Annotated in this window: 99 protein-coding genes, 2 tRNA genes, 1 other RNA gene, 3 pseudogenes and 1 riboswitch (1 of these 106 cut by a window edge); of the genes and pseudogenes, 62 read left to right on the top strand and 43 right to left on the bottom strand. The window is 71.3% G+C overall.

From position 1 onward, the window contains the following. Positions 1-91 precede the first annotated feature (91 nt). From galE to ACWC5O_RS06355, 3 genes are all read right to left on the bottom strand, one after another. Positions 92-1072, bottom strand: a complete 981-nt coding sequence (galE, locus tag ACWC5O_RS06345) for a UDP-glucose 4-epimerase GalE (protein ID WP_450580319.1) — start codon at positions 1070-1072, stop codon at positions 92-94. An 85-nt stretch (positions 1073-1157) separates the two neighbouring features. Then, entirely contained in the window at positions 1158-2777 is a 1620-nt protein-coding gene (locus ACWC5O_RS06350) for a glycosyltransferase (RefSeq protein WP_450580321.1), read from the bottom strand. Between the two features lie 44 nt (positions 2778-2821). After that, complete coding sequence (locus tag ACWC5O_RS06355; protein ID WP_450580323.1) at positions 2822-4093, bottom strand: glycosyltransferase 87 family protein; 1272 nt, start codon at positions 4091-4093, stop codon at positions 2822-2824. A 235-nt stretch (positions 4094-4328) separates the two neighbouring features. Between ACWC5O_RS06355 and ACWC5O_RS06360 the strand changes: the two genes are divergently transcribed. Beyond that, the gene (locus tag ACWC5O_RS06360) at positions 4329-5870 is read left to right on the top strand and encodes a glycosyltransferase family 39 protein (protein WP_450580324.1); all 1542 of its coding nucleotides are present in this window, start codon (positions 4329-4331) and stop codon (positions 5868-5870) included. On the opposite strand, the gene ACWC5O_RS06365 is transcribed toward ACWC5O_RS06360, so the two are convergent. After that, positions 5818-6303 carry a MarR family winged helix-turn-helix transcriptional regulator gene (locus ACWC5O_RS06365; protein WP_450580326.1) on the bottom strand — a complete coding sequence of 162 codons (486 nt, stop codon included), beginning with the start codon at positions 6301-6303 and terminating at the stop codon, positions 5818-5820. The two genes, ACWC5O_RS06360 and ACWC5O_RS06365, sit on opposite strands and share 53 nt — an antisense overlap. A 125-nt stretch (positions 6304-6428) precedes the next feature. Here ACWC5O_RS06365 and ACWC5O_RS06370 point away from each other — a divergent pair, with 125 nt between their 5' ends. Further along, on the top strand, positions 6429-6842 hold the full coding sequence (locus ACWC5O_RS06370) for an organic hydroperoxide resistance protein (RefSeq protein WP_450580327.1): 414 nt from the start codon (positions 6429-6431) through the stop codon (positions 6840-6842). 44 nt (positions 6843-6886) lie between these two features. On the opposite strand, the gene ACWC5O_RS06375 is transcribed toward ACWC5O_RS06370, so the two are convergent. From ACWC5O_RS06375 to ACWC5O_RS06405, 7 genes are all read right to left on the bottom strand, one after another. Continuing rightward, a complete protein-coding gene (locus ACWC5O_RS06375; protein WP_450580329.1) occupies positions 6887-9112 on the bottom strand; it encodes a bifunctional glycosyltransferase/CDP-glycerol:glycerophosphate glycerophosphotransferase in 2226 nt (741 codons plus the stop codon). Between the two features lie 6 nt (positions 9113-9118). Beyond that, positions 9119-11329 carry a bifunctional glycosyltransferase/CDP-glycerol:glycerophosphate glycerophosphotransferase gene (locus tag ACWC5O_RS06380; protein WP_450580331.1) on the bottom strand — a complete coding sequence of 737 codons (2211 nt, stop codon included), beginning with the start codon at positions 11327-11329 and terminating at the stop codon, positions 9119-9121. A 125-nt stretch (positions 11330-11454) separates the two neighbouring features. Next, positions 11455-13782 (bottom strand): bifunctional glycosyltransferase/CDP-glycerol:glycerophosphate glycerophosphotransferase, encoded by a 2328-nt coding sequence (locus tag ACWC5O_RS06385; RefSeq protein ID WP_450580333.1) that lies wholly within the window; start codon positions 13780-13782, stop codon positions 11455-11457. Positions 13783-13966: 184 nt separating this feature from the next. Continuing rightward, positions 13967-14878: a carbohydrate ABC transporter permease gene (locus ACWC5O_RS06390; RefSeq protein ID WP_450580335.1), complete on the bottom strand. Its 912-nt coding sequence runs from the start codon at positions 14876-14878 to the stop codon at positions 13967-13969. Beyond that, positions 14875-16155: a carbohydrate ABC transporter permease gene (locus ACWC5O_RS06395; protein ID WP_450580336.1), complete on the bottom strand. Its 1281-nt coding sequence runs from the start codon at positions 16153-16155 to the stop codon at positions 14875-14877. Before ACWC5O_RS06395 ends, ACWC5O_RS06390 begins: the two co-directional genes overlap by 4 nt. A gap of 70 nt (positions 16156-16225) precedes the next feature. Then, the gene (locus tag ACWC5O_RS06400) at positions 16226-17608 is read right to left on the bottom strand and encodes an ABC transporter substrate-binding protein (protein WP_450580338.1); all 1383 of its coding nucleotides are present in this window, start codon (positions 17606-17608) and stop codon (positions 16226-16228) included. Between the two features lie 155 nt (positions 17609-17763). After that, positions 17764-21462, bottom strand: coding sequence for an FHA domain-containing protein (locus tag ACWC5O_RS06405; protein WP_450580340.1), 3699 nt, complete (start codon positions 21460-21462; stop codon positions 17764-17766). Between the two features lie 342 nt (positions 21463-21804). Here ACWC5O_RS06405 and ACWC5O_RS06410 point away from each other — a divergent pair, with 342 nt between their 5' ends. From ACWC5O_RS06410 to ACWC5O_RS06425, 4 genes are all read left to right on the top strand, one after another. Continuing rightward, positions 21805-23490 (top strand): serine/threonine-protein kinase, encoded by a 1686-nt coding sequence (locus ACWC5O_RS06410; protein WP_450580342.1) that lies wholly within the window; start codon positions 21805-21807, stop codon positions 23488-23490. Between the two features lie 195 nt (positions 23491-23685). After that, complete coding sequence (locus ACWC5O_RS06415; RefSeq protein WP_450580344.1) at positions 23686-24912, top strand: serine/threonine-protein kinase; 1227 nt, start codon at positions 23686-23688, stop codon at positions 24910-24912. Positions 24913-24984: 72 nt separating this feature from the next. Further along, on the top strand, positions 24985-26091 hold the full coding sequence (prfB, locus tag ACWC5O_RS06420; protein WP_450580346.1) for a peptide chain release factor 2: 1107 nt from the start codon (positions 24985-24987) through the stop codon (positions 26089-26091). A gap of 290 nt (positions 26092-26381) precedes the next feature. After that, a complete protein-coding gene (locus tag ACWC5O_RS06425; protein WP_450780927.1) occupies positions 26382-27281 on the top strand; it encodes a hypothetical protein in 900 nt (299 codons plus the stop codon). Positions 27282-27374: 93 nt separating this feature from the next. Here ACWC5O_RS06425 and ACWC5O_RS06430 read toward each other — a convergent pair whose 3' ends face one another. Further along, positions 27375-27569, bottom strand: a complete 195-nt coding sequence (locus ACWC5O_RS06430) for a hypothetical protein (RefSeq protein ID WP_094217736.1) — start codon at positions 27567-27569, stop codon at positions 27375-27377. A 357-nt stretch (positions 27570-27926) separates the two neighbouring features. Between ACWC5O_RS06430 and ftsE the strand changes: the two genes are divergently transcribed. The 5 genes from ftsE (at position 27927) to ssrA (ending at position 31874) form a co-directional block, all read left to right on the top strand. Further along, positions 27927-28616: a cell division ATP-binding protein FtsE gene (gene ftsE, locus ACWC5O_RS06435; RefSeq protein ID WP_361236207.1), complete on the top strand. Its 690-nt coding sequence runs from the start codon at positions 27927-27929 to the stop codon at positions 28614-28616. A 36-nt stretch (positions 28617-28652) separates the two neighbouring features. Next, positions 28653-29570, top strand: a complete 918-nt coding sequence (gene ftsX / locus ACWC5O_RS06440; protein ID WP_450580347.1) for a permease-like cell division protein FtsX — start codon at positions 28653-28655, stop codon at positions 29568-29570. A 67-nt stretch (positions 29571-29637) separates the two neighbouring features. Continuing rightward, positions 29638-30816 (top strand): S41 family peptidase, encoded by a 1179-nt coding sequence (locus ACWC5O_RS06445; RefSeq protein ID WP_450580349.1) that lies wholly within the window; start codon positions 29638-29640, stop codon positions 30814-30816. A gap of 57 nt (positions 30817-30873) precedes the next feature. Then, complete coding sequence (gene smpB, locus ACWC5O_RS06450; protein WP_450580730.1) at positions 30874-31416, top strand: SsrA-binding protein SmpB; 543 nt, start codon at positions 30874-30876, stop codon at positions 31414-31416. 89 nt (positions 31417-31505) lie between these two features. Further along, positions 31506-31874: a transfer-messenger RNA gene (gene ssrA, locus ACWC5O_RS06455) on the top strand. Positions 31875-31941: 67 nt separating this feature from the next. On the opposite strand, the gene ACWC5O_RS06460 is transcribed toward ssrA, so the two are convergent. Next, the gene (locus tag ACWC5O_RS06460) at positions 31942-33174 is read right to left on the bottom strand and encodes an MFS transporter (protein ID WP_450580351.1); all 1233 of its coding nucleotides are present in this window, start codon (positions 33172-33174) and stop codon (positions 31942-31944) included. An 84-nt stretch (positions 33175-33258) separates the two neighbouring features. Between ACWC5O_RS06460 and ACWC5O_RS06465 the strand changes: the two genes are divergently transcribed. From ACWC5O_RS06465 to ACWC5O_RS06475, 3 genes are all read left to right on the top strand, one after another. Continuing rightward, positions 33259-34224: a LysR family transcriptional regulator gene (locus tag ACWC5O_RS06465; protein WP_450580353.1), complete on the top strand. Its 966-nt coding sequence runs from the start codon at positions 33259-33261 to the stop codon at positions 34222-34224. Positions 34225-34398: 174 nt separating this feature from the next. After that, positions 34399-35781 carry a nitrate/nitrite transporter gene (locus ACWC5O_RS06470; RefSeq protein ID WP_450580355.1) on the top strand — a complete coding sequence of 461 codons (1383 nt, stop codon included), beginning with the start codon at positions 34399-34401 and terminating at the stop codon, positions 35779-35781. Between the two features lie 160 nt (positions 35782-35941). Further along, entirely contained in the window at positions 35942-37093 is a 1152-nt protein-coding gene (locus tag ACWC5O_RS06475; protein WP_450580357.1) for a uroporphyrinogen-III synthase, read from the top strand. A gap of 180 nt (positions 37094-37273) precedes the next feature. On the opposite strand, the gene ACWC5O_RS06480 is transcribed toward ACWC5O_RS06475, so the two are convergent. Beyond that, on the bottom strand, positions 37274-37768 hold the full coding sequence (locus ACWC5O_RS06480; protein ID WP_450580359.1) for an anthrone oxygenase family protein: 495 nt from the start codon (positions 37766-37768) through the stop codon (positions 37274-37276). Positions 37769-38083: 315 nt separating this feature from the next. Between ACWC5O_RS06480 and ACWC5O_RS06485 the strand changes: the two genes are divergently transcribed. Continuing rightward, positions 38084-38617: a helix-turn-helix domain-containing protein gene (locus ACWC5O_RS06485; RefSeq protein WP_450580361.1), complete on the top strand. Its 534-nt coding sequence runs from the start codon at positions 38084-38086 to the stop codon at positions 38615-38617. On the opposite strand, the gene ACWC5O_RS06490 is transcribed toward ACWC5O_RS06485, so the two are convergent. Then, on the bottom strand, positions 38568-39107 hold the full coding sequence (locus tag ACWC5O_RS06490) for a peptidoglycan-binding domain-containing protein (protein ID WP_450580362.1): 540 nt from the start codon (positions 39105-39107) through the stop codon (positions 38568-38570). The genes ACWC5O_RS06485 and ACWC5O_RS06490 overlap by 50 nt on opposite strands. Positions 39108-39427: 320 nt before the next feature. Between ACWC5O_RS06490 and ACWC5O_RS06495 the strand changes: the two genes are divergently transcribed. The 6 genes from ACWC5O_RS06495 (at position 39428) to ACWC5O_RS06520 (ending at position 46490) form a co-directional block, all read left to right on the top strand. Further along, positions 39428-40024 carry a CGNR zinc finger domain-containing protein gene (locus ACWC5O_RS06495; RefSeq protein WP_450580363.1) on the top strand — a complete coding sequence of 199 codons (597 nt, stop codon included), beginning with the start codon at positions 39428-39430 and terminating at the stop codon, positions 40022-40024. 280 nt (positions 40025-40304) lie between these two features. Continuing rightward, positions 40305-40889 (top strand): sigma-70 family RNA polymerase sigma factor, encoded by a 585-nt coding sequence (locus tag ACWC5O_RS06500; protein WP_079071569.1) that lies wholly within the window; start codon positions 40305-40307, stop codon positions 40887-40889. 50 nt (positions 40890-40939) lie between these two features. Beyond that, positions 40940-41704, top strand: a complete 765-nt coding sequence (locus ACWC5O_RS06505) for a zf-HC2 domain-containing protein (RefSeq protein ID WP_450580364.1) — start codon at positions 40940-40942, stop codon at positions 41702-41704. A gap of 60 nt (positions 41705-41764) precedes the next feature. Further along, positions 41765-44143, top strand: coding sequence for a HelD family protein (locus ACWC5O_RS06510; RefSeq protein ID WP_450580365.1), 2379 nt, complete (start codon positions 41765-41767; stop codon positions 44141-44143). Between the two features lie 354 nt (positions 44144-44497). After that, entirely contained in the window at positions 44498-45913 is a 1416-nt protein-coding gene (locus tag ACWC5O_RS06515; RefSeq protein WP_450580366.1) for a malic enzyme-like NAD(P)-binding protein, read from the top strand. Between the two features lie 295 nt (positions 45914-46208). Next, positions 46209-46490 (top strand): HU family DNA-binding protein, encoded by a 282-nt coding sequence (locus ACWC5O_RS06520; protein WP_018549700.1) that lies wholly within the window; start codon positions 46209-46211, stop codon positions 46488-46490. 132 nt (positions 46491-46622) lie between these two features. Here ACWC5O_RS06520 and murA read toward each other — a convergent pair whose 3' ends face one another. Beyond that, complete coding sequence (murA, locus tag ACWC5O_RS06525; protein WP_393463844.1) at positions 46623-47963, bottom strand: UDP-N-acetylglucosamine 1-carboxyvinyltransferase; 1341 nt, start codon at positions 47961-47963, stop codon at positions 46623-46625. Positions 47964-48237: 274 nt separating this feature from the next. Between murA and ACWC5O_RS06530 the strand changes: the two genes are divergently transcribed. The 9 genes and pseudogenes from ACWC5O_RS06530 to ACWC5O_RS06570 all read left to right on the top strand — a co-directional run bounded on the left by ACWC5O_RS06530 (position 48238) and on the right by ACWC5O_RS06570 (position 58152). Continuing rightward, positions 48238-48810, top strand: a complete 573-nt coding sequence (locus tag ACWC5O_RS06530; RefSeq protein WP_450580367.1) for a YqgE/AlgH family protein — start codon at positions 48238-48240, stop codon at positions 48808-48810. Positions 48811-48839: 29 nt separating this feature from the next. Further along, complete coding sequence (locus ACWC5O_RS06535) at positions 48840-49121, top strand: DUF3039 domain-containing protein (protein WP_031159440.1); 282 nt, start codon at positions 48840-48842, stop codon at positions 49119-49121. A 294-nt stretch (positions 49122-49415) separates the two neighbouring features. After that, a pseudogene (locus ACWC5O_RS06540) lies at positions 49416-49875 on the top strand (carbohydrate ABC transporter permease); the annotation flags it as partial. A gap of 1 nt (position 49876) precedes the next feature. Then, positions 49877-51520, top strand: coding sequence for a beta-N-acetylhexosaminidase (locus ACWC5O_RS06545; RefSeq protein WP_450580368.1), 1644 nt, complete (start codon positions 49877-49879; stop codon positions 51518-51520). Between the two features lie 224 nt (positions 51521-51744). Continuing rightward, complete coding sequence (locus ACWC5O_RS06550; RefSeq protein ID WP_450580369.1) at positions 51745-52638, top strand: FAD binding domain-containing protein; 894 nt, start codon at positions 51745-51747, stop codon at positions 52636-52638. Continuing rightward, positions 52635-54272, top strand: coding sequence for a 2Fe-2S iron-sulfur cluster-binding protein (locus tag ACWC5O_RS06555; protein WP_450580370.1), 1638 nt, complete (start codon positions 52635-52637; stop codon positions 54270-54272). Before ACWC5O_RS06550 ends, ACWC5O_RS06555 begins: the two co-directional genes overlap by 4 nt. Then, positions 54269-56578 (top strand): xanthine dehydrogenase family protein molybdopterin-binding subunit, encoded by a 2310-nt coding sequence (locus ACWC5O_RS06560; protein WP_450580371.1) that lies wholly within the window; start codon positions 54269-54271, stop codon positions 56576-56578. The genes ACWC5O_RS06555 and ACWC5O_RS06560 overlap by 4 nt, the downstream gene beginning before the upstream one ends. After that, complete coding sequence (locus ACWC5O_RS06565; RefSeq protein WP_393463861.1) at positions 56575-56700, top strand: hypothetical protein; 126 nt, start codon at positions 56575-56577, stop codon at positions 56698-56700. Before ACWC5O_RS06560 ends, ACWC5O_RS06565 begins: the two co-directional genes overlap by 4 nt. 291 nt (positions 56701-56991) lie before the next feature. Beyond that, complete coding sequence (locus tag ACWC5O_RS06570) at positions 56992-58152, top strand: SUKH-4 family immunity protein (protein ID WP_450580372.1); 1161 nt, start codon at positions 56992-56994, stop codon at positions 58150-58152. Between the two features lie 56 nt (positions 58153-58208). Here ACWC5O_RS06570 and ACWC5O_RS06575 read toward each other — a convergent pair whose 3' ends face one another. After that, positions 58209-58595, bottom strand: a complete 387-nt coding sequence (locus tag ACWC5O_RS06575) for a hypothetical protein (RefSeq protein ID WP_450580373.1) — start codon at positions 58593-58595, stop codon at positions 58209-58211. A gap of 185 nt (positions 58596-58780) precedes the next feature. On the opposite strand from ACWC5O_RS06575, the pseudogene ACWC5O_RS06580 reads away from it, so the two are divergent. Both ACWC5O_RS06580 and ACWC5O_RS06585 read left to right on the top strand, forming a co-directional pair. Further along, positions 58781-58876, top strand: a pseudogene (locus ACWC5O_RS06580) (IS5/IS1182 family transposase); the annotation flags it as partial. A 75-nt stretch (positions 58877-58951) separates the two neighbouring features. Then, entirely contained in the window at positions 58952-60145 is a 1194-nt protein-coding gene (locus ACWC5O_RS06585) for a M20 metallopeptidase family protein (protein WP_450580374.1), read from the top strand. 210 nt (positions 60146-60355) lie between these two features. Here the strand turns inward: ACWC5O_RS06585 and ACWC5O_RS06590 are convergent, their stop codons facing one another. Together ACWC5O_RS06590 and ACWC5O_RS06595 are read right to left on the bottom strand one after the other, a co-directional pair. Further along, entirely contained in the window at positions 60356-60682 is a 327-nt protein-coding gene (locus ACWC5O_RS06590) for a transposase family protein (RefSeq protein WP_450580731.1), read from the bottom strand. Between the two features lie 9 nt (positions 60683-60691). Next, positions 60692-61648 carry a proline dehydrogenase family protein gene (locus tag ACWC5O_RS06595; RefSeq protein ID WP_450580375.1) on the bottom strand — a complete coding sequence of 319 codons (957 nt, stop codon included), beginning with the start codon at positions 61646-61648 and terminating at the stop codon, positions 60692-60694. 133 nt (positions 61649-61781) lie between these two features. Between ACWC5O_RS06595 and ACWC5O_RS06600 the strand changes: the two genes are divergently transcribed. Beyond that, positions 61782-62840 (top strand): GlxA family transcriptional regulator, encoded by a 1059-nt coding sequence (locus ACWC5O_RS06600; RefSeq protein WP_450580376.1) that lies wholly within the window; start codon positions 61782-61784, stop codon positions 62838-62840. A 159-nt stretch (positions 62841-62999) separates the two neighbouring features. Here ACWC5O_RS06600 and ACWC5O_RS06605 read toward each other — a convergent pair. Further along, positions 63000-63071 (bottom strand) — tRNA-Cys (locus tag ACWC5O_RS06605). Positions 63072-63272: 201 nt separating this feature from the next. Between ACWC5O_RS06605 and ACWC5O_RS06610 the strand changes: the two genes are divergently transcribed. From ACWC5O_RS06610 to ACWC5O_RS06630, 5 genes are all read left to right on the top strand, one after another. Beyond that, positions 63273-64697, top strand: coding sequence for an MFS transporter (locus ACWC5O_RS06610; RefSeq protein ID WP_450580377.1), 1425 nt, complete (start codon positions 63273-63275; stop codon positions 64695-64697). Between the two features lie 222 nt (positions 64698-64919). Next, a complete protein-coding gene (locus ACWC5O_RS06615) occupies positions 64920-65183 on the top strand; it encodes a hypothetical protein (RefSeq protein ID WP_450580732.1) in 264 nt (87 codons plus the stop codon). A gap of 56 nt (positions 65184-65239) precedes the next feature. Next, positions 65240-67039, top strand: coding sequence for a DEAD/DEAH box helicase (locus ACWC5O_RS06620; protein ID WP_450580378.1), 1800 nt, complete (start codon positions 65240-65242; stop codon positions 67037-67039). A gap of 300 nt (positions 67040-67339) precedes the next feature. After that, positions 67340-67981, top strand: a complete 642-nt coding sequence (locus tag ACWC5O_RS06625; protein ID WP_450580379.1) for an IclR family transcriptional regulator — start codon at positions 67340-67342, stop codon at positions 67979-67981. A gap of 522 nt (positions 67982-68503) precedes the next feature. Continuing rightward, positions 68504-69295 carry a S16 family serine protease gene (locus ACWC5O_RS06630; RefSeq protein WP_450580380.1) on the top strand — a complete coding sequence of 264 codons (792 nt, stop codon included), beginning with the start codon at positions 68504-68506 and terminating at the stop codon, positions 69293-69295. Between the two features lie 57 nt (positions 69296-69352). On the opposite strand, the gene ACWC5O_RS06635 is transcribed toward ACWC5O_RS06630, so the two are convergent. From ACWC5O_RS06635 to ACWC5O_RS06660, 6 genes are all read right to left on the bottom strand, one after another. Further along, positions 69353-69535 carry a hypothetical protein gene (locus ACWC5O_RS06635; RefSeq protein ID WP_450580381.1) on the bottom strand — a complete coding sequence of 61 codons (183 nt, stop codon included), beginning with the start codon at positions 69533-69535 and terminating at the stop codon, positions 69353-69355. A 21-nt stretch (positions 69536-69556) separates the two neighbouring features. Continuing rightward, positions 69557-70141 carry an ArsR/SmtB family transcription factor gene (locus ACWC5O_RS06640; RefSeq protein ID WP_450580382.1) on the bottom strand — a complete coding sequence of 195 codons (585 nt, stop codon included), beginning with the start codon at positions 70139-70141 and terminating at the stop codon, positions 69557-69559. 14 nt (positions 70142-70155) lie between these two features. Then, the gene (locus ACWC5O_RS06645) at positions 70156-71007 is read right to left on the bottom strand and encodes an ABC transporter permease (RefSeq protein WP_450580733.1); all 852 of its coding nucleotides are present in this window, start codon (positions 71005-71007) and stop codon (positions 70156-70158) included. Positions 71008-71564: 557 nt separating this feature from the next. Beyond that, positions 71565-72782 carry an ABC transporter ATP-binding protein gene (locus ACWC5O_RS06650; RefSeq protein WP_450580383.1) on the bottom strand — a complete coding sequence of 406 codons (1218 nt, stop codon included), beginning with the start codon at positions 72780-72782 and terminating at the stop codon, positions 71565-71567. Beyond that, entirely contained in the window at positions 72772-73422 is a 651-nt protein-coding gene (locus ACWC5O_RS06655) for an ABC transporter permease (RefSeq protein WP_450580384.1), read from the bottom strand. Before ACWC5O_RS06655 ends, ACWC5O_RS06650 begins: the two co-directional genes overlap by 11 nt. 16 nt (positions 73423-73438) lie before the next feature. Next, on the bottom strand, positions 73439-73921 hold the full coding sequence (locus ACWC5O_RS06660; RefSeq protein WP_450580385.1) for an Lrp/AsnC family transcriptional regulator: 483 nt from the start codon (positions 73919-73921) through the stop codon (positions 73439-73441). 122 nt (positions 73922-74043) lie between these two features. On the opposite strand from ACWC5O_RS06660, the gene hppD reads away from it, so the two are divergent. Continuing rightward, positions 74044-75189 (top strand): 4-hydroxyphenylpyruvate dioxygenase, encoded by a 1146-nt coding sequence (hppD, locus tag ACWC5O_RS06665; RefSeq protein WP_450580386.1) that lies wholly within the window; start codon positions 74044-74046, stop codon positions 75187-75189. Between the two features lie 26 nt (positions 75190-75215). On the opposite strand, the gene ACWC5O_RS06670 is transcribed toward hppD, so the two are convergent. Continuing rightward, a complete protein-coding gene (locus ACWC5O_RS06670) occupies positions 75216-76703 on the bottom strand; it encodes a tetratricopeptide repeat protein (protein WP_450580387.1) in 1488 nt (495 codons plus the stop codon). Positions 76704-76795: 92 nt separating this feature from the next. On the opposite strand from ACWC5O_RS06670, the gene ACWC5O_RS06675 reads away from it, so the two are divergent. Next, complete coding sequence (locus tag ACWC5O_RS06675) at positions 76796-78211, top strand: FAD-binding oxidoreductase (RefSeq protein ID WP_450580388.1); 1416 nt, start codon at positions 76796-76798, stop codon at positions 78209-78211. Positions 78212-78234: 23 nt separating this feature from the next. Here ACWC5O_RS06675 and ACWC5O_RS06680 read toward each other — a convergent pair whose 3' ends face one another. Beyond that, positions 78235-78648 carry an SsgA family sporulation/cell division regulator gene (locus ACWC5O_RS06680; protein ID WP_450580389.1) on the bottom strand — a complete coding sequence of 138 codons (414 nt, stop codon included), beginning with the start codon at positions 78646-78648 and terminating at the stop codon, positions 78235-78237. A gap of 232 nt (positions 78649-78880) precedes the next feature. Here ACWC5O_RS06680 and ACWC5O_RS06685 point away from each other — a divergent pair, with 232 nt between their 5' ends. Together ACWC5O_RS06685 and ACWC5O_RS06690 are read left to right on the top strand one after the other, a co-directional pair. After that, positions 78881-80410, top strand: coding sequence for an RDD family protein (locus tag ACWC5O_RS06685; protein WP_450580390.1), 1530 nt, complete (start codon positions 78881-78883; stop codon positions 80408-80410). Positions 80411-80486: 76 nt separating this feature from the next. Continuing rightward, positions 80487-81263: an RDD family protein gene (locus tag ACWC5O_RS06690; protein WP_450580391.1), complete on the top strand. Its 777-nt coding sequence runs from the start codon at positions 80487-80489 to the stop codon at positions 81261-81263. A gap of 102 nt (positions 81264-81365) precedes the next feature. Here ACWC5O_RS06690 and ACWC5O_RS06695 read toward each other — a convergent pair whose 3' ends face one another. Next, positions 81366-81602, bottom strand: a complete 237-nt coding sequence (locus tag ACWC5O_RS06695; protein WP_450580392.1) for a hypothetical protein — start codon at positions 81600-81602, stop codon at positions 81366-81368. A 363-nt stretch (positions 81603-81965) separates the two neighbouring features. Here ACWC5O_RS06695 and ACWC5O_RS06700 point away from each other — a divergent pair, with 363 nt between their 5' ends. After that, positions 81966-84320, top strand: coding sequence for an immune inhibitor A domain-containing protein (locus ACWC5O_RS06700; protein ID WP_450580393.1), 2355 nt, complete (start codon positions 81966-81968; stop codon positions 84318-84320). Positions 84321-84441: 121 nt separating this feature from the next. Continuing rightward, positions 84442-84780: a hypothetical protein gene (locus ACWC5O_RS06705; protein WP_145882535.1), complete on the top strand. Its 339-nt coding sequence runs from the start codon at positions 84442-84444 to the stop codon at positions 84778-84780. Between the two features lie 2 nt (positions 84781-84782). Here the strand turns inward: ACWC5O_RS06705 and ACWC5O_RS06710 are convergent, their stop codons facing one another. Both ACWC5O_RS06710 and ACWC5O_RS06715 read right to left on the bottom strand, forming a co-directional pair. Continuing rightward, complete coding sequence (locus ACWC5O_RS06710) at positions 84783-85376, bottom strand: nicotinamidase (RefSeq protein ID WP_450580394.1); 594 nt, start codon at positions 85374-85376, stop codon at positions 84783-84785. A gap of 98 nt (positions 85377-85474) precedes the next feature. Continuing rightward, a complete protein-coding gene (locus ACWC5O_RS06715; protein WP_450580395.1) occupies positions 85475-86821 on the bottom strand; it encodes a nicotinate phosphoribosyltransferase in 1347 nt (448 codons plus the stop codon). A 141-nt stretch (positions 86822-86962) separates the two neighbouring features. On the opposite strand from ACWC5O_RS06715, the gene clpS reads away from it, so the two are divergent. The 9 genes from clpS (at position 86963) to ACWC5O_RS06760 (ending at position 94713) form a co-directional block, all read left to right on the top strand. After that, the gene (gene clpS / locus ACWC5O_RS06720) at positions 86963-87280 is read left to right on the top strand and encodes an ATP-dependent Clp protease adapter ClpS (RefSeq protein ID WP_094217794.1); all 318 of its coding nucleotides are present in this window, start codon (positions 86963-86965) and stop codon (positions 87278-87280) included. Positions 87281-87292: 12 nt separating this feature from the next. Then, the gene (locus ACWC5O_RS06725) at positions 87293-87898 is read left to right on the top strand and encodes a DUF2017 domain-containing protein (protein ID WP_450580396.1); all 606 of its coding nucleotides are present in this window, start codon (positions 87293-87295) and stop codon (positions 87896-87898) included. A 353-nt stretch (positions 87899-88251) separates the two neighbouring features. Continuing rightward, on the top strand, positions 88252-89670 hold the full coding sequence (locus tag ACWC5O_RS06730) for an amino acid permease (protein WP_450580397.1): 1419 nt from the start codon (positions 88252-88254) through the stop codon (positions 89668-89670). A 143-nt stretch (positions 89671-89813) separates the two neighbouring features. Then, positions 89814-90236 carry a Mov34/MPN/PAD-1 family protein gene (locus ACWC5O_RS06735; protein ID WP_450580398.1) on the top strand — a complete coding sequence of 141 codons (423 nt, stop codon included), beginning with the start codon at positions 89814-89816 and terminating at the stop codon, positions 90234-90236. 87 nt (positions 90237-90323) lie between these two features. Beyond that, on the top strand, positions 90324-90419 hold the full coding sequence (locus ACWC5O_RS06740) for a putative leader peptide (protein WP_020940333.1): 96 nt from the start codon (positions 90324-90326) through the stop codon (positions 90417-90419). Between the two features lie 97 nt (positions 90420-90516). Beyond that, on the top strand, positions 90517-90795 hold the full coding sequence (locus ACWC5O_RS06745) for a MoaD/ThiS family protein (protein WP_450580399.1): 279 nt from the start codon (positions 90517-90519) through the stop codon (positions 90793-90795). Positions 90796-90811: 16 nt separating this feature from the next. Beyond that, on the top strand, positions 90812-91762 hold the full coding sequence (locus tag ACWC5O_RS06750; protein WP_450580400.1) for a PLP-dependent cysteine synthase family protein: 951 nt from the start codon (positions 90812-90814) through the stop codon (positions 91760-91762). Between the two features lie 259 nt (positions 91763-92021). Then, the gene (locus ACWC5O_RS06755; protein ID WP_450580401.1) at positions 92022-94091 is read left to right on the top strand and encodes a putative Ig domain-containing protein; all 2070 of its coding nucleotides are present in this window, start codon (positions 92022-92024) and stop codon (positions 94089-94091) included. 130 nt (positions 94092-94221) lie between these two features. Beyond that, a complete protein-coding gene (locus tag ACWC5O_RS06760) occupies positions 94222-94713 on the top strand; it encodes a hypothetical protein (protein WP_450580402.1) in 492 nt (163 codons plus the stop codon). Here the strand turns inward: ACWC5O_RS06760 and ACWC5O_RS06765 are convergent. Next, entirely contained in the window at positions 94694-95230 is a 537-nt protein-coding gene (locus ACWC5O_RS06765; protein ID WP_450580403.1) for a type II toxin-antitoxin system PemK/MazF family toxin, read from the bottom strand. The two genes, ACWC5O_RS06760 and ACWC5O_RS06765, sit on opposite strands and share 20 nt — an antisense overlap. A gap of 240 nt (positions 95231-95470) precedes the next feature. Between ACWC5O_RS06765 and ACWC5O_RS06770 the strand changes: the two genes are divergently transcribed. Continuing rightward, a complete protein-coding gene (locus ACWC5O_RS06770; protein ID WP_450580404.1) occupies positions 95471-96223 on the top strand; it encodes an MBL fold metallo-hydrolase in 753 nt (250 codons plus the stop codon). A 73-nt stretch (positions 96224-96296) separates the two neighbouring features. On the opposite strand, the gene ACWC5O_RS06775 is transcribed toward ACWC5O_RS06770, so the two are convergent. Together ACWC5O_RS06775 and ACWC5O_RS06780 are read right to left on the bottom strand one after the other, a co-directional pair. Further along, entirely contained in the window at positions 96297-97562 is a 1266-nt protein-coding gene (locus ACWC5O_RS06775; protein ID WP_450580405.1) for a PTS transporter subunit EIIC, read from the bottom strand. A 231-nt stretch (positions 97563-97793) separates the two neighbouring features. Then, a complete protein-coding gene (locus tag ACWC5O_RS06780) occupies positions 97794-99083 on the bottom strand; it encodes a PTS transporter subunit EIIC (RefSeq protein WP_450580406.1) in 1290 nt (429 codons plus the stop codon). A 186-nt stretch (positions 99084-99269) separates the two neighbouring features. Here ACWC5O_RS06780 and ACWC5O_RS06785 point away from each other — a divergent pair, with 186 nt between their 5' ends. The 3 genes from ACWC5O_RS06785 to ACWC5O_RS06795 all read left to right on the top strand — a co-directional run bounded on the left by ACWC5O_RS06785 (position 99270) and on the right by ACWC5O_RS06795 (position 100854). Continuing rightward, entirely contained in the window at positions 99270-99503 is a 234-nt protein-coding gene (locus ACWC5O_RS06785; RefSeq protein WP_366010034.1) for a PTS glucose/sucrose transporter subunit IIB, read from the top strand. An 86-nt stretch (positions 99504-99589) separates the two neighbouring features. Next, positions 99590-100327: a ribonuclease PH gene (gene rph, locus ACWC5O_RS06790; RefSeq protein WP_450580407.1), complete on the top strand. Its 738-nt coding sequence runs from the start codon at positions 99590-99592 to the stop codon at positions 100325-100327. 125 nt (positions 100328-100452) lie between these two features. Next, complete coding sequence (locus ACWC5O_RS06795) at positions 100453-100854, top strand: hypothetical protein (RefSeq protein WP_403963012.1); 402 nt, start codon at positions 100453-100455, stop codon at positions 100852-100854. 107 nt (positions 100855-100961) lie between these two features. Here the strand turns inward: ACWC5O_RS06795 and ACWC5O_RS06800 are convergent. The 4 genes and pseudogenes from ACWC5O_RS06800 to ACWC5O_RS06815 all read right to left on the bottom strand — a co-directional run. Next, positions 100962-101579 (bottom strand): annotated as a pseudogene (locus ACWC5O_RS06800) (DUF1707 SHOCT-like domain-containing protein); the annotation flags it as partial. 62 nt (positions 101580-101641) lie between these two features. After that, entirely contained in the window at positions 101642-102649 is a 1008-nt protein-coding gene (locus ACWC5O_RS06805) for an ABC transporter ATP-binding protein (RefSeq protein WP_450580408.1), read from the bottom strand. Continuing rightward, positions 102607-103374 (bottom strand): ABC transporter permease, encoded by a 768-nt coding sequence (locus ACWC5O_RS06810; RefSeq protein WP_450580734.1) that lies wholly within the window; start codon positions 103372-103374, stop codon positions 102607-102609. Before ACWC5O_RS06810 ends, ACWC5O_RS06805 begins: the two co-directional genes overlap by 43 nt. A gap of 49 nt (positions 103375-103423) precedes the next feature. Beyond that, complete coding sequence (locus ACWC5O_RS06815) at positions 103424-104224, bottom strand: ABC transporter permease (protein WP_450580409.1); 801 nt, start codon at positions 104222-104224, stop codon at positions 103424-103426. 1459 nt (positions 104225-105683) lie between these two features. Between ACWC5O_RS06815 and ACWC5O_RS06820 the strand changes: the two genes are divergently transcribed. After that, complete coding sequence (locus tag ACWC5O_RS06820; protein ID WP_450580735.1) at positions 105684-108215, top strand: transglycosylase domain-containing protein; 2532 nt, start codon at positions 105684-105686, stop codon at positions 108213-108215. A 6-nt stretch (positions 108216-108221) separates the two neighbouring features. Here ACWC5O_RS06820 and ACWC5O_RS06825 read toward each other — a convergent pair whose 3' ends face one another. The 3 genes from ACWC5O_RS06825 to ACWC5O_RS06835 form a co-directional block, all read right to left on the bottom strand. After that, entirely contained in the window at positions 108222-108542 is a 321-nt protein-coding gene (locus ACWC5O_RS06825; RefSeq protein ID WP_381656435.1) for a DMT family transporter, read from the bottom strand. Positions 108543-108579: 37 nt separating this feature from the next. Next, positions 108580-108651: riboswitch (guanidine-III (ykkC-III) riboswitch) on the bottom strand. Between the two features lie 46 nt (positions 108652-108697). Beyond that, positions 108698-109000 carry a GroES family chaperonin gene (locus ACWC5O_RS06830; RefSeq protein WP_385165896.1) on the bottom strand — a complete coding sequence of 101 codons (303 nt, stop codon included), beginning with the start codon at positions 108998-109000 and terminating at the stop codon, positions 108698-108700. A 116-nt stretch (positions 109001-109116) separates the two neighbouring features. Next, positions 109117-109446, bottom strand: coding sequence for a DUF3618 domain-containing protein (locus ACWC5O_RS06835; protein ID WP_450580410.1), 330 nt, complete (start codon positions 109444-109446; stop codon positions 109117-109119). 92 nt (positions 109447-109538) lie between these two features. On the opposite strand from ACWC5O_RS06835, the gene bcp reads away from it, so the two are divergent. From bcp to ACWC5O_RS06850, 3 genes are all read left to right on the top strand, one after another. Next, positions 109539-110006, top strand: a complete 468-nt coding sequence (gene bcp, locus ACWC5O_RS06840) for a thioredoxin-dependent thiol peroxidase (protein WP_450580411.1) — start codon at positions 109539-109541, stop codon at positions 110004-110006. 84 nt (positions 110007-110090) lie between these two features. Further along, positions 110091-110732 carry an HNH endonuclease gene (locus ACWC5O_RS06845; RefSeq protein ID WP_450580412.1) on the top strand — a complete coding sequence of 214 codons (642 nt, stop codon included), beginning with the start codon at positions 110091-110093 and terminating at the stop codon, positions 110730-110732. Between the two features lie 16 nt (positions 110733-110748). Next, a tRNA-Leu gene (locus tag ACWC5O_RS06850) sits at positions 110749-110821 on the top strand. A 55-nt stretch (positions 110822-110876) separates the two neighbouring features. On the opposite strand, the gene rdgB is transcribed toward ACWC5O_RS06850, so the two are convergent. Then, a complete protein-coding gene (rdgB, locus tag ACWC5O_RS06855) occupies positions 110877-111479 on the bottom strand; it encodes an RdgB/HAM1 family non-canonical purine NTP pyrophosphatase (protein WP_450580413.1) in 603 nt (200 codons plus the stop codon). Positions 111480-111528: 49 nt separating this feature from the next. Beyond that, a complete protein-coding gene (locus ACWC5O_RS06860; RefSeq protein WP_450580414.1) occupies positions 111529-112881 on the bottom strand; it encodes a DUF445 domain-containing protein in 1353 nt (450 codons plus the stop codon). A gap of 168 nt (positions 112882-113049) precedes the next feature. Between ACWC5O_RS06860 and ACWC5O_RS06865 the strand changes: the two genes are divergently transcribed. Then, positions 113050-114247: the 5' portion of an SGNH/GDSL hydrolase family protein gene (locus ACWC5O_RS06865; RefSeq protein WP_450580415.1), read on the top strand. 137 nt of this gene lie beyond the right edge of the window; 1198 of the gene's 1335 nt are visible here — the first part of the coding sequence; it begins with the start codon at positions 113050-113052; the stop codon falls past the right edge of the window.

Genomic DNA, 114247 nt, shown 5'->3' on the forward strand with positions numbered 1-114247 from the left:
AAGTACGTCCAGTACGAGGGCTTCCGGCCGGCACGCCGAGAGCACGCACCGGACGCCGCTCCTTGACGGGCAAACGTTGCCTGCCGGGGCACTAGGACCGCGCCGCCTCCGGGTGGAGTCGTACCCAGCCCTCCCAGGCCGAGGCGATCATGTCCTGCACGTCGTACTTGGCCTGCCAGCCCAGTTCGGTGGCGATGCGGTCGGCGGAGGCGACTACGCGGGCGGGGTCGCCGGGGCGGCGTGAGGTGATGATCGGGGGGCGCTCGTAGCCGGTGACCCCGTTGATGTGGTCGATCATCTCGCGGACCGAAACACCCTCGCCGCGGCCGATGTTGAGGGTCAGGTCGTGGCCGGGGGTGGAGCGCAGGGCGCGGGCGACCGTCACATGGGCCTCGGCCAGGTCGACCACGTGGATGTAGTCGCGGACGCAGGTGCCGTCCGGGGTCGGGTAGTCGTCGCCGAAGATGCGCGGGGCCGCGCCCTCGGTGAGCTTCTCGAAGACCATGGGGACGAGGTTGAAGACGCCCGTGTCGGCCAGGGCGGGGGTGGCCGCGCCGGCCACGTTGAAGTAGCGCAGGGACGCGGTCGCCAGGCCCGTCGCCCGGCCCGTCGCGCGGACCAGCCACTCGCCGGCCAGCTTGGTCTCGCCGTAGGGGGAGAGGGGGAGGCAGGGGGTCTCCTCCGTGACCAGGTCCACGTCCGGCATGCCGTAGACGGCGGCCGAGGAGGAGAAGACGAAGGACGGGACGTCCGCCTGCGTCACGGCCTCCAGCAGGACCCGCAGACCCTCCACGTTCTCCCGGTAGTAGTGCAGCGGGAGAACCACGGACTCGCCCACCTGCTTCTTCGCCGCCAGATGGACGACCCCGGTCACCTCGTACTCGGCGAGGGTGCGTGCCACCTTCTCGCCGTCCAGGATCGAGCCCCGCACCAGCGGGACCTCGTCCGGCACCCGCCCGGCGACACCGGTGGACAGGTCGTCGTAGACCACGGTCCGCTCGCCCGCCTCGGTCATCGCGCGTACGACGTGCGCCCCGATGTATCCGGCGCCGCCGGTGATCAGCCAGGTCATGTACGGCCTTCCCTCGTCAGCCGGCCTGTCGTGACGTGGCCGGTGGCTCTCGGTCGTGCGGGTCCCCCGTGCAGTCCCGTGGGTCTCAGTGAAGCAGGCGGCGGAGTCGTCCGTGGGCCACCGCGATGACTCCCCGTACCCCGGTCGCCACGCGCAGTGCCAGCGCGCCGGAGTGCGTGGCGTAAGGCTGGACCAGCAGCACGCCGTGCCGGGCGCTCGGGACGGCGTGCCGGCGCAGTCGGCCGGCGCCCGAGAGGGCGTGCGCCGTCACGTCCCGGGACGCGCCGTCCGCGAAGCGCACGGTCAGGCGCAGATCCCAGGTGCCCGCGCCGAGCCCGGCCAGATCGACGGGCACCTCGGCCGACCAGCCGTCCGCACCTGAGGGGCCGGTGGGCGTGAATGTGGTCCTCTCGCGCCGGTGCGTGCGTCCGTCCTCCCTGGACTGCCACTCCACCTCCACCTCCCGCGGCCCGGCCTCGGCCATCCGCCCGTACAGCTCGTGCAGCCGCAGGCGCAGCCGGGTGCCATGCGCGCGTGGGCGCAGTTCCGCGTCCACGGCGAGCGGCAGGAGGCGGGTGGGACGGGCCAGCAGGGGGGTGAGGGCGACCTGGGGAAGGTCGGCCGACCATACGGGCGTGCCGTCGGGCGTGCGGGCGTAGGGCGGGAGCAGCCGGGCGGGGCGCGAGGCCAGCTCCTTCAGGCGGGGCAGGTCGCACGGCTCGGCGGACTCCAGGACGACCCGCGCGAGCAGCCGGCCGGGCGCCGACGGGTTCACCTCCCAGTCGGCGGCGTCGTAGCGCGCGAGGTACTCCCGGGTGTGCGCCCACCATGCGCGTTGGTAGTGCGCCTCGCGCAACCCCAGCTCGCGCGCGTACATACGCACCTCGTGGTCGAGGAACTTCGATCGCGCGGCCCGCGCCAGCTCCTTCTGTCCGGCGCTCAGCAGAATGTCGTACGCCAGCGCGCACGCCTCCGTACGCGCCTTCCAGTTGTCGATCTGTCCCCGGTCCAGGGAGAGCGACAACTGCTCGGCGGACCGGCGGACATGCCACACGTACACGCGGTCCGGTACGAGCGCGATGCGCGGCACGGCGGCGAGCACGCGCGCGGTGAACACGAAGTCCTCGTAGAGGAAGCGCCCCTCGGGGAAGCGGATGCCGTGCTCGCGCAGGAAGGCGGTCCGGTACAGCTTGTTGACGCACAGTGTGTCGTGGACGAGGCGGGGCCGCTGGGAAGGGCGCGCGAGGACGGCGTGCGTCGCGTAGAGGGGGGCCTGCCAGGGCTGTTCCCGACCCGAGGGCAGCTCCCGGCGCACACACAGGCCGCTCGCGACCTCGGCGCGCGCCCCGGTGGCCGCCGCCAGCAGCGCGTCCACCGCGCCGGGCGGCAGCACGTCGTCGCTGTCCAGGAACATCACGTACGGCATCGTCACCGCGTCGATCCCGGTGTTGCGCGGACTGCCGCAGCCGCCGCTGTTGACCTCGCGGCGCACGACCCGCAGTCTCGGTTCACCGGCGGCCAGGCGGGCCAGCAGTTCGCCGCTGCCGTCCGTCGAGCAGTCGTCCACGGCGACGACCTCACCGACGGCGGCGCCCTGGTCGAGCGCCGAGCGTACGGCGTCGAGCACGTGGTCGGCGTCGTTGTAGCCGATGACGACGACACCGACCTGAGGCGTAGGGTGCGGGTCTCGCGGGTCTGGATGCATGGGGTCCACAGGCCGGGAGCGTAGAAATGTTCGGTAATACTCTGTTAAGAGATGCTTAGTGCTCGTTCCGGAAGACGGTCGGAATCCGGTCGGGGTTGCGTCGCGGGCGCGGGCTTTCCGGCCGGCGGCCGCGCGGCGCGCCACAGCCGGACGAAGGACAGCGCCGCGGCGGCGGCCAGCAGCCCGTTGCGGGCCAGCATCAGCAGACAGCCGGTCCAGGTGCCGGCGACGACGTCGCGGTAGAACATCGGGAAGGCCACGGAGCTGAGCGCGCTCGCCGCGAGGATCAGGACGGCCACCGGGCGCTGGCTGGTGTGCCGCGAGGTCAGGCACACGGCGGCGAGACCGATCAGCCAGATCATGTACTGGGGGCTGATGACCCGGCTGGTGACGGTGAACAGCAGCACCGCGGCGAGCGCGGCGTCGTACGGCGTGGCCGGGCTCCAGTGCCGCGCCCGCACCCTCCACAGCACCAGCAGCCCGAAGGCGGCCGCGGTCAGCGCGAGGGAGGCGGTGGCGACGGCGGCCACGTGCGGGCCGACCAGCTCGATCGCGCCGTACTGGTAGCGGGCGCGGCCGGACCAGCCGGCGTGCCGCGCCAGGTTGAGCGCCGTACCGCCGAACGACTCGATCTGCACACCCCGGCCGCCCTGCTCCCGCAGGAAGGCCAGCGGATTGTTGAACGAAAGGGCGAGGAGCGCGAAGCAGGTGCCGCCGGTGGCCACCGCCCACCCCCACGCCCTTCGCGTCATCGGCCCCCGGGGCGTGCCCAGCAGCACCAGGCCCGGCCACACCTTCACCAGCGCGCCCAGTGCGCCGAAAACGCCGCCCGCGCGGGGGGAGCGTCCCAACGTCAGCAGGGAGATGACGGCGAGCGCGGTCACCTGTACGTCGTACCGGGCGAGCGGCACGTGCAGCAGCAGCGGCAGACCGCAGGTCCACAGGGTCGCGCCGAACAGGCTCCGCCCGGGGCGCGTCCCCGCGTGGACCAGGGCCGCCGCGATCAGCGCGTCCGCGGCCAGCGTCAGCACCACGAACGCCTGAAAGTACGTCAACCACGGGAGCAGGCCCGGCGCCAGCAGCACCGCGCCCGCGCCCGGCGGGTACTGCCAGGTGCTGTCGTGTGCCGGGAACGCGCCGTGCGACAGGACGCCGTACCAGTGGAAGTACAGCCGCCACACCTCGCGCGGCACCGAACCCCCGCCCAGCAGGGGCGAGCTGTCGTGCGTGAGCAGCCACGACATCAGGGCACGGGTGGCGAGCCATACGGCGGTGAGGGCGAGGACCGGGCCGGGGGTGACACGGAGACGGTTCATCACGTGGGAGCCTAATCTGCGCGGATGGTGTATCCATGCCGATACGCCGTCAATGACCGGCAAAGGTTGGCTAATCGCAAAAGATCGGGCCATGGTGAACGTCGGGCCTCTTGTGAAACCGCAGTCGCGCAGGGCGGCTGCAGCAGCAGTTGTCGTACCGGCTGACGCGTCGGATGCACTGGGTGCACCTGGTGCAACGACTCGCGCGGCTAGAGGTGCGCGGAGCGCGCTCGCCGTGTCCGTGTCCGTGCCCATGCTCGTCATGCTCGTGCTCGGGCTCTGGGGGCTGGACCGCGGCGGGATGTGGCGGGACGAAGCCGTCACCTTCCAGGTCGCGCGCCGCACGGTGCCGCAGATCTGGCGACTGGTGCACGGGGTGGACGCGGTGCACGGCCTGTACTACCTGCTCATGCACGCCGTCCTCGGCGTCCATCCCTGTGAGGTCCTCCTCAGGCTGCCGTCCGTGTGCGCGGCGGCGCTGACCGCGGGGCTGGTGGCCGCGCTCGGTGCCCGGCTGGTGCGGCCGCGCGTCGGGCTGTGGGCGGGGCTGTTGTACGCGATCACGCCGATGGCCGGTCACTACGCGCAGGAGGGCCGTTCGTACGCCTTGGTCGCGGCCGGAGCCACCGGGGCGACGCTGCTGTTCGTCCGGGCCGTGCAGGGGGGTTCGTGGCGGGCGTACGGCGCCGTGCTCGGACTCACCTGCTGGCTGCACGAGTTCGCGGTCCTGCTGCTGCTCGCCCACGCGATGTCGCTGGTGCTGGCCCGGGTGGGGATGCGGGTGTGGCGGGGCTGGGGGTGTGCGGCGGGTGCGGTGGGGGTCGTGCTGGTGCCGATGGTTGTGGTGTCGCGGGCTCAGGCGGCGCAGGTGGCGTGGTTGCGGGAACCGACATGGGAGACGGCGGGAGGGTTGCTGCGGGCGTTTCTCGGCCCGGCGGACGGGGTGTACTGGGCGTGTCTGGGGCTGGCTGTGGTGGGGCTCGTGGGGTTGGCGGGGCGGCGGGGCGAGGTGACCTGCGCGGGGGTCGCTCTGCCGCTGGCCGTGGTGCCGCCGGCCGTGCTGATGCTGGTGTCGCAGGCTTCGCCGCTGTACGTCGACCGGTACGTGCTGTACGCCCTGTCGGGGGCGCCGTTGCTGGTGGCGGCGGGGGCTGAGCGGGTGGCTGGGGTCGTCGGGAGCCTGCGGCTCGGTGGTCGCACGCCGAAAAGGCGCCCTCAGCCGCAGCCACTCGCGAAGAGCACCCCCTTCCTCACCCTGACCGGCATCCTCCTGATCGCCCAGGCCCTGACCCACCAGCTCCCCCTCCTCCAGGGCGACCGCGACCCGGCCCGCCGCCCCGACGACCTCGCTGTCGTGGCGCGGGTTGCCGGGCGGGAGGTGGGTGCCGGGGATTCCGTGCTCTTCGTGCCGGCGCAGACGCGGAACGCGGCTCTTGCCTATCCGGGGGCGTTCCGGGGGGTGCGGGACGTGGCGTTGGCGGAGTCGGGGGCCCGGTCGGGGAGTTTGTACGGGAGGGAGGTCGGGGCGGAGAGTCTGCGTCGGCGGGTGGCGCGGCTCGATCGGGTGTGGGTTGTCGCTGACCGGGATCTGCTCGTGGGGCGTTGGAGGCCGGGCAGTCCCGTCGAGCGGGCGAAGCTGGCCGTGCTGGCGGAGCAGTTCGTGCCCGGTGGGGAGTCCGTGCAGGGCGATGTGACCGTGCGGCTCTACGTCCGCCGGTCGGTCCTCAGCGGGAGCTCTCGGCCTCTTCCAGTGCCGCCGCGTCCAGCGCGGTGGTGAGCTGGTCGAGGCGTTCGCGCAGCTCGCCGATCTCCGCCAGGTCGAAGCCCGTCGCCGCGACGATGCGGCGCGGCACCTGAAGGGCCCGCTCGCGCAGCGCCACGCCCTCCTCGGTCAGCCGCACCTGCACCGACCGCTCGTCCTGCGCGCTGCGCTCGCGCCGGACGAGGCCGGCCCCCTCCAGTCGCTTGACCAGCGGGGACAGCGTGCCGGAGTCCAGGCGCAGATGCTCGCCGAGCTTCTTGACCGGCAGGTCGCCCCGCTCCCACAGCACCAGCATCACCAGGTACTGCGGGTAGGTCAGCCCGAGGTCCTTGAGGATCACGCGGTAGACGCCGTTGAAGGCGCGGGACGCCGCGTGCAGCGAGAAGCAGATCTGGCGGTCCAGGCGGAGCCAGTCCGCCTCGGGGGCGGGGGTCTGGGTGGCGCTCATGACTCCAGAGTAGCTCTTGCGGACCATTTAGTTGTGCACAATTTAATCGTGTGCTCTACTTGTGGTCGTGAGGGCGGCCGGACAGGAGCCGCCGGATCACATGATTTCGAGAGGGATGGTCTTCCATGGACGCGCTCTACACCGCTGTCGCCACCGCCACCCACGGCCGCGAGGGCCGTGCAGTCTCCTCCGACGGCACGATCGACCTCGCCCTGGCCATGCCGGTGGAGCTGGGCGGCAACGGCCAGGGCACCAACCCGGAGCAGCTCTTCGCCGCCGGTTACGCCGCCTGCTTCGGCAGCGCCCTCGGCCTCGTCGGCCGGCAGGCGAAGGTGGACGTCAGCGACGCCGCCGTCACCGCCGAGGTCGGCATCGGCAAGCAGGGCGAGGGCTTCGGCCTGAAGGTGACGCTGCGCGTCGAGCTGCCCGAGACCGTGGACGAGGCGACCGGCCGCAAGCTGATCGAGACCGCCCACCAGGTCTGCCCCTACTCCAACGCCACCCGCGGCAACATCGAGGTCGACCTCGTCATCGAGTAGGACCCGGGGTCAACCCGGCAAGACCCGAGGTGACCTGACTGCCCTCACGTCGAGGCCAGCAGGTCACCTCCGACGTTCTGGCCCGGGATCCGCACGGGAGCACCCTCGGGCATCGACTCGCCCAGCAGCAGCGTCCGTACGACCCGCTCGGCGGCCCGGCCGTCGTCGAACTCGCAGAACCGCTCCCGGAAGTCCGCCCGCAGCCGCGCCGCCTCCTCGTCCTGCCACGACCCGGAGGCGAACAGCCAGGCCAGCTCCCGATAGGAGTGGGACACATGGCCCGGCGCCTCGGCGGTGATGTCGAGATAGGCGCCCCGGCTCGCGGTGTACGCGGCCCAGTCGTCGGCGTGGACGACGATCGGCCGGTCCAGGTTGGCGTAGTCGAACATCAGGGCCGAGTAGTCGGTGACCAGCACGTCGGAGGCGAGCATCACCTCCTCGACGTGCGGCTCGTCCGTCGCGTCGACCACGATCCCGCGCCGGGCCAGCTCGGTCAGGCCCATCCCGCGCGCGGGACCGGTCGCCAGCGTCGGGTGCAGCCGGACCACGAGGGTGCAGTCCTTGCCCAGGTCGGCCGCGAACCGGGGCAGGTCGATCCGGTCCACGTGCCCGCCCCGTCGGTAGTCCCGGCGCGTCGGCGCGTACAGCACCACCCGGTGGTCCTCGGGGATGCCGTGCCGCAGCCGGAAGGCGGCGCCGGCTTCCCCGGCTCCGTCCGCCGCGCCGACCAGCACGTCGTTGCGCGGGCTGCCGGTGCGCACCGAGGTGAAGTGGCAGGGGTAGGCGCGTTCCCACACCAGCTCGGAGTGGCGGTTGGCGACCAGGCTGTAGTCCCAGCGGTCGGCCCGGCGCAGCATCTGCGGCACGTCGAAGCCGAGCCGGGCCCCGGGCTTGTCCAGCAGGTCGGCGCCCATGTACTTCAGCGGGGTGCCCTGGTGGGTGTGGAGGTGCACGCTGCCGGGCCGCTTGGCCAGTGAGCCGGGCCAGTTGACGTCGTTGACGAAGAACTTCGCCCGCGCCGTGACCTCCAGATAGCGCCGGGAGCCGACGAGTACGTGCTCCACGCCGGGCGGCAGCTGCGCGGCGGCCTCCTCGTCGCGGACCACCCACACCCCGCGCAGCTGCGGGGCGATCTCCCGCGCCTTGCGGTACACGGCGGCCGGATCGCCCAGCACGCCCCGGTGCGAGGACGCCGAGTACACCACCAGGTGCGGGTCCAGCGGGCGGCGCGCGTGCAGCCCGGCCCAGCCGCGGCGGGCCCGCAGTCCGCCCGCCCGGCGCAGCTGCTCCGTCCGCCGCCCGGCCTCGCGCCCGGCCCGCGCGGCCTGCCGCTTCAGCCGGTACACCGGGTAGCCGCCCTCCAGCAGGGCGACCTCACCGTCCACCAGGGCGCCCTCGGGCCGGTGGCGGCGGAACATCTCGGCCGTGCGCCGGAAGAACTCGGCCTTGTCCGCGGGCGGCAGCCGGTCCGGCTTGGCGAGGATGTCCAGGCAGTGCTCGCCCATCTTGCGGTGCAGGTACGGCCGCCAGCCCGCCAGTTCCTCGTGCGCGTCCACGAAGGCGAAGACCCGTTCGTACTGGTCGTGGATGTCGAAGTGCTTGCGGCTGGTGGTGGACAGGATGTTGCCCTGCCGGCGCTGCCGGTAGTTCAGGCAGATCCGGTCCAGGGCGGCGATCCGCCGGGCGCTGAGCATGACCGGGAAGGTCCAGGGAGTGTCCTCGTAGTACCCGGGCGGGAACTCGAAGCCGTGCTCCTCGACGAAGCCGCGCCGGTAGACCTTGTTCCAGACCACCATCAGCAGGTCCAGGATCTCCGGCCGGTCGGTGACCGTGAAGGTGTCCGCGCCGGCGTCGGCGAGCACCTGCGCGAGCACGTTGCGCCGGGTGCCGCCCCACCAGTAGGTGCGCGCGTAGTCGAAGACCAGCACGTCCGGGTCGCCGGACTCCGACAGCCGGTCGGCCACGGCACGCAGCGCGCCCGGCGTGAGGGTGTCGTCGCTGTCCAGGAAGAACAGGTAGTCGCCGGTGGCGTGCGGCAACCCGGCGTTGCGCGCCCGGCCGAGGCCGACGTTCTCCGGCAGGTGCAGCACCTTCACACGCGGGTCGCGCTCGGCGTACTCGTCCAGGATCGCGCCGCAGCCGTCGGGGGAGCAGTCGTCCACGGCGATCAGTTCGAGGTCGTTGAACGACTGCAGCAGCACCGAGTCCAGGCAATCGCGCAGGAAACCCTGCACCTTGAAACAGGGGACGATGACACTGAAGCGGGGCACAGCGGGTCAGCTCCTCACGAGGGTCGCGGCGGCGGGGGCGGGGATGCGCTCCGCGAGCGGGATCACCGGCGGGATCGCCTCCGGCGGCTCGCCGAGCAGCACCCGCCGTACGACACGTTCGGCGGCCAGCCCGTCGTCGAACTGACAGAACCGCTCCCGGAACGCGGCCCGCCGGGCCTTGGCCTCCTGGCCCGCGTAGGAGCCGTCGCGGAAGACGCGGGCCAGTTCCTCGGCGGTGCGGGCGACCGGTCCCGGCGGCTCGGTCATCAGGTCGAGGTAGACGCCCCGCGTCTCCTGGTAGACCTCCCAGTCGTCGGCGTACACGACGATCGGCCGGTCCAGGTTGGCGTAGTCGAACATGATCGAGGAGTAGTCGGTGACCAGCGCGTCCGCCGCCAGGCACACGTGCTCCGAGGAGCGGTGCGCGGACACATCGATGATGCGGCTGATCCGCCCGGAGCTCCGGGTGCGGCCCCGGTCGTAGAAGTAGTGGGCGCGCAGCAGCACGACCACGTCCTCGCCGGCCGCCTCGCAGAAGGCCTCCAGGTCCAGGCCGGTCTCGAAGCCGGCGTGGTGGTCGCGGTGGGTCGGCGCGTACAGGACGGCCGTGCTGCCCTCGGGCACGCCCAGCTCGCGCCGGATGCGGGCGACGTCGTCGGCGGTCGCCGTGTAGTAGACGTCGTTGCGCGGATAGCCGTACTCCAGGTGCTCGTACGAACCGGGGAAGGCACGCTCCCACATCTGGGTGGAGTGGCGGTTCGACGAGAGGTTGAAGTCCCAGCGGTCCACCCGGCCCAGCAGCCTGGTGAAGCTGCCGGACTGCGCGGCCACCACGGGGTACGTCGACTGGTCCACGCCCATCGTCTTCAGCGGGGTGCCGTGCTGGGTCTGCAGGTGGACACTGCCCGGCCGTTTGACGACGTCCTCGGCGAAGTTGGCGTTGTTCACCAGGTACTTGGCGCGGGCCAGCACCTCCCAGTAGCGGCGGGAGCCGATCACCGCGTGCTCGACGTCCTTCGGCATCGCGTGTGCCTGGTCGGCCTCGACCAGGAAGACCGAGCGGATGTGCGGGGCGAGTTCACGGGCCTTGGCGTGGATCGCGGCCGGGTTGCAGGCGTAGCCGCGGCCCCAGTAGGCGCAGTACACGGCCAGATCGGGGTCGAGGGAGCGGCGCAGGTCGCGGGCGTAGCGCAGCCGGGTGCGCAGCATGTGCGGGCGCGGCACGGCCTCGGCCGCCCTGGCCGTCGCCTGGTTGGCGCCGCGCAGCGCTCGGAACGCGGTGTACGCGCCGGCCGCCAGCAGCCGGTGCTGCACGCCGAGGCTGCCGCCCGGGGCGTGGTAGCCGGCGGGCCGGTGCCGCCGGTACAGCCGGCCGGCCCGGCGGAAGAAGGCCCGGTGCCCGCAGGGCAGCCGCTGCGGCCGGGACGCCGTCTTCAGCACGTACCCGAAGAGCTGCTCGAAGAGGGCGTGGGCGCGCTCGGCGGACAGCCCGCTGTCGGCCGCCCGGGTCAGCACCAGCTCCACCTGGTCCAGCAGGGCGTGCTGGTGCGGTCCGGGCAGGTTGAGCCTGCTGCCCTGCCGACGCAGCCGGTGCCGTACGACGACCCGGCGCAGCACCGCGATCCGCCCGGCGGCGATCGTGGTCAGCCCGCCCCAGCCCAGGTCGGTGAAGTGGCTCTCGGGAAAAGCGAGTTGGTGCTCGATGAGGAACGTGCGGCGGTAGACGGAGCTCCACGCCGGCAGCTGCACGCCCGTCAGCTCGGGGAACGCGTCCGGGGCGAAGGCTCCCTTCGGCGCCCCGGCCAGCAGCGGGGCCACCGGGTTGCTCGGCTCGCCTTCCCACCAGGGGGTCCGCTCGTGCTCGACATGAAGCACGTCGACGCCGGCGGTCTCGGTCAGCCGCGCGTCCAGCGCCGCCAGTGCGCCGGGCAGCAGCAGGTCGTCGCCGTCGAGGAACAGCACGTACGCGCCGGTCGCCGCCCGCACCCCGGCGTTGCGGGCCCCGCTCAGACCGGCGGCCGGCGGCGAGTTGACCGGTGTCACCCGGGAGTCCCGCTCGGTGTACGCGGCGACCACCGCGGCGGCCGGGGCGTCGGGAGCGTCGCAGACCGGGATCAGCTCCAGGTCGCCGAAGGACTGGCCTAGGACCGAGTCCAGCGCCTGGGACAGCCGACCAGCGACCCCGTGGGACGGGACGATGATGCTGAAGCGGGGCATTCTGCTCTTTCTGTTGTCTTACGGAAGCGGCTGGGCCGTCCGGCGGGACGCCAGGTGGAGGGCCGGACCGGCGTGGGCCGCGTCGTGCTGAGGGGCATGGGAACTCCCGGTAGGACCAACGCTGTTCAGCGGCTCTCGGTGACGGGGAGAGGGCCGGAAGGTTGCGGCGCGGTGGCTGGACCCTGTCGCCGATCCCCCGCCTGCCTACGGGCGGACGACGGGGGATCGGCGACAGGGTCCAGCGGGGAATGGGCCGGCGCCGCCGCGGCCGAGGGCACGGGCTTGCGTTCGGCGAGCGGCACGAACGCCGGCAGCCCCGCCCGCTCGCCCAGCACGACATGCCGTACGACACGCTCGGCGGCGCGTCCGTCGTCGTACGGGCAGAACCGCTCCCGGAACGCCGCCCGCAGCTGGGCGGAGCGCGAGCCGCGCCAGTGGCCGGTGGCGAAGATGTCGATCAGCTCGTCCTCGCTGCGGGCGACCGCGCCCGGCGGGAAGGCGCGCAGGTCGAAGTAGGTGCCCCGGGCCGCGTCGTACGCGTCCCAGTCCTCGGTGTGGACGATGATCGGCCGGTCCAGGTTGGCGTAGTCGAACATGATCGACGAGTAGTCCGTGATCAGCGCGTCCGAGGCGAGACAGAGGGAGGCGATGTCCGGGTGGTCGCCGACGTCGAGGACCTGGGCGGCGCCCTCGGCGAGCGGGCCGGGGTGCCAGTAGTGGGCGCGGGCCAGGATCACGAAGCGCGGGCCCAGGCGGCGCAGGATCCGGTCCAGGTCGAGGGCGGGGCGCTGGGTGCGCCGGTAGTCGCGGTGGGTGGGGGCGTACAGCAGCGCGACCGTGCCCTCGGGGATGCCGAGCGACTCGCGGATCCGGGCCACGTCGGCCGACGTCGCCCGCTGGAACACGTCGTTGCGCGGATAGCCGTACTCCAGCGTGGTGTAGCCGCCCGGGTAGACGCGCTCCCAGGTCAGGGTGGTGTGGCGGTTCGCGGACAGCACGTAGTCCCACTTGTCGACGCCCCGCACAAGCTCCTCGAAGTCCGTGTCACCGGCGGCCGCCGGGCGTTCCTGGAGGTCGAGGCCCATGTGCTTGAGGGGGGTGCCGTGCTGGGTCTGGACGAAGACCTGGCCGGGGCGCTTCCTCAGCCGGCGGTCGAAGTTGACGTTGTTGACCAGGTACTTGGAACGGGCCAGCGCCGTCCAGTAGGCGAAGCTGCCCGGGCGCAGCCGGCGCGGGCCCGGCGGGACGGTGTGCTGGTGCTCGGGGCGGGCGATCCAGGCGGTGCGGATGTGCGGGACGTGGGTGCGGAACGCCTTCTCCAGGGCGCCCGGATTGCAGCCGTGGCCCCGGTTCCAGTAGGCCGCGAAGACGGCCCGGTCGGAGCGCAGCGGGAGGCGCAGCTGGACGCGGTAGTGCAGCTGGAGGACGGCCGCCCGGACGGCCCGGGCGAGCTTGACCGTGGCCTTGAGGGCGCGGCGGCGGGCGGACAACGCCAGTTGGAGGGCGCGGTAGGTGCGGTGCAGGCCGAAGCGGACGAGGCCGTGGCGCAGCCGGGTGCGCAACGGGACGGAGGCGCCCCGGGCCTGGTAACGGCGGTAGTGGGCGCGGGCCTTGCGCAGGAACTCGCCCCGGGTGCCGCGCGGGAGCCGGTCCCGCTTGGTGAACACGGTGGAGAAGTGGTCGACCATGCGGCGGAACAACACCGGCCGCCACCGGGCGAGTTCGGGCCGCTCGTCGATGAACGCGAACACCCGGTCGTACTGGTCGAAGATGTCGAAGTGCTTGCGGCTGGTGGTGCCCAGGATGTTGCCCTGCCGCCGCTGCCGGTAGTGCACGCACACCCGGTCCAGGGTGGCGATCGACTCCGCCGCCATCAGCGTCGGGAAGGTCCAGGGCGTGTCCTCGTAGTAGCCGGCCGGGAACCGGAACCCCTGCTCCGCGACGAACTCCCGCCGGTACGCCTTGTTCCAGGCGACCATCAGCACCCGCAGCAGCCCCGGGCGGTCCTCGAGGCGGAAGGGTGCCGGGCCCTGCTGGGTGAGGTGGGCGGCGACCTTGTTGCGCTCCACCGCGCCGTTCCAGTAGGTGCGCGCGTAGTCGAAGACCAGGACGTCCGGCTCGCCGGTCTCCTCGATCCGGTCGGCGATCGAGCGCAGCGCGTCCGGGGTGAGCGTGTCGTCGCTGTCCAGGAAGACCAGGTAGTCGCCCGTCGCCCGGGCCATGCCGGCGTTGCGGGCGCGGCCCAGGCCCTGGTTCTCGGCCAGGTGAACGGCCTTCACGCGCGCGTCGCGGTCGGCGTACTCGTCGATGAGGGCACCGCAGGCGTCGGGCGAGCGGTCGTCCACGGCGATCAGCTCGAGATCGGGATACGACTGTGAGAGCACCGAGTCCAGGCACTCCGAGAGGTACGCCTGGACCTTGTACGCGGGGACAATGACACTGAACCTGGGCAAGGGACATCCATGGGTCGGTCGGCGCGGGCGTTCTGCCCGGGAACGGCCAATGGAGTGATTTGGTTACGGTTCGTACGGCATGTGGGGGACACCGGGTGCTGTGTTTTCTGGGGGACACCCCCAGACCCCCGTGGGAAAGGCGGGCCCCTTGAGGCCCGCCCCTCGGAAAGTGTCCTTTTTGTTGCTACTTGACCGCGCCCGCCATGACCCCGGACACGAACTGCCGCTGGAACGCGAAGAACACGGCCAGCGGGATCACCATCGAGATGAACGCGCCCGGCGCCAGCACGTCGATGTTGTTGCCGAACTGCCGTACCTGCGTCTGCAGAGCGACCGTGATCGGCTGCGAACCGGACTTGGTGAACACCAGCGCGACCAGCATGTCGTTCCACACCCACAGGAACTGGAAGATGCCGAGGCTCGCGATCGCGGGCCCGCCGAGCGGCATCACCACCCGGGCGAACAGACGCAGTTCACCGGCGCCGTCGAGACGGGCCGCCTCCAGCAGCTCCCTCGGGATCTCCGCGAAGAAGTTCCGCAGCAGGAACACCGCGAACGGCAGACCGAAGCCCACGTGGAACAGGATCACCCCGAAGATGGTCCCGAACAGACCGATCCTGCCGAACAGTTCGGCGATCGGGATCAGCGCCACCTGTACCGGCACCACCAGCAGGCTGACCACGCCGAGGAACCACCAGTCCCGGCCCGGGAACTCCATCCACGCGAACGCGTAGCCCGCGAGCGAGCCGATCACGACGACCAGGATCGTCGCCGGGACCGTGATCAGCACGGTGTTCACCAGGGAGTTGGTGATGTCGCTGTTCTCCAGCAGCTTCTGGTAGCTCTCGAAGGTCAGCTGGGACGGCTGGGTGAACACCTTCCACCAGCCGCTCGCGCTCATGTCCTGCGGTGCGCGCAGGGAGGAGATGAGCAGACCGATGGTCGGCACCAGCCAGAACAGGCCGACGAGGATGAGGAAGACGCGGACCAGTCCGCCGTTGAGCTTTTCGACGATCCTCGAACCGAGCGACTGCCGGGCCTTCACGGTCATGTCGGCGGGTGCCACCTTTCCGATGCTTCCGGCAGCGGTCGTCATCGCCGCACCTCCCGCCGCAACCTACGGATGTTGAACAGCATCACCGGGATGACGAGCAGCAGCAGGAACACCGCGATGGCGCTCGCGATGCCCGGCTGGCCCTCCGCGAAGCCCTTGCGGTACAGCTCCAGGGCCAGCACGTTCGCGTCGTCCTGGGAGGAGCCCGGCGCGATGATGTAGACGAGGTCGAACACCTTGAGCACGTTGATCATCAGCGTGACGGTGACGACCGCCAGGACCGGAGCGAGCAGCGGCACGGTGACCCGGCGGAACACCTGCCACTCGCCCGCGCCGTCCACGCGTGCGGCCTCCAGCAGCTCCCGGGGCACGCCCGCGAGCCCGGCCGCGATCAGCACCATCGCGAAGCCCGCCCACATCCACACGTACGACCCGATGATGGCCGGGGTGACCAGCGACGGGCCGAGCCAGTCGACGCCGTTGTACGGCTCCCTGAAGTTGCTCGCGGGAAGCCTCAGGCGGGCGCCGTCCGCCTTCGCGGGCAGCGTGAAGGTGCCGTCGCCGGCCGCCTTGGTGGACGCCACCACCGTGCCGTCCTTCACCGCCTCGATCCGCATCCCGGCGTAGCCCAGCTCGGACGGGTCGGGCACGCCCAGCTTCCCGACGCCCTTGCCGCGGGTGAAGTCCTGCCAGGTGGTGCCGGTGATCTTCCCCGGCTCCGGCTTCGCCGCCACGGCCTTCTTCGCGCCGTCGGGCATCTGGTCGGGGGCGACGCCGACCAGCGGGAGCGTGACCGGCTGCCCGGTGCGCACCGGGGCCGTGGTGATGAAGCCGCCCTGGTCGGGCTTGAGCGGCGACTCACGGCCCGGGTGTGCCTTCGGGAACGCCGACGACTGGGCGAAGGTGTCGTGCACGCCCACCCACACCGCGTTGGCGACGCCCTTGTCCGGGTTCTGGTCGTACACCAGCCGGAAGATGATCCCGGCCGCCAGCATCGAGATCGCCATCGGCATGAAGACGACCAGTTTGAACGCCGTGCCCCAGCGCACCCGTTCGGTCAGCACCGCGAAGACCAGACCGAGGGCCGTGGAGACGGCCGGCGCGAACACCACCCAGATGATGTTGTTCTTCAGGGCGGTGCGGATGCCGTCGTCCGTGAACAGCGCCTTGTAGTTGTCGATGCCGGCGAAGCCGTCGCCCGAGGCGTTGTAGAAGCTGCGGATCAGCGAGTACCCGATCGGGTAGACCACGAGCGCGCCCAGCAGCACCAGCGCGGGCAGCAGGAACAGGGCTGCCACCGCCTTGCGGGTGCCGGTCACGCTTCTGCGGCTCTTCGGTGCGGCGGGGCCCGGTGGGGTCCCGGCCGCCGCTGCCGACGCCATCGCCGGATCAGCTCCCGTTCCCGTAGGCCGCCGCCGCGTCCTTCTCCAGCTGCGCCTGGGTGCCCGCCACGTCCTTCGGGTTCTTCAGGAAGTCCTGCAGGTCCTTCCACTCGCCCTTGCCCGGGGTGCCGCCGAAGGCCTGCGGGGCCTGGTCGGACATGTCGAAGCGGAAGTCGTCGCCGGACGCGATCAGCGCCTTGGCGATCTTCTGCTGCACCGGGTTCGGGTAGGCCGAGTCCGGCACGTTCTTGTTCGGCGAGAGGTAGCCGCCGAGCTCGGCCTGGATGGTCGCCGCGTCCGGGGAGGCCAGGAAGGTGGCCAGCGCCTGCGCCGCCTTGGAGTCCTTCAGGATGACGGCCGCGTCACCGCCGGAGACCACCGGCGCGGCCGAGCCCACCGCCGGGAACGGGAACACCTTCGCGTCCGTGCCCACCTTCGCCTTGGTGTCACCGATGTTGACCTGGACGAAGTCGCCCTCGTAGACCATCGCCGCCTTCGGCTGGTCCCCGCCGGTGAAGGTCTGCGTGACGGAGTTCGGGAACTCGGTCTGCAGGGCGCCGTCCGCGCCGCCCGCCACATAGTCCTTCTTGCCCCAGATCTGGGCGAGCGTGGTCAGGGCCTGCTTCACCGAGGGGTCGGTCCACTTGATCTTGTGCTGGGCGAGCTGGTCGTACTTCTCCGGCCCGGCCTGGGACAGATAGACGTTCTCGAACCAGTCCGTCAGTGTCCAGCCGTCGGCGCCGCCGACCGAGAACGGGGTGACCCCGGAGTCGTACACCGCCTGCGCGGCGGTCAGCAGCTCCTGCCAGGTCTTCGGCTCCTTGGCGCCCGCGTTCTCGAAGGCCTTGGCGTTGTACCAGATCAGCGACTTGTTGGCGGCCTTGTAGTACACGCCGTACTGCTTGCCGTCGACCTTGCCGATGTCCTGCCAGCCCTGCGAGTAGTTCTTCTGCAGCTCCTTGAGCGCGTCCGGGCCGAGCGGCTTGGCCCACTTCTTGTCCACGGCCTGCTTGATCGCGCCCGGCTGCGGCAGCAGGGCCACGTCCGGCGGCTGACCGCCCGCGATCTTCGAACCGAGGAAGTTGATGATCGGGTCCTGGGCGGGCACGAACGTCACCTTCGCGCCCGTGCGCTTCTCGAACTCCGCCAGGACCTTCTTGAAGTTCGCCTGTTCGGTGCCGGTCCAGACGGCGGCGACCTCCAGGCTCGCGCCGTTCAGTTTCGGCAGGGTGACGCCGGAGCCGCTCGCGGTGGCCCCGCCGCTCGTGTCGCCGCTGCCCTTCTTGTCGTCGCTGCTGGAGCAGGCGGTGAGCGCGAGGGCTCCCGCGAGTAACGCGGCGAGTGAGGTGGCGGCCCTGTGTGTCCGGATGGTGTTGCTGTTGCTACGCATCACTTCCCCGTTCGTCGTTCTCCGCTGAACGTCAGAACACTGTTCCGTGCGGTCCGGTCTACGCCGGGCCGCACAAGGGCGGCAAGAGCGCCTGCGCCGTCCGGCGGGTCATCGTGACCGGCTCGTGATCAGGGAAGTATGCGTACCGATTCCCGCTACAGGAGCGAGGGCACCTCCGCCGCGGCGACCTCTCGGGCCGCCCGCTCCACCGCGCTCGCCAGCAGGGCCAGGTCAGTGGGGCCGTTGCCCAGTTCGCGCACGGGACGGCGGGCCGGCGGATCGCCCATCCGCTGCCACTCCAGCGGGACGACCGTGGGCCGCTGGGTCGCGGTGCGCGGGATACGGCCCGTCACCCGGCCGGCCTGGAAGCCGACGGTCCGCCCGTCCGCGTACGTCAGCCTGCCCCGCCCCGGCGCCGGCTCCTCCGGCCCGGCCGTCGGCGCGTCCAGCGTGACCCGCAGCGTGGCCTGCCTGGCCGGCTCCGTCTCCGCCGTACGACCGCCCGTCCCGGCCGCGGCCACCAGGTGCACGCCGAGCCGCTCACCCTCCCGGGCCACCGCCTCCAGCGCCCGCATCACCGATCCGGCGGCGGGCCGGCCCGGCGAGCCGAGTGCGGGAGAGACCAGCGCGTCCAGGTCGTCGACGACCACGAGGAGCCGGGGCAGCGGCGGTGCGGCCTCGGTGCGCTTGCGTGCGGCGCCGGGCCGCAGCCGCAGCGTGGAGCTGGGCGGCGCCTCTATGTCCCCGGCCCCGGAGGCCGCCGGGCGCCCGCCCGGGGTGCGCTGCGCGACGATACGGCCGGACACCGCACGCCCCGCGTGCCACTGGGCGAAGTCCGTCCGGCCCAGCAATTCCGCGCGCCGCTTCAGCTCGGCGCTCAGCGACTGCGCGAACTCCCGCATGCGGACGGGGTCGTTGGCGATGAGGTGGGTCGTCACATGGGGTATGTCCGTGCAGACGCGCAGCCCCTCACCGCGCCCCGCGCCCGCGCCGACGCCGTCCCGGCCGTCGATCAGTACCATGCCCAGCCGGTCGGGCCGCTCGGCGGCGGCCAGCGAGGCGACCATGGCCCGCAGCAGCTCGGTACGGCCGCTGCCGGCCGGCCCCTCGATCAGCAGATGCGGCCCGTCGGCCACCAGGTCGGCGGTGAGCGGGCCGTGCGGCCCGGCACCGAGCACTGCCCGGGCGCGGCCGCCCAGCGACTCCGTGTCGTCGGCCGCGTCCGCCCAACGCGCCATCAGCGAGGCCGGGGTGGCCCGGGCCAGGCCCAGCTCGTCCAGCAGCCGCGCCGACTGCGGCAGCGGTACGGCCACGCGCGCGTGCCGCTCACCGACGGGGCCGTCGGGCCGGAGCGGCGCGAGCGCCCGCGCGAACCGCTCCGCCCAGGCGGGGGAGACGGCGTCGACGGTGGCGACGGCCCCCGGGCCCACGGGCCCGGTGGGCGCGACACGCATCAGGTGCAGCGCGCCGGCGACATCACCGCTGAGCAGGGCCACGGCCCCGCAGTACCGGAAGGTGGGCGTGACCGCGCAGGCCGCCTCGTACGTCTGCGCCACGGGCGAGGCGGGTGTGGCGGCCGCGGTCTCGGCGAGGCAGATGACATGGATCCCGGCCCGCGGACCGGCCACGGCCAGCCGCGCCAGGGCTTCCTGCAGGGAGGCGCCGCCGGGGTCCCCGTCCACGACGACGACGGTGAACGGACCCGGGAAGCCGCCGAATCCGTCCAGCTCCGCGCCTTCCCTGGCCCAGGAGGGGCGGCGGGCGGAGGCGGAGGCAGGGCTCGGGGTGGTGTGCTGGGCTGTTCCAGGTGCCGTCCCCGCAGTGGCGGGTGAGGCCTGTCCGGAAGGGCCGGTGTACGGGTCGCCCGCGGTCCGGGAAGCCGTCGCCGCGGTGGAGGCCGAGCCCTGTCCGACGGCGTCCGCCGCCGGGGCCGGCTGGGCCGTGCCTCGGCCCGTCGCCGCGAACTCCTCCACCCGGCGCAGGAGTTCCTCCGTGCGGGCCGCCGCCTGTTCGCGGTCGTAGGCGAGCAACAGCCGGCAGTCCTGGCCGTGGCCCGGGCGGACGTGCGGGAGCCAGCCCAGCCAGGACCAATCGGCCGTCCGCTCCTCCTCGGGGCGGCTGCGGTCCGCGCTGATCAGCACGATTTCCAGCAGGTCGGGGGAGTGCAGCGCGGCCAGCTGGGCCAGCACCGCGCGGGCCAGCCCGGACAGCCGGGGGCGCGGACCGGCCAGGCCCAGCGCGCCCGCCTCGCGCAACGCGGCGGTCACCGGTACGGCGGGCAGCACGCCCGAGCCGTCCGGTGTGTTGCGGTCGGCCGTGCCCAGCCGCACGGTCAGCGCCTCAGGGTGTCCCGGACCCCGCTCCCACAGCCGGGGCCCGGGACCCAGCGCCGTCAGCAGCAGCGCGGCGGGGTCCGGCCAGGTCTCCGGCAGCTGCGGGACATCGGCCTCCGGCACGCCGCCCGCACCGGCCGTCGTGGCGCCGTACGCCTCCGGCCGGGCCGCGGGCTGCTCCCCACGCCCGCCGGCCAGCCGCCGCGCCCAGGCACCGATTCCGCCCCTGCGGCGGACGCTCTCGGGTGCGTCAGTGCCCCGGAGCGGGGTGTCCTTGCGGCCGCGGCCCACTCCGGCGTCGGTGCCGGAAGAGGCACTGTCCGACGCCGGGCCGCGGTTCGCCGTACCGGCGTCGGTGGCCCCGGTCGGGCCACCCGGGCCGCCGACGCCGTACCGCCCCGCGTGTGTGTCCCCGCCACGGGAGGTGGAACCGGGCATGCCGGGTGCCGGGCGTTCGCTGCTTGGTCCGCCGGTCCCGTGGCGGTCTGCGGCCGTGCCGCCGCCGGTGGCCGAGCCGGGTATCCCGGGTGCCGGGATTTCGCCGCCGGGTCCGTCGGCCCCGAAGCCGCCCCCGCCGGCGGAAGCCTTGCCGGAAGCCGAACCCGGCCCCGCTGCGCCTCCGTCACGCTTCTCGATGCCCGGCGCCCCGGCCTGACCCGGCACCGCCGGCTCTTCCCCGCGCCGTTGCTCCTCAGCCCCCGCGCCCGAGCCCGGGGCAGCCCAGCTCGCCGTGCCGTAGGCGTGACGGGTCGGCCCTGAGGGGCCGTCGGCAGCCGGGCCCGGGACGGGCTCCACGCGCGCGTGCCCGGCGGCGTCCGCCGCCGGACCACCGGCTTCGCCGGCCGGCCCCGGGGCGAACCGCACGCATCCCTCTCCGTCCGGCACCGTCCGTACCCGCGCCCCGGGGCCGCCGGACGGGGTGAGCCGCAGGGCGGACTCGCCGATCCTCAGCAGGGCCCCCGGAGCGAACCGCACCGGGCGGTCGCTCACACGGGTGCCGTCCAGGGCCGTGCCGTTGGTGGAGCCGAGGTCGGCCACCGAGACACGGCCGTCGGCGGCGACCGTGACCGCGCAGTGCAGGCGGGAGACGTCCGGGTCGTCCAGCGGGACGTCGGCGTCGGCGGAGCGGCCGACCGTGATCCGGCCGCCGTGCAGCAGATGGACCCCGCCCGCGTCCGGGCCCGCGACCACGTGCAGCTGGGTCGGGGCGTCGTCCAGCTCGGGATGCGGCTCAGGAGCCGCCGGGGCGCCCAGGGACAGCACGGCGCCGTCGACCAGGGGAGGCTCGCCGAGGGTGCAGCGGCGCGGGTCCAGCCGCTCCGCGTCCGCGTACAGGACCACCGGGGCGCCGCCGGTGTCCCGGCCCGTGCCGCCGTCGCCGGTGACCGCCGTGGCCAGGGCCGACGCCACCGCGGCCAGGTCCGTGCCCGCGGGCGCCGTCACCAGCACGTCGCGGCTCGCGGCGCGGCCCCGCTGCGGGGACGGGCCCAGCGGGTCTACGACGGTCAGCCGGATCTGCATCGGCGCAGCGGTCCCTTCTGCCCGGGCGCGGACATCCCCCACCCCCGCACGAGCACGTCGGCCAGTACTGCACGCATCCTCGCACCTGTCACTGACAACGCGCCCGCGGCCCGGTGCCAAGTGATCTTGATTGGTCAGCTCTGCCCCCAAAAGTGCCTGACCAGCAATCCATCGGTGATCAGTTGAGATCGGTCACGTTCGCCGCTGGGCAACCAGGAGACCAAGGCGAGCGTCTTTCCTTCGAACATCGACGGGAACGCTTACGTAGTGCCCTCGGGGGGCGGCACTACAGTGGGCCGGAACACCGGAACACAGGCGAACAGACAGCAGGGAGCGCGGAACGTGCGGCCAGTCGGCAGCAAGTACCTGCTCGAGGAGCCGCTCGGACGCGGCGCCACGGGCACCGTCTGGCGTGCCCGCCAGCGCGAGACCGCGGGCGCCGAGGCGGCCGTGGCCGGCCAGCCCGGCGAGACGGTCGCGATCAAGGTCCTCAAGGAGGAGCTGGCGAGCGACCCGGACATCGTGATGCGGTTCCTGCGGGAACGCTCCGTCCTGCTCCGGCTCACCCACCCCAACATCGTCCGGGTCCGTGACCTGGTCGTCGAGGGCGATCTGCTGGCCCTGGTCATGGACCTCGTCGACGGCCCCGACCTGCACCGCTACCTGCGCGAGAGCGGCCCCTTCACGCCGGTCGCCGCCGCGCTGATGACGGCGCAGATCGCCGACGCCCTCGCCGCGAGCCACGCAGACGGCGTCGTCCACCGCGACCTGAAGCCCGCCAACGTGCTGCTCCAGCAGTACGACGGCCAGATGCACCCGATGCTGACCGACTTCGGCATCGCCCGCCTGGCCGACTCCCCGGGCCTGACCCGCACCCACGAGTTCGTCGGCACGCCCGCGTACGTGGCGCCGGAGTCCGCCGAGGGCCGCCCGCAGACCTCCGCCGTCGACATCTACGGCGCCGGCATCCTGCTGTACGAACTGGTCACCGGCCACCCGCCGTTCTCCGGCGGCACCGCCCTGGAGGTGCTGCACCAGCACCTGAGCGCCGAGCCGCGCCGCCCCTCCACCGTCCCGGACCCGCTGTGGACGGTGATAGAGCGCTGCCTGCGCAAGAACCCCGACGAGCGGCCCAGCGCCGAGAACCTCGCGCGCGGGCTCCGGGTCGTGGCCGAGGGCGTCGGTGTGCACGCGAACGCCGCCCAGATCGCCGCCGCCGAGGGCGTCGGTGCCCTGCTGGCGCCGGATCCGGCCCCTGCCGCCGTCCCGGGCGTGCCCGGCGCCGCCGACCCCACCCAGGTGCTCCCGACGAACGCGCCGCAGGGGGCGTACGACCCGAATGCGGCGACCAGCGTCCTGCCGCACACCGGCGGCCCCGTCGGCGCGGCCGACCCGACCGCGGTCCTGCCGAACACCGGCGCGGCCGACCCGACGGCCGTCATGCCGCCGATGCCGCAGGGCCGGCCGGGCCAGCAGCCCGATCAGCCGCACCCCTGGCAGACCCAGCTGCGCGCCGCCCGGGACCGCAACGAGCAGACGCAGATCCAGTACCTCGACCCCGACGAGGACCCGCTGCGCCGCCGCCCCCAGCGGCAGGTCGCCCGGCCGCAGCAGCAGCCGCGCCAGGCCCCGCAGGCGCGCCCGCAGCAGCCGCAGCCGCGCGGCCGGCAGCAGCAGCCGCACGCCGGGTACGGCTACCCGCAGCAGCAGCCCCAGCAGTACGCCCCGCCGCAGCAGCCCCAGCGGTACGCGCCCCCCGCCCCGGAGCCGCAGCGACCCGCGCGCGAGCCCCGGCCGGCGCGGCAGCGCAGCGCCAACCCGATGAAGATCCCCGGACTCGGCTGCCTGAAGGGCTGCCTGTTCACGATCGTCATCCTGGTCGTCGCCGGCTGGCTGATCTGGGACCTGACCCCGCTGCACACCTGGGTCGGCCAGGGCAGGGGCTACTGGCGCGAGGTGAGCCACTTCGCCGGGCAGGTGAGCCACTGGCTCAAGGAGCTGGGCTCGTCCTCCGGCGGCGGCAACTGACCGCGAGTCTGGGGATTTGTCGACACCCGGCGGGTGATTTCCGTCTCCGCGGTGAAGGTTGGCTCGTTCGACGCGTAGCTTTGTCGGCTGGGAGTCGTCTGTCGGCTGGGGGTCCGGGGGCCCGCGGCGGTAGCCGCCGGTGTCTGCGCCCCCGGAATGACGCAGCGTCGGCAACACGCGTCAGTAGGAGCAGTCTTGGCACGGAAGATCGGCAGCCGGTACACCGCCAACCAGATCCTGGGGCGGGGCAGCGCCGGCACGGTGTGGCTGGGCGAGGGACCCGAGGGGCCCGTCGCGATCAAGCTGCTGCGTGAGGACCTCGCGTCCGACCAGGAGCTCGTCGGGCGCTTCGTCCAGGAGCGCACCGCACTGCTCGGCCTGGAGCACCCGCACATCGTCACCGTGCGCGACCTCGTGGTCGACGGCAACGACCTGGCGCTCGTCATGGACCTGGTGCGCGGCACCGATCTGCGCACCCGCCTCGAACGTGAGCGGCGGCTCGCCCCCGAGGCGGCCGTGGCGATCGTCGCCGACATCGCCGACGGGCTCGCGGCCGCCCACGCGTCCGGGGTCGTGCACCGGGACGTCAAGCCCGAGAACGTCCTGCTGGACATGCAGGGCCCGCTCGGCCCGGGCGGCGCGCACCCCGCCCTGCTGACGGACTTCGGCGTCGCGAAGCTGATCGACTCGCCGAAGCGGACCCGGGCCACGAAGATCATCGGTACGCCGGACTACCTGGCCCCGGAGATCGTCGAGGGCCTGCCGCCGCGCGCCTCGGTCGACATCTACGCGCTGACGACGGTGCTGTACGAGCTGCTGGCCGGCTTCACCCCCTTCGGGGGCGGGCACCCGGGGGCGGTGCTGCGCCGCCACGTGACGGAGACGGTCGTACCGCTGCCGGGGATTCCCGAGGAGCTGTGGCAGCTGATCGTGCAGTGCCTCGCGAAGGCGCCGGCGTCGCGGCTGCGGGCGTCCGAGCTGGCGTCGCGACTGCGGGAGCAGCTGCCGACGCTGGCCGGGATGCCGCCGCTGGACGTCGACGAGCCGGACGCGGAGTCGGCCGAGGAGGGCCCGGAGGAGGCGCCGGCCCCGGCCGCGCCCGGGGAGCCCGTACGGCGCCGGGGCGCGGTCTCCCTGGTGCCGGGGGCGAAGCCGGACTCCAACCGGGACACGCACACGTCGATGCGGGTGCCGGCGCCCGACGAGCTGACGGGAGGAGCGCGGGGCACCGCGCGTGCCCCCCGCGCGTCGGGCGCACCCCGCCCTGGCTCGGCCCGGCACCGCGCCGCCGCCCGGCGCCGCAGGATCACCCTGAGCATCGCGGGGGTGGTCCTGGCCGCGGCCATAGGGGTCGGCGCGTGGGCGGCGACCTCGGGTGACGACGAGCCGCCGCAGGAGACCCACAGCACGTCGACGCCGTAGGCGCGAGGTGGGCCGAGAGGTGGTCCTCACCGCTCGGCCCTGGCTGCCCGGCGGAGCCGTTACGCTGGAGGCGTGGCAGTCGTCGATGTATCCGAAGAGCTGAAGTCCCTCTCCTCGACCATGGAGTCGATCGAGGCCGTCCTGGACCTCGACCGGATGAGGGCAGACATCGCCGTGCTCGAGGAGCAGGCGGCCGCGCCGTCCCTGTGGGACAACCCGGACGAGGCGCAGAAGATCACCAGCAAGCTCTCCCACCTCCAGGCCGAGGTCAGGAAGGCGGAGACGCTGCGCGGCCGGATCGACGATCTCGCGGTCCTCTTCGAGATGGCCGAGGAGGAGGACGACCCGGACACCCGCGCCGAGGCCGAGTCCGAGCTGGCCGCCGTGCGCAAGGCGCTGGACGAGATGGAGGTCCGGACGCTGCTCAGCGGTGAGTACGACTCCCGTGAGGCGCTCGTCAACATCCGCGCCGAGGCCGGTGGCGTCGACGCCGCCGACTTCGCCGAGAAGCTGCAGCGCATGTACCTGCGCTGGGCCGAGCAGCGCGGCTACAAGACCGAGCTCATCGAGACGTCGTACGCGGAAGAGGCCGGCATCAAGTCGACCACCTTCGCCGTGCAGGTGCCGTACGCCTACGGCACCCTCTCCGTGGAGCAGGGCACCCACCGGCTCGTCCGGATCTCGCCCTACGACAACCAGGGGCGCCGCCAGACCTCCTTCGCGGGTGTCGAGGTCCTCCCCGTGGTCGAGCAGACCGACCACATCGAGATCGACGAGTCCGAGCTGAGGGTCGACGTGTACCGGTCGTCCGGGCCCGGTGGCCAGGGCGTGAACACCACCGACTCGGCGGTGCGCCTGACCCACCTCCCCACCGGCATCGTGGTCTCCTGCCAGAACGAGCGGTCGCAGATCCAGAACAAGGCCACCGCGATGAACGTCCTCCAGGCCAAGCTGCTGGAGCGGCGCCGCCAGGAGGAGCAGGCCAAGATGGACGCACTCAAGGGCGACGGCGGCAACTCCTGGGGCAACCAGATGCGTTCGTACGTGCTGCACCCGTACCAGATGGTCAAGGACCTGCGCACCGAGTACGAAGTGGGTAACCCGGAGGCCGTGTTCAACGGCGAGATCGACGGTTTCCTGGAGGCCGGCATTCGCTGGCGCAAGCAGCAGGAGAAGTAACTTTGTCGACATGACAACTGCCGCCCGAGAGGCGGCAGTTGTCTTTTGTCTGGGTTTTACATCACACTCACAGGCTCCAAGTACCCCCAAACGCCGCCCCGTTGGACATTGCGCGCGCAACGGCCTTGACGTTGCTTTGAAAAATGGGAAGGCTGAAGCGTGGCATGCGTATCTCTGGGGCGCATGTGAACCGGGGGAATGGGCGCACATCTCGTCACGGCTACCCCGTCGATCACGGCAAGCCCCGCACGCCGCCTCACTGACGAACAGCTACTGGGGGTAGCAACCATATGACGAAGAAGACGCGGATCCGGGTCGCGCGGATAGCCGCCGGCGCCGTGATCGCGGCCGGTGCCTCGCTGACCGCCGCGGGTGCCGCCTCGGCGCTGGACCTCGGCGTCCAGGCGGGTCCGATCACCCTGGGCGTGAGCGCGGACGGCAACGACGACGGCGGGACCAGCGGTGGCTGCGACCCCGTCGGTGTCTGTGACACCACGGGTGGCACCACCACGGGTGGCGACTCCACGGGTGGCACCACCACCGGCGGCGACGACTCCACGGGTGGCACCACCACTGGCGGCGACGACAGCACCGGCGGCACCACCACTGGCGGCGACGACAGCACCGGCGGGACCACCACTGGCGGCGACGACAGCACCGGCGGCACCACCACCATCGGTGGCGTCATCGGCGGTGGCGACTCCACGGGTGGCACCACCACCGGCGGCGACGACTCCACCGGTGGCACCACCACGGGTGGTGACGACTCCACCGGCGGCAACAGCTCCGGTGGCAACAGCTCGACCGGTGGCGACACCGGCGGCAACGGCAACTCCGGTGGCAACAGCTCGACCGGTGGCGACACCGGCGGCAACGGCAACTCCGGTGGCAACAGCTCGACCGGTGGCAACTCGGGCGGCAACGGCTCCACCGGTGGCAGCAGTACCGGCGGCAACGGCCACACCACCCCCGACGGTGGGAACAACAACGCGTCCCAGGAGGAGGGCTCCTCGGCCCTCACCGACACGGGCTCGGACACCTCGGCCCAGGGCGGCGACAAGCAGCTCGCCGAGACCGGTGCCGGTCAGACCGCGTTCCTGATCGTCGGCGCCGCCACCATGATCGCCGGCGGCGTCGGCTTCCGCGTCCTGCCGCGTCTGGTGAACGGCCGGGGCGGCGCGGCCGCCTGAGCGTAGCCTCACGGTCACGCGCTGTAGGCACAGTGCAGGCGGAAGGGCCCGGAGCTTGGCGCTCCGGGCCCTTCCGGTGTTCCTGGGGTCTTCTTACGCGGTCTGGTGCGCCAGCAGCGCCACCGCGGCGATCAGCACCGCGAGCAGCGCGATCAGCGCCATCGGGTTCAGCCCGGCGAAGAAGCCCTCCTGCTGCTGCAGCCGCTCGCGGTTGGCACGGCACACCGGGCACCGGCCCTCACTCACAGGCGACGCGCAGTTCGCGCACACCAACCGGTCGTACGTCATGCGCTCGCCCTCCTTGCACCGGCCATCACACATATAACGCACACGGGAACGAGAACGTTCCCCCTCCACTGTGCCAGGTTCCCGCGGAGCTTGCGCGGGGCGCCCGCACTTGCGCGGGGCGCCTGCAGAGGGGTGGAATCCGCTGTAGCGCGGCTGCGGGCCGTGGGGCCGGGCGCGCCCACGCGGCGGAGCCGCACAGCGATACGGTCCCGCGCACCTGGTGGGGAAGCTCACGCTCGTTGAAAAGTCCCGTACAAAAACACACAAGCCTCCCCCAACCGCGCTCGGACCCTGCACCCCCGCCCCCGGTTCGCGTATGGTCACGCACATCTACCCCCGGCGACCCGTGGTGCATCCGTGATCCGATTCGACAACGTCTCCAAGGTCTACCCCAAGCAGACCCGCCCCGCGCTCAGGGATGTGTCCCTGGAAGTGGAGAAGGGCGAGTTCGTCTTCCTCGTGGGGTCCTCCGGCTCCGGAAAGTCCACCTTCCTGCGGCTCATCCTCCGCGAGGAGCGGTGCAGCCACGGCCAGGTGCACGTCCTGGGCAAGGACCTCGCACGCGTCTCCAACTGGAAGGTGCCGCAGATCCGCCGCCAGCTCGGGACGGTGTTCCAGGACTTCCGCCTCCTGCCCAACAAGACGGTCGCGGAGAACGTGGCCTTCGCGCAGGAGGTCATCGGCAAGTCGCGCGGTGAGATCCGCAAGTCCGTGCCGCAGGTGCTGGACCTCGTCGGGCTCGGCGGCAAGGAGGACCGGATGCCGGGCGAGCTGTCCGGTGGTGAGCAGCAGCGCGTGGCCATCGCGCGGGCCTTCGTCAACCGGCCCAAGCTGCTCATCTGCGACGAGCCCACCGGCAACCTCGACCCGCAGACCTCCGTCGGCATCATGAAGCTGCTCGACCGCATCAACCGGACGGGCACCACCGTGATCATGGCGACGCACGACCAGAACATCGTGGACCAGATGCGCAAGCGCGTCATCGAGCTGGAGAAAGGCCGCCTCGTCCGCGACCAGGCCCGCGGCGTCTACGGCTACCAGCACTGACCGCACGAGATCCACGGAAAGGCTTAACCAGACGCCATGCGCGCCCAGTTCGTCCTGTCGGAGATCGGTGTCGGTCTCCGCCGCAATCTGACGATGACCTTCGCCGTCATCGTCTCCGTCGCCCTGTCCCTGGCCCTGTTCGGCGGTTCGCTGCTGATGAGCGACCAGGTGAGCACCATGAAGGGCTACTGGTACGACAAGGTCAACGTCTCGATCTTCCTGTGCAACAAGAGTGACGCACAGTCGGACGTCAACTGCGCCAAGGGCGCGGTCACCGAGGACCAGAAGAAGCAGATCCTCAACGACCTGCACAAGATGCCGATCGTCGAGAAGGTCGCGTACGAGTCGCAGGACCAGGCGTACAAGCACTACAAGGAGCAGTTCGGCAACTCCCCGCTGGCCAGCTCGCTGACGCCGGACCAGATGCAGGAGTCGTACCGCATCAAGCTCAAGAACCCGCAGAAGTACCAGGTGATCGCGACCGCGTTCAACGGGCGCGACGGTGTCCAGTCGGTGCAGGACCAGAAGGGCATCCTGGACAACCTCTTCCAGCTGCTGAACCTGATGAACCGGGCGGCGCTCGGTGTGATGGCGCTGATGCTGCTCGTCGCGCTGCTGCTGATCGTCAACACCGTGCGTGTCTCGGCGTTCAGCCGCAGGCGCGAGACCGGCATCATGCGCCTGGTCGGTGCCTCGGGCTTCTACATCCAGGCGCCGTTCATCATGGAGGCCGCGGTCGCCGGCCTCATCGGCGGTGGCCTCGCCTGCGTCTTCCTGGTGGTCGGGCGGTACTTCACCATCGACCACGGCATGGCCCTGTCCACCAAGCTCACGCTGATCAACTTCGTAGGCTGGGACGCGGTGTTGACCAAGCTCCCGCTGATCCTCGCCACCAGCGTGCTGATGCCCTCGTTGGCGGCATTCTTCGCGCTGCGCAAGTACCTGAAGGTGTGACGCAAACCAAGAGGGCCGTACGGACATCCGACCGTACGGCCCTTCGCGTTCCCCTAGACTCACGGCCATGTCAGGCCGCGACCTGTTCTGCCAGCCCCGCCGCATCCGCCGCGGGGCCGCCCTGACATTGGTGTTCGCCGGCGTCCTCGCCGCGGGCGCCGCCACCGGCTCCTTCCCGGACACCGGCCAGGCGGGCAGCGCCGGGCGCAGGGCCGCCGCAGGTGCCGCGCACCCGGATCCCGGGCACGAGGACGTGCAGCGGGCCGCCGCCGAGGCCATGGCCGACGGCAAGTCGCCGATGGAGGCCGCCGAGCGGGCCGTCAGCCGCAGCGGCGACCGCTGGGGCGCCGTCTACTCCGAGGACGAGTACCAGGAGTTCCAGGAGGCCCTCGACGGCCAGTACACCGGCGTCGGCCTGTGGGCGCGGCGCGAGCGGGACGGCCGGATCGCGGTGACCCGGGTGCAGCCCGGCTCGCCGGCGGCGGATGCCGGGATCCGCAGGGGCGACCGGCTGCGCAGCGTCGACGGCGACACGGTCGACGGGCGGCCGGTCACCGAGGTCGTCTCCTTACTGCGCGGCGACGCGGAGGACGCGGCGGCCGGCACGACGGTCACGCTCGGCCTGCAGCGCGGCCCGCGCGCGTGGACCGAGACCCTGCACCGGGCCCGCCTGTCCACGGACTCGGTGACCGTCCGCAGGCTGTCCGACGGAGTCACCGTCATCCAGATCGCCGCCTTCACCAAGGGCTCCGGCGCCGCCGTCCGCGCCGCCGTACGACAGGCCCCGGCCGGCGCCGGCATCGTGCTCGACCTGCGTGGGAACTCCGGCGGCCTGGTCACCGAGGCGGTGGACACCGCCTCCGCCCTCCTCGACGGCGGCCTGGTCGCCACCTACGACGTCGACGGCGCCCAGCGCGCCCTGCACGCCGATGGCGGCGGCGACACCACCCGCCCCCTGGTCGCCCTGGTCGACGGGGGCACCATGAGCGCGGCCGAGATGCTCACCGGCGCCCTCCAGGACCGGGGCCGCGCGGTCGTGATCGGTTCCCGCACCTTCGGCAAGGGCTCCATCCAGATGCCGACCGAGCTGCCCGACGGGTCGGTGGCCGAACTGACCGTGGGCCACTACCGCACTCCCTCCGGCCACAAGGTGGACGGCCGGGGCATCACCCCGGACCTGGAGGCGGGGCCGGAGGCCCTCCAGCGGGCGGAGACGGTGCTCGCCGGCCTCGGCGACGCCGATTAAGGGCTGGCCGCGGGACCCCTCCGTAGTGCGAAAATGGACGGCACTATGAGCAAGGGAATGTACGTACCCAAGGAGTCCCAGCCCAAGCAGGGCGGCGGGGCCGCGAAGGCCAGGGACGGCGAGAAGGGCGGCAAGCGCAAGATCGTCGCCCAGAACAAGAAGGCCCGGCACGACTACGCGATCATTGACACCTACGAGGCCGGGCTCGTACTCACCGGTACCGAGGTCAAGTCGCTGCGTGAGGGACGGACCTCGCTGACCGACGGCTTCGTCCAGATCGACCGGGGCGAGGCGTGGCTGCACAACGCCCACATCCCCGAGTACCACCAGGGCAGCTGGACCAACCACTCCGCGCGCCGCAAGCGCAAGCTGCTGCTGCACCGCGAGGAGATCGACAAGCTGGAGTCCAAGGCCCAGGAGACGGGTCACACCATCGTGCCGCTCGCCCTGTACTTCAGGGACGGCCGCGCGAAGGCCGAGATCGCGCTCGCGCGAGGCAAGAAGGAGTACGACAAGCGACAGACCCTGCGGGAGAAGCAGGACCGGCGTGAGTCGGACCGTGCGATCGCGGCGGCGAAGCGGAAGCAGCGGGGCGCGTAGCCTGGAATACGGTGGCATCGACGCGGGTTGGTCACGTACGATGGCACCAACACCGGCTGAACCCGGTGTGTGCATTGAAAACACAACATGGGGATGATCGGTTTCGACAGCGGCTGTCGAAGCAGGGGAAGCGTGTCGAGGAAGCGGCAATGATCTCGTAAACCATATGTCGCAAAAAATAATCGCCAACACCAAGCGCGATTCCTTCGCCCTCGCTGCCTAAGTAGCGACTTGCGAAGTGTCAGCCCGGGGCTGTTCCCGACCCGGATCCTGGCATCAGCTAGGGAACTAAACCTTGATCCCGGTCACGGGGTGAAGAGGGAAACCAAACAGTGACTGAGCCCGTCGGCGACTTGTTCGCGTGATCGCCGGGGCCGAGAAAATCACAGCGAACTGCACACGGAGAAGCCCTGATTCCGCACCGTTGGACGCGGGTTCGATTCCCGCCATCTCCACGATCGAGAGGCCTCTGGCCTCTCAACCCATGTGGGCAAGGCCCCGTCGCTTCGAGCGGCGGGGCCTTCGTCATGGTCGGGTACGGGACCGTACGGCCGTTGCGACCGAGTGGATCAGCAGGGCGGTGGCGGCCGCGACCACCGGGACCGCGAAGGCGGATGCCGGCGAGAGGTGCTCCGCTGCCCAGCCCCCGCCCGCCGAACCGCACGCGATGCCGGTGAGCAGCCCGGTCACCACCAGGCTCATGCCCTCGTTGAGCCGGTCCGCCGGGGTGCGCTCCTGCACCAGGGTCATCGCGGTCACCATCGTCGGCGCGGTCGCCATGCCGGCCAGGAGCAGCGCGCCCGCCAGGACCGTGAGCGAACCCGCGGCGGTGGCCGCCAGCCAGGGCAGGGTCATCAGCCCGGCCATCGCGAGCAGGCACCGGGAGAGGCGCAGGCCGGCCGGCTTCAGTGCCCCGTACAGCAGGCCCGCCGCGCAGGAGCCCGCCGCCTGCAGCGCGAGGACCACACCGGCCGCCGCGCGGTGCCCCTGGGCGTCGGCATAGGCGATCGTGACGACCTCCATCGAACCGAACACCGCGCCGGTCGCCACGAAGCAGGCCAGCAGCGGCGGTATCCCCGGGCTCCGCAGCGGCGACGGAGCCTTCGAACGGGCCTGCGGCGGCGGCTCGGTCGCCCGCTGCGCGGTGAACAGCAGCATCCCGGCCAGCAGCAGGACGGCCCCGGCGAGTGTGCCCGCCTCGGGGAAGAACGTGCCGGTCAGGAAGGACGCCAGCACCGGGCCGAGCATGAAGCACAGCTCGTCGGCCGCCTGCTCGAAGGAGTTCGCGGTGTGCAGCGCGCCGGGGTCGTCGCGCAGCAGATGGGCCCAGCGGGCGCGGGACAGGCCGCCGATGTTCGGGGTGGCCGCGGTGGCGGCGTACGCGGCGAACAGGGTCCAGTCGGGGGCGTCGTAGCGCACGCACAGCAGCAGCGCGAGGCTGCCGAGCACGGCCGTGAGCGTGGCCGGTACGGCGACCCGGGCCTGCCCGTGCCGGTCCACGAGCCGGGCGATCCAGGGCCCGGCCAGCCCGGTCGCCGCGAGCCCGGTGGCCGTGACGGCACCGGCGAGGGCGTACGAGCCCCGGGACCCGGCGATCATCACGACCGCGCTCACACCGAACATGCCCATGGGGAGGCGGGCGATCAGGTTGCCGGCGGTGAAGGCGCGGGCGCCGGGAAGGGAGAAGAGGCGGCGGTATCCGATGGACTGTGCTGCTCTGCTCGGTATTCGGGTGTCTTCGGCGGTCTGGTGCGGCATGGCTCTACGTTCGCCCGGAGTGGATCACCGGGTCCAACACCTTCTCGGTGCCGATTCACGCACCCGCGTTGTAAATTGCCCGCCATGCCCGCCGCCATAGAGCCCCGCCTCCTGCGTGCCTTCCTCGCCGTCGCCGAGGAACTGCACTTCACCCGCGCCGCGACCCGCCTGTACGTCGCCCAGCAGGCGCTCAGCCGGGATGTGCGGCGGCTTGAGCGGGAACTGGGCGCCGAACTGTTCGTGCGGACCACCCGGCAGGTGACGCTGACCGCGGACGGCGAGCGGCTGCTGCCGCACGCCCGGCGGGTCCTCGCCGCCCAGGACGACCTGCTCGCCGCCTTCGGGCAGGCCCGGCCGCTGCTGGTCGACCTCAACTCCGCGGGCCTGGCCACCGGGCGCCGTGTGCTGCACCGGGCCCGGGAACTCGCCCCCGACTGCGAGCTGATGGCCCGCTACGAGAGCGGCCTCACCGGAGCGGCGGCCGAGCTGCTCGCCGGCCGTCTCGACGCCTCCTTCGGGCGCTTCGCCGGTCTGGACCCGGCCCTGCGCTCCGGTCTGGAACAGCAGCCCGTGCGCTATGAGCCGATGGCCGTGGTGCTGCCCGAGGACCACCCGCTGGCCGCCCGGCCGACCGTGCCGCTGGCCGCGCTGGCCGGGGAGACGGTGTACGCCGGCGCCGGGAACCCGCGCACCCGGGAGTGGACCGACCTGGCCCTTCGCCTCTTCGAAGAACGCGGCATCCGGCTCGCGCCTCCTCTTCCGCTGGCGGTCGGGGACGAGGAGTTCGAGCGGATCATGTCCAAGACCCGCAACCCGATTCTGGCCGTCGTGGACTTTCCGGTGATGCCCCGCACGGTGCTGCGGCCGCTCGTCGACCCCGTGCCGCTGTCTCCCGTCTCGCTCGTCTGGCGCAGGGGGCTGGTCCATCCCGGGCTGGACGCGCTCCGCAGGGCCGCGGCCGAGATCGCCAAGGCCGAGGGCTGGCTGCGACGGCCCGCAGACCGATGGATTCCGGCCATCGACGATCGTGCGATGAACCCCCACGGCTGACGCCCGGGGAACGCATGCCCTCCGCCCTCACCGACGGCTCACTCCGCGAGTGAGAGCAACGTTCCCTTCCGGTCACCCACAGCCACAGGCAGGAAACGCGCCCTCCCTACCTTCGGGACTCATCACCGCTCACCACCCCGAACCACCCGAGCCCCGGAGCACCGTGGAGGCGTCATGACAGCCCCTAGTACAGCCCCCGCACCCCCCAGCAGGGGCGGCCGCTGGATCGAGCACTGGGATCCGGAGGACGAGGCATTCTGGAACGCGACCGGCGAGAAGGTCGCCCGCCGGAACCTGATCTTCTCCGTCCTGTCCGAGCACATCGGATTCTCGATCTGGACCATGTGGTCCGTGCTGGTCCTCTTCATGGGCCCGGAGTACGGGCTGACCCCGGCGGACAAGTTCCTGCTGACCTCGATGGTCACGCTGGTGGGCTCCGTCGTCCGCGTCCCCTACACCTTCGCCGTCGCGATCTTCGGCGGGCGGAACTGGACGATCATCTCGGCCAGTCTGCTGCTCGTGCCGACCGTCGCCGCCTTCGCGGTGATGGAGCCGGGGACCTCCTTCAACACCTTCCTCCTGGTCGGACTGCTCGCGGGCATCGGCGGCGGCAACTTCGCGTCGAGCATGACCAACATCAACGCCTTCTTCCCGCTGAAGAAGAAGGGGTGGGCCCTCGGACTCAACGCCGGCGGCGGGAACATCGGCGTCCCGGTCATCCAGCTGGTCGCCCTCGCGATCATCGGGGCGAGCGGCGGGCCGCGTGTGCTGCTCGGGATCTACATCCCGCTGATCGTCGTCGCCGCCGTCCTCGCCGCGGTGTTCATGGACAACCTCGCCTCCGTGAAGAACGACACCGGCGCCGCCAAGGACGCCGCGAAGGACGCCCACACCTGGATCATGTCGTTCCTCTACATCGGGACGTTCGGCTCCTTCATCGGGTACAGCTTCGCCTTCGGGCAGGTCCTGACGAACCAGTTCGGGCGCACCCCGTTGCAGGCCGCCTACCTCACCTTCATCGGCCCGCTGCTCGGCTCCCTCATCCGGCCCGTCGGTGGCTGGCTCGCCGACCGGTACGGCGGCGCGAAGATCACCCTCTGGAACTACGTCGCCATGGCCGCCGCCACCGCCGTACTCGTCGTCGCCAGCATGCAGAAGTCGCTGCCGCTGTTCGTGTCGGTCTTCGTCGTGCTGTTCGTGCTCACCGGGCTCGGCAACGGGTCGACGTACAAGATGATCCCCGGCATCTTCCAGGCGAAGGCCCTGGCCAAGGGCCTCACCGGTGAGGAAGCGGCCTCCTACGGCCGTCGCCTCTCCGGCGCCTCCATGGGACTCATCGGAGCCGTCGGCGCCCTCGGCGGTGTCGGCATCAACCTGGCCTTCCGCCAGTCCTTCCTCTCCTACGGCTCCGGTACCGGCGCGTTCGTCGCCTTCCTCGCCTTCTACGGTGCCTGCTTCGTGGTCACCTGGGCCGTATACCTTCGCCGCCCGGCCACGCAGCCCCAGGCCACGGCCGCCGCCGAGGCAAATCCGCAGCTCAGCTACGCCGAGGTGTGACGCTGCGCTCACCCGGGGGCCCCCCGGACCCCCGGCCGAAGATCACATCCGGCCGTCCAGGTGGAACCCGGCATCGGTAACACCGTGGACATCAAGCCGAACCGAGCCTGTCACGAGCCGTTGACAGGCTCGTTCGGCATGCTGGCCAGGTAGGAGAGCCATGTACGACCAGAAGCAGCACCCCGAACAGGGACCCCTCGCCGGGTTCACCGTGGGAGTGACCGCCGCACGCCGCGCCGACGAGCTGGGCGCGCTGCTCCAGCGGCGCGGGGCCAGCGTCCTGCACGCGCCCGCCCTGCGCATCGTGCCCCTTGCCGACGACGGCGAACTGCTCGCCGCCACCAAGGAGATCATCGACCAGTCGCCGGACGTCGTGGTGGCCACCACCGCCATCGGGTTCCGGGGCTGGGTCGAGGCCGCCGACGGCTGGGGGCTCGGGGAGCAGCTGCTCGACCGGTTGAGGGGCGTGGAACTGCTGGCCCGCGGGCCCAAGGTGAAGGGGGCCATCCGGGCCGCCGGCCTCACCGAGGAGTGGTCGCCGTCCAGCGAGTCCATGGCCGAGGTGCTCGACCGGCTGCTGGAGGAGGGCGTCGACGGGCGCCGGGTCGCCGTACAGCTGCACGGGGAGCCGCTGCCCGGGTTCGTCGAGGCGCTGCGGGCCGGGGGAGCGGAGGTGCTTCCGGTGCCGGTGTACCGCTGGATGCCGCCGGAGGACATCGGTCCCGTCGACCGGCTGCTGGACGCCGTCGTCTCGCGGGGGGTGGACGCGCTCACCTTCACCAGCGCGCCGGCCGCCGCGTCCCTGCTGTCCCGGGCCGAGGAGCGGGGACTGCTCGCCGAGGTCCTGGTCGCGCTGAGCCATGACGTCCTGCCCGCCTGCGTGGGCCCCGTCACCGCGCTGCCTCTGCAGGCCCGGGGCGTGGACACCGTGCAGCCGGAGCGGTTCCGGCTCGGACCGCTCGTACAGTTGCTCTGCCAGGAACTGCCCGCGCGGGCGCGGTCCTTGCCGATCGCCGGGCACCGGGTGGAGATCCGGGGCCACGCGGTGCTGGTGGACGGCGACCTGAAGCCGGTGCCGCCGGCGGGCATGTCCCTGCTGCGGGCCCTGTCCCGCCGTCCGGGCTGGGTGGTGGCCCGCGCCGAGCTGCTGCGCGCGCTGCCGGGCGCCGGCCGTGACGAGCACGCGGTGGAGACGGCGATGGCCCGGCTGCGTACGGCACTCGGGGCACCGAAGCTGATCCAGACGGTGGTGAAGCGGGGATACCGGCTGGCACTGGATCCGGCGGCGGACGCGAAGTACGCGGACGTGTGAGAAGGCACTCGGCGTCGTAGTCGCCGCGCCGCCTGCTGAGCCTCGGCCTCGACGGCGCGGAGTTCCGCCATGGCCGCCCGGAACTCGGGGTCGTCGCTGCTGCCGGTGCTGTGTACGGGCGATACGCGCCAGCGCGACTCGAACCGCGGTGCGTGCCGAAGACCGAACTCGCCTGCCCGGTCACGAAGACCGGCCGAAGCGCCCGCGCACCAGCAGCGCCCGTGTCAGCAGTGCCACCGCTGCCGTCGACCCCACCGCCCGGGCCGCGTTCCACGCCACCCACGGCCCTTCGAAGTGCCGGCGGAGGGCGGACGGATCTCCCTTCGCCGCGAGGGCGTTGTTCAGGGGGATGTTGAAGGCCACCGTGATGAGGAAGACCAGGGCGTAGGCCGCCAGTGCCGCGCGGGTCCAGCGGGCGGCGGGTGTGGCGCGGAGTTGCCACGCCGACCATCCCGTCAGTGCCGGCGCCCCCATGAAGCTCAGGAAGAACACCGGGTTCTGGATCACGTCGTTGATGTTGCGCATGACCTCGACGTACGTGCGGTCGTCGCTGCGGGCCAGTGCGGGCATCACCGCGCAGGCGAAGATGTAGAAGACCCCGGCGATCAGGCCCATGGCGACCGTGGCCGCGCTCAGGACGACCTTGCTGGTCCGTGCTTCCCTCGTATGCGTCATGCCGTCCAGCCAACCGGAGCAGCCCCCGCCCCGGACATGGCCGAGGCGCGCACCCGCATACGCGGGCGTCCAGTTACGCCGACGCCCGCACGGCCGTACGACGTTCTGGGTACCGGGTCACCGGCAACGGGTCCGGCGGCGCAGGCAGGGCCTGCGGCGGAGGGCGCCCGGCTCACGCCGTGCGACCACGCGTGCTCCGGGTTGCCGGGCGCGCGCTCTGCCGGAAGTTTTCGGCCGGGCGTCAGGCTGACGCCGGACTGTGGTGGGCAGGAGCCGCAGCCGGAGACGGCGCGGCGAGCACTCGGGGGGACGAGGATGACACGCTGGCAGCCCCTGCCGGATTCGCTGCCGAGAGAGGCGCGGCACCTGGTCGAGCAGATGCGCGTCCTGAAGGGCCGTACCGGACTCAGCCTTGCCGAACTGGCCCGGCGCACCGCGTACAGCAAGTCGTCCTGGCAGCGGTATCTCAGCGGGGCCAAACTGCCGCCGAGGGGAGCGGCGCAGGTGCTCGGCCGGCTGGCCGGGGCGGAGCAGGCGCGGCTGCTGGCGCTGTGGGAGCTGGCCGAACAGGTATGGCGGCCCGGCGGGTCGGAGCCCGCCGGGCCGCTGGAGGAGGTCGCCGCAGCCGATGCCGTGGGCGATGCCGAAGCCGGGGCGGAGCCGGCCGGCGGCGCGCACGGGCGGTGGCGGACGGCGGCGCTGGCCGCGTTCGCCGTCATCGTGCTGCTGGTCGCGGGGCTGCTGTGGGCGCTGCACCGCAGGGCGGGCGACCGTATGTCCGCCCGCCCCCGGGGTGTGCTCAGCCGAGTTGGTCGTAGTAGGCGAGTTTCCAGGGGCCGGTGCCCTTGATCCGCACCCGGTACTTGCCGCTGACGCGCTTGAGGGTGACGTTCCGTGCGTCACCCAGGTACGTCACGGTGCCGCCCGAGGCCGGGCCGGTGAGCCAGCGCTGGGCGAACGCCCAGCTCGGGTCGGTGACGACGCCGTCGTTCTCCGAGATGTTGTAGTGCTCCTGCCACCACTGGGTGGCCGACTCGGTCTCGGGGCCGAAGGTGCCGTCGATCTGGCTCTTGTGGAAGGCGTGCGTGTCGCCGTCCTCGTCCTGCCACTGGGCGCCGTCCGCGTACAGGACGGTCTGCCAGAGGGCCGTGGCGTTGCTCTCCGCGTAGTTGTCGACGCCGAGGTCCTCCTCGTCCTGGAAGTCGTCGGCGACGGCTCCGTTGCCGTCGATGCCGTGGTACGAGGCGGCACTCGCGCTGGGTGCCAGGGCGATGCCGGTCGCTCCGGCGCCCAGCAGCGCGGCCGTCGCCATCGCGACGACCCGGGTGCGCATGCTCATGAACGTTTCCTTTCTGAACCGCCGTCCCCCGTGGTTCCCCCTGGGGCGGCTCCGGTGCTTTCGCAGGACACAGCGTCACGGCCGTGGGCAGGGGGGACGAGCCCTGCCCGGGTTTCTGGACCGGAAGGGGCCGACCCGCGCTCCGGGCTCCGGGATCCCCGCCGGGGACGGGCCGGGCGGGGATGCCGTGGGCCGGACGGGACGGCGCGGCGAAACGCGGGCGTGCCCCCGGCGGTACGAGGGGTTCCGCAGTCGTGTGCGGGCAGGCACTGTGAAGAGGAGCGACGGAACGTTCCCCTGTCCTAGGCGGTGACAGGCACATGGCACTGGGTACGGCCACGGTCCCGTACGAACTGCGGTTCGACGCCGGGCGGATCTGCCTGGATCTCCTCGCGACCACGCACCCGGCCGAACGGCTGGACGCCGTGGGGCCGTTGCGCGCCTGGATCAGCGGGTCGGGGCTGGTGCCGCCCGGCACCCCGCTGGGCCACGCCGACACCTCCTGGCTGACCGGGTTCCGGGAACTGCGCGGGTGTATCGGCCAGTTGGTGCGCACCGCGAACCCGGCGGACCCGCGGCCGTACGAGCGTGCTCTCGTCCGGCTCAACGAGGTCGCCGCCCGCGCCGCACCCCCGGTCCCGTGTGCGGTGCGCGGCGAGGACGGCACGCTGGTGCGGGAGTTGGCGCAGGCGCCCGGGTGCGCGGGGCTGCTCGCGGTCGTCGCGCGGGACGCCGTGGAGCTGCTCACCGATCCGGTGGCGCGGGCGGCCGTGCGCGAGTGCGAGGGGGACAACTGCCCCATCGTGTACCTGGACACGTCCCGGGGGCGGCGCAGACGCTGGTGCTCCAGCGAGGTCTGCGGGAACCGTGAGCGGGTGGCCCGGCACCGGCGGCGGGTGGCCCTCGAACGGGCCTGAGTGTCCGGTACGGGTCTTCTGTCGCATTGCACCCTTGTGGCGACCGGAGTGATTTCTGCAACACTGCATGGCGCCGGGTTTGTTGGCCGTCCGGCGCGGGCAGCTCGGCCGCCCTCCGGCGATGTGTCGGAAATGTAAAGATCATGCGGTGGGAATGTGCGCGCATGTCCCGCTCGTCACACCACTCCCAGGAAAACTGCCACCTCACTTTGAACATCGCGCCGCCCCTGTCCGTACGGGTGGGCGAGCGACCGACTGGGGGAACCCCCGGACACCGGAGGTGGGCGTGCGCAAGGATGCGGCCGTGGCCAATGAACGTGGAACGAGGGCCCGACATCGCATGTCCTCACAGCCCTCGGAACCGGATGAGGAGCTGATGCGTGCGCTGTACCGCGAGCACGCCGGACCTCTGCTTGCGTATGTCCTCAGGCTGGTCGCCGGAGACCGGCAGCGCGCCGAGGACGTCGTGCAGGAAACGCTCATCCGTGCCTGGAAGAACGCCGGTCAGCTCAATCGGGCGACCGGTTCGGTACGCCCCTGGCTGGTGACGGTCGCGCGCCGCATCGTCATCGACGGCCACCGCAGCCGGCAGGCCCGGCCGCAGGAGGTCGATCCGTCGCCGCTGGAGGTCATCCCCGCGGAGGACGAGATCGACAAGGCGCTGTGGCTGATGACGCTGTCTGACGCGCTCGACGACCTGACCCCGGCCCACCGGGAGGTGCTCGTCGAGACGTACTTCAAGGGGCGTACCGTCAACGAGGCGGCCGAGACGCTGGGTATACCCAGCGGCACTGTCCGTTCTCGGGTGTTCTACGCCCTTCGGTCGATGAAGCTGGCACTGGAGGAGCGGGGGGTGACGGCGTGATGAGCGTGTACGGGGGGTTCGGCACGGGTGGTTCGGGTATGTCTGGGTCCATGCAGGGATCACAGGCCCCGAACGAGCACGAAACCGTCGGCGCCTACGCCCTCGGGATCCTCGACGACGCCGAGGCGACCGCTTTCGAGGCCCACCTCGCGGGCTGTGAGTGGTGCGCCCAGCAGCTGGACGAGCTGGCCGGGATGGAGCCGATGCTGGCCGCCCTAGCGGACCTGCCCGGCTCCGGCGGCACGCCCGCGATCGGCGAGTCGCTGTCCGCCAAGCCGAGCCCAAGACTGGTCGAGAAGCTGGTCGACGAGGTCTCCGAGCGCCGTGCGCAGAAGCGGCGCAAGGGCTTCTACCTGGTCGCGGCCGCTGCCGCGCTGATCATCGCCGGCCCGGTGGCCGTCATGGCGACGAGCGGCGGAGGCGACTCGGGGCAGACCGCCACGCCGCTGGCGGCCACCGCCCAGACGACCTTCAACCAGCTGCCCGACAAGGTCTCGGGCTCGGACAGCACGACCGGCGCCTCCGCGACCGTCGCCATGGGCGAGAAGAACTGGGGCACCTCGACGGTCCTCGAACTCAAGGGCATCAAGGGTCCGCTCAAGTGCTCCCTGGTCGCCGTCGCCAAGAACGGCGAGCGCCAGACGCTGGGCTCCTGGTCCGTCCCGAAGTGGGGCTACGGCATTCCGGACGCCAAGACCCCGGAGGCCAAGAACCCGCTCTACATCGGCGGCGGCACGGCCCTCAAGCCGAACGAGATCGACCACTTCGAGGTCGTGACGTTCGACGGGAAGAAGCTCGTCCAAGTGGACGCGTAGCCTCTGCGGGCCCCCTTCGCGTACGGTTGACGGCTGCCCAGCACGTCAGAAGGGGGCCCGGTGGCCGCTCAGGCTCAACAGGAAACCGCGCTCGACTCGGTCCGGGACCGGGAGATCAGCGGCGAACAGGAACACCTCGACCGGGTGTACCGACGCCTCGAGGAGAAGATCCACGAGGCGGAGTTCCTCATGAACGACGCGGCCAAGCGCGGCCAGGTCGGCACGCCCGGTGCGCTCGCGGAGCGGGACGCCCAGGTCTTCAGGGCCGGTGTCCACCTGAACCGGCTCAACAACGAGTTCGAGGACTTCCTCTTCGGCCGGATCGACCTGCTGCTCGGCAAGGACGGCAAGAAGGGCCCCGACGGCGCGTACACGGCGGTGGAGCCCGCCGAGGGCGCGGTCCGGCCCGACAACACCGCCGACATCGCCGAGACCCTGCACATCGGCCGGATCGGCGTGCTCGACGAGGACTACGCGCCGCTGGTCATCGACTGGCGGGCACCGGCCGCCGCGCCCTTCTACCGGTCCACCCCGAAGGATCCCGGCCGGGTCGTCCGGCGCCGGGTCATCCGCTCCAAGGGCCGCCGGGTCCTCGGGGTCGAGGACGACCTGATGCGCCCGGAGCTGACGGCGTTCCTCGGCGACCGCGAGCTGCCCGTCATCGGTGACGGCGCCCTGATGGCCGCCCTCGGCCAGGCCCGCAGTCACACGATGCGGGACATCGTCTCCTCCATCCAGGCCGAGCAGGACCTGGTCATCCGCGCCCCCGCCGCCTCCGTCACGTACGTCGAGGGCGGTCCGGGCACCGGCAAGACCGCGGTCGCCCTGCACCGCGCGGCCTACCTGCTCTACCAGGACCGCAGACGCTACGCGGGCGGCATCCTGATCGTCTCGCCGACCCCGCTGCTGGTGGCCTACACCGAGGGCGTGCTGCCCTCGCTCGGCGAGGAGGGCCAGGTCGCCATCCGCGCGATCGGTTCCCTCGTCGACGGTGTGGAGGCCAGGCTGTACGACTCCCCGTCCGTGGCCCGCGCCAAGGGCTCGTACCGGATGCTGAAGGTGCTGCGGAAGGCCGCCCGGGGCGCGCTGGAGCTGGGGCCGGCCGCTCCTGTGGGGCAGCTCGCCCTGGACGAGGACGACAAGGACGGCGAGCCGCAGGCCTTCGACGGCCCCCCGTCCCGCCTCCGCGTCGTCGCCTTCGGGCGCCGCCTCGAGCTGGAGGCCGCCGAGCTGGAACGTGTCCGCCGCACCGCCCTGGGCGGCACCGCGCCGGTCAACCTGCTCCGCCCGCGCGCCCGCAAGCTGCTCCTGGACGCCCTGTGGGCGAAGTCCGGCGCGGCCGGCCGGCACACGGACCCGGAGCTGGCCGCCGAACTGCGCTCCTCCTTCGACGAGGACATCACGAGCGAGGACGTCTTCATCGCCTTCCTCGACGCCTGGTGGCCCGAGCTGACCCCGAAGGGGGTCCTCGCCGCCATGGCCGACGAGCGGCGGCTCGGCCGCTGGGCCCGCCGGATCCTCAATCCCGGCGAGGTCCGCAGGGTCGCCCGCTCGCTGAAGCGGGACGGGTACTCCGTCCACGACGTCGCCATGCTGGACGAGCTGCAGGCGGTCCTCGGCGCCCCGGCCCGGCCGAAGAAGAAGCGCGAACTCGATCCGCTGGACCAGCTCACCGGCCTGGAGGAGCTGATGCCGATGCGCGAGGAGACCCAGCGCGAGCGGGCCGAGCGCCTCGCGCAGGAGCGCACCGAGTACGCGCACGTCATCGTGGACGAGGCGCAGGACCTCACGCCGATGCAGTGGCGCATGGTCGGCCGCCGCGGCCGGCACGCCACCTGGACGGTCGTCGGCGACCCGGCGCAGTCCTCCTGGTCCGACCCGGACGAGGCGGGCGAGGCCCGTGACGAGGCCCTCGGCACCCGTCCCCGGCGCCGCTTCCAGCTCACCGTGAACTACCGCAACCCGGCCGAGATCGCCGAGCTGGCCGCCAAGGTCCTCGCCCTCGCCATGCCCGGCTCCAAGGCGCCGTCCGCCGTTCGGTCCACCGGTGTCGAGCCGCGTTTTGTAAGAACGAACGTCGAACACGGCACTGCCGTGGAGGACTCCCTGGAGAAGACCGTGCGCGCGGCGGCCGAGCGGCTCCTCGGCCTGGTGGACGGCACGGTCGGCGTGGTCGTCGCGATGAACCGGCGCGAGGAGGCCCGGCGCTGGCTGGCCGGGCTCGGCGACCGGGTGGTGGCGCTCGGCAGCCTGGAGGCCAAGGGTCTGGAGTACGACGCGACGGTCGTCGTCTCCCCGGCGGAGATCGCCGACGAGTCCCCGGCCGGCCTGCGGGTGCTGTACGTGGCGCTGACCCGGGCCACCCAGCAGCTGACGGTGGTCTCGGGCGAGCGGGACGAACCGGACGCGGCAGGGGTGCCGGACCTGCTGCGGGACTGAAACCTGTGAAGTCGGCCGACGGGAATGGCCTTGCGGGATCCGTTTGTTAGCCTTGGTGTGGCACCGGCCCGATCCAAGCCCCCGGGCCCAACCTTCGTCCCTCAGAGGGACCACTTGCCGCGAGGCGAGCATGGCGGGTCGGTGTCATGAACGTGTGGGAGGCCCACATCACCCTGTGATGTGGGCCTCTTTCGTTGCCCGATCGATTCTCGTATGGTGGAAGTGGTTTTCCGAAATCACGCACCCGCCGTGAACAAAACGTCCGCAATCCCGGGCGGCTATCACGTACTCACGGGTAGGTGCGACGATCGGACGGCACAACTCGCGACACGGTGAAAGCAGAGGAAGTCGGCCATGGCAACGGCGCCCAGCGTCTCCTACTCGATGACGATCCGGCTGGAGGTGCCCGCGAGCGGAACAGCCGTCTCGCAGCTCACCAATGTCGTGGAGTCCTCCGGAGGCTCGGTCACGGGCCTCGACGTCACCGCGTCCGGCCACGAGAAGCTCCGCATCGACGTCACCATCGCGGCGACCTCGACCACGCACGCCGACGAGATCGTCGAGAAGCTCCGCGGCATCGAGGGCGTCACCCTCGGCAAGGTCTCGGACCGTACGTTCCTGATGCACCTCGGCGGCAAGATCGAGATGCAGTCCAAGCACCCGATCCGCAATCGTGACGACCTCTCGATGATCTACACGCCGGGTGTGGCCCGCGTGTGCATGGCGATCGCCGAGAACCCCGAGGACGCCCGCCGCCTCACCATCAAGCGCAACTCCGTTGCGGTCGTGACGGACGGCTCCGCCGTGCTGGGCCTCGGCAACATCGGCCCCAAGGCCGCGCTGCCCGTCATGGAGGGCAAGGCGGCCCTCTTCAAGCGCTTCGCCGGCATCGACGCCTGGCCGCTGTGCCTGGACACCCAGGACACCGACGCCATTGTCGAGATCGTCAAGGCGATCGCCCCCGGTTTCGCCGGCATCAACCTCGAGGACATCTCCGCACCCCGCTGCTTCGAGATCGAGGCCCGCCTGCGCGAGGCCCTCGACATCCCCGTCTTCCACGACGACCAGCACGGCACCGCGATCGTCGTCCTCGCCGCCCTGACCAACGCACTTCGCGTCACCGGCAAGGCGATCGAGAACATCCGGGTCGTCATGTCCGGCGCCGGCGCGGCCGGTACGGCCATCCTCAAGCTGCTGATCGCGGCGGGCGTGAAGAACGCCGTCGTCGCCGACATCCAGGGCGTCGTGCACGCCGGCCGCGCGGACCTGGTGGACGCCCCGGCCGACTCGCCGCTGCGCTGGATCGCCGACAACACCAACCCCGAGGGCCTGACCGGCACCCTGAAGGAGGCCGTGCACGGCGCCGACGTCTTCATCGGCGTCTCCGCCCCGAACGTCCTCGACGGCGACGACGTGGCCGCCATGGCCGAGGGCGCCATCGTGTTCGCGCTCGCGAACCCGGACCCCGAGGTCGACCCCGCAATCGCCCGCCAGACGGCCGCTGTTGTGGCCACCGGCCGCTCCGACTTCCCGAACCAGATCAACAACGTGCTGGTCTTCCCGGGTGTCTTCCGCGGTCTGCTGGACGCTCAGTCCCGCACGGTCAACACCGAGATGATGCTCGCCGCCGCGAAGGCCCTCGCCGACGTGGTGACCGAGGACGAGCTGAACCCGAACTACATCATCCCGAGCGTCTTCAACGACAAGGTCGCGGGCGCGGTCGCCGGAGCGGTGCGCGACGCGGCCAAGGCGGTCGGCGCTGCGTCGTAGGCATCCGTACCGTAGGGTTCAGATGCTGTGAGACCGAGCTGTGCAGGGGCTGTGAGGATCGACACGGCAGCCCCCACACCGGCGCGTCGTGGAACCCCCCACCGCCGGGTGCCCTCTAGGGTGACGGCCGAGCAGGCGCTTTTCGTGTGACTCCCTAGGGTGTTCTCACGACTCCTACGGGTGCCGGATTGGCTTTCGCGCCGCAGGTAGGGGCAGGATGCGTCCCTGGGCGCGAGCGCATCGGCATCGATCTCACCTCACGCCTCAACGGCAAGAAGAACACGGGAGTAAGAACATGAACCGCAGTGAGCTGGTGGCCGCGCTGGCCGACCGCGCCGAGGTGACCCGCAAGGACGCCGACGCCGTTCTGGCCGCGTTCGCCGAGGTCGTCGGCGACATCGTCTCCAAGGGCGACGAGAAGGTCACCATCCCCGGCTTCCTGACCTTCGAGCGCACCCACCGTGCCGCTCGTACCGCGCGCAACCCGCAGACCGGTGAGCCCATCAACATCCCGGCCGGCTTCAGCGTGAAGGTCTCCGCGGGCTCCAAGCTCAAGGAAGCGGCCAAGGGCAAGTGACCTTTCCGTCTCTGCTCCGCGGGACGGTGTAGAGCTGGTCGACGCCGATGGGGCGGCACCCGGTCTTCCGGGTGCCGCCCCATCGTGGTTTCGCTCGAAGACGCCCTCGAACGCGGGCTGAGCCGCTTTCCGCTAGCCGAGTGCCTTGCCCGGCAGTTCGACCTTCGCCCCGAGCTCCATCAGCTTCTCCATGAAGTTCTCGTATCCGCGGTTGATCAGTTCGATGCCGTGGACCCGGGAGGTGCCCTCCGCCGCGAGGGCCGCGATCAGATACGAGAAGCCGCCGCGCAGGTCGGGGATGACCAGGTCGGCGCCCTGCAGCTTGGTCGGTCCCGAGACGACCGCGGAGTGCAGGAAGTTGCGCTGGCCGAAGCGGCAGTCGGAGCCGCCCAGGCACTCGCGGTAGAGCTGGATGTGCGCGCCCATCTGGTTGAGCGCGGAGGTGAAGCCGAGCCGGGACTCGTACACCGTCTCGTGGATGATGGACAGGCCCGTGGCCTGCGTCAGGGCCACCACCAGCGGCTGCTGCCAGTCGGTCTGGAAGCCGGGGTGCACGTCCGTCTCCAGCGCGATGGACTTCAGCTGGCCGCCCGGGTGCCAGAAGCGGATGCCCTCGTCGTCGATCTCGAAGGCACCGCCCACCTTCCGGTAGGTGTTCAGGAACGTCATCATCGAGCGCTGCTGGGCGCCGCGGACGTAGATGTTGCCGTTGGTCGCGAGGGCCGCCGAGGCCCAGGAGGCGGCCTCCAGGCGGTCCGACAGGGCGCGGTGGGTGTAGCCGCCGAGGCTGTCCACACCGGTGATGCGGATCGTGCGGTCGGTGTCCATCGCGATGATCGCGCCCATCTTCTGCAGAACGCAGATGAGGTCCTCGATCTCCGGCTCGACGGCCGCGTTGGACAACTCTGTGACGCCCTCGGCCAGTACTGCCGTCAGCAGCACCTGCTCGGTCGCGCCGACGGACGGGTACGGCAGCCGGATCTTCGTACCGCGCAGCCGCTGCGGCGCCTCCAGGTACTGGCCGTCCGCGCGCTTCTCGATGGTCGCGCCGAACTGCCGCAGCACGTCGAAGTGGAAGTCGATGGGCCGGCCGCCGATGTCGCAGCCGCCGAGGCCCGGGATGAAGGCGTGGCCGAGACGGTGCAGCAGCGGACCGCAGAAGAGGATCGGGATACGGCTGGAACCCGCGTGGGCATCGATGTCAGCGACGTTCGCGCTTTCCACGTGGGTCGGGTCCAGCACCAGCTCACCGGGTTCCTCACCCGGACGGACCGTCACCCCGTGCAGCTGCAGCAGGCCGCGTACGACGCGCACGTCACGGATGTCCGGAACGTTGCGCAGTCGACTCGGCGCGCTGCCCAGCAGGGCGGCGACCATGGCCTTCGGTACGAGGTTCTTCGCACCGCGGACACGGATCTCGCCCTCCAGCGGGGTTCCGCCGTGGACAAGCAGGACATCGTCGTTGACGGTCATGTATCTCGCGTTCCGATGAGTCGGGCAGGGGTCGGCCGATCACTTAGCACGGGGGCCGGAGAGACAGGGTAATCGCCGACCGCCCCCCTCCCATAAGCCCAAGTACCGCCCAGCCACGTCATAGCTGTGTCACAACACGAACCGTTCCGCATCGGGCACATGGGGTCACCGTGCGCGAGGCCCTGGCGGGCCGCACTACCGGATTCAAGCTGCGTTCACTCCCACACCCCGATTGGCTCCCCACACCGGGGAAAGATGCGGGATCATGTCTGGCATGACCGAGGTGTCCTCGCTCACAGGGCGGCTGCTCGTGGCCACGCCCGCCCTGGCGGACCCGAACTTCGACCGTGCGGTGGTGCTCCTTCTCGACCACGACGAGGAGGGCTCCCTCGGTGTCGTCCTCAACCGCCCCACCCCGGTGGACGTGGGCGACATCCTGGAGGGCTGGGCCGATCTCACGGGCGAGCCCGGCGTGGTCTTCCAGGGCGGACCCGTCTCGCTGGACTCCGCGCTCGGCGTCGCGGTCATCCCGGGCGGCTCCAACGGCGACCGCGCCCCGCTCGGCTGGCGGCGGGTGCACGGTGCGATCGGCCTGGTCGACCTGGAGGCCCCGCCGGAGCTGCTCGCCTCGGCCCTCGGCTCACTGAGAATCTTCGCCGGATACGCCGGCTGGGGCCCCGGCCAGCTGGAGGACGAGCTGGTGGAGGGCGCCTGGTACGTGGTCGAGTCCGAGCCGGGCGACGTGTCCTCGCCGGCCCCGGAACGACTCTGGCGCGAAGTACTGCGCCGCCAGCGCAACGAGCTGGCGATGGTGGCCACGTACCCGGACGACCCGTCGCTCAACTGATGCCTGTGAGCTTCAGTACTCTTGCTGGTATGAGCACTCTCGAGCCCGAGCGCGGGACTGGTACGGGGACCCTCGTAGAGCCGACGCCACAGGTGTCCCACGGCGACGGCGACCACGAGCGCTTCGCCCACTACGTCCAGAAGGACAAGATCATGGCGAGCGCCCTCGACGGGACCCCCGTCGTGGCGCTGTGCGGCAAGGTGTGGGTGCCCGGCCGTGACCCGAAGAAGTACCCCGTGTGCCCCATGTGCAAGGAGATCTACGAGTCCATGGGCAGCGGCGGCGACGACAAGGGCGGCGACAAGAAGTAAGGGCTCCCCGCCCGGCTGAGGACAGCAAGGCCCCCGGGACGCGTCGAGGCGCGTCCCGGGGGCCTTTGTGCATTCTGGTCACAGAGTGGTTGAGACCTCTTGTCGCCGCGTTCACGTTGTTCGTAGTCTCCAAGTCGTTGCGTAGAGCGAAACATTCATTGCACATGCTGCAACCTGAGGCCAGACGGTGGATGGCGGCGGACGGGACGGTGGGATGGCATGACGACGAGGCCGCGCGGTGGGTGTCGTCCATGACATTCGAGCAGCGGGTGTTCGGCAGGAACTCACTTTTGCTTCGTCAACAGCCTTGTGGCGGGCGCCAGTGTGGTGATGTCTCCGCGCTGATCGCGTTTCTCGCCGCGACCGCCGTCGTGCAATTCCGTTTCCGCTTCCGGACCACCTTGCTGATCATGTTTCTGGTGGCTCGGACGGTGCCCGTGGAAGCCCTCACCGTCCCCCTGCCGAGGAGGTTCGTGAAAGCCGTTCCGCAAGCGCTGGAGGAGGCCTGCGTACCTGGACGGGGCGAGCTGCGGGCGATTCCTCCGGCAGATCCTTTTCCGCCAAGTCCTTCATCCTCGGCGACACCTCCCAGCCGACCCTGCCGATGGCCCTGCTGGTGTTCTGCAAGCCGGACGAGCCGGACCGGGGCGGGGTCATGGCCGCGTCCACGGTGATGACGATTCCGGTGCCGGTCTTCTTCGTACTCGTACAGCGACGCCTGGTCTCGGGGCTGGGCGGAGCGGTAAAGGACTGACATGGTCGATGTGATTCCTGAGCCCGGTCTTGTGACGACTTACGGGGACGGGGTGTTCGAGCTGGGCCCGGACACCGGGCTGGCCGCGGGGGAGGGCGCGGGGCGGGCGGAGCGCTGGCTGCGGGGCGCGCTCGGCGCGGCCACCGGCCTGCCCCTGGCGCCGAAGGACGGCGAACGGGACGACGTCATCCGTCTGTCCGTCCATCCCCTGGTCACCAAGGACCTCGGCGAGGAGGGCTACCGGCTCGCCGTCATGCCCACCGGGGTGCACCTGGTGGGCGGCGGCCCGGCCGGACTGTTCTGGGGCGCCCAGACGCTACGGCAACTGCTGGGCCCGGACGCCTTCCGGCGCGCCCCGCTGCCCGGCCGGCAGTGGCGGCTGCCGCTGGTGCACATCCAGGATTCCCCCCGCTTCCGCTGGCGCGGTCTCATGCTCGACGTCGCCCGGCACTTCATGCCCAAGGAAGGCGTCCTGCGCTACCTGGACCTGATGGCCGCGCACAAACTCAACGTCTTCCACTTTCACCTGACGGACGACCAGGGCTGGCGGATCGAGATCCGGCGCCACCCCAGGCTGACCGAGGTCGCCTCCTGGCGGGCACGGACGAAATTCGGACACCGGGCCTCGCCGCTGTGGGAGGAGAAGCCGCACGGGGGTTACTACACCCAGGACGACATCCGGGAGATCGTCGCCTACGCCGCCGAGCGGCATATCACCGTCGTCCCGGAAATCGACGTGCCGGGCCACTCGCAGGCCGCCATCGCCGCGTATCCGGAACTGGGCAACACCGACGTCATCACTGCATCCATCGAGGGGGGCACCGCCCTGACCGTGTGGGACACCTGGGGGATCTCGTTCAACGTACTCGCCCCCACTGACACCACCCTGCGCTTCTACGAGGGGGTGTTCGAGGAAGTCCTGGAGCTGTTCCCGTCGGAGTTCATTCACGTCGGCGGCGACGAATGCCGCAAGGAGCAGTGGAGCGAGTCGGTGGCCGCCAAGACCCGCATCACGGAACTCGGGCTCGCCGACGAGGACGAGTTGCAGTCCTGGTTCATCGGGCACTTCGACAAGTGGCTTACCGCGCGCGGGCGTCGGCTCATCGGCTGGGACGAGATCCTGGAGGGCGGACTCGCGCCGGGAGCGGCGGTGTCCTCCTGGCGCGGCTACGGGGGCGGCGTCGCGGCCGCGCGGGCCGGGCACGACGTCGTCATGTGCCCGGAGCAGTACGTCTACCTGGACCACCGTCAGGCCCCGGGCGAGGACGAGCCCGTGCCGATCGGCTTCGTGCGCACCCTGGAGGACGTCTACCGATTCGAGCCGGTTCCGCCCCAGCTCGGCGAGGAGGAGGCCCGGCATGTGCTGGGTACCCAGGCCAACGTCTGGACCGAGGTGATGGAGGACGCCGCGCGCGTGGACTACCAGACCTTCCCGAGGCTCGCCGCCTTCGCGGAGGTCGCCTGGAGCCGGCTTCCCGCCCCGCAGGAGCGGGACTTCGCGGATTTCGAGCGGCGTATGGCCGCTCATTACCGGCGACTTGACGCCCTCGGCGTCGCCTACCGGCCGCCCACCGGGCCTCGGCCGTGGCAGCGGCGCCCTGGTGTGCTCGGCCGGCCGCTGGGGGGACCGCCTCCGAACAGATAACGGAAAAATCCCGTCAGGGTCACCGAAGAGTGGCAATCAGTATGCACCGGTGAAGCCGTGCAAAAACGGACCATCTACCCGATGAGGTGGGCGAATGCCTCCTAGCGGACCCCCGCGTTCGGGTCTTGCGAAGATGTGCCAGAGTTGCCACGTCCGCCCTGTGAGCACGTACCGTACGGCCACACAGGAGGGACCAGGTGGGGCAGCGGGAAGGGGCAGCCGGTTTGACCACGCACGCACCGCAGGCGGCGCAGGCCGTCACGCTGCCCACGACACTGGACGAGGCCGTGGCGGCCCTCACCGCCATGCCCACGGCCGTCCCCGTGGCGGGCGGCACCGACCTGATGGCCGCCGTCAACTCCGGACAGCTCAGGCCCGCCGCCCTGGTGGGCCTCGGGCGGATCAGCGAGATCCGCGGCTGGCAGTACCAGGACGGCCACGCGCTGCTCGGCGCGGGCCTGACGCACGCGCGCATGGGCCGCCCCGACTTCGCGGCCCTGATCCCGGCGCTCGCCGCCGCCGCGCGCGCCGCGGGCCCGCCGCACATCCGCAACGCGGGCACCCTGGGCGGCAACATCGCCACCGCCGCTCCGACCGGGGACGCGCTGCCGGTGCTGGCCGCCCTGGAGGCGACGCTGATCATCGCGGGCCCGGGCGGAGCCCGCCGGGAGATCCCGGTGTCGCACCTGCTGGCCGGCGTGGAGATGCTGCGCGGCGGCGAACTCATCGGCTTCGTGCGCGTGCCGCTGCTGCACGCCCCGCAGGTCTTCCTCAAGGCGACCGGACGCACCGGACCGGGCCGTGCGGTGGCCTCCGTGGCCCTGGTGCTCGACCCGGCCCGGCGAGGGGTGCGGTGTGCCGTCGGTGCCATAGCGCCGATGCCGCTCCGGCCCCTGGAGGCGGAGCAGTGGGTCGCCGGGCTGATCGACTGGGACAACGACCGCGCGCTGGTCCCGGAGGCCCTGAGCGCCTTCGGGGAGTACGTCGCCGCGGCCTGCATCCCCGACCCGGCCCCGGAGCCGGACGGTTCCGTGGTCCCGCTTCCGCCCGCCGTACTGCACCTGCGGCGCACCGTCGCCGCGCTGGCCCGACGAGCACTGGGGAGGGCGCTGTCGTGACCGACGACCAGCACGGAGAGGGCGCGCCCCAGGGCGGCGGCCGCTGGGACCCGCTGCCCCAGGGCGACTACGACGACGGCGCCACCGCCTTCGTCAAGCTCCCCGAGGGCGGCATCGACGCCCTGCTGTCCGGTGACAGTCCCCTGGCCGCACCCGGCCACGGCTACGTGCCGCCGCAGATAACGGCGACCCACGGCACGAGCGACCCGGCCGCCACCGGCAGCTGGACCGTGCCCGCCGACGGTCACCAGTGGCCCGAGCCGAACGCCGTGCCCCAGGAGCAGGCGGCGGACGACCGGTTCACGTACCACCCCGCCGCCACCCAGCAGTGGACCTTCGAGGAGCCCGCGGCACCGTCCGCGCCCGGGCACGACGTCACCGGGCAGTGGTCCATCCCGGTCGCCGGCGGGGACATCCCGGACGAGTCGGGCGAGTTCACCACGTCCTCGCTGGTCGAGCAGTGGGGCGGCACCCCTCCGGCCACCCTGCCCGGCGGCGCGCCCGCGCCCTGGGCGACGGAGGGCGCGGGCCGGCCCTGGGGGCAGCCGGAGCCCGGCGCCGAACCCCACAACGCCGAACCCCACAACGCCGAACCCCACACGGCCGACGCGTCCCCGGCGCCCGAATACGCGCCCCCGGCGCCGTACGCCGCCACAACGCCCGCACAAGCCCCTGACGGCCCCGCTGACGGCTCAGCGCAGCACGGTGAGTCCGTGGCCCCGACGGCCGCACCGGAGGCCGTGGAAACGCCGGACACGGCCGTGCCCCCGGCCCCCGCGGAACCAGCGCCCCCGGCCGACACGGCGGACACCGCGCCGGACGCCGCCGAGGCGGACCCGGCCGGCCCGCCGGAGGACACCGAGATCCCGGACCCCGTCGAGCACGCGGCACACGCCCCGGCCCCCGAGGACCCGGCCACCTCCGGGCAGGACGCCCCCGAGGACCCCGCCCAGGCCGCCCAGGGGCCGCAGGACGACCACCCCCTCGCCTCGTACGTCCTGCGCGTCAACGGCGCCGACCGGCCCGTCACCGACGCCTGGATCGGCGAGTCCCTGCTGTACGTCCTGCGGGAGCGGCTCGGCCTCGCCGGGGCCAAGGACGGCTGCTCGCAGGGCGAGTGCGGCGCCTGCAACGTGCAGGTGGACGGGCGCCTGGTGGCCTCCTGCCTGGTCCCTGCGGTCACCGCGGCCGGCGCCGAGGTCCGTACCGTCGAGGGCCTGGCCGTCGAAGGGCAGCCCTCCGACGTGCAGCGGGCGCTCGCCCGGTGCGGTGCCGTGCAGTGCGGTTTCTGCGTGCCGGGCATGGCGATGACCGTGCACGACCTGCTGGAGGGCAACCCGGCGCCGACCGAGCTGGAGACCCGGCAGGCCCTGTGCGGCAACCTGTGCCGCTGCTCCGGCTACCGGGGCGTCCTGGACGCCGTCAAGGAGGTCGTCGCCGAACGCGAGGCGCACACCGCCGCCGACGCTGAGACGGACGGGGCCGAGGCACGTATTCCGCACCAGGCGGGCCCGGGCTCCGGCGGCGTCAACCCGTCGGCGTTCGAGGCACCCGGTGTCTTCGACAGCCCCGGCACGTTCCGTGCACCGGCACCGCACGAGCAGCACTACGGCCAGGACGGAGGCCAGGCGTGAGCAACGAAGCCGTCACCGCGACCACCGCGGCCGAAGCGGCCCCGGCCGCCGAGCCGCTGCCGCACGGCCTCGGCGCCTCGCTGCCGCACGCCGACGCCCGCGCCAAGACCGAGGGCACCTTCCCGTACGCGGCCGACCTGTGGGCCGAGGGCCTGCTGTGGGCTGCCGTCCTGCGCTCCCCGCACGCGCACGCGCGCATCGTGTCCATCGACACCACCCACGCGCGCGAGATGCCCGGCGTACGGGCCGTCGTCACCCACGAGGACGTGCCCGGCACCCCCCGGTACGGCCGGGGCACCCCCGACCGCCCGGTGTTCGCCTCCGAGGTCGTACGCCACCACGGCGAGCCCATCGCGGCCGTCGCCGCCGACCACCCGGACACCGCGCGGATGGCCGCCGCCGCCGTCATCGTCGAGTACGAGGTGCTCGACCCGGTCACCGACCCGGAGCAGGCCTTCGAGGCCGAGCCCCTGCATCCCGACGGCAACCTGATCCGGCACATCCCGCTGCGCCACGGCGACCCGGACGCGGTCGGCGAGGTCGTCGTCGAGGGCCTGTACCGCATCGGCCGCCAGGACCCGGCCCCCATCGGCGCCGAGGCCGGTCTCGCCGTGCCGCGTCCTGACGGCGGCGTGGAGCTGTACCTGGCCTCCACCGACCCGCACGCCGACCGCAACACGGCCGCCGCCTGCTTTGGCCTGTCCCCCGATCGGGTGAAGATCGTCGTCACCGGGGTGCCCGGCGCCACCGCCGACCGCGAGGACCAGGGCTTCCAGCTCCCGCTCGGCCTGCTCGCCCTCAAGACCGGCTGCCCGGTGAAGCTCACGGCCACCCGCGAGGAGTCCTTCCTCGGCCACGCCCACCGCCACCCGACCCTGCTGCGCTACCGCCACCACGCCGACGCCGACGGCAGGCTGGTCAAGGTCGAGGCGCAGATCCTCCTCGACGCTGGCGCCTACGCCGACACCTCCGCCGAGTCCCTCGCCGCCGCCGTCTCCTTCGCCTGCGGCCCGTACGTCGTCCCGAACGCCTTCATCGAGGGCTGGGCCGTACGCACCAACAACCCGCCCTCCGGCCATGTGCGCGGCGAGGGCGCCATGCAGGTGTGCGCCGCCTACGAGGCGCAGATGGACAAGCTCGCGAAGAAGCTGGGCGAGGACCCGGCCGAGCTGCGCCTGCGCAACGTGCTCGCGACCGGGGACGTCCTGCCGATCGGCCAGACGGTCACCTGCCCGGCGCCGGTGGCCGAACTCCTCCAGGCGGTCCGCGACTTCCCGCTCCCGGCCCTGCCCAAGGACACGCCCGAGGAGGACTGGCTGCTGCCCGGCGGCCCCGAGGGCGCGGGCGAGCCGAGCGCGGTGCGCCGGGGCGTCGGCTACGGCCTGGGCATGGTGCACATGCTCGGGGCGGAGGGCGCCGACGAGGTCTCCACGGCGACCGTGAAGGTCCACGACGGTGTCGCGACCGTGCTGTGCGCGGCCGTGGAGACGGGACAGGGCTTCACCACCCTCGCCCGCCAGATCGTCCAGGACACGCTCGGCATCGACGAGGTGCACGTGGCACCGGTCGACACCGACCAGCCCCCGGCGGGCGCGGGCTGCCGCGGCCGCCACACCTGGGTCTCCGGCGGCGCGGTGGAACGCGCGGCCAAGATGGTCCGCACGCAACTGCTGCAGCCCCTAGCGCACAAGTTCGGCATGTCGACGGAGCTGCTCCAGATCACCGACGGCAAGATCACCTCGTACGACGGCGTGCTGTCGACGACCGTCACCGAGGCGATGGACGGCAAGGAGCTGTGGGCCACCGCCCAGTGCCGCCCGCACCCCACCGAGCCGCTGGACGCCGAGGGGCAGGGCGACGCCTTCGTCGGCCTCGCCTTCTGCGCGATCCGCGCGGTGGTGGACGTGGACATCGAACTCGGCTCGGTCCGGGTGGTCGAGCTGGCGGTCGCCCAGGACGTGGGCCGGGTGCTGAACCCGGCGCAGCTGGCCTCGCGCATCGAGGCGGGCGTCACCCAGGGGGTGGGCATCGCCCTCACCGAGAACCTGCGGACGGCCCGCGGCCTGATCCGCCACCCCGACCTGACCGGATACGCCCTGCCGACCGCGCTGGACGCGCCGGACATCCGGATCGTGAAGCTGGTCGAGGAGCGGGACGTGGTCGCCCCCTTCGGCGCCAAGTCGGTCAGCGCGGTTCCGGTGGTGACGTCACCGGCGGCGATCGCCTCGGCCGTCCGCGCGGCGACGGGCCGCCCGGTCAACCGCCTCCCGATCCGCCCGCAGGCCGCGGTGGTGACCCCCCAGTGACCACGCCCCCCGAGGAACCGCGCTACGAACCCCCGCCCAGCGTGGGCAAGTTGTTCCTGTGGATCCTGATCTTCGCCGTGGCGGCCCTGGCGGTCGTGCTGGGCGGCATCTACTTCACCTGAGGGACGGCGTCGTCGTCACCACCCGGGTGATGGCGTCCGGCAAGTCGACGGTCGCACCACTCCTCGCCGTGTACGTCGTCGTCCTGGCTCCCCGCCTCGACGGCCGTGGACGCGATCCTGGCCGGAGCGGAACGGGCGAGGGGCGCCTGACGTCCTTTCCGACGGGCGTTGTCAGTGGTGCGGCGTAGTGTTCTGCGCAGTGGGGGACGGCCGCTTCCCGAGGGAAGCCGGAAGGCGGCCGGGCTTGCCCAGCCCAGGGACCGACGCACCGAGGAAGATCGCGGGGGAGCGATGAGCACGACCGATGCCGGGGTGCCGGCGATCACGCTGACCGAGGCGGAGCTGGACCGGTACGTCACGCACGCGCCGACGCGCGGCCTGCTCACGGGCCCCGGACTGCCCACGGACACCGACCTGTTGACGTTCTCCCCGCTCCGCACGCACGGCCTGCGCACCCTCGGCGACGCCACGGACGGCCCCTTCCACCTGGCGGAGGAGCTGCGCGGCCGCCTGGTGATAGGCGAACTCCTCAACCCCGCCGGCATGGAGCGCGAGTCGATCCTGCTCGACGGTGACACGGGCGAGATCACGACGGCCTACCTCTTCGCCCCGTCCGACCCCCGCCCCTTCGCGCCTTCCCTGGCCACTCTCCTGCGCTTCGCCGCCGTCACGGAGGAACTCGCGGGCCTGCGAGGCCGGTTCTCCTCCCTGTCGGGTCAGTACGGCCCCACGACGGTGACCGAGGCCTCCCGCCACCTCCTCGCGCTCTTCGACGAGGGCACGGACGGCGAGGTCCCGCCGTACTGGAAGGCGGCGGCCCTGATCCGCCCGCTCGCCCTCATCGCCGGCCCCGGCACGCGGTCCGGCCTCACCCTGGACGTACCCGCCCGCGTTCTGGACCAGGAGTTCGGCCCCGGCCGGGTGGCCCGCTTCGAGGAGGTGGACTTCCCCGCCACGCTCACGCACGAGCCGACCCGCCGTTTCCTGCGCGAGACGGGCCTGCCGGAGGCGGCGGTCCTCTTCCACGCCGACACGGACGTCCCGCTGCCCACCCTCACCGAGTACTTCACCGGAGAGCGCGCCGGCGAATACCCCCTGGAGGACCTCCCCGCCCACTCCGACCACCTGATCCGCCTCGGCTGCCTGGTCGAGGACAACAGCCTGGTGATCGACGGCAGAACGGGCGCGATCCTCACCTTCAGCGAGCCGGAGGCCACGCTCTACCCCCTGAACACCGACGTCTCCACCCTGGCCTTCACCCTCTGGCTCCTGCACCACGAGCGCACCATCGACGAACACCTGGGCAACGAACTGACGACGGACGCCTACGACCAACTGGCCGCGGCGATGATCCAGACCCTGGCCTCGATAGACCCCACGGCCCGGTCCCCGCACACCGATTGGCACTACTGGACGGAACTGTTCCAGGACGAGGCGGGCGGGGTGCTGTGAGGCACGCGCTCTGGTGAGGGGCGACAACCGGAGCGGCCAGGGGCGGTCGCGGGCGATCAGCAGTCGTTCTCGGGCTCTGCGGCACTCTCCCGCCTGCTGGCCCAACTGCGCTCGCCCATGTCATCCCGCGCGATGAACTCCCACGTGGGCGCGAGCCGAGCCCCTTTCCTCGGGCAGGGCTCGAAGGCCAGCACCAACCGCACCGAGCGAATCGTCACATGGCGGGTCCGTGTCCCAGGCTCCTCCGAGGCGGACCCCGGCCCGGTGATCTGGCCCCCGGACGAGGTCAGCACCTCGTCCGCGCTGCGCAGCGGGACGGCCGGAAGCCGCCGGGGCACGCCCACATGCCCCGCGACATCGGTCACCCGGCCGTCGCTGTCGACCGTCACCGTGGTGGTCCACTCCCGCGAGGGCAGCCCGTCGATCACGGGATCAGCGAGCACCCGCCGCCGGCTCCCCGGGTACGGAGCCGTCCGCAGGACGCTGCTGCCGAGGCGCGGTCGACTGGTGGTGCCGGTGACAGGCCGTCCGAGGTGTCCCCAGCGGTTACGGACGTTCCGCCGCGTGTCCTCTACCGTCTGCGGGCTCCCCTGCCCAATGGGCCCGATTCGGCCCGGCATCCTCGCCGCAGGGCTGGCGCCTGCTACAGAAGCTGCGCTGCAGCACCGGCCGCATCACCGACATCGTGAAGGCGGTCCTCGTACTTCAGCTCGCAACGGCCTGAGGGTGAGAACGGCTCAGCGCGCCCGATTTCACCATCAAGGTCACGTCGAACCGAGGCTCCGGTAGCCTCTGGCGCATGCCCTCTGAGCTGGACCAATCTGCGATCGATGAGATCGCAGCCCAGATAGACGGTGAGCTGGTTGCGCTGCGCCGCGCACTCCACCAATATCCCGAACTGGCCGGCGGCGAGCGACGGACCTCGGCTCTCGTTGCCGAGCGGCTCCGCACCGCAGGTCTGGCCGTCACGACCGGCGTGGGCGGCCACGGCGTGGTGGCCGTGCTCGATGGTGCAGGCCCGGGGCCAACGGTCGCCTACCGGGCCGACATGGACGCCGTCGACGATGACGAACGGTGCGCAGGTGACTTCGCGTCACAGGTCACCGGCGCGGCCCATCTGTGCGGCCACGATTTGCACACGGCGATCGGGGTGGGGATCGCCGAGGTTCTCGCACGACTGCGGGAGCGGCTGATCGGCCGGCTGGTATTCCTGTTCCAGCCCGCCGAGGAGACCCTGACCGGGGCCCGCGCCATGCTTAAGGACGGCGTGCTTGAGCGGACCGCGCCGCAAGAGATCTACGCGCTGCACTGCGGTCCGCTGCCGGTTGGCACGTTCGCGGTCATGCCGAGCACGGGGCTGCCGGGGCAGGATCAACTCCGGATCGAGCTGTCGGGAGCCTCGGCCAACGACGATGGGCGGCGGCTGGCCGACCTGATCAATGAGTTCTCCACGATCCGCTATCCACAGTCACTCGGAGAGTTCCAGCAACTACTCGACGACCTGCAGACGCCGGCCGGTCCGTTGGCGCGCTTCGTCTTCGTGCAATCCCAACTGACCACGACCGATGAGGGCGCGGAGGTGCGGGCCTGGCTGCGCGCCTGGCCCGACAGCCGGTACGCCGAGATCAGGAACGAGTTGCAGAGCGCGGTGGATTCGCTGCCGGACGCCCGGATCACCTTTGAAGGGGAGCCCTTCCCCGCCATGGTCTGCTCTCCCGAGCTCAGCGCGGCGGCGGCCGCACATCTGCGTGGTGTGCTCGGCGCCCATGCGGTCACGGTGCAGCATGCGGCCTTTCCCTTCAACGGCGAGGACTTCGCGCTGTTCCTGCAGCGCGTGCCGGGAGCGATGTTCATCCTCGGCGTCGCCAACCCGGATGCCGGCCACAATGGGATACCGCATAGCCCGGATTTCGCCGCGGACGAACATGCCATCGGGGTCGGCGTGCGGTCGATGGCCGGGTTCCTGTCAAGCCGAATCAGCGCCCTTTCGTGAACCGCGGCCTCTGCCCTCTCGTCGGTTCCGCAGGCACACTTGAGCCGCCATTGCATGTTCCACGAACCGTTGGCGCTCTCCGCCGGTACCAAGCAGAGGGGCGGCGGTGACCTCGGTGGCGGCGGTGCGGAAGGCGTTCATCACCACCGGCCAGGACAGTCGCAGGTCGCGGGCCGCCTGGAGCACCGTGGAGCCGGCGTCGCACACGCGTCACCCGGCCGCTTGCCGCAGCCGGGTGGTGAGGCGGGCGCGCGCCGGTATCTGCGGAAGCTGCTCGGTGAACGACTTCCTTGGCCACAGTGGCTCGCGGCACCACCAGCGGCGCTCGTGCCAGCGGAACTGCAGATCCCTCTCGCCGTAGGGAAGGTCGCGGGGCCGGGTGACGGCGGTGCCCTTCACCCGGGTCGCGAATACCCCGCACGACGGGCAGGCCCTGGCTCGGCCGGGTCCGTCGTTGCGGTGGATCGGCTCGGCCGTCGGGTAGCTGGTGCTTCGCAGGGCAGCGTGCTGAGGCGTGATGACGTGGGACCGGATCAGGTGGTCTGGTCATGCGGCCGCGTCGACGAGGGCTTGGAGCAGTCGCTGGGGGTCTTCGGCGATGCGGTTGCAGACGTAGAGCCACCATTCCGTGCCGAAGACGATGTACTCCCGGGTGGGGTGGCCGCGCTCGGCCATGGCGGTCAGGCGGTCGGGCCCGAGGCCGAGGAGGGTCTCGAACTCCCAAGGGGCGGAATCGTGGCCCTTCCCGCCGAGGTGCTGGTCAATACGGTTGATCAGATCCCAGTCGTGGGTGGCGAAGGAGCACAGATGGCCCGAGTCGGCCAGCTGTTTCGCGTACGCAAGATAGGCGGCGGTCAGGGCCGGGGCCTCGCGCCGGTGGGCGATGGCCTCAGGTTCGAGGAAGGCGCCCTTGACCAGGCGGATGCGGCCGGGACGGGAAAGCAGCTCCGGCAGGTCGTCTGCGGTGCGATACAGGCGTGCCTGGACGGTGATGCCCACATGGTCGAACTGCTTGCACAGCTTGCGGTGCAGGGCAAGCACCTCGTCGGTACGGTCGGAGCCTTCAGCCGAGATCACCATCTCCCGCCCGGTGTCGGCGGTGGCTCGGGCGATGCGGGAGGCGTTGGCAAGGGCAAGCTCGGCGTCGACGGCGAGGCCGATGTGAGACAGGTCGAGGGAGATCGAGCACCCGGGTGGCAGCAGCCGGGCCGCGGAGAGGAAGGTGTCGGTTTCTTCCGTGGCTCGCTGCGGGTCGCGGCAGCTCTCGCCCATGTACTCGACGTTCACGCGGTGGCCGACGGCCAGGACCTGCTGCGCCCGGTCCAGGGCGTCGGGAAGGGTTTCACCGGCCACGTACCGCCGCGCAGCCTTGCGGGCCAGAGGGCCCAGGACCGGGTCACCTGGGATGCGCCACTTCAGCTCCTCGTCGAGCGCGAGCCCACGCAGGACTTGGGCAGCCTGTGACGAGAGGGCGGCGTTTGCGGCAGGGGTCTGCGTGGTCATGCGCTGTGCCTAGCTGTTCGCGGGATGGATGAACGCCTGCGAGCTTTCCAGGCAGCTGCTGCCACCCGCGAGTGGCAGAAACGACAGGTAGGCTGAAGTTCCTGCCACCGTCGTAAGAGGAGATCGGGAACCGATGCTTCACGACGTCGCCGTCCTGGCTCTCCAGGGTGCCCACGTCTTCGAGCTGGGCGTGTTCTGCGAGGTCTTCGGGATTGACCGCAGCGACGACGCGCTGCCCGTGTACGACTTCGCTCTTGTCTCGGCCACCGGCGACAGTGTGCCGACCCGCCACGGCTTCGAGGTGCGGACCCGTCACGGCCTGGAGCGGCTGGCCTCGGCGGACCTCATCTGCGTTCCGGCCTACGACCCGTGCGTGCGCCAGCCGGACCGCCTGACCGAGGAACTGCGGGCCGCTGTGAAGCGTGGCGCTCGTGTCCTGAGCATCTGCACGGGGGCCTTCCTCCTGGGCGAGGCCGGGCTGCTCGACGAGCGACGTTGCACCACCCACTGGCGCTACACCGACGAACTCGCCCGCCGCCACCCGCGCGCCCACGTCGAGTCGGACGTGCTCTACGTCGACGAGGACCCGGTCATCACCGGCGCTGGCACCGCTGCCGGCGTCGACACCTGCCTCCACCTCATCCGCAAGGAGCACGGCAGCGCCGTCGCCAACGCGATCGCCCGCCGCATGGTCACACCCCCGCACCGCGACGGCGGCCAGCACCAGTACCGCCAACGCCCGCTCCCCCGGGAGGGGACCGGGTCTCTCGCCCCTGTCCTGGCCTGGGTGGAAGCCAACCTCGACCAGGACCTGACCGTCGACGCAATGGCTCATCGTGCCCACCTCTCCCCACGGACCTTCGCCCGACGCTTCAGGCAGGAGACCGGGACCACACCGCTGCAATGGCTGACCGGACAGCGGGTCCTGCTCGCGCAGCACCACCTGGAGACCACGGACGCCCCAGTAACCGCGATCGCCCACCGCACGGGCTTCGGTACCGTCGACAACCTCCGCCACCACTTCGCCCGACACCTCGGCACGACGCCCCAGGCATACCGGCGCGCGTTCAGAGCCCTGCCCACCAGCCGACGATCCGCACCCCCCACAGCCCCACAAGCGCCGCGCAGTGCTGTCGGTCCTCGTGAACATCGAACAGCGCATCAGAGTGGCACCCCCCGAGCTGCTGACTGATCACTGTCCGGCTTTGTGAACAGAACCAGGTCGGCAAGCGGAGCCCGGACCACACAGATAGAGGCTTGCTGTCGACTGAGACGGAAACTGAGACGGACGAGCAGAGGGGCGGCGCCCTCCGGGGCGCCGCCCCTCCCGTTTTGCCTGGTCAGGCGCCAGAGGCCGTGGCGGGAATCGAACCCGCGTAACCCGCTTTGCAGGCGGGCCCCTGAACCACTCGGGCACACGGCCGTGTCGGTCGCCTCGTCGGCGGGTCCGAACTCGGTGCATCGACCGTAGGGCGGGGCCGAGGGGCCGTTCAAGGCAGACGCCGGCGCTGCAACAGGACTGCCACACCGCGTTCATGAAACGGCGGGCGTACGTCCAAGGTCGCAGGTGGGGTGGGACCACCGACAGGGGTCACATGCTGTTGTGGGCCTTACTCTGGCGAGCATGAGTGCCCTCGAGTCCCCTGACACCGCTGTTGTGGATGATGCCGCCGACACAGACGGCGGTGTGCTGAGCCGGGCCTACCGGGCGCTCAGTGTCGGGATCGTGTCCGTCGTGCTGCTCATCGCCTTCGAGGCGACCGCCGTAGGGACGGCGATGCCCGTCGCGGCGCGGGAGCTGGACGGCGTGGCGCTGTACGCGTTCGCCTTCTCGGGGTACTTCACGACCAGCCTGTTCGGGATGGTGCTCGCCGGGCAGTGGTCCGATCGGAAGGGACCGCTCGGGGCGCTGACCACGGGGATCGCGGCCTTCGCCGCGGGGCTCGTCGTCGCCGGGACCGCGCAGAGCATGTGGGTGTTCATCCTGGGCCGGGCCTTACAGGGCTTCGGCGGCGGGCTGGTCATCGTCGCGCTGTACGTCGTCGTCGGCCGCGCCTACCCCGAGCGGCTGCGGCCCGCGATCATGGCGGCCTTCGCCGCCGGGTGGGTCGTACCGTCCATCGTCGGCCCCCTCGCCTCGGGCGCCGTGACGGAGCACCTCGGCTGGCGGTGGGTCTTCCTGGGCATTTCGGTGCTGGTCGTCTTTCCGCTCGCGCTCGCGCTGCCGCAGATACGGCGGCGGGCGTCGGGGCCGGTGTCCGGCAGCGAGGACCCCGGCTCCTTCGACCGGCGCCGTATCCGGCTCGCCCTCGCCATCTCCCTCGGCGCGGGACTCCTCCAGTACGCCGCCCAGGACCTGCGCTGGCTCTCCCTGCTCCCCGGCCTCGCCGGAGCCGCCCTGCTCGTGCCCGCCGTCCTCGGCCTGCTGCCGTCCGGCACCTACCGCGCTGCCCGCGGGCTGCCCAGCGTCGTACTGCTGCGCGGGGTCGCCGCCGGGTCCTTCATCGCCGCGGAGTCCTTCGTGCCGCTGATGCTGGTCACCCAGCGGGGACTGTCGCCGACGCTGGCCGGGTTCTCGCTGGCCGCGGGCGGGGTGACCTGGGCGCTGGGCTCATGGGTGCAGTCCCGGCCGCGCATGGAGCCGTACCGGGAGCGGCTGATGACGGCCGGCATGGTGCTGGTCGCCGCCGCGATCGTCACCGCGCCGAGTGTGCTCGTGCAGGCCGTGCCCGTCTGGGCCGTCGCCGTCGCATGGGCCTTCGGCTGCTTCGGCATGGGGCTGGTGATCGCCTCCGCCAGTGTGCTCCTGCTCAAGCTGTCCGCCCCCGAGGAGGCCGGCACCAACTCCGCCGCCCTGCAGATCTCCGACGCCCTCTCCAACGTGGTCCTCCTGGCGGCGACCGGCGCAGCCTTCGCCGCCCTGGGCGGCGGCACCACGGCCACGACGGCCGACACCACCCGCCCCGCCGCCTTCGCCGCCGTGTTCCTGCCGATGGCGGGGGTGGCACTGGTGGGGGCGTGGGTGACGACGCGGCTGCGGGAACGGTGAGCCTGCGGCAAATCGATTGCCGGGCCTTGGCGGCCGGGCCCTGGCCTTCCCGCGTGTACGAACTGACCTTCTCCCTCGTCCCCGTCACCCGGCAGGAGCCGGACGACCTCCCGGACGTGTCCGGGGACCTCCCGGACGTGTCCGGGCGCCGTACCCAGGAGGTGGTGCTTTAGGGCGTACGCCGGTATCCGGACGAGGACGTACGAGCAGGCCGCCGCCCTGCTGCACGCCCTCGCCGCCAACCACGCCTTGGCCGACGGCAACAAGCGCACCGCCTGGCCGGCCACGGCCACCTTCCTCGCCCGCAACGGGGTCGATCTCACCGACGTCGACCAGGACGTCGCATACGACCTGGTCATCGACGTGGCCTCGGCAACCTCAGTGACATCCCGCGGATCACGGGGCGGCTGCGGCAGTTGTGACGTGGGTCCCACCCACGGGCGACCCGGCCTCGTCCGGGCGTTGACGGGGTTGGGGCGCCGGTAGGGTGGCCCGGTTGTCATACGTAGCCGAGCCGCCCTACCCCCCCAACCACGGAGACCGTGACTACCACCGCCGCTTCCTCGACACACTCCCACCACCTCTCGCCCGCCTTCCCGGGCCGCGCGCCCTGGGGTACCGCCAGCAAGCTGCGCGCCTGGCAGCAGGGGGCGATGGAGAAGTACATCCAGGAGCAGCCGCGTGACTTCCTCGCCGTCGCGACGCCCGGCGCCGGCAAGACGACCTTCGCGCTGACCCTCGCCTCGTGGCTGCTGCACCACCACGTCGTGCAGCAGGTGACCGTGGTCGCGCCGACCGAGCACCTGAAGAAGCAGTGGGCCGAGGCCGCGGCGCGGATAGGGATCAAGCTCGACCCCGAGTACAGCGCGGGTCCGCTCGGCAAGGACTACGACGGGGTCGCCGTCACGTACGCCGGTGTGGGCGTGCGTCCGATGCTGCACCGCAACCGCGTCGAGCAGCGCAAGACGCTCGTGATCCTCGACGAGATCCACCACGCCGGTGACTCCAAGTCCTGGGGCGAGGCGTGTCTGGAGGCGTTCGAGCCCGCGACCCGCCGGCTCGCGCTGACCGGTACGCCGTTCCGGTCCGACACCAACCCCATCCCCTTCGTGACGTACGAGGAGGGGACGGACGGGATCCGGCGGTCCGCCGCCGACTACACCTACGGGTACGGAAACGCTCTCGCCGACCATGTCGTCCGGCCGGTGATCTTCCTCAGCTACAGCGGCAACATGCGCTGGCGCACGAAGGCGGGCGACGAGATCGCCGCCCGGCTCGGTGAGCCGATGACCAAGGACGCGATCAGCCAGGCCTGGCGCACCGCGCTCGATCCGCGCGGCGACTGGATGCCGAGCGTGCTGCGCGCCGCCGACCAGCGGCTGACCGAGGTCAGGAAGGCCATCCCGGACGCGGGTGCGCTGGTCATCGCCTCCGACCAGGACTCGGCGCGTGCGTACGCCAAGCTGATCCGGGAGATCACCGGGACCAAGGCGACTCTGGTGCTGTCCGACGACGCCGGCGCCTCGAAGAGGATCGACGAGTTCAGCGGCAACAACGACCGCTGGATGGTCGCGGTGCGGATGGTGTCCGAGGGCGTCGACGTGCCTCGGCTCGCGGTCGGGGTGTACGCCACCACCATCTCGACTCCGCTGTTCTTCGCGCAGGCCGTCGGGCGTTTCGTGCGGTCCCGGCGGCGCGGCGAGACGGCGTCCGTGTTCCTGCCGACCGTGCCCGACCTGCTGACCTTCGCCAACGAGATGGAGAAGGAACGGGACCACGCCCTCGACAAGCCGAAGAAGGAGGGCGAGGAGGACCCGTACGCCGAGTCCGAGAAGGAGATGGACGAGGCGAACAAGCAGCAGGACGAGGACACCGGCGAGCAGGACATGCTGCCCTTCGAGGCGCTGGAGTCCGACGCAGTCTTCGACCGGGTGCTGTACGACGGCGCCGAGTTCGGGATGCAGGCCCACCCCGGGAGCGAGGAGGAGCAGGACTACCTCGGCATCCCCGGGCTGCTGGAGCCCGAGCAGGTGCAGTTGCTGCTGCAGAAGCGGCAGGCCCGGCAGATCGCGCACAGCCGCAAGAAGCCGGACTCCGAGGCCGACCTGCTCGAACTGCCCGCCGAGCGGCGGCCGGTGGTCAGCCACAAGGAGATGATGGAGCTGCGCAAGCAGCTCAACACGATGGTCAGCGCGTACGTCCACCAGAGCGGCAAGCCGCACGGGGTCATCCACACCGAGCTGCGACGGGTGTGCGGGGGGCCGCCGAGCGCCGAGGCGACCGCGGGACAGCTGCGGCAGCGCATCGCCAAGGTCCAGGAGTGGGCCACCCGCATGCGGTGACCATCACGTCCGCGTGTGTATCACGTCCGCGTGTGTATGCGGACGAATGCTGGCAGTCCGTCCCCGCCCTTGCCCGGATTCTGGACGGAGGCTTCCGCTCAGCGAACCGGCTTCGCTACTGTCCCGCTACGCACACGCCCCGTGGCAGCGCCGCCGCGGAGCGCAGCCGTGAAGCGACATGGTCCGGAGCCGCCGGGCCGTCCTGCCGATCGGCGGCCTCTGAAGCGCGTCGCCGGCGGGACTCGGTGACGCATCTGCCGCCCAGAGGTTGCCGACCTCACCGCCGAAGGAGTGGGCGTCGTGACCGCGGAGACCTCCCAGACGCTCGACCGGGGACTGCGTGTCCTCAAGTTGCTGGCCGACACGGACCATGGCCTGACCGTCACCGAGCTTTCCAACAAACTGGGCGTGAACCGGACCGTGGTGTACCGGTTGCTCGCCACGCTGGAGCAGCACGCGCTCGTACGCCGTGATCTGGGCGGCCGAGCCAGGGTCGGGCTCGGGGTGCTGCGGCTCGGCCGACAGGTGCATCCGCTGGTACGGGAGGCCGCGCTGCCCGCGCTGCGCTCGCTCGCCGAGGACATCGGGGCGACGGCGCACCTGACGCTGGTGGACGGGACGGAGGCACTGGCCGTCGCCGTGGTCGAGCCGTCGTGGACGGACTATCACGTGGCCTACCGCGCCGGTTTCCGGCATCCGCTGGACCGGGGTGCCGCGGGCAGGGCGATTCTCGCCGCGCGGCAGTCGCCGTCCGCCGATCCCGGGTACACGCTGACGCACGGGGAGCTGGAGGCGGGGGCCAGCGGGGCCGCCGCGCCGCTCATCGGCGTGACGGGTGTCGAGGGCAGCGTGGGCGTGGTGATGCTCGCGGACTCCGTCCCGGAGAGGGTGGGGCCGCGGGTGGTCGACGCGGCGAGGGAAGTCGCCGAAGCGTTGCGCTGAGCGAGACACGCCTGCCGGCGGCTACGGCGGCTACGTGGCTTTGCGGCTACGTGGCTTTGGTCGTCGCTCCAATCCGTCCGCTCGACCTTTGGCCGTTCCCCACACCCCCTGCCGAACCCCCCTCCGCATCATCAAGGCCAGACAAGCCCCATGCGGAGGGAGCGGGACTGTGGAGAGAGTCGGGACTCGGCCACGAGCCGAGGGACGGACAGGGAAGAGCAGGCTCACGCGGCGGCAAGCGTCGGCACGCTCGTAGGTGAGGCCGCTGCCAGTCCGCTCAGGCGGACCATGGGAGTCGCCCAGCTCACGCTGCTCAGCGTGGGGGCGACTCTCGGTACCGGGATCTTCGTCGTACTCGGGGAAGCCGTCCCGGAGGCACGGCCACCTCCCGGTGCCGACCACGCCCGGGATCGGCGTCGAGCCGCTTCCGGACGCGCTGCGCCGGTTCACCCGGGAGCGCCGGGACCTGTACGCCGCATAGGAGACCGGGGGAGGCGGGTGGCCGTCACGTAGATTGATTCCGTGCTCTCACGTCTCACGCGTTCCCAGGCCGTCGCCGTCTGCGCCCTGCCTGTCGTGGCCCTGCTCGCCACGGCGGTCTTCGCGCCGCTGCCGTTCTCGGTGGCGCAGCCCGGGATGACGGCGAACGTGCTCGGGAAGAACCAGGGCACCCCGGTGATCACCGTCTCCGGTGCGCCCACCCTGACGACCGGCGGGCAGCTGCGGATGACGACCATCGAGGCGACCGGCCCGGACGCCCGGGTGTCCCTCAAGGACGTGATCGGCAACTGGTTCCGCACGGACCGGGCCGTGATGCCCCGCGACTCGGTCTACCCGAGCGGCAACAGCGTCAAGGAGATCGAGAAGCACAACGCGGAGCAGATGCAGCAGTCCCAGGACGCGGCGACCCAGGCGGCGCTGAAGTACCTGGACCTGAGCGCCGACAAGGTCAAGGTCGACCTGAAGCTCGCCGACGTGGGCGGGCCCAGCGCGGGGCTGCTGTTCACCCTGGGGATCATCGACAAGCTGGACGGCGACGGCAGCGGCGGCGACCTCACGGGTGGCCGCACCATCGCCGGTACGGGGACGATCGACGCCGCCGGGAAGGTCGGCGCGGTCGGCGGGGTGGCCCTGAAGACGCAGGCCGCCCGGCGGGACGGGGCCACCGTGTTCCTGGTGCCGAAGGCCGAGTGCGGCGACGCCAAGGCCGAGCTGCCCAAGGGGCTGCGGCTGGTCCCGGTGACCACGCTCAAGGGCGCGGTGGACTCTCTGGTGGCGCTGGAGAAGGGGAAGGGCTCGGTTCCGAGCTGTTAGGCGATGTCCCGGGCTGCTGGGTGACGTGCCGAGAGCTTCTGGGTGAGTCCCGGGCTGCTAGGCGACGGCGGGAGCCGGCTTGGGGGCGGCGGCGAGCCGCAGGCCGACCTCGACGAGGGTCAAGCCGAGGCGGGTGCGCAGTTCGACCGGGGGCTTCGCCTCGGTGGCGAGCCGGTGCGCGGCGGCCTCGGCGTTCAGGTCGGCGACGTGGTGCTGGGCGAGCTGGGTGGTGAGCTGCATGGCGGGGCCTCTCAGTTCGTCTCAGTCGGTTTCGATGGGGAACAGGTGCGTGTGGATGCGTACTTGCTCGGATCCGGGGGTGTCCGTGCCGGTGACACGGCCCCGGTACTCGTCGACCAGGGCGTGCATCTTCTCGACGAGTTCGGCGGCCAGCTCGGGTGTGAGCCGTAGCGTCGCGTCGCTCATGTCGGAGCCGCGGGACCAGTCCGCGGACCACTGGTCCCGGGTGCTGAGCCAGGCGGACAGCTCGCGGGCGTGGGTTCCGGCCATCTCGTGCAGGAAGGCCTCTGCCAACCCGCGCACTTCCGGTCCCGCGCCCTCGAAGTCGGCGCTGTCGAAGACCAGTCCCTGGTCCACGGCCTGCCACCAGCGTTCCCGGCCCTTGCCGTGCTCGGGGGCGTCCTCGACGAAGCCGTGGGCGGCGAGCTGGCGCAGGTGGTAGCTGGTCGCGCCGCTGGACTCACCGAGCCGCTCAGCCAGTTGGGAGGCGGTGGCGGGTCCGCGCTGGCGCAGCGTGTCCAGCAGCTGCATCCGCAGCGGGTGGGCGAGCCCCCGCAGCGAGCGGGGGTCCAGCCGGCGCTGTTTCCGTTCCTCGTGCTCCGTCATGCGTACAAAGATAGCTATGCAAAGAGTCCTTTGCAAGGACTTCTTTGCATCGAATCCAGTCCGTACGGCCGCAGCAGTGCCTCCGCCAGCGAGGCCAGCCAGTCGACCAGCAGGGCGAGGGCGAGGGTGAGGATCGAGCCGAGCACCAGCACCGGCATCCGGTGGTCGGCGATGCCCGTGGTGATCAGCACGCCCAGGCCGCCGCCTCCGCCGAAGGCCGCCAGGGTGGCCGTACCGACATTGAGGACCAGGGCCGTACGGACGCCCGCGAGGATCAGCGGGGCGGCGAGGGGGAGTTCGATGCGGGTGAGGACGCCGAGCGGGGACATGCCGATGCCGCGGGCCGCCTCCAGCAGGGCGGGGTCGTTGGCCTTCAGGCCCGCGACGGTGTGGGCGAGGACGGGCAGGACGGCGTAGACGGCGATGCCGGCCAGGACGGCCCTCGTGCCCGAGCCGAGCGCGATCACCAGCAGCGCGAGCAGGCCGATCGCCGGGGTCGCCCGGCCCAGGCCGGCGACCGTCATCGCCAGCGGGGTGACCCTCCGGAACGCCCGGCGGGTCAGCAGGACGCCCAGCGGGATCGCGACGACCAGTACGAGCAAGGTCGAGAGCGCCGTCAGCCGCACGTGCTGCCACAGCGCCCCGGAGACCTGCCCGCCGGACAGCGCGCTCGCGGAGACGGGGTCGAGGTCGGCCTGACGGAACCACAGCCAGGTGCCGAGAAGCAGGGCGACCAGGAACGCGGGCAGCAGGGTCAGCCGCCGCCAGGTCAGGCGACGCGTGGACGGGGCCGGCCGGGGCGGCGGGGGCTCCTGCCCTGCGGCGCCCGCGTTGCGGAGGGCGGACCTGGCCTGGTGCTTGCCCACGGCGCGAGGTGTGGCCCCGGCCTCGTGCTCGCCCTGGTCACGAAGGGTGGATCCGGTCTCGTGCCTGCTCTCATCGCGGGGGGCGGACCCGGCCTCGTGCCCGCTCCCGGGGTGGACGATGAGCCCGGCCTCGTGCCCGCTCACGGGGTGGCGGGCTGGCCCGGCCTCGTGCTTGCCCTCGTCGCGGAACGCGAGCCCGGCCTCGTGCCCCCTTACGGGGTGGCGGGTGAACCCGGCCTGGTGCTTGCCCTCGTCGTGGCGGGCTGGCTCGGCCTGGTGCTTGCCCTCGTCGCGGAACGCGAGCCCGGCCTCGTGCCCGCTCACGGGGTGGCGGGTGAACCCGGCCTGGTGCTTGCCCTCGTCGTGGCGGGCTGGCCTGGCCTCGCGCTCGCCCTCATCACGGCGGGCTGGCTTGGCCTCGTGCTCGCCCTCATCACGGCGGGCGAACCCGGCCTCGTGCTCGCCCTCATCACCGTGGGCGAACCCGGCCTCGTGCTCGCCCTCATCACCGTGGGCGAACCCGGCCTCGTGCTCGCCCCCAGGGCGCCGGGCGGTGCTCACGCCGTCCTCCCCCCTCCGCCGCGCCGGGCGCGGGCCGCCGCCAGTTCGTGCTGGCGCTCCATGGCGTCGAGGCGGTCGGCCTCCAGCAGCCTGTGCACGGAGTTCATGAGCGTCTTCATGTCGACGACACCGAGGTACTCCCCGTGCCGCCCGGTGACCGCGACCCGCCCCGCGTTGTCCGTGAGCACCGCCTCCAGCGCGTCCCGCAGGGTCGCGTCCCGGGTCACCGTGGTGTGCACCGGCGTGCCCGCGCGGGCCAGCGAGCCGCGGGCCCGCATCAGGTCGCCGCGCCGGAGCCACTTGCAGGGGTGGCGGCGCCGGTCGAGCATCAGGATCTCGCCCGTGCCGCTGCCGCGCAGCACGGTGAAGATCTGCTGGAGCGGGGTGTCCACGGTCACCGCCGGCCAGCCCCGCATCTCCACGTCCCGCACCCGGGTGAGGTTCAGCCGCTTCAGGGCCGCGCCCGCGCCGACGAAACCGGAGACGAAGTCGTCGGCCGGGCTGGTGAGGATCGCCTCCGGGGTGTCGAACTGGGCGATGCGCGAGCGCTCGCGCAGCACGGCGATCCGGTCGCCCAGCCTGATCGCCTCGTCGAAGTCGCGGGTGACGAAGACGATCGTCCTGCGCAGCTGGTGCTGGATCCGGATCAGCTCGTCCTGCAACTGGTCGCGAGTGGTCGGGTCGACCGCGCCGAACGGCTCGTCCATGAGCAGCACCGGGGGATCGGCGGCCAGGGCCCGTGCCATGCCCACGCGCTGCCGCCGGCCCTCGCAGAGCCCGCCCGGATGGCGGCCGTGGAACTCGCCCGGGTCCAGGCCCACCAGGTCGAGCATCTCCGCCACCCGCTCCCGGATCCGGCGCTTCGGCCAGCCGATCATCTTCGGTACGAGCGCGATGTTCTGGGCGACGGTCAGGTGCGGGAACAGCCCCGAGGACCCGACGGCGTACCCGACCTCGCGGCGCAGCCGCACCGGGTCGAGACGGGTGACGTCCACGCCGTCGATACGGACGCGGCCGCCGGACGGCTCGACCAGCCGGTTGATCATCTTGAGCGTCGTGGACTTCCCGCAGGCCGCCGGCCCGACGAGGACCACCGTCTCACCGGCCCTGATCTCCATGCTCACGCCGTCCACAGCCGGCTGCGGACGGCCCTCGTACCGCTTGGTCAGGTTCTCCAGCTCGATCGTCGCCCCGGCGACGGACTCATCGAACACGGCTCCCCCTGGGCATGGTCAGCCGTCCGACCAGGACGTACGCGGCGTCGAAGAGGAGCGCGAGGAGGGCGATCCCGAGCGTGGCCGCGAGCACCTGGTTCAGGGCGTTCCCGCCGCCCCCCGAGGCGAGCCCGCGGAAGATCTCGTTGCCGAGGCCGGGACCGGAGACACAGGCGGCGATGGCCGCGACGCCCGTCAGCATCCGCGTGGAGACCCGCATGCCGGTCAGGATCGGCGGCCAGGCAAGCGGCAGCTCGACCCTCAGCTGCCGCATCGGCCGGGACATGCCGATGCCGCGGGCCGCGTCCACCAGGGCCGGGTCGACCGCGCGCAGGCCCAGGACGCAGTGCCGCACGATCGGCAGCAGCCCGTACAGGGCCGGCGCGATCACCGTCGGCGGCACGCCCAGGCCCACGAGCGGGACGAGCAGACCGATCAGTGCCAGGGACGGGACGGCGAGGAGGGCGGCGGCCGTGCGCGTGGCCGGCCGGCCCGCCCACGCGCTGCGGTACGTGACGATCCCGACGAGGACCCCGGCGACGGCCGCCACGACCAGACACAGGAAGACCGCGCCCGCGTGCTCGTAGGCGTCCGTGAGCAGCTGCCGGTGACGGCTGCTCAGGTACTCCCAGAAGCTCACGCGTGCTCCAGGTCGGCTAGTTCCCTTCCCGACTGTCCTCGGCGGCCTGCTCCACCAGCGGGATGATCCGCAGCGGAACGGGGTTCTCCATGACGATCGCCGTGGAGGCCCGGACGATGCCATCAAAACCGACGACCCGGTCGATCACCCGCTGAAGATCGGCGTTCGAGCGGGCCACCAGGCGGCACAGCATGTCCCCGGTGCCGGTGGTGGTGAGCAGCTCCAGCACCTCCGGCACGGTCGCCAAGTGCGCCCGGACATCGGGCCCTTGGCCCTGCCGGATCTGCAGCGTGGCGAACGCGGTGACCGGGTAGCCGAGGGCCGCCGGATCCACCTGGGGCCCGAATCCGCGGATCACTCCATTCGACTGAAGCCGGTCCAGCCGAGCCTGCACCGTCCCCCGGGCGACCCCCAGCCGCCGGGACATCTCCAGCACGCCGATGCGCGGCTCCCGGGCCAGCAGCACGATGATCCGGCCGTCCAGATGATCGATCGCCACAGCGCCTCCCGGGGTGGTCATCCTGTACAGAAGGACCGTAGAAACGGTCGTACCACTGAGCAGATTGCCCAGTGAACAAAGAAACTATTGCGCACCTTGCAGGGCGGGGCCACTCTTCCCGCATGACGCAGACCACACACCACACTCCCGACACCGCCCGGCAGGCAGACCCCTTCCCGGTCAAGGGAATGGACGCGGTCGTCTTCGCCGTGGGCAACGCCAAGCAGGCAGCGCACTACTACTCCACCGCCTTCGGCATGAAGCTGGTCGCCTACTCCGGACCGGAGAACGGCAGCCGCGAGACCGCGAGCTACGTGCTCGAGAACGGCTCCGCCCGCTTCGTGTTCACCTCGGTGATCAAGGCGAGCACCGCCTGGGGCGAGTTCCTCGCCCGGCACGTGGCCGAGCACGGCGACGGCGTCATCGACCTGGCCATCGAGGTCCCTGACGCCCGCCGTGCCTACGACTACGCCATCGAGCACGGCGCCCGCTCGGTCGCCGAGCCGTACGAGCTGAAGGACGAGCACGGCACCGTCGTCCTCGCCGCGATCGCCACCTACGGCGAGACCCGCCACACCCTCGTCGACCGCTCCGGCTACGACGGCCCGTACCTGCCCGGGTTCGCGGCCGCCGCGCCGATCGTCGAGCCGCCCGCCCAGCGCACCTTCCAGGCCGTCGACCACTGCGTCGGCAACGTCGAACTCGGCCGCATGAACGAGTGGGTCGGCTTCTACAACAAGGTCATGGGCTTCACGAACATGAAGGAGTTCGTGGGCGACGACATCGCCACCGAGTACAGCGCGCTGATGTCGAAGGTCGTCGCGGACGGCACCCTCAAGGTGAAGTTCCCGATCAACGAGCCCGCGATCGCCAAGAAGAAGTCCCAGATCGACGAGTACCTGGAGTTCTACGGCGGCGCCGGCGTCCAGCACATCGCGCTGAACACCAACGACATCGTCGCGACCGTCCGCACCATGCGCGCGGCCGGAGTCCAGTTCCTCGACACCCCGGACTCGTACTACGACACCCTCGGCGAGTGGGTGGGCGACACCCGCGTGCCGATCGAGACCCTGCGCGAACTGAAGATCCTCGCCGACCGCGACGAGGACGGCTACCTGCTGCAGATCTTCACCAAGCCGGTCCAGGACAAGCCGACCGTCTTCTTCGAGCTCATCGAACGGCACGGCTCGATGGGCTTCGGCAAGGGCAACTTCAAGGCCCTGTTCGAGGCGATCGAACGCGAGCAGGCGAAGCGCGGCAACCTGTAACGCGACAACCCGCACCCAGGGCTGCCCTAGGACAGGTCGGCGGGCAGGGGCTCCTCCGGCAGCTCATCGAGCCCCTGCAACGCCGTCTGCGCCTCCGGGACGCGCAGCGGCGAGAAGTACGGGTTGATCCGCAACGCCTCCTCGAGATGCCGCCGGGCCGGCCCGTACTGCTCCAGCTCACGCTCGATCATGCCCAGGTGGTACGCGTACAGCGCGCTGCGCACCCCGCCGCCCTTCGTCTTGTCCGTCGCCGTCGTGGCGTAGTCCAGCGCCTCCTCGTCGTCGCCGGCCCGGTGCAGCGCCCAGCCGAGGGCGTCGGCCACCTCGATCCCGGGCTGGCGCTGCCACTCCTTCTCCAACCGCGCCACCGCGTCCTCCGGGTCCCCGTGGTCCGCCTCGAACTGCCCGATCAGCAGCTCCTCGTCGACCCCGCCCGCCGCCGCCTGCCGTACCCGCTCGCGCAGCAGCCCGTACTGCTCCTGGGCCGGTCCGAACTGCCCCAGCGAGTCGTACAACTCGCCGAGTTCCAGCGCCACCTGCGGGTCCGCGCGCTTGGCCAGGGCCGTCCGGTACACGGCGATCGCCTCCTCGGTGCGGCCCAGCGCGGCCAGCGCCCGCCCTTGCCCGGCGAGCGCCGCCCGCTGGTCCGGGTCCAGGCGTACGGCCGCCCGGAAGTGCCGCAGCGCGTCCTCCCGGTCGCCCCGCTCCCAGGCCAGCTGCCCGACCCCGGTCAGATACGCGGCCTGCTCGGCGGGGGTGGGGGCGGCCGACGCCGCGTCCGTCAGCTGGGCCACGGCGTCCTCGCGCCAGCCCCGGTCCCGGTAGACCGCCGAGGCCCGCGCCATCACCGCGGGCCGCTCGGCCGCGCCGGTGCGCAGCCCCATCAGCTTGTCCAGGGCGCCCCGGGCCGCCTTGTAGTCGCCGAGCCCGGTGTAGGCCTCGATCAGCGGCGCGTACGACGTCCACCGCTTCGGCGCCAGCTTCAGCGCCTGCTCGCCGTACCGCTTGGCCGCCGGGAAGTCCCGGCGCGCGTTCGCCAGCGCGGCCAGCCCGCCCAGCGCCTGGGTGTTGCCGGTGCCCCGCACCTCCATCGAGGTCCGCAGTGCCCGCTCGGCCTTCGGATAACTCGCCGCGTCGGCGCTGTGCCGCCCCTGCTCCAGGTACGCGCTCCCCAGCACCGCCCATGCCCGGGCGTCCCGCGGTTGCGCCCGCACCCGGCTCTCCTGCTGCCCGATCAGCGCCGCCAGCTCCGGCAGCGCGGCCGGCATCCCGGAGGTGACCGCGGCCAGCGTCTGCGCCTGCGCCCGCGCCTGGGCCCGCGGACCCGGCGCGGGCGGTGCGGCCCGGCGGTGCGGCTCGGCCGGCATCAGCATCAGGGCCGCGCCCGCCGCGACCCCGCAGACACACGCGGTGACCAGGACCCGCCGCGGCCACCGCCGGGGGCGGCCCGGCGGAGGCGGCCCGGCGACCGGGGACGTACCGGGGACGGAGTGGCCATACTGTCGGATCTCCATGCCGCTCACTGTGCGGCAGTACGACCCGCACGCCCGGGTGGCCCAAGGGCGGCACGGACGGGGTTCACACCGATGGCCCCGGGTGCGACGCTGTGATCATGAGCCGTATCGAAGCGCGTCGCGATGAAGACGCAGCACACACCGGTAACCTCACCGACCGGCTCCTGGCCGGCCTGCCCGCCGAGGCCGTCCTGACCGACCCCGACGTCACCTCCTCCTACGCCAACGACATGGCGAGCTTCTGCCCGGCCGGCGCCCCGGCCGTGGTCGTCCTGCCGCGCACCGTCGAGCAGGTCCAGCACGTCATGCGCACCGCCACCGAACTGCGCGTCCCGGTCGTCCCGCAAGGCGCCCGCTCCGGCCTGTCCGGCGGCGCCAACGCCACCGACGGCTGCATCGTGCTGTCCCTCACCAGGATGGACCGCATCCTGGAGATCAGCCCCGTCGACCGGATCGCGGTCGTCGAACCGGGCGTCATCAACGCCGCCCTCTCCCGCGCCGTCGAGGAACACGGCCTGTACTACCCGCCCGACCCGTCCAGCTGGGAGATGTGCACCATCGGCGGCAACATCGGCACGGGGTCGGGCGGCCTGTGCTGTGTGAAGTACGGCGTGACCGCCGAGTACGTCCTCGGCCTGGAGGTCGTCCTCGCCGACGGCCGCCTGATGTCCACCGGCCGCCGCACCGCGAAGGGCGTGGCGGGCTACGACCTCACCCGGCTCTTCGTCGGCTCCGAGGGCTCGCTCGGCATCGTCGTCCGCGCGGTCCTCGGGCTGCGGCCCAAGCCGCCCCAGCAGCTCGTCCTGGCCGCCGAGTTCGGTTCCGCGGCCGCCGCCTGCGAAGCCGTGTGCCGGATCATGGAGGGCGGGCACGTGCCCTCCCTGCTCGAACTGATGGACCGTACGACCGTCAAGGCCGTCAACGACCTCGCCCACATGGGCCTCCCGGAGACCACCGAGGCGCTGCTGCTGGCCGCCTTCGACACCCCGGACCCCACCGCCGACCTCGCCGCCGTCGGCGCGCTGTGCGAGGCCGCGGGCGCCACCCAGGTCGTCCCGGCCGAGGACGCGGCCGAGTCCGAACTCCTCCTCCAGGCGCGGCGGCTCTCGCTGACCGCGCTGGAGGCGGTGAAGGGCACGACGATGATCGACGACGTGTGCGTGCCCCGCTCGAAGCTCGGCGCGATGCTCGCCGGCGTCGAGCAGATCGCCGCCAAGTACGGGCTCACCATCGGGGTGTGCGCACACGCCGGCGACGGCAACACGCACCCCACCGTCTGCTTCGACGCCCAGGACCCCGACGAGTCCCGGCGGGCCCGCGAGTCCTTCGACGAGATCATGGCCCTCGGCCTGGAACTCGGCGGCACCATCACCGGCGAACACGGGGTGGGTGTCCTGAAGAAGGAGTGGCTGGCGCGGGAGATCGGCCCGGTCGGCGTGGAGATGCAGCGGGCGGTGAAGCAGGCGTTCGACCCGCTCGGCATCCTCAACCCCGGCAAACTGTTCTGACCCTGCCTTCTCGGACCGTGCCCTCACCGGGCCAGCAGTTGCTCGAGCGCGTCGTCGATGCCCAGCTCCCCGCCCTCGGTCCCCGGGGGCACCACGCGCAACGTCCGCTCCAGCCAGGCCGACACCTGGGCGGACGGCGCCTCCAGCAGGGCGTCCCCGTCCGGCGAACTCAGCGCCATCAGCACGACGCTGCGCCCGTCGGCCTTGGTCGGCCACACCCGCACGTCCCCGTGCCCGCACGGCCGGAACACCCCCTCCACCAGGAGCTCCCGGGCGAACGTCCAGTTGACGGGGTGCTCGGAGTTGATGTGGAAGGTGATGTGGATCGCGTAGGGGTCGTCGGAGCGGTAGCTGAGCCGGGCCGGGACCGGGATGCTCCGCTCGGGCGACAGGATGAGCCTCAACTCCAGCTCCCGCTCCACCACGGTGTGATGCATGACCTGCTTCTCCTCTGTGCCGGGGCCCCTCGGACCGGGCCCGTACCAGGGGAGAGGGGGCATGGGCGCGGGCATTACGCGGGTTCGGGAAACTATTTCGGCCCAGGTGTGGGACCCGTGTGCGGCGTTGCCCGGAAAGGGGCGGGTACGGCGGGACTGGCGGTGCGGCGTGCCCCGGTCTGATAGATGTGGGGACCCCAGCCCATCCCCGAGCAGATACGGGACGACGGACATGAGCGCCCCAACCCCGGCCCCCGGTGACGACAGGCCCCGCGAGGGCTACTACCCGGACCCGTCCATCCCCGGCTACGTCCGGTACTGGAACGGCGCCTCCTGGGTGCCGGGCACCAGCCGGCCGGCGCCGAAGGACGGCGAACCGCTCACCCCGCCGCCCGGCGCCCGCCCGGCGGCCCCGTCCGTCGAGGAGACGGGCCCGCACTTCTTCGACGAGGACCCGCAGCCGGAACCCTCCGGGCAGGACCAGCCGTCCGCCTGGGGCACCGACCCCCGCGTCCCCGCCGACAACCCGTCCCAGCCGTCCGGTCACGCCGCCCGCATGGACGGCACGGCGTCGATCCCGCCCGCGGACGACGGCGCTCCCGACCCCGGCGGCACCTTCATCTTCCGCCGCCCGGTCCCGGGCCCCGCGGCGGTCACGGACGACGGCACGATGACGTTCCGGCCGGATCAGGGCCGGCAGCCCGGCGCTGCCGGCTCCTCGGGCCCGGCGGCCCCGGATCCCTCCGGCTCGGCGGCTGCGGGCGGTCCCGGTGCGGGTGCGGGCTTCGGCGTGCCGGCCTCCGGTCCGGTGGCCGCGTCCGGTGGGCCCGGTGCCGCGGGCCCTGGTGCGCAGGCGTCCGGGTCGGCGGCCGCCGGTGGCTTCGGGGCCCAGGGGCCGGTCGGGGCGCCGCACGCGGGGCTGGGTGGCCCAAGCGGTGCCGCCGCGGGCGGACTTGGTGATCCCGGTGCGCAGGGCCCGGTCGGGGCGCCCGGCGCACGGTCCGCGCCGCCGACCGGTCCGGGGTTCGGTGCCGGGAAGGCCGCCGCCGCACGGGCCACGGCCGCACAGCCCCCTCAGGCGCCCCAGGCCTCCGCCGCCGTGGCCCCCTCGGTGCCGCAGCAGGCCGGTGCCGGCACCCCGGTGACCTCGGGGCCGGGTGGTGGGCAGTCCTCCTGGGCCCAGCAGGTGCACCAGCTGGCCGGGGGCGCGGACGAGCAGGTGGCGCCGTGGAAGCCGCCGGTGGAGGACATCTTCCAGGCGGCCGCCCGCCGGCAGGCCGCGGCCCGGCCGGCCGGCCTCGGCAGACGGTTCGCCGCCCGCCTGATCGACAGCCTGGTCATCGGCGCCGTCACCGCCGCCGCGGCGGTCCCGCTCGGCGCACAGGCGGTCGACCACGTCCAGCAGAAGATCGACGAGGCCAAGCTGTCCGGCCGTACCGTCACGGTCTGGCTGCTCGACGGCACCACCGGCACGTCTCTCGGCATCGTCCTCGCCGTCCTCCTCCTCTTCGGCGTCCTGTACGAGGTGCTGCCCACCGCCAAGTGGGGCCGCACCCTCGGCAAGAAGCTGTGCGGCCTGGAGGTCCGGGACATAGAGGCGCACGAGCCCCCGACGTTCGGCGCGGCCCTGCGCCGCTGGCTGGTCTACAGCATCCCGGGGCTGCTCGGCATCGGGATCGTCGGCGTGCTGTGGTGCCTGTTCGACCGGCCCTGGCACCAGTGCTGGCACGACAAGGCGGCCCACACCTTCGTCGCGAGCTGACCCGGCGAGCGGGCCCCGTACCCCGTACGGCCGCCCGCCGGGTGCGAAGCCGGGGCGTTCGCGGTCAACTCGGGCCATGAGCAGCGAACCGCCCCCCGGCTCCGGAGAGCAGCCCCCCGAGGACGACCCGTTCAGGAAGCGGCCCCCCTCGGACCAGGGGTCGGGCTCGCCGTACGACACCCCCTCCGGAGCCGGGCAGCCCCCGCCGCCCGGCGGCCAGCCCCCGCCTCCGGGCGGCGAGCAACCACCGACCGGAGGTCAGCGACCCCCGTCCTGGGGAGGTCAGCAACCTCCGCCCTACGGCGGCCAGCAGCCACCCCCCGGCGGTGGTGGCGGGCCCTACGGTGGCGGCGGCCCGTACGGCGGTCCCGGCGGCCCGGGCTATCCCGCCGACCCGCTCGCCGGTATGCCCCCGCTCGCCGACAGCGTCAAGCGGACCATCGCGCGCATCATCGACATGATCCTCGTGGGCATCGTCGTCTGGCTGGTCACCTGGCCCCTCGGGGTCCACCAGTACTCCATGAACGGTGAGAGGGTCGTGGTCAGCCGGTCCCTGTGGCAGTCCTTGGTCGCCGCCGTCCTCTACGTCGCCTACGACACCGTCATGATCGCCAAGACGGGCCAGACCCTCGGCAAGAAGTGGTTCAAGATGCGGGTGGCCAACCTGGACGACGGCGCCACGCCGTCGATGCAGACCTCGCTGATCCGCGCCCTGGTGCTGTGGCTGCCGTTCGCCTTCTGCTGCGCCTGCGTCTGGACGGTGATCTGCGGTGGCTGGAGCTACTTCGACAAGCCCTACAAGCAGGGCCTGCACGACAAGGCCGCCAAGACCGTGGAGGTCAGCACCGAGTGAGGCCCGCGGTGTGAGAAGTACGGCGCACCGCCCACACTGGAGCGGCGGGTCCGAGGCTCCCACGGACCCGCCGCTCCCGTGTGCGCCGTGCGGGTGCGTCGTTCACAACGCGGTCGGGACCCGCTCGCTCTCGGGCGCGTTCTCGGCCGGCGGCGCGACGGTGCGCGGCCTGGGCAGTGGCACCGTCATCGCGACGAGCAGCCCCAGGGCGAGCGCGGCCAGGGCGATGACGGTGACCCCGAGGCCCGAACTCGTCTGGGACAGCAGCAGCATGGCGAGCGTCGAGAAGATCACGGTGCACGAACCGTAGGCGAGCTGTGCGGCGGTCGGACGAGGCATGGCAATCGTGTCCTCGGAAGAAAGGTGGGGGCGCCATTCGACTCTCATCGCGTGCATGCCCGAGCCGGACGCGTGGTAAGCGTGACCTAACCCACGGTACCGGTGCATGGGGGGCGCACGGAGTCATGGGGTCGGGGAAGTGGAGGGGCGCACGCGCCGGTTGACCGACAGGCAAGCGTGTTCGTAAAGCGAACGTCGGCTCCGCATAGTGCACTTGTCCTGCTCAAGTCAAGGTCTGTCTTTTCTTCTAAACCTCTAGTCAAATGTCGTCACTTGATTACACGCGTTGATCATGCGCGCACGGACCCTTCCCATGACCGAGGACCCCCCTGTCCGTGTGCGCGGCGCGGGGGAGGAACTCAAGTGACCAGCAGACCCTGGACGTTCAGAGCTGCCGCCATCGGCGTGGCGCTCGCCGCGGCCTCCGCCACCTTCGCGACGTTCGCCGTCGCCGAGGCGAGCACCACGGCCGGCCCGGCTGCCGCGAACCGGCACGACCCGGCCCCGGTGAAGCAGCAGAAGCACGATCTCGACGGCCCCATGAGCAAGACGCAGAAGGCCCAGCGTCAGGAGGCCCTGAACCAGCTCATATCGGGCAAGGTCAAGGCCAAGGACCGCAACGGCTCGAAGGTCGTCCAGCTCAAGAGCAAGAAGGGCGACAGCAAGTACGTCGAGCTGAGCCGCGAGAAGACCGACAAGATCTTCACCATCCTGGTGGAGTTCGGGGACCAGACCGACCCCAAGTTCGGCGGCACCCCCGGCCCGCTGCACAACACGATCGCCGCGCCGGACCGCACGAAGGACAACTCGACGGCCTGGCAGAAGGACTACAACCAGAAGCACTACCAGGACCTCTACTTCGGCACCGGCAAGAAGACCGAGTCGCTGAAGAAGTACTACGAGAAGCAGTCCTCGGGCCGCTACTCCGTCAAGGGTGAGGTCTCGGACTGGGTCAAGGTCCCCTACAACGAGGCGCGTTACGGCAACAACGCGTGCGGCCAGACCAACTGCCCGAGCGTGTGGAACGTCGTCAGTGACGGCCTGAACGCCTGGGTCGCCCAGCAGAAGGCGGCCGGCAAGTCCGACGCCGACATCAAGGCGGACCTGGCCAAGTACGACCAGTGGGACCGCTACGACTACGACGGCGACGGCAACTTCAACGAACCCGACGGCTACGTCGACCACTTCCAGATCGTGCACGCCGGCGAGGACGAGTCCGCGGGCGGCGGCGCGCAGGGCAAGGACGCGATCTGGGCCCACCGCTGGTACGCCTTCGGCACCGACGCCGGCGCCACCGGCCCCGACAGCAACAAGCTCGGCGGTGCGCAGGTCGGCAACACCGGCGTCTGGGTCGGCGACTACACCATCCAGCCGGAGAACGGCGGCCTCGGTGTCTTCGCCCACGAGTACGGCCACGACCTCGGCCTGCCGGACGAGTACGACACGAGCGGCGGCGACAACTCCACCGGCTTCTGGACGCTGATGTCCTCCGGCTCCTGGCTGGGCACCGGCAAGGAGTCCATCGGCAACCTGCCCGGCGACATGAACGCCTGGGACAAGCTGCAGCTGGGCTGGCTGAACTACGACAACGCCAAGGCCGGCGTCTCGTCCTGGCACAAGCTGGGCGTCGCCGAGTACAACACCAAGTACCGCCAGGCGCTCGTGGTCTCGCTTCCCGACAAGGCGGTCAAGACCGAGATCGTCACCCCGGCGCAGGGCTCGGCCCAGTGGTGGAGCGGCAGCGGTGACAACCTCAAGAACACGCTGACCCGTTCGGTGGACCTCACCGGTAAGACGTCGGCCGCGCTCACCCTCGACGGCTGGTACGACATCGAGAACGGCTACGACTACCTCTACACCGAGGTGTCGACCGACGGTGGTGCCAACTGGACCGCGCTGGACGGCACGGTGGACGGCCAGGCCGTCCCGCGCGACGCCTCCGGCAAGCCCGCCCTGACCGGCACGGTCGACGGCTACAAGAAGCTGTCGTACTCGCTGGACGCCTACGCGGGCAAGAAGATCGACGTCCGCTTCCGCTACCTGACGGACGGCGGTGTGGCGCAGAAGGGCTTCGCGGCCGACGAGATCACGGTGACCGCGGACGGTACGGCGCTGTTCTCCGACAACGCCGAGACGGCGGACGCCGGTTGGACCGCGGCCGGGTTCTCCCGCATCGGCGCGTCCTTCACCAAGGACTACAAGCAGTACTACCTCGCCGAGAACCGCCAGTACGTGTCGTACGACAAGACCCTGAAGGTCGGCCCGTACAACTTCGGCTTCGCGTCGCGTCCGGACTGGGTGGAGCACTACCCGTACCAGAACGGTCTGTTGATCTGGAAGTGGGACACCTCCCAGGCGGACAACAACACCAACGCGAGCGAGCACCCGGGCACCGGTCTGATCCTGCCGGTGGACGCGCACTGGAAGGCGCTGAAGTACTCCGACGGCTCGCTGCTGCGCAACCGGATCCAGGCCTTCGACTCGCCGTTCAGCCTGGACGCCACGGACGCCTTCACGCTGCACAAGGCGGACAAGGCGACCAAGATCAAGTCGCAGAAGGGGGTGTCGGTCTTCAACGACCACACGAGCGCCTACTACGACAGGTCGAACCCGACCGGCGGCGTCAAGATCACTGACACCAACACCAAGATCAAGATCACAAAGCAGGCCAAGGACGGCTCGACGATCGAGCTGGAAGTCGGTCCCGCGGTGAAGTAGCGGACATTTCCGCAGGTCAGATGCGTATCGGCGGTGACCCCCTGGCGGGTCGCCGCCGATCGTGTTTAGGTGCGTCCTGTGGCTCGCTTATTGACACCGACCGAAACGGGGATGTGACCGCATGGCCGCAGGAGGCTTCTGCAAGCTGCCGAACGGCACGGTGGTGGTGGCACTGAATCTGCCCAGCCCCGGCCCTGCCGGCGGCTCGACCGGGGTACGCGTACTGGTCCACGCCCAGAACCGCGCCCGGGCCCTGACCCGCCTGCGCAACCTGGGTCTGCGCGCCGTGTACCTCCGGGGCAACGCCGCGCCCCCGACCCCGGACGAGATCACCGCGGTCCTGCACCACCCCGACGGCCTGATATGGCGCACCGCACCCGACAACGGTGTCATCGTGACCGAGCTGTGGCATCCCATCCGGGCGCTGCTTCGCAGGTCGGCGGTGGTGCAGCAGGGTTGAGATCAGCCGCTGACGACCGGCTTGCCCGTGAGTTCCACCCCTGCCTCGCGTAGCTCCTCCAGGGCCCGGTCGGTCGTTTCCGGCGACACTCCTGCGGTCAGGTCCAGGAGTACCTGGGTCCGGAAGCCCTCGCGCACCGCGTCCAGGGCCGTGGCGCGTACGCAGTGGTCCGTCGCTATGCCGACCACGTCGACCTCGCTGATGTGGCGGTCCCGGAGCCACTCGGCCAGGCGGACTCCGTTCTCGTCGGCGCCCTCGAAGCCGCTGTAGGCCGCCGAGTACGCGCCCTTGTCGAAGACCGCGTCCACCGCCCCGGAGGCGACCGCCGGGGCGAAGTTCGGGTGGAAGCCCACCCCCTCCGTGCCCGCGACACAGTGCGCGGGCCAGGAGCGGACGAAGTCGGGGTTGTCAGCGAAGTGGCCGCCTGGCGCGATGTGGTGGTCCCGGGTGGCGACCACGTGGCGGTAGCCGGTACCCGCCGCCTGGCCGATCAGCTCGGTGATCGCGGCGGCCACGTCGGCGCCCCCGGAGACCGCGAGGCTGCCCCCTTCGCAGAAGTCGTTCTGCACATCTACGACGATCAACGCGCGACGCATGATGGGTGTCCTTCGACTGAGGGTTAAGTAACTGAGCCTAGAGACTTTGCAGCCCGTTCGGGAGAGGGCGTTGACAGGGGGCGGACGGCGATCGCGCTCTAGCTACCCGAGCGCCCCTGGACATACTCCGTCGGAATGACGGGTTCCCCGCGGGAGAGCTGTGTAGCGGACAGCGGCAGGCCGGCCCGCGCCGCGATGTGCCGCGCGCGGGGCGCGTCGAGCGGCTCGCGGGCGACGACCTCGCCGCCCTTGACCAGCTGCACCAGCAGCTGCCGGTCGGCCAGCTCGGCCGGCACCGGCCCGGTGCCGATCACCTCGGCCTCGGCCACCCCGTCCTCGTCCAGCCGGCGCGCCGCCCACTTGCGTCCGCCGATGGAGGTCTTGCCCCCGCTGGACTTCTTCGCGACCGGCACCAGCGGCGCCGCCGGGTCGGCGGACTCGGCGCGGGCGACCAGCTTGTAGACCATCGAGCAGGTCGGGTGCCCGGAGCCGGTCACCAGCTGGGTGCCGACGCCGTACGCGTCCACGGGCGCCGCGGCCAGCGAGGCGATGGCGTACTCGTCCAGGTCGGAGGTCACGACGATCTTCGTGGCGGTCGCCCCCAGCTCGTCCAGCTGATGCCGCACCCGGTGTGCCACGAGGAGCAGGTCACCGGAGTCGATGCGGACCGCGCCGAGCTCGGGTCCGGCCACCTCCACCGCCGTACGGACCGCCTCGGCGACGTCGTAGGTGTCGACCAGCAGCGTGGTGCCCCGGCCGAGGGTGGCCACCTGGGCCTGGAAGGCGTCCCGCTCGTCGTCGTGCAGCAGGGTGAAGGCGTGCGCGGAGGTGCCGACGGTCGGGATGCCGTACCGGAAGCCGGCCGCGAGGTCGGAGGTGGTGGCGAAGCCGCCGACGTACGCCGCCCGGGCCGCGGCCACCGCCGCCAGCTCGTGGGTGCGGCGGGCGCCCATCTCGATCAGCGGCCGGTCGCCCGCGGCGGAGGCCATCCGGGAGGCAGCTGCCGCGATCGCCGAGTCGTGGTTGAGGATGGAGAGGATCACGGTCTCCAGCAGCACGCACTCGGCGAAGGTGCCCTCCACCCGGATGACCGGCGAGCCCGGAAAGTAGACCTCGCCCTCGGGGTAACCCCAGATGTCACCGCTGAAGCGGTAGTCGGCGAGCCACTTCAGGGTCTCCTCGTCCACGATCTTCCGCTCCCGCAGGAAGCCGAGGACACCCTCGTCGAAGCGGAAGTTCTCGACCGCGTCCAGGACCCGCCCGGTGCCCGCCACCACGCCGTAGCGACGCCCGTCCGGCAGCCGCCGGGTGAAGACCTCGAACACGCTGCGCCGCTCGGCCGTACCGGCCCGCAGCGCGGCCTGCAGCATCGTCAGCTCGTACTGGTCCGTGAAGAGCGCCGTCGAGGGAACGTCCACCGGCAGCCCAAGGTCCGCCACGCTCACCAAAACCTCCGTCAGCTCGTGCGTCGCCGGGTGCCCCGGGCCAGGCCGGGGGTCCGGGGGCTGTCCCCCCGGTGCATGCAGCATGGCAATGGATCGTACCCCCATTTCGTCAGTGTGACGATTTGTAAGGCGCGTGGCAGCATGGGGTGTGTGACGTCACCCGCGCCCGTAGAGATCGAACGCACCGAGTCGGCGGAGGAGGTCTTCGCCGTACCCGAGCCCGACGTCCCCTGGGTCACGATCGTCCACAACGACCCGGTCAACCTCATGAGCTATGTGACGTACGTCTTCCAGGCGTACTTCGGCTATCCCAAGGACAAGGCCACCAAGCTCATGCTCGACGTCCACCACAAGGGCCGGGCGGTCGTCTCCAGCGGCACTCGCGAGGAGATGGAACGCGACGTGCAGGCGATGCACGGCTACGGACTGTGGGCCACCCTCCAGCAGGACCGGAAGTAGCGAATCCTCTTCATGCCCGGACACTTCGAACCGATCCCCGGCGGCGGCGCGGCTGTCGCACTCGACGACGTCGAGATCTCCATCATCCGGTCGCTGGCCGTCCAGCTCCTGGAGCTCATCGGCCCGGGACCCGCCGCGGACGCCCCCGCCGACCCGCTGGCCGAGCTGTTCGCCGAGGGTCCCAGCGAGCCGCCCACCGATCCCGTCCTGCGCAGGCTCTTCCCGGACGCCTACAGCGACCCGGAGCGGGCGCCCGAGTCCCCGGCCGAGGCCGAGGAGTGCCTGGCGCACTCCGCCGAGTTCCGCCGCTACACCGAGAACGACCTCAGGGCCGGCAAGCGGGAGAACGCCCTCGCGGTGATCCGCAGCCTGGACGCGCTGTCCCCGGTGGACGACGGCGGGGCGATCCTCAAGCTGTCCCCGGAGGAGTCGAGGAGCTGGCTCGGTGCCCTCAACGACCTGCGCCTGGCGATCGGCGCCCGGCTGGAGATCACCGACGAGGACGACACCGATCTGCTCTACCGGCTCCCGGACGAGGACCCGCGCAAGCCGATGGTGATGGCGTATCTGTGGCTGGGCGGTCTCCAGGAGACGCTCGTGGCCACCCTTATGCCGTAACTTGCCCCGATTTTGCGTGTCTCTGATGTTCGCTCAGAGGACGCTCAAATCCGGATAACGATCACGTCACCGTTGCGGCCTGTTTTGCCGCTTTAGGGCGTTCTTTGTCCCCTTTTCCCTGTGGGGTGCGCCACATCACGCTTCTGTGATCAATATTGCGGCCGTGATAAATCTTCACGACCGCCCGGCCAACACCACCCATGTTCGGCCGGGTGCGCCACCGAGCCGGCGACCGTCGGCCAGGCACGAGCGGGCTCGCGAAACCCGCTCAGCTCCATCAATCCGGGGGGATCGAAACCCGATCCGAGGCCGACGAAGGGCCTGGGTCGGCATGGAGAAAGGCGCACCACGACATGACCTCTGAGAGGGTCACCGAAGCCCCTGAGGAGGGCTACGAGCGCGGGCTCGGCAGCCGCCAGGTCCAGATGATCGCGATCGGCGGCGCCATCGGCGTCGGTCTGTTCCTCAAGGCCGGGGCCAACATCGAGAAGGCGGGCCCCAGCCTCATCCTGATGTACGCCCTCGCGGGCGTGATCATCTTCTTCATCATGCGAGCCCTGGGCGAGCTCCTGCTCTACCGCCCGGTCTCCGGCTCGTTCGCGGACTACTCCCGCGAGTTCCTCGGTCCGTTCTTCGGCTACTTCACGGCCTGGACGTACTGGCTGATGTGGGTGGTCACCGGCATGGCCGAGCTCACGGCCGCCGCCATCTACATCAACTACTGGTTCCCGTCCATCCCGCAATGGGTGACGGCACTCGTCTTCCTGGTGATCCTCTTCGGGGTGAACCTGATCTCCGTGAAGCTCTTCGGCGAGCTGGAGTTCTGGTTCTCGATGGTCAAGGTCACCGCCCTGATCGGCATGATCGTGATCGGTCTCGGCGTCCTCACCTTCGGCTTCAGCGCCGCCGGTGACACGGCCTCCGTCTCCAACCTGTGGCAGTTCGACGGCTTCTTCCCCAAGGGCATCGGCTCCTCGCTGATGACCCTGCAGGGCGTGATGTTCGCCTACCTCGCCGTCGAGCTGGTCGGCGTCACCGCGGGCGAGTCCGAGAACCCGGAGAAGACCCTCCCGAAGGCCATCAACACGCTGCCCTGGCGCATCGGCCTGTTCTACGTCGGTGCCCTCACGATCATCCTGTGCGTGGTGAAGTGGACCGAGTTCACCGAGGGCGTCAGCCCCTTCGTGAAGGCCTTCGCCATGATCGGCATCCCGGCCGGCGCCGGCATCGTCAACTTCGTGGTGCTCACCGCGGCCCTGTCGTCCTGCAACTCGGGCATGTACTCCACCGGCCGCATGCTGCGCACCCTGGCCGACAACGGCGAGGCCCCGCGGGTCTTCTCGAAGCTGTCCGCGTCCAAGACCCCGGCGCTCGGCATCACCGTCTCGGTGCTGTTCATGGGCATCGGCGTGGTCCTGAACTACGTCGTCCCGGAGAAGGCGTTCGGCTACGTCACCTCCGTCGCCACCGCGGCCGGCATCTGGACCTGGCTGATGATCCTGGTCAGCCACGTCCTGTACCGCCGCGCGGTCGACGCGGGCCGGCTGCCCGCCTCGTCCTTCCCGGCGCCGGGCGGCGCGCTGTGCTCGTACATCGCCATCGCGTTCCTGCTCTTCGTCACCGGCCTGATCGCCTACGACGCCGACTCCCGCATCTGCCTCTACGTGATGGCGGTCTGGGCGGTCGCGCTCGGCATCGGCTGGCTGTTCCTGAAGAACCGCACGCCGGAGGTCGCCGACCGGCGCGAGCCGGCTCTGGAGCAGGTGGGCTGACCACCCGGGAGACCGTCCCAGGACGTCCGGCCGCCGGGAGTACTCGTGGCACCCCCGGAGGCTGCCGCTCAGGACGTCCATCATGCGGGCCGTCCCGTACCACACCTCGGTACGGGACGGCCCCTCTGCTTATCCTGACCCCCATGCTGACCATCACCCAGACCCTGTACGACCAGATCGTCGCCCACGCGCGCGAGGACCACCCCGACGAGGCGTGCGGCGTGGTCGCCGGCCCGGTGGGCGCCGGCCGCCCCGAGCGCTTCATCCCGATGCTGAACGCGGCCCGCTCGCCCACCTTCTACGAGTTCGACTCGCAGGATCTGCTCAAGCTCTACCGCGAGATGGACGACCGCGACGAGGAGCCGGTGATCATCTACCACTCCCACACGGCGACCGAGGCCTACCCCTCCCGGACCGACATCGGCTACGCCAACGAGCCCGGCGCCCACTACGTCCTGGTCTCCACCGCCGACACCGACGGCCTCGGCGAGTTCCAGTTCCGCTCCTTCCGGATCCTCGACGGGGAGATCACGGAGGAAGAGGTGAAGGTCGTAGAGGCGTACTGACCTGCACTGACCACAGTTCGGTCAGAATTCATCCAGCATGCGAGATCACATTCCAGGACCCGGACCGGGAATCGATACGATGAGCCCATGGTTCTGAACGACGTGAGCGAGAAGACGCCGGGCATCCTGCTCGTGGCGCGGCTGCACGTCGACCTGTGCAGGCTGAACAGCGCCATCTGTTGACGTTCCCCGCCGCCGTACGGCCGTGAGCCGCGGTGCGCGTCCCCCCGCGCCCACACCGATTCGACGAACCACCCCTTTCCGACAGGAGCCCGCAACCATGGCCATCGAGGTCCGCATCCCCACCATCCTCCGCCAGTACACCGACGGTCAGAAGGCGGTGGAGGGCAGCGGTGACACCCTCGCCGACCTGTTCGCCGACCTCGAGACCCGGCACGCGGGCATCCACGCCCGCATCGTGGACAACGGCCAGCTGCGCCGCTTCGTCAACGTGTACCTGAACGACGAGGACGTCCGCTTCGTCGACGGCATCGACACCAAGCTGTCCGACGGTGACACCGTGACGATCCTGCCGGCCGTGGCCGGCGGCATGGTCTGATCGGCCGCTGAGCCCCATGCGCTACGACTCCCCGCTGGCCGCGGTGGGCAACACCCCCTTGGTGCGCCTGCCGCGGTTGTCGCCGTCCCCGGACGTCCGCATCTGGGCCAAGCTGGAGGACCGCAACCCGACCGGCTCGGTCAAGGACCGCCCGGCCCTGCACATGATCGAGCAGGCGGAGAAGGACGGCCGGCTCACCCCGGGCTGCACGATCCTGGAGCCGACCTCCGGCAACACGGGCATCTCCCTGGCCATGGCGGCGAAGCTCAAGGGCTACCGCATGGTGTGCGTGATGCCCGAGAACACCTCGCAGGAGCGCCGGGACCTGCTCGGCATGTGGGGCGCGGAGATCGTCTCCTCGCCGGCCGCGGGCGGTTCCAACACCGCCGTGCGCGTGGCCAAGGAGCTGGCCGCCGAGCACCCCGACTGGGTGATGCTCTACCAGTACGGCAACCCGGACAACGCGGGCGCCCACTACGCGACGACCGGTCCGGAGATCCTCGCCGACCTGCCGTCGATCACCCACTTCGTCGCCGGTCTCGGCACCACGGGCACCCTGATGGGCGTCGGCCGCTACCTGCGCGAGCACAAGCCGGACGTGAAGATCGTCGCCGCCGAACCGCGCTACGACGACCTGGTCTACGGGCTGCGCAACCTCGACGAGGGCTTCGTACCGGAGCTGTACGACGCGGCCGTGCTCACCACCCGCTTCTCGGTCGGCTCCGCCGACGCGGTCACCCGCACCCGTGAACTCCTGCAGCAGGAGGGCATCTTCGCGGGCGTCTCCACCGGCGCCGCCCTGCACGCGGCGATCGGCGTCGGCAGGAAGGCGGTGAAGGCCGGCGAGAGCGCCGACATCGTCTTCATCGTGGCCGACGGCGGCTGGAAGTACCTGTCCACCGGCGTCTACACGGCGGCCACCACCGAGGAGGCCATCGAGACGCTCCAGGGACAGCTCTGGGCGTAACCCGCCTCAAGCGCACGCCAGCCCCCTCCTATGAGGGGGCCAATCCCATCCTATGGAGGGGCAAAGAATTCCCTCCGGTACTGCCGGTGAGTCTCGGGCCAGAGCTACGGTCCTCCCGCACCCTGTCATGTCACGCTCATCACGACATGCCGGGCTGAAGTGTCATGCTCATGATTGCGCGGTACTGCCGCCGCTACGCGCGTCACGGGCCTGCCCGACCAGTGCGAGAAACCCCACTTCCCCATGGAGGCAGTACCCCATGCGTGAGTCACGCCCGAGCGGGCGGAGACGGAGTCTGCGAAGACTCGTCTCCGTCGCCCTCCCCGCCCTTGCCCTGACCGTCGCCGGACTGGCCGCGGCGCCGGCGGCCGGGGCCCAGGCCGCCGCCGCTCCCGCGCCCCACATCTCCCGGGCCGCGCAGAACGCCAAGGCTCTGACCGCCCCCGAGCGCCAGATCTTCCACTCGACCGGCAAGGCGGGGCAGAAGGTCCCGACGACTCATCTGTGCGCCACCGCCAAGCCGGGCCACGCGTCCTGCTTCGCGCAGCGCCGCACCGACATCAAGCAGCGGCTCGCCTCGGCGCTCGCCGCCGCCGCGCCCTCCGGCCTCTCCCCGGCCAACCTGCACAGCGCCTACAACCTGCCCTCGACGGGCGGCTCCGGCCTGACCGTTGCCGTCGTCGACGCCTACAACGACCCCAACGCCGAGTCGGACCTGGCCACTTACCGCTCCACCTACGGCCTGTCCGCCTGCACCAAGGCCAACGGCTGCTTCAAGCAGGTCAGCCAGACCGGCTCCACCACCTCGCTGCCGACCAACGACACCGGCTGGGCCGGTGAAGAGGCGCTCGACCTCGACATGGTCAGCGCGGTCTGCCCGAACTGCAGCATCACCCTGGTCGAGGCGAACTCCGCGAACGACACCGACCTCGGCATCGCCGAGAACGAGGCCGTCACGCTGGGCGCCAAGGTCGTCTCCAACAGCTGGGGCGGCTCCGAGTCCTCCTCCCAGACCAGCGAGGACACCCAGTACTTCAAGCACCCGGGCGTCGCCATCACCGTCTCCTCCGGTGACTCCGCCTACGGCGCCGAGTACCCGGCGACCTCCCAGTACGTGACCGCCGTCGGCGGCACCGCGCTCACCACCGCCTCCAACTCCCGTGGCTGGAGCGAGTCGGTGTGGCACACCAGCTCCACCGAGGGCACCGGCTCCGGCTGCTCGGCGTACGACCCGAAGCCGAGCTGGCAGACCGACAGCGGCTGCGCCAAGCGCATGGAGGCCGACGTCTCCGCGGTCGCCGACCCGGCCACCGGGGTGGCGGTCTACGACACCTACGGCGGCTCCGGCTGGGCGGTCTACGGCGGCACCAGCGCCTCCGCCCCGATCGTCGCCGGCGTCTACGCCCTCGCGGGCACCCCGGGCTCCGGCGACTACCCGGCGAAGTACCCGTACTCCCACACGAGCAACCTGTACGACGTGACCAGCGGCAGCAACGGCTCCTGCTCCACCTCGTACTTCTGCACCGCGGGCACCGGCTACGACGGCCCGACCGGCTGGGGCACCCCGAACGGCACCACCGCCTTCACCGCCGGCACCAGCAACGGCAACACGGTGACCGTCACCAACCCCGGCAGCCAGTCGACCGCCACCGGCGGTTCGGCCGGCCTGCAGATCCACGCCACCGACAGCGCGGGCGCGACCCTGACCTACAGCGCCTCCGGCCTGCCGACCGGCCTGTCCATCAACAGCTCCTCCGGCCTGATCTCCGGTACGGCGTCCACCGCGGGCACCTACCAGGTCACGGTCACCGCGACCGACTCCACCGGCGCCTCCGGCTCGGCCTCCTTCACCTGGACGGTCGGCTCCTCCGGCGGCACCTGCACCTCGGCCCAGCTGCTCGGCAACCCGGGCTTCGAGTCGGGGAACACCACCTGGACCGCGAGCAGCGGCGTCATCACCAACGACTCCGGTGAGGCCGCGCACGGCGGCTCCTACAAGGCCTGGCTCGACGGGTACGGCTCCTCGCACACCGACACGCTGTCCCAGTCGGTGACCGTCCCGTCCGGCTGCAAGGCCAGCTACACCTTCTACCTGCACATCGACACCGCCGAGACCGGCAGCACCGCGTACGACAAGCTGACCGTGACCGCCGGTTCGACGACCCTGGCGACCTACTCGAACCTCAACGCCGCCTCCGGGTACGCGCAGAAGACCTTCGACCTGTCCTCGTTCGCGGGTCAGACGGTCACCCTGAAGTTCAGCGGAGTGGAGGACTCCTCCCTCCAGACCAGCTTCGTCGTGGACGACACCGCCCTGACGACCAGCTGAGCCGTACGGCAAAACGGATCCCGCACCCGGAAGAAAGCCTTCCGGGTGCGGGATCCGTCCGTGCCGGTGGTACGTCTCATCTGCACCAGGAGACCGGCAGGCCGGCCGGCACGGCAGAAAGGCGGACCCCATGCGCCGTACGACGACCGTCGCGCTCGCGGCGGCAGCGTTGCTGCTCGCGGGCTGCGGCTCCCAGAGCGGCGGGGACACCGGCAGCGGCGGCGGCGACAACGGCAAGGTGTCGCCCTCGGCATCCGCCCCGTCGTCCGGCGGCGGCTGCGTGAACCATGTGGAGCTGACCGCCGCCGACAACGGCCGTACCGTCTGCCTGGCCAAGGGCGGCGAGCTGCGGCTCACCCTCGACGGGACCAAGAGCCGCCCGTGGAAGCCGGTCGCGGCGAGCGGCACCGCCCTGAAGGCCATCAACGCGGGCTTCGTCCTCCAGCCGGGCGACGCGAGCGCCGCGTACCAGGCGGTGGCGGCCGGAAAGACCGAGCTGACGTCCTCCCGCCCCCTGTGCCCCGAGCCCACGGCTCCCGGCCAGGTCTCCTGCAAGGGCATCGAGGAGTGGAAGGTCACCGTGACGGTGAGCCGGCGGGTGGCTAACCCGCGAGGTGCCTGACCTGGTCCCACAGGACGGGGTCGACCACGCCCACCCGGCGGCGGAAGTCCCACACCGGGACCTCGCGCAGCTCGTCGGTCTGCAGGAAGCTGGGCCGGCCGTGGGCGTCGCCGACCGAGCCGGGCGGCAGCGGGATCACCCCGGCGCGCTCGTCGTGGTACTTGCTGGTGATCTTCGCGACCGTGGCCCGGTTGCCGTGCACGGCCAGCACCAGACAGGGCCGGTCCTTGGCCCTCTCGTCGCCCGCCACCGCCCTGTCCGACGCTCCCCCAGTGCCGAAAGCCTGGGGGGACCCCCATCGCGCGGTCCCTTTTGACTCTGCGCGGTCCTCGTAGGGCACGTTCGCCCACCAGATGTCCCCGGGGTGCGGACGTGTCGTCACCCGGGCCCGGCCGGCGGGGCGCCCGGGCGGCCGCAGCCGGCGCCCGCCGGGCCGGCGGCCCCAGCCGTCGACGAGCGTGGCGACCAGCGCGAGCAGCACGACCGCCGCGAGCGCCAGCCACCATGACGTGTCCATACGGTCGACGTTACCGGCGTGGGCTCGGCGGCGCGCGCCCTCTGCGAGCTGCGTGCGCCCTCGGTCCAGCCGAACCGGTGACAGCACAGGTGAGTTCGCCCACAACGGCCCCTGGCGGAGGAGCGACCGGCCCTTTTGCGCCTTACGCTCGACAAACCGCACGACGCTCGTCTGCCCCCTTCCCGACCCCTCTCCCCGCTTCCCGCCCATCGGTTTCCCGCCAACGGAGGTTTCTGCTTCATGAAGCTCACCGTCGTCGGCTGCTCGGGGTCGTTCCCGTCCGCGGAATCGGCCTGTTCGAGCTACCTCGTCGAGGCCGACGGCTTCCGGCTGCTCCTCGACATGGGCAATGGCGCCCTCGGCGAGCTGCAGCGCCACTGCGGTCTCTACGACCTCGACGCGATCTTCCTCAGCCATCTGCACGCCGACCACTGCATCGACATGCTCGGGTACTTCGTCGCGCGCTACTACCGTCACGACGGCGGCCGCTGCGACCCGGTCCCGGTCTACGGCCCCGAGGGCACCGAACACCGTCTGACCACGGCGTACGCCGACACCCCCTCCGCCTCCTCCATGAGCGAGGTCTTCGACTTCCACACGGTCAAGCCGTCCACCTTCGAGATCGGCCCGTTCACCGTGCACACCGAGCGGGTCCGTCACCCCGTGGAGGCGTACGCCATCCGCATCGAGCACGGCGGAAAGTCCCTGACGTACTCCGGCGACACGGGCGTCAGCGAGGCGCTGGACGGGCTGGCCCGGGACACCGACCTGTTCCTGTGCGAGGCCGCGTTCACGCACGGCAAGGAGAGCATCCCCGACCTGCACCTCAACGGCCGCGAGGCGGGTGAGACGGCGGCCCGCGCGGGCGCCCGCCGCCTGGTCCTCACCCATATCCCGCCGTGGACGGACCCGCAGGTCAACCTCGCGGACGCGCGCGAGGTCTTCGCGGGGCCGGTGGAGCTGGCCGTACCGCGGGCCACGTACGAGATCTGACCCCGCCCTCCGGACACGAGAAGGCCCCCGGAGCCGTACTGGCTCCGGGGGCCTTCGGGTTGGCGGGGCCGGCCTACTTGGCCTCGGCCCTCTGCAGTTCGGCGAGTTCCTCGTCGGACTCGCGGCCCGGCGTGGGCAGGTTGAACTTGATGATCGCGAAGCGGAAGACCGCGTAGTAGACCACCGCGAAGCACAGGCCGACCACGACCAGCCCCAGGGGGTTGCTCGCGATGCCGAAGTTCAGGCCGAAGTCGACCGCGCCCGCCGAGAAGCCGAAGCCGTCCCGCATGCCCAGCGACCAGGTCAGCGCCATGGAAATGCCGGTGAGTACCGCGTGGATGGCGTACAGGACCGGCGCGATGAACATGAAGGTGAACTCGATCGGCTCGGTGACGCCGGTGACGAAGCTGGTCAGCGCGAGCGAGAACATCATGCCGCCGACCACCTTGCGGCGCTCCGGGCGGGCGCAGTGCACGATGGCGAGGCAGGCGGCCGGGAGGCCGAACATCATGATCGGGAAGAAGCCGGTCATGAACTGGCCCGCGTGCGGGTCACCGGCCAGGAAGCGCGCGATGTCACCGCTCTTGCCGTGGTACTCGCCCGCCTGGAACCACGGGAAGGAGTTCAGCAGGTGGTGCATGCCGATCGGGATCAGCGCACGGTTGGCGACACCGAAGATGCCCGCGCCGACGGCGCCCGAGCCCACCAGCCACTCACCGAAGTTGTGCAGGCCCGTGCCGAGGACCGGCCAGATGTAGCCGAAGACGATGCCGATGACCAGGCCCGCGAAGGCGGACAGGATCGGGACGAGGCGGCGGCCGCCGAAGAAGCCCGCCCAGTCGGGCAGCTTGGTGCGGTAGAAGCGCTGGTACAGCAGGGCCACGACTATGCCCATCACCACGCCGCCGAGGACCTTGGCGTCCACCGGGGCGTTCACCATCTGGACCTTGCCGTCGACGACCGTCGCGACCTTCGGCAGGTTCTTGTCGGTGAACGTGGCGAGCACGTTCTTGAAGACCAGGTAGCCGACCACGGCGGAGAGCGCCGTCGAGCCGTCCGACTTCTTCGCGAAGCCGATCGCGATGCCCACGGCGAACAGCAGCGCCATGTTGTCGAGGATCGCGTTGCCTCCGGCCGCCATGAACGAGGCGATCTTCGTGAGGATCGCGGGGTAGGCCGGGTCGCCCAGCATGTCCGGGTTGCCCAGACGCACCAGGAGGGCGGCGGCGGGCAGCACCGCCACCGGCAGCATCAGGGAGCGGCCGATGCGCTGCAGCACAGCCATCGCCCCGGCACCCTTCTTCTTCTCCGCCGCGGGAGCGGCGCTGGCCGTGGTCACAAGTTCCTCCAGGGGGCAAGGCGCCGCCCGGGAACCATGGAAGGGGACGGCCGCGTCTGTGGTCTACACCACTCAGTGGTGTAGACCTGTTGTAGCACGATGAAGGCGATATAAGGAACCCGTGAATCCGCTGTCGTGGGATTACGCGCTGTGCTGGTCGCAGGGGCCGTCGGCGCGGACGCCGAAAGGCCCCCGGGCCGTCTCGTCCGGGGGCCGAACTCGGGCGGGGCGTCAGATCTTTGTGACGTCCTCGACCTGGTCCTCGGGTTCGCGGCCGGGTGTCCTGAGGTCGAACTTCGTGATGGCGAACCGGAAGACGACGTAGTAGACGGCCGCGAAGCACAGGCCGATCGGGATGATCAGCCACGGCTTGGTGGCCAGGTTCCAGTTGATGACGTAGTCGATGAGACCGGCCGAGAAGCTGAAGCCGTCGTGCACCCCGAGCCCCCAGGTCACCGCCATCGACACCCCGGTGAGCACCGCGTGGACCGCGTACAACAGGGGCGCGATGAACAGGAACGAGTACTCGATCGGCTCGGTGATGCCGGTGACGAACGAGGTCAGCGCCACCGAGAGCATCAGACCGCCCACCTCCTTGCGGCGGTTCGGCCGTGCGCAGTGGGTCATCGCCAGCGCGGCGGCCGGCAGCGCGAACATCATGATCGGGAAGAAGCCCGAGGTGAACTGGCCCGCGTTCGGGTCGCCCGCCAGGAACATGTTGATGTCGCCGTGCACGACCCTGCCCTCGGGCGTCGTGTAACTGCCGAACTGGAACCAGATGGGCACGTTCAGGAACTGGTGCAGGCCGATGACGAGCAGCGCCCGGTTGGCGACACCGAAGATGCCCGCGCCCCAGGACCCCGCGTCCCGCAGCCAGTGACTGAAGCTCTCCAGGGCGTCGCCGATCGGCGGCCAGATCCACAGGCACACCGCCGCGAAGACGATGGCCACGAACGACATGATGATCGGGACCAGGCGGCGGCCGTTGAAGAAGCCCAGCCAGTCCACCAGCTTGGTGCGGTGGAAGCGGACCCAGAAGAACGCGGCCAGCAGACCCATGACGATGCCGCCGAAGACACCCGGGTTCTGGAACGTGAAGGTGGTCACCGACCCCGCCTGCACCTGGCAGCCGACGTCCGGGATCGTCTTCGAGCCGGCCGGGCACTGTTCCGGGAACTGGTGCAGCACGCCGTAGTAGACGAGGAAGCCCGTCACCGCCGCGAGGGCCGTCGAGCCGTCCGACTTGCGGGCCATGCCGATCGCGACGCCCACGCAGAACAGCAACGGAAGGCCGATCGAGCCGTCGAGCAGCGCGCCGCCCGCCCCCTTCATCACCTTCGACACCTTCGTCCAGCCCAGACCGTCGACCCCGAACACGTCCGGCTGGCCCAGTCGGTTGAGGATGCCCGCCGCCGGCAGCACCGCGATCGGCAGCTGGAGGCTGCGGCCCATCTTCTGCAGGCCCTGGAAGAGGGTGTTCCAGCGGACGCGCGCGGGGCTGACCGTGCTGTCGGCGCTCATGGACGTCCTCCCGGACCGCTCGACTCGGACGCGGTTTGGCGACCGTACCCGCTGTGGTGTAGACCAGTTGGCGGACGGTCCCGCTGTCGTGATCGCCATCATTCGGCACGCACGGCATGACCGCTCGCGAAGATGGGCCAACTGTGGGTTACTGCGACAAAGCGGTTCGGATCAGGGAGAAGGAACATGGCCAGCAAGGCTGAGAAGATCGTCGCCGGCCTCGGCGGAATCGACAACATCGAGGAGATCGAGGGCTGCATCACCCGGCTGCGCACCGAGGTCTCCGACCCCTCTCTGGTCGACGACGCCGCCCTGAAGGCCGCCGGCGCCCACGGCGTCGTCAAGATGGGCACCGCCATCCAGGTCGTCATCGGCACCGACGCCGACCCGATCGCCGCGGAGATCGAGGACATGATGTGAGACCCCGGTTCGACCGGGGTCACCTGTAAGGGGCTCTTCCCACCGGGGGAGGAGCCCCTTCCGTCACTCCCGATAGGCTCGTGGCCATGTCTCGAATCGACGGCCGCACCCCCGAACAGCTCCGCCCGGTCACCATTGAACGCGGCTGGAGCAAGCACGCCGAGGGCTCCGTCCTCGTCTCCTTCGGCGACACCAAGGTCTTCTGCACCGCCTCGGTCACCGAAGGCGTCCCGCGCTGGCGCAAGGGCAGCGGCGAGGGCTGGGTCACCGCGGAGTACGCCATGCTGCCCCGCGCCACCAACACCCGCGGCGACCGGGAGTCCGTCAAGGGCAAGATCGGCGGCCGCACCCACGAGATCTCCCGGCTCATCGGCCGCTCCCTGCGCGCCGTCATCGACTACAAGGCGCTCGGCGAGAACACCATCGTCCTCGACTGCGACGTCCTCCAGGCCGACGGCGGCACGCGCACGGCTGCCATCACCGGCGCGTACGTCGCCCTCGCCGACGCGATCTCCTGGGCCCAGGGCAAGAAGCTCATCAGGGCCGGCCGCCAGCCGCTGACGGGCACGGTGTCGGCGGTCTCGGTCGGCATCGTCGGCGGCGTGCCCCTCCTCGACCTCTGCTACGAGGAGGACGTGCGCGCCGAGACCGACATGAACGTCGTCTGCACCGGCGACGGCCGCTTCGTCGAGGTGCAGGGCACCGCCGAGGCCGAGCCCTTCGCCCGCGAGGAACTCAACGCCCTGCTCGACCTCGCCGTCACCGGCTGCACCGAGCTGACCGCGATCCAGAAGGCCGCGCTGGCCGGCACGCTCGAAAAGTAAAGGACGCATCAAAACCCGGGGGTGCGGGCGGGCAACCCCGGCCCGCTCCCCGACGTCCGTATGGGTACGGGCGTACGACCACCACCGTGCGCCCGGTCAGCCACACCAGGGGAGGGACCCACACCATGGCCGCCAGCCGACGCCGAGGCCGTCTCACCGCCGTCGCCGCCGTCATAGCGACCGCCGCGCTCACCGCCGGCCTCACCACCGGCTGCGACGCCGTGAACAAGGCCCTGGACTGCGTCCAGACCGCCGACTCCATCGCCGACAGCGTCACCGACCTCCAGCAGGCCGTGGAGAACGCCTCGAACGACCCGACGCAGCTCGACCAGTCCCTCGCCTCGATCGACAAGAACCTCGAAAAGATCGGCGACAAGACCGACAACGCCGACGTCAACAAGGCGGTCGACAACCTGAACAAGGCCGTGGACAACGTCCGTACGGCCATCAAGAACGGCGACAACACGCCGGACGTCAGCCCGGTCACGGACGCGGCGGGCGAACTGACGAAGGTCTGCACGTCGTAGCCTTTTCAGCCGACCGAGTCGGGTGGTGGGTGGGTATGGGCCGGAAACTGGGGCGGAGCCCCAGGGACCTCAGCCCCCACCCACGGGGCGTATTACTTGCCGAGCCTGCGCCGCTGCTTGCGCTCCACGCCGACCCCGCCCCAGAAGGCGAAGCCGCCGATGACCACCCGCGGCGCGCCCGGCCCGGCCCGCTCGTCGCCCCTGGGGTGCTCGAAGCCGCCCATGACGCCGATCCCGCGGACGACGACCTCGACGCCCGGCGGCACGATCACCTGCACCCCGCCCATGATCGCCACACAGTTGATGTGGACCTCGCGGTCCGCGAAGTCCGCCTCTCGCAGATCGATCTCGCCACCGCCCCAGAAGGCGAAGGCGTTGAACTTCCTCGGCACCGTCCAGCGGCCCTTGCGCTGGAAGCCGGACATGACGGCGACCGCCCCCGTGGACGACCCCTCACCCCCGACGATCCGGCCCGCCCAACTCCCGCTCTCCACCGCCTCCTTGGTGAAGGAGACCGGGGCGGGCGCCACAGCCCCGCCGGCCGGCAGGTCACGGGTGATCGGCGTCAGCTCGGCATACGTACGCGCCTTGTACGTCGCCTCCAGCCGCTCCTCGAACTCCTGCATGTCCAGCCGCCCCTCGGCGACGGCGTCCCGCAGGACCTCGGCGACCCGCTCACGGTCGGCGTCGGCGGCACGGAGTTCCGGCACTGCGTCGTCGGTCATGACAGAAGACTACGAGAAGACGCCCGCGAAGAGAGGCCCAGGAGACGCCCACGAGAAGACACCTACGAGACCGCCTTCTCGGCGTACATCTTCGCGATGACGGCCTCGATGTCCGGCTCCCGCACCGACAGGTCCACCAGCGGATACTCGGCCGCGACGGACGCCACCAGCGGCGCCGCCGACTGCCCCGCCGGGAACGCCAGCCACTGCCGCGGCCCCTCCACCCGCACCACCCGGCACGACGGCACCTCGATCGGCGGCAGCTCCCGCTCCAGGTCCACCACCAGCGTCCGCTCGCCCTCCCCGGCCTCGTGCAGCCCGGCGAGCGGACCGTCGTACATCAGCCGCCCGTGGTCGATCACCATCACCCGCGAGCACACCTGCTCGATGTCCTGCAGGTCGTGCGTCGTCAGCAGCACCGTCGTCCCGCGCTCGGCGTTCAACTCCCGCAGGAAACCCCGCACCTTGGCCTTCGACACCACATCCAGGCCGATCGTCGGCTCGTCCAGGTACAGCACCTCCGGATCGTGCAGCAGCGCCGCCGCGATGTCCCCGCGCATCCGCTGGCCCAGCGACAGCTGCCGCACCGGCACGTCCAACAGGGCGTCCAGTTCCAGCAGTTCCACGCACCGGTCCAGGTTCTCCCGGTAACGGGCGTCCGGGATGCGGTACATGCGGTGCGCAAGCCGGTAGGAGTCGATCAGCGGCAGGTCCCACCACAGCGTCGTCCGCTGCCCGAACACCACCCCGATCCGGTGCGCCAGCCGCCTCCGCTCCCGCGAGGGATCGATCCCCGCCACCCGCAGCCGGCCCGCGCTCGGCATCAGGATGCCGGTCAGCATCTTGATCGTCGTCGACTTCCCGGCGCCGTTCGGGCCGATGTAGCCGACCATCTCGCCGCGCGCCACGGTGAAGGAGATCGAGTCCACCGCCCGCACCTGCCGCCGCTCCCGCTTCAGGAACCCGGTCTTCCTGCGCACCTCGAAGACCTTCTCGACCCCGTCCACCTCAATGAACGCGTCCACCGCTAACTCCCTGTACTCCGATACGACCGAAGGCCCACCCGCCACGCCAGCCCCGCCGCCGCGCAGCACACCACCGCCACCAGCGGCGGCGCGAAGGCCGCCCACTCCGGCACGCCGCCCAGCGGATACGGCCGCCCCAGCACATAGGCCGCCGGCACCCAGTTGACGAAGGCCAGCGGGAGCATGAAGGTCACCCCCCGCACCAACTCCTTGCCGAACACGGTCGGCGGGTACTGCAACAGCGTCTGACCGCCGTACGTGAACGCGTTCTGCACCTCGGACGCGTCCTGCGCCACGAACTGGAAGGCCGCCCCCGCCACGAACACCGCGGAGAAGATCACCCCGCCGCAGACCAGCATCCCCGGCACCATCAGCACCTTGCCCGGCGTCCAGTCGATGTCCGACGCGACGAGCGCGTAGCCCAGCACCAGCGTCCCCTGCATGATCCGGCTGATCCGGCGCAGCGCGAACCGGTCGGCGGCGACCTGCGCCAGCACCGGCGCGGGCCGCACCAGCAGGGTGTCGAGCGTGCCGTCGCGCACCCGGGTGCCCAGCCGGCCCGCCGAGCCGATCGCCAGATCCGCGAACCCGAAGGAGGTCGCCGACAGCCCGTACAGGAACGCGACCTCGGGCAGCGCGTAGCCGCCGAGGACGTCGACCCGGGAGAACATCAGCAGGATCGAGACGAAGTCGAGGCCGGTCACCAGCAGGCCACCGACCACGGTGATCGCGAAGGACACCCGGTAGGTCAGCGTGGAGCGGATCCACATCCCGGAGATCAGCCGGTAGGCGCGCAGCCCCTCGGCCAGGGTGTTGTACTCAGCCACCCTGCACCACCACCCGTCGCGCCGCCGCCGTCTGCACCAGCCGCCCGGCCGCCAGCAGCACCACCGCCCACGCCGCCTGGAAGACGAACGCCGGCAACGGGTCGGCCTCGCCCATCAGCACGTCCGCGGGCACCTGGAGCTGCGCCGCCCACGGCAGCGCCCGCACGACCTCACCGAGCGTCCCCGGGAAGGCGTTCAGCGGCAGGACCATCCCCGAGCAGAAGATGCCCGTGACCATCAGCGCCTGAAGCGCCCCCGTGCCGTCCATCAGCCAGAACCCGGTCAGCGCCACCAGGTAGCGGATCCCGAAACTGACGATCATCGCGAGCGCGACGGAGACCAGGAAGGCCAGCCACCTGCCCATATCGTCCGGGAGCGCCGTCGGGAACACCAGCGCCCCGAAGGCGAACGGGATCACTCCACGACCGAGCAACTGGAATAGCGCCCGCCCCAAATCGTTCGAGAGCCACCACACTTGGAGATCCGCCGGCCGGTACAGATCGATCGCGACCTCACCCGTACGGATGCGTTCCATGAACTCGGTCTCGAAGCCGCCCCCCTGAATCGCCAGCGTCGCGTACAGTGCCTGCCCCAGCCACACGAAGGTGACCGCCTGCGCCTGGTCATAGCCTCCGAGGTGCGGTTTCTCGTCCCACAGCGCCAGGTAGGTGTAGACGAGAATCAGCCCGAAGACCGTGTTGGTGAACACCCCTGCCGCAGTGGCCGCCCGATACGTCGCGTACCGTCTGAATCCCCCCGCCGCGACGGCAACGTACAACCGTCCCGCGCCCACGCCAGTCGACCTCCCTGGACCGCTCGACACCGAAGCGCAGGAGCCTAGTCCGGAGGCCCGGCGACCGGCCACGCATTTTCCGCCCCGGAAGCGTGCCGGAATCCGGGAACGGAACGCCAGGTGCGAGAGTCTTCAAACTGGGGGCGCAGAAGGCGTACGAGGCGTACGGGAAACGTACGACGCGAAACAGGAGTCCGTGCACGAGATGAGCGACGAGCCGCAGCCGCAGCAGCACACCAAGGGTGGGGCACCAGAAGAACCGCTGCCGGCTGAAGGGCCCGGAGAGCCGGGGTCCACCACCCGCAGCCGCCAGGAGCGGACTCCGAAGCCGCCCGCAAGCGATGCCACCGCCGAGAAGGGCGGGTCCGGGGACCGGGAGGGCCAGGACGGGGCACGGGCTGATCAGCGCGCGGACCGAGAGCAAGGCAGGCCGGGCCAGGACCGGACGGGTTCGGCCGCCGGGTCGGCTCGGGCCGCGTCGGGCGGCCGGGACGAGGCCGGTGCGGGTCGGGATCGGCCGGGCCGGGACCGGGACGGTTCGGCTGGTGGGCCGGCTCGCGGTGCCCAGGGCCGGGCGGGCCAGGGGCGCGATCTGACGGCGGCGGCCCGGGACGACCGAGGTCAGGGCCGGGACGGTTCGACCTCTTCAGGTGCCCCGGGCCAGGCGGGTGCGGCGGACCGGACGTCCGGGCGCCAGTCGCTTCCGGGTGCCGGTGCCGACCAGGCCGCGCGGGCGCGTCGGGCGGCTCAGGCGAGTCGTGCGGGGAGGACTGAGGGCCGGGGGATCGAAGTGGGTTCGGCGGCCGAGGGGGCCCAGCAGCCCCAGCCGGCGTCCGACGGGTCCCAGGCGCCCGGCAAGGCCCAGGGTGCCGAGAAGCCCCAGGCGGCCGGAAATGTCCAGGGAGCCGGGAGCGCCCGGGGGCCCGAGAAGCCGCAGGGATCTGCCGGGTCCCGTCCGTTCGACAGGCCCCAGGGTGCCCAGGCGTCCGTGGGGTCTCGGCTCCCCGGGCAGTCGCAGGGCTCGGCGAAGTCCGGCGAGTCCCAGAAGCAGGCCGACTCCGCCATGACGTCCCAGCGGGGCGGAGTGCCCCAGCAGTCCGGGCGGGCCCAGGCGGGCGACGGGGCTCACGACTCCGAGCAGCCGAGCGCAGCGGAGAGCACCCAGGTCCTCCGGCGTATCAAGGCACCCCGGGCTTCCCAGGAGGGGAACCAGGCGGACGCCGCCTCTCCGGCCTCCGGCGAGGCTCCGGTGCCCGCCGAGACCACTCAGGTCCTCCGCCGCGTCAAGACTGAGTCGACCCGGCCGAGCCAGTCGGCCCAGCCGGCCCAGTCAGGTCCGCCGGGCCAGTCGGGTCAGCCGGGCCAGTCGAACCGGCCGAGCCAGTCGAACCGGCCCGGCAAGGCGGGCGCCGCTGCTCAGGCCGCCGCGGCCGGAGGCGCTGCGGCGAGCGCCGCCGCCATGGCCGCCGGGGCCGGCGCCGCTGCCGCCCCGAAGTCCCCGGCCGCCTCCGCGGCCGCGGCCGGCGCTGCAGCCGCGGGCGGCGCTGCCACCACCCGCACCGGCACCACCCGCACCACCTCCACCACCCAGACCCCCGACGAGCCCCCCACTCCCCTCGCGGACAGCGGCGGCCCCGGCGGCCCGGGTGGCCCCGCCACCGGCAAGGGCAAGAAGCCCAAGCGGCCCAAGCGGACCGGGTGGCGGCGGATCATCCCCACCTGGCGCATGGTGCTCGGCACCTTCGTGATCGGCGTCCTGCTGGTCGTCGGCCTGTTCTACCTCGGCTACTCGCTCGTGAAGATCCCGCCCGCCAACGCCCTCGCCACCAAGCAGAGCAACGTCTACCTCTACGCCGACGGCTCCCAGCTCGCCCGCGACGGCAAGATCAACCGCGAGAACGTCAGCCTCGCCCAGGTCTCCAAGGACGCCCAGCACGCCGTCCTGGCCGCCGAGGACCGCGACTTCTACACCGAGTCCGCCGTCGACCCCAAGGCCATGCTCCGCGCCGCCTGGAACACCGCCACCGGCAAGGGCAAGCAGTCCGGCTCGACGATCACCCAGCAGTACGTGAAGAACTACTACCTGGCCCAGGAACAGACGGTCACCCGTAAGGCCAAGGAGTTCTTCATCTCGATGAAGCTGGACCGCAACAAGTCCAAGGACGATATTCTCGAGGGCTACCTCAACACCAGCTACTTCGGCCGCAACGCCTACGGCATCCAGGCCGCCGCCCAGGCCTACTACGGCGTGGACGCCACCGACCTCGACCCGGCCCGCGCCGCCTACCTCGCCGCCCTCGTCAACGCACCGAGCGAGTACGACGTCGTAGCCCACCCCGAGAACAAGTCCTCCGCCCTCGCCCGCTGGAACTACGTCCTGGACGGCATGGTCAAGAAGGGCTGGCTCAGCGAGACCAAGCGTGCCGGCATGAAGTTCCCCATGCCGAAGGAGCAGACCATCTCCACCGGCCTCTCCGGCCAGCGCGGCTACCTCGTCGAGGCGGTCAAGCACTACCTGACCACCAACAACATCATCGACCCCGACAAGCTGGCCCTGGGCGGCTACCGCATCACCACCACCATCCAGAAGAGCAAGCAGGACGCCTTCGTCAAGGCGGTCAATGACCAGCTGATGTCCAAGCTGGACAAGAAGAACAACAAGGTCGACAAGGCCGTCCGCGCCGGCGGCGCCTCCGTCGACCCCAAGACCGGCAAGGTCGTCGCCATGTACGGCGGCATCGACTACGTGAAGCAGTACACCAACGGCGCCACCCGCGGTGACTTCCAGGTCGGCTCCACCTTCAAGCCGTTCGTGTTCACCTCCGCGGTCCAGAACGGCTCGACCACCCAGGACGGCCAGACCATCACCCCGAACACCTACTACGACGGCACCAACAAGCGGCCCGTCCAGGGCTGGAGCGGTGGCCCCTACGCCCCCGAGAACGAGGACTCCAAGTCCTACGGCGACATCACCGTACGCAAGGCCACCGACCTGTCGGTGAACTCCGTGTACGCGCAGATGGCCGTCGACGTCGGCCCGTCCAAGGTCAAGCAGACCGCCGTGGACCTCGGCGTCCCCGCCGACACCAAGGACCTCCAGCCCTACCCGTCCATCGCCCTCGGCACCGCCACCGCCAGCGTCCTGGACATGGCGGAGGCGTACGCGACCCTCGCCAACCACGGCAAGCACGGCACGTACACGATGATCGAGAAGATCACCAAGGAGGGCACCCAGGAGATCAAGCTCCCCGACGAGCCCGTCAAGCAGGCCGTCAGCCGCGAGGCCGCCGACACCACCACCTCGGTCCTGCAGAGCGTGGTCCAGTCCGGCACCGCCACCGCCGCCCAGGCCGCCGGCCGCCCCGCCGCCGGCAAGACCGGCACCGCCGAGGAGGACACCGCCGCCTGGTTCGCGGGCTACACCCCCGACCTCGCCACCGTCGTCTCCGTCATGGGTCAGGACCCCGTCACCGCGGCCCACAAGCCGCTGTACGGCGCGATGGGCCTGCCGCGCATCAACGGCGGCGGCGCGCCCACCCAGATCTGGGCCCAGTTCACCAAGGACGCCCTCAAGGGCAAGCCGGCCACCGACTTCGACCTCCAGCTGCAGTCGGGCGCCGAGGTCCAGGCACCGGGCACGCAGGCCCCGACCGGCACCCCGACCGACGGCACGACCACCGACGGCACCACCACCAACGGCGGCCAGGACAACGGCGGCCCGACCGGCACCCCGACCGACGGCACCACGAACGGCGGCCAGGACACCGGCGGCACCACCACCGGGGGCACCACCACCGGAGGCACGACGGACGGCGGTACGAACACAACCGGCACCACCACCGGGGGCACCACCACCGGTGGCGATACCACGGGCGGCGGCACGACCACCGGCGGAGACACCACCGGCGGAAGCACGACCACCGGCGGCGGCACCCCCGGCGGTACCACAGGCACCACCACCACGGGCGGCGACGCCGGAGGCCAACCCTAGGAAGGGTCAGTGACCGCTGGTCGCCTTCAGCCCCACCACGGCGACCAGCAGCAGACAGACGAAGAAGATCCGGGCGGCGGTGACCGGCTCACCCAGCACCACCATGCCGAGCACCGCCGCCCCGGCCGCCCCGATCCCCACCCACACGCCGTAGGCGGTACCGATCGGCAGCGACTTGGCGGCGTACGACAGCAGCACCATGCTGGCGACGATCCCGGCACCGGTGAGCACACTGGGCACGACCCGCGTGAACCCGTCGGTGTACTTCATCCCGATCGACCAGCCGACCTCGAGCAGACCGGCCACGACAAGCAGCACCCAGGCCACGACACACACCTCCGAGACGAACGGACGACTCTTCTCCGGTGCGTCGTCTTTGCCTGCATCCCGGTACGGCGCGTCTCGTCGGGCTCCTTCGAACATAGCAAAGGAACGACAAAGGGGCTGGTGACCACAGTCACCAGCCCCTTCTCGGCTTCTGATCAGAGGTACAGGCCGGTGGAGTCCTCGCCGCCCTCGAACCGGTCGGCGGCCACCGCGTGCAGGTCACGCTCCCGCATGAGCACGTACGCCACGCCCCGCACCTCGACCTCGGCCCGGTCCTCCGGATCGAACAGGACCCGGTCACCCGGCTCCACGGTCCGTACGTTCTGCCCCACCGCGACGACCTCGGCCCAGGCCAGCCGCCGCCCGACCGCCGCGGTCGCGGGAATCAGGATGCCGCCGCCCGACCGCCGCTCGCCCTCACCGGCGTCCTGCCGCACGAGAACCCGGTCGTGCAGCATCCGGATGGGCAGCTTGTCGTGCTGAGGGTTGCTGTTTCTGTTGGCGCTCACGCCTCGAACCTACCTGCCTCGAACGGACTCGTACGACCCCGGGCCACGACTCGTCTCCGCCCTGGTCAGCCCTTACGCCGCCGCGAGCCCAGCGCGAGCAGGCCCACGACGCCGACGACGACCAGCGCGAGGGGCACGACCCGCTCGAGCCGCGGCGCGCCCTCCTCGTCCACGAACTGCGCCCGCACCTCACTCACCACCCGGTTGACCTGGACGTAGGCCCGGCCGACCGTGTGATCGATATTGGCGACGACCTTGGCCTTGGCGTCCGCGACGATCGTCTGCGGATGCACCCGCACCCCGATCTCGTCGAGCGTCTCGGCCAGCACTTCGCGACGGCGCTTGATGTCCGCCTCGATCTGCGCCGGGGTTCTGGTGTCCGACGTGTCCGCCACCGTACGGCCTCCGAAGTCTCCTGATGCTGTCCTGGACAGTCTGTCAGCTCCAGCCGCAACCGCGCCGCAACGCCCCCCGTTACGCTGGACCGATGAGCGAGCGACTCCAGCCCGGGGACGTGGCCCCCGCCTTCACCCTCCCCGACGCCGACGGCAACGAGGTGTCCTTGTCGGACCACAAGGGCCGCAAGGTCATCGTCTACTTCTACCCCGCGGCCCTGACTCCCGGCTGCACCAAGCAGGCCTGCGACTTCACGGACAACCTCGAGGTCCTGGCCGGCGCCGGCTACGACGTCATCGGCATCTCCCCGGACAAGCCGGAGAAGCTGGCGAAGTTCCGCGAGAAGGAGTCCCTGAAGGTCGCGCTGGTGGCCGACCCCGACAAGAAGGTCCTGGAAGCGTACGGCGCCTTCGGCGAGAAGAAGCTCTACGGCAAGACGGTCGTCGGCGTCATCCGCTCCACGGTGATCGTCGACGAGGAGGGCAAGGTCGAACGAGCCCTCTACAACGTCAAGGCGACCGGCCACGTGGCCAAGATCATCAAGGATCTGGGGATCTGAGCCCCAGCCGGCACACCTTCTGCTGCTCGACGGCCCGCACCGGGATACCCGGGCGCGGGCCGTTTCCAATTCACCCGTGAGAGGTTGGCCGAGGCTGCCAAGCAGTGTTCCGACATCGAAGAGGTCATCGCCTTCTTCGGTACCCAGCCGTACGGCAATCTTCGGTGCCACCTCTTCCGGCGCTTCGACCACTTCGGGATCGACGTCTCCCACATGCCACGTCGGAGGCGAGGCAAGGCGCCGCACCGGCCAACCGCCGATGAGCTGCGGCGCGCGGTCGAGGGGACGACGTCTGTCGCCGGTGCTCTGCGCGCCTTGGGCATGGAGCCGTGCAACGGCCCGCTGCGCGCCCGGTTTCGTCAGTGGGTGGCGCAGGACGGTCTCGACATCTCCCACTTCCTTGGGCAAGCACACCAGCGAGGGAAACCGGGCGTGACCCCCGTAAAGCGTGCAGAGGACATCCTGGTGCGGCACGACGGCCGACGCCGGACGAGGACCCATCTGCTGCGCCGTGCGCTACGCGAGGTGGGAGTTTCCGAGGTGTGCGCCGAGTGCGGTGTGGGCCCTGAATGGCGAGGTAAGCCCATGACACTGGAGGTCGATCACGTCAACGGGGACTGGAGCGACGACCGCCAAGAGAACCTGCGCTTGCTCTGCCCCAACTGCCACGCAGCCACGAGCACCTGGTGCCGAGGCGGTCGGCGACGGCATACTCTCCCCCGGTAATGTAGGGCCTGGCTAGGCGCCCGTACGCCAACGGCCGAGCGGCGATCTTTAGGTGGTCGTGTTTGTCGGTTCGAATCCGACCGGGCGCACAGGTAAATGGGGCCCCGCACCTTCGAATCCTAGGTGCGGGGCTCTTTCGTGAAGTCAGCCCAACAACTCCCGCACAACCGGCACCAACGCCCGGAACGCCTTCCCCCGATGGCTGATCGCGTTCTTCTCCTCAGGGCTCAGCTCGGCGCAAGTCCGCGTCTCTCCCTCCGGCTGCAGGATCGGGTCGTAGCCGAAGCCGTTCGTGCCCGTCGGCGCATGCCGCAGCACACCCCGCAGCTGCCCCTCGACCACCCGCTCCCTCCCGTCCGGCAGCGCCAGTGCCGCCGCGCACGCGAAGTGCGCCCCCCGGTGCTCCTCCGCGATGTCCGCCAGCTGGGCCAGCAGCAGCTCCAGGTTGGCCCTGTCGTCGCCGTGCTTGCCCGCCCAGCGGGCGGAGAAGATGCCGGGGGCGCCGTTCAGGACGTCGACGCAGAGGCCGGAGTCGTCGGCGACGGCGGGCAGGCCGGTGGCCTGGGCGAGGGCGTGTGCCTTCAGCAAGGCGTTCTCCGCGAACGTCACGCCGGTTTCCTTGACGTCGGGGATGCCGGGGTAGGCGTCCGCGCCGACGAGTTCGTGGGGGAGTCCGGCTTCGGCGAGGATGGCCCTCAGCTCGGCGATCTTTCCGGCGTTGCGGGTGGCGAGGATCAGGCGGGTCATGGGGGCAGTATTCCTGGGTGGCCGGGGATCTGGGATCGGGGGGCGGGGGTCAGGCGCCGAGGCTCTGTGAGATCACGTAGATCAGCAGGCCTGCGAGCGAGCCGACCACCGTGCCGTTGATCCGGATGAACTGCAGGTCGCGGCCGATGTGGGCCTCGATCTTGCGGGTGGTGTGCTCGGCGTCCCAGCCGGCGACGGTGTCGGTGATCAGGGAGGTGATCTCCTTGCGGTAGGTCGTGACGATGTGCACGGCCACGCCTTCGACCCAGCTGTCGACCTTCTCCTGCACCTTGGGTTCGGCGGCCATGCGGGAGCCCAGGGACAGCAGGGCGGCCCGTACCCGCAGTCGCAGCTCGCTGCGTTCGTCCTCGGCCGCGGCGACGATCATGGAGCGTACGGCCGTCCAGGCGGAGGCGATCAGGTCCTGCACCTCGCCGCGGCCCAGCACTTCGCCCTTGAGCCGTTCGACCCGCGCGCGGGTGTCGGTGTCGGACTGGAGGTCGGAGGCGAAGTCGGTGAGGAAGCGGTCGAGGGCGCCGCGGGCGGGGTGGGAGGGCATGTCGCGCATCTCGGTGACGAAGCGCAGCAACTCCTTGTAGACGCGTTCGCCGACCTTGCGGTCCACGAACCGTGGGGTCCAGCCGGGGGCGCCGCCCTCCACCGCGACCATCACGTTGTCCCGGTGGAGGACCAGCCAGTCGTGGGCGCGGGCGACCACCAGGTCGACCGCCCGCCGGTGGCCGCCGTCGGTGACGATCTTCTCCAGCATCTTGCCGATGCCGGGTGCGATCTCCTGGGCCTCGGCGCGCCGGGTGATCGCCTCTGCGACGACCGCCTGTACGTCGGAGTCGCGCAGTACGGTCAGGGCGCCTCTGAGCGCGGTGGCCAGTTCCGCCGTGACCCGGTCGGCGTGGTCGGGGGCCGCGAGCCATGCTCCGAGCCGGCTGCCGATGCCTACGGCGCGCAGTCGCTGGCGTACGACGTCCTCGGAGAGGAAGTTCTCGCCGACGAACTCGCCGAGCGAGACGCCGAGCTGGTCCTTCTTGGTCGGGATGATCGCGGTGTGCGGGATGGGCAGGCCGAGCGGGTGCCGGAAGAGGGCGGTGACCGCGAACCAGTCGGCCAGGGCGCCGACCATGCCGGCCTCGGCGGCGGCGGCGACATAGCCCGCCCAGGAGCCGGCGCCCTCGTGGGAGGCCAGGGTGGCCAGCACGTAGACGACCGCCACGAACAGCAGCAGGCCGGTCGCCGTCACTTTCATGCGCCGTACCCCGCGCCGGCGCTCCTCGTCGGCCGGGGTGAAGGCGGTCATGGTTCGGTATGACGTGGTCCGGCTCGGTGTTTCCGTCTCCGTACGTTCCATACGTTCCATCAGCTCCACCCGTTCGGTGATCCCGCACACAATTGTCCCTTCCTGACCGACTCCCGGAACGGAACAGGAGTTCCCGGCGTCTGTCTGGACGGGGGCTTTTGGGCAGGGCCCTGTCAGCTCTCCCGGGCTCATGAGCGATCATGGGCTCTTCAGACCGGAGCCTTGGGCTCCCACTTCCCGGGGGAGAACAACACAAGCGTGACCAAGAGTCGTGGTTATGCCGTTCTCAGCGCGGTTGTCGCGCTGGTCGTGGCCATGTGCGCCGCCATCTACGTCACCGTGGCGGCCGACGGCGGCACCCCTCGCGGCGCCTTCGCCGGCGGCCGCCCGCACCACGACTCGTCCGTCGCTCCCGCCTCGACGGGCACCTGGGTGGGTGCCTGGTCCACGGCGCCCGTGGGCGGCGAGCCGGGCACGGAGACGGAGGGCCTGGCCGGCCGCTCGGTGCGGAACGTGGTGCACGCGAGCACGGGAGGGTCGAGCGCCCGGATCACGCTGTCCAACCTGTACGGCCAGTCCCCGCTGACCATCACGCACGCCTCCCTCGCCCTCTCGGCGGGTGACGGCACCGCCGCGGCCGACGCGGAGACGATGCGGCGCCTCACCTTCAACGGCGGCACGAGTGTCGTCATACCGGCCGGCGGCCAGGTGCTCAGCGACGCCGTGCGCCTGACCATCCCGCACGGCACGGACGTCCTGGTCACCACGTACTCGCCCACCCCGGCCGGCCCGGTGACGTACCACCCGCACGCGCGGCAGATGTCGTACGTCGCCCAGGGCGACCGCACCGAGGACGCGACCGGCACCCCGTACACGGAACAGACCCCGTACTGGCGCTATCTGACGGCCCTCGACGTCCTGAGCAACGAGGCCACCGGCACGGTCGTGGTGTTCGGCGACTCGATAACCGACGGCGTAACCTCCACCGTCGGCGCCAACCACCGCTGGACCGACGTCCTCGCCGGCCGCCTGCGCACGGCCGTCGAGAGCGGTGACGCGCTGCCCCGCTACGGCATCGTCAACGAGGGCATCAGCGGCAACCAGGTCCTCGCCGACGGCCTGGGCCGTCCCGCGGAGAACCAGAGCGGTCTCGGCCGCTTCGGCCGGGACGCGCTCTCCCGGACCAACGTCAAGGTCGTCGTCATCGACCTCGGCATCAACGACATCCTGCGCAATCCGAAGCTCGCCGACCCGAACCGGATCGCCGACGGCCTGCGCACCCTGGTCCGCCAGGCCCACGCCCGCGGCCTGAAGGTGGTCGGCGCCACCCTCATGCCCTTCGAGGGCCACCGCGGCTGGACCCCGGCCCGGGAGGTGGTGCGCCAGCAGGTCAACGCCCAGATCCGGGCGGGCCGGGTGTACGACGCCGTCGTCGACTTCGACAAGTCCCTCAGGG

Source organism: Streptomyces sp. NPDC001450, from assembly GCF_053597295.1.

Coding starts and splice junctions, on each gene's coding strand:
- ACWC5O_RS06465 (WP_450580353.1), top strand. CDS start 33,259: ATGCCCGCCGCCATAGAGCCCCGCCTCCTGCGTGCCTTCCTCGCCGTC.
- ACWC5O_RS06505 (WP_450580364.1), top strand. CDS start 40,940: ATGCAGGGATCACAGGCCCCGAACGAGCACGAAACCGTCGGCGCCTAC.
- ACWC5O_RS06490 (WP_450580362.1), bottom strand. CDS start 39,107: ATGAGCATGCGCACCCGGGTCGTCGCGATGGCGACGGCCGCGCTGCTG.
- bcp (WP_450580411.1), top strand. CDS start 109,539: ATGAGCGAGCGACTCCAGCCCGGGGACGTGGCCCCCGCCTTCACCCTC.
- ACWC5O_RS06470 (WP_450580355.1), top strand. CDS start 34,399: ATGACAGCCCCTAGTACAGCCCCCGCACCCCCCAGCAGGGGCGGCCGC.
- ACWC5O_RS06770 (WP_450580404.1), top strand. CDS start 95,471: ATGAAGCTCACCGTCGTCGGCTGCTCGGGGTCGTTCCCGTCCGCGGAA.
- ACWC5O_RS06735 (WP_450580398.1), top strand. CDS start 89,814: ATGCTGACCATCACCCAGACCCTGTACGACCAGATCGTCGCCCACGCG.
- ACWC5O_RS06685 (WP_450580390.1), top strand. CDS start 78,881: ATGAGCGCCCCAACCCCGGCCCCCGGTGACGACAGGCCCCGCGAGGGC.
- ACWC5O_RS06475 (WP_450580357.1), top strand. CDS start 35,942: ATGTACGACCAGAAGCAGCACCCCGAACAGGGACCCCTCGCCGGGTTC.
- ACWC5O_RS06730 (WP_450580397.1), top strand. CDS start 88,252: ATGACCTCTGAGAGGGTCACCGAAGCCCCTGAGGAGGGCTACGAGCGC.
- ACWC5O_RS06600 (WP_450580376.1), top strand. CDS start 61,782: ATGCTTCACGACGTCGCCGTCCTGGCTCTCCAGGGTGCCCACGTCTTC.
- clpS (WP_094217794.1), top strand. CDS start 86,963: ATGGGGTGTGTGACGTCACCCGCGCCCGTAGAGATCGAACGCACCGAG.
- ACWC5O_RS06640 (WP_450580382.1), bottom strand. CDS start 70,141: ATGACGGAGCACGAGGAACGGAAACAGCGCCGGCTGGACCCCCGCTCG.
- ACWC5O_RS06820 (WP_450580735.1), top strand. CDS start 105,684: ATGGCCGCCGGGGCCGGCGCCGCTGCCGCCCCGAAGTCCCCGGCCGCC.
- hppD (WP_450580386.1), top strand. CDS start 74,044: ATGACGCAGACCACACACCACACTCCCGACACCGCCCGGCAGGCAGAC.
- ACWC5O_RS06670 (WP_450580387.1), bottom strand. CDS start 76,703: ATGGAGATCCGACAGTATGGCCACTCCGTCCCCGGTACGTCCCCGGTC.
- ACWC5O_RS06350 (WP_450580321.1), bottom strand. CDS start 2,777: ATGCATCCAGACCCGCGAGACCCGCACCCTACGCCTCAGGTCGGTGTC.
- ACWC5O_RS06530 (WP_450580367.1), top strand. CDS start 48,238: ATGACCGAGGTGTCCTCGCTCACAGGGCGGCTGCTCGTGGCCACGCCC.
- ACWC5O_RS06785 (WP_366010034.1), top strand. CDS start 99,270: ATGGCCAGCAAGGCTGAGAAGATCGTCGCCGGCCTCGGCGGAATCGAC.
- ACWC5O_RS06745 (WP_450580399.1), top strand. CDS start 90,517: ATGGCCATCGAGGTCCGCATCCCCACCATCCTCCGCCAGTACACCGAC.
- ACWC5O_RS06680 (WP_450580389.1), bottom strand. CDS start 78,648: ATGCATCACACCGTGGTGGAGCGGGAGCTGGAGTTGAGGCTCATCCTG.
- ACWC5O_RS06705 (WP_145882535.1), top strand. CDS start 84,442: ATGGCCGCAGGAGGCTTCTGCAAGCTGCCGAACGGCACGGTGGTGGTG.
- ACWC5O_RS06400 (WP_450580338.1), bottom strand. CDS start 17,608: ATGCGTAGCAACAGCAACACCATCCGGACACACAGGGCCGCCACCTCA.
- rdgB (WP_450580413.1), bottom strand. CDS start 111,479: ATGACCCGCCTGATCCTCGCCACCCGCAACGCCGGAAAGATCGCCGAG.
- ACWC5O_RS06405 (WP_450580340.1), bottom strand. CDS start 21,462: ATGCAGATCCGGCTGACCGTCGTAGACCCGCTGGGCCCGTCCCCGCAG.
- ACWC5O_RS06695 (WP_450580392.1), bottom strand. CDS start 81,602: ATGCCTCGTCCGACCGCCGCACAGCTCGCCTACGGTTCGTGCACCGTG.
- ACWC5O_RS06750 (WP_450580400.1), top strand. CDS start 90,812: ATGCGCTACGACTCCCCGCTGGCCGCGGTGGGCAACACCCCCTTGGTG.
- ftsX (WP_450580347.1), top strand. CDS start 28,653: ATGCGCGCCCAGTTCGTCCTGTCGGAGATCGGTGTCGGTCTCCGCCGC.
- ACWC5O_RS06460 (WP_450580351.1), bottom strand. CDS start 33,174: ATGCCGCACCAGACCGCCGAAGACACCCGAATACCGAGCAGAGCAGCA.
- ACWC5O_RS06765 (WP_450580403.1), bottom strand. CDS start 95,230: ATGGACACGTCATGGTGGCTGGCGCTCGCGGCGGTCGTGCTGCTCGCG.
- smpB (WP_450580730.1), top strand. CDS start 30,874: ATGTACGTACCCAAGGAGTCCCAGCCCAAGCAGGGCGGCGGGGCCGCG.
- ACWC5O_RS06380 (WP_450580331.1), bottom strand. CDS start 11,329: ATGCCCCGCTTCAGCATCATCGTCCCGTCCCACGGGGTCGCTGGTCGG.
- ACWC5O_RS06480 (WP_450580359.1), bottom strand. CDS start 37,768: ATGACGCATACGAGGGAAGCACGGACCAGCAAGGTCGTCCTGAGCGCG.
- ACWC5O_RS06760 (WP_450580402.1), top strand. CDS start 94,222: ATGCGCCGTACGACGACCGTCGCGCTCGCGGCGGCAGCGTTGCTGCTC.
- ACWC5O_RS06390 (WP_450580335.1), bottom strand. CDS start 14,878: ATGACGACCGCTGCCGGAAGCATCGGAAAGGTGGCACCCGCCGACATG.
- ACWC5O_RS06535 (WP_031159440.1), top strand. CDS start 48,840: ATGAGCACTCTCGAGCCCGAGCGCGGGACTGGTACGGGGACCCTCGTA.
- ACWC5O_RS06755 (WP_450580401.1), top strand. CDS start 92,022: ATGCGTGAGTCACGCCCGAGCGGGCGGAGACGGAGTCTGCGAAGACTC.
- ACWC5O_RS06585 (WP_450580374.1), top strand. CDS start 58,952: ATGCCCTCTGAGCTGGACCAATCTGCGATCGATGAGATCGCAGCCCAG.
- ACWC5O_RS06635 (WP_450580381.1), bottom strand. CDS start 69,535: ATGCAGCTCACCACCCAGCTCGCCCAGCACCACGTCGCCGACCTGAAC.
- ACWC5O_RS06710 (WP_450580394.1), bottom strand. CDS start 85,376: ATGCGTCGCGCGTTGATCGTCGTAGATGTGCAGAACGACTTCTGCGAA.
- murA (WP_393463844.1), bottom strand. CDS start 47,963: ATGACCGTCAACGACGATGTCCTGCTTGTCCACGGCGGAACCCCGCTG.
- ACWC5O_RS06515 (WP_450580366.1), top strand. CDS start 44,498: ATGGCAACGGCGCCCAGCGTCTCCTACTCGATGACGATCCGGCTGGAG.
- rph (WP_450580407.1), top strand. CDS start 99,590: ATGTCTCGAATCGACGGCCGCACCCCCGAACAGCTCCGCCCGGTCACC.
- ACWC5O_RS06795 (WP_403963012.1), top strand. CDS start 100,453: ATGGCCGCCAGCCGACGCCGAGGCCGTCTCACCGCCGTCGCCGCCGTC.
- ACWC5O_RS06445 (WP_450580349.1), top strand. CDS start 29,638: ATGTCAGGCCGCGACCTGTTCTGCCAGCCCCGCCGCATCCGCCGCGGG.
- ACWC5O_RS06365 (WP_450580326.1), bottom strand. CDS start 6,303: ATGAGCGCCACCCAGACCCCCGCCCCCGAGGCGGACTGGCTCCGCCTG.
- ACWC5O_RS06595 (WP_450580375.1), bottom strand. CDS start 61,648: ATGACCACGCAGACCCCTGCCGCAAACGCCGCCCTCTCGTCACAGGCT.
- ACWC5O_RS06570 (WP_450580372.1), top strand. CDS start 56,992: ATGAGCACGACCGATGCCGGGGTGCCGGCGATCACGCTGACCGAGGCG.
- ACWC5O_RS06740 (WP_020940333.1), top strand. CDS start 90,324: ATGGTTCTGAACGACGTGAGCGAGAAGACGCCGGGCATCCTGCTCGTG.
- ACWC5O_RS06370 (WP_450580327.1), top strand. CDS start 6,429: ATGGACGCGCTCTACACCGCTGTCGCCACCGCCACCCACGGCCGCGAG.
- ACWC5O_RS06830 (WP_385165896.1), bottom strand. CDS start 109,000: ATGCTGCACGACCGGGTTCTCGTGCGGCAGGACGCCGGTGAGGGCGAG.
- ACWC5O_RS06495 (WP_450580363.1), top strand. CDS start 39,428: ATGGCACTGGGTACGGCCACGGTCCCGTACGAACTGCGGTTCGACGCC.
- ACWC5O_RS06355 (WP_450580323.1), bottom strand. CDS start 4,093: ATGAACCGTCTCCGTGTCACCCCCGGCCCGGTCCTCGCCCTCACCGCC.
- ACWC5O_RS06425 (WP_450780927.1), top strand. CDS start 26,382: ATGACGAAGAAGACGCGGATCCGGGTCGCGCGGATAGCCGCCGGCGCC.
- ACWC5O_RS06725 (WP_450580396.1), top strand. CDS start 87,293: ATGCCCGGACACTTCGAACCGATCCCCGGCGGCGGCGCGGCTGTCGCA.
- ACWC5O_RS06430 (WP_094217736.1), bottom strand. CDS start 27,569: ATGACGTACGACCGGTTGGTGTGCGCGAACTGCGCGTCGCCTGTGAGT.
- ACWC5O_RS06780 (WP_450580406.1), bottom strand. CDS start 99,083: ATGAGCGCCGACAGCACGGTCAGCCCCGCGCGCGTCCGCTGGAACACC.
- ACWC5O_RS06610 (WP_450580377.1), top strand. CDS start 63,273: ATGAGTGCCCTCGAGTCCCCTGACACCGCTGTTGTGGATGATGCCGCC.
- ACWC5O_RS06545 (WP_450580368.1), top strand. CDS start 49,877: ATGGTCGATGTGATTCCTGAGCCCGGTCTTGTGACGACTTACGGGGAC.
- ACWC5O_RS06485 (WP_450580361.1), top strand. CDS start 38,084: ATGACACGCTGGCAGCCCCTGCCGGATTCGCTGCCGAGAGAGGCGCGG.
- galE (WP_450580319.1), bottom strand. CDS start 1,072: ATGACCTGGCTGATCACCGGCGGCGCCGGATACATCGGGGCGCACGTC.
- ACWC5O_RS06810 (WP_450580734.1), bottom strand. CDS start 103,374: ATGTGGATCCGCTCCACGCTGACCTACCGGGTGTCCTTCGCGATCACC.
- ACWC5O_RS06690 (WP_450580391.1), top strand. CDS start 80,487: ATGAGCAGCGAACCGCCCCCCGGCTCCGGAGAGCAGCCCCCCGAGGAC.
- ACWC5O_RS06520 (WP_018549700.1), top strand. CDS start 46,209: ATGAACCGCAGTGAGCTGGTGGCCGCGCTGGCCGACCGCGCCGAGGTG.